At 72.5% G+C, this 84313-nt stretch carries 83 protein-coding genes, 3 tRNA genes and 1 rRNA gene; 57 read left to right on the plus strand and 30 right to left on the minus strand.

What is annotated here, in order from left to right; translation table 11 throughout:
• The first annotated feature begins 95 nt into the window (after positions 1-95).
• Both KBX63_RS07670 and KBX63_RS07675 read left to right on the plus strand, forming a co-directional pair.
• On the plus strand, positions 96-467 hold the full coding sequence (locus KBX63_RS07670) for an SCP2 sterol-binding domain-containing protein (RefSeq protein WP_210909961.1): 372 nt from the start codon (positions 96-98) through the stop codon (positions 465-467).
• The gene (locus tag KBX63_RS07675; protein WP_210909963.1) at positions 467-2527 is read left to right on the plus strand and encodes an amylo-alpha-1,6-glucosidase; all 2061 of its coding nucleotides are present in this window, start codon (positions 467-469) and stop codon (positions 2525-2527) included. The genes KBX63_RS07670 and KBX63_RS07675 overlap by 1 nt, the downstream gene beginning before the upstream one ends.
• Before the next feature lie 50 nt (positions 2528-2577).
• Here the strand turns inward: KBX63_RS07675 and KBX63_RS07680 are convergent, their stop codons facing one another.
• Positions 2578-3219, minus strand: a complete 642-nt coding sequence (locus tag KBX63_RS07680) for an alpha/beta hydrolase (protein WP_210909965.1) — start codon at positions 3217-3219, stop codon at positions 2578-2580.
• A 123-nt stretch (positions 3220-3342) separates the two neighbouring features.
• On the opposite strand from KBX63_RS07680, the gene KBX63_RS07685 reads away from it, so the two are divergent.
• The 3 genes from KBX63_RS07685 to KBX63_RS07695 all read left to right on the plus strand — a co-directional run bounded on the left by KBX63_RS07685 (position 3343) and on the right by KBX63_RS07695 (position 5773).
• Entirely contained in the window at positions 3343-4095 is a 753-nt protein-coding gene (locus tag KBX63_RS07685) for a 1-acyl-sn-glycerol-3-phosphate acyltransferase (protein WP_210909967.1), read from the plus strand.
• 84 nt (positions 4096-4179) lie between these two features.
• Positions 4180-4788, plus strand: coding sequence for an isochorismatase family protein (locus KBX63_RS07690; protein WP_210909974.1), 609 nt, complete (start codon positions 4180-4182; stop codon positions 4786-4788).
• Positions 4789-4792: 4 nt separating this feature from the next.
• Positions 4793-5773: a GlxA family transcriptional regulator gene (locus tag KBX63_RS07695; RefSeq protein ID WP_210909982.1), complete on the plus strand. Its 981-nt coding sequence runs from the start codon at positions 4793-4795 to the stop codon at positions 5771-5773.
• Here the strand turns inward: KBX63_RS07695 and KBX63_RS07700 are convergent.
• The 5 genes from KBX63_RS07700 to KBX63_RS07720 all read right to left on the minus strand — a co-directional run bounded on the left by KBX63_RS07700 (position 5655) and on the right by KBX63_RS07720 (position 10050).
• Positions 5655-6377 carry a hypothetical protein gene (locus tag KBX63_RS07700; RefSeq protein ID WP_210909984.1) on the minus strand — a complete coding sequence of 241 codons (723 nt, stop codon included), beginning with the start codon at positions 6375-6377 and terminating at the stop codon, positions 5655-5657. The two genes, KBX63_RS07695 and KBX63_RS07700, sit on opposite strands and share 119 nt — an antisense overlap.
• 72 nt (positions 6378-6449) lie before the next feature.
• On the minus strand, positions 6450-7163 hold the full coding sequence (locus KBX63_RS07705) for a response regulator transcription factor (protein ID WP_210909986.1): 714 nt from the start codon (positions 7161-7163) through the stop codon (positions 6450-6452).
• The gene (locus KBX63_RS07710) at positions 7136-8278 is read right to left on the minus strand and encodes a hypothetical protein (RefSeq protein WP_210910188.1); all 1143 of its coding nucleotides are present in this window, start codon (positions 8276-8278) and stop codon (positions 7136-7138) included. The genes KBX63_RS07705 and KBX63_RS07710 overlap by 28 nt, the downstream gene beginning before the upstream one ends.
• A 79-nt stretch (positions 8279-8357) precedes the next feature.
• Positions 8358-9536 carry a sensor histidine kinase gene (locus tag KBX63_RS07715; protein WP_210909988.1) on the minus strand — a complete coding sequence of 393 codons (1179 nt, stop codon included), beginning with the start codon at positions 9534-9536 and terminating at the stop codon, positions 8358-8360.
• A 118-nt stretch (positions 9537-9654) separates the two neighbouring features.
• Positions 9655-10050 carry a VOC family protein gene (locus KBX63_RS07720; protein ID WP_210909990.1) on the minus strand — a complete coding sequence of 132 codons (396 nt, stop codon included), beginning with the start codon at positions 10048-10050 and terminating at the stop codon, positions 9655-9657.
• Positions 10051-10191: 141 nt separating this feature from the next.
• Between KBX63_RS07720 and KBX63_RS07725 the strand changes: the two genes are divergently transcribed.
• From KBX63_RS07725 to KBX63_RS07745, 6 genes are all read left to right on the plus strand, one after another.
• On the plus strand, positions 10192-11208 hold the full coding sequence (locus KBX63_RS07725) for a hypothetical protein (protein ID WP_210909991.1): 1017 nt from the start codon (positions 10192-10194) through the stop codon (positions 11206-11208).
• Between the two features lie 96 nt (positions 11209-11304).
• Complete coding sequence (locus KBX63_RS07730; protein ID WP_210909993.1) at positions 11305-12156, plus strand: MBL fold metallo-hydrolase; 852 nt, start codon at positions 11305-11307, stop codon at positions 12154-12156.
• Between the two features lie 234 nt (positions 12157-12390).
• Positions 12391-12825, plus strand: coding sequence for a VOC family protein (locus tag KBX63_RS07735; protein ID WP_210909995.1), 435 nt, complete (start codon positions 12391-12393; stop codon positions 12823-12825).
• Between the two features lie 51 nt (positions 12826-12876).
• Positions 12877-13155 carry a hypothetical protein gene (locus KBX63_RS35055; protein WP_247661851.1) on the plus strand — a complete coding sequence of 93 codons (279 nt, stop codon included), beginning with the start codon at positions 12877-12879 and terminating at the stop codon, positions 13153-13155.
• A gap of 9 nt (positions 13156-13164) precedes the next feature.
• Positions 13165-13320, plus strand: coding sequence for a hypothetical protein (locus KBX63_RS35060; RefSeq protein WP_247661852.1), 156 nt, complete (start codon positions 13165-13167; stop codon positions 13318-13320).
• Positions 13321-13364: 44 nt separating this feature from the next.
• Positions 13365-13907 carry a GrpB family protein gene (locus KBX63_RS07745; protein WP_210909997.1) on the plus strand — a complete coding sequence of 181 codons (543 nt, stop codon included), beginning with the start codon at positions 13365-13367 and terminating at the stop codon, positions 13905-13907.
• Between the two features lie 206 nt (positions 13908-14113).
• Here the strand turns inward: KBX63_RS07745 and KBX63_RS07750 are convergent, their stop codons facing one another.
• Complete coding sequence (locus KBX63_RS07750) at positions 14114-14791, minus strand: hypothetical protein (protein WP_210909999.1); 678 nt, start codon at positions 14789-14791, stop codon at positions 14114-14116.
• A gap of 245 nt (positions 14792-15036) precedes the next feature.
• The gene (locus tag KBX63_RS07755; RefSeq protein WP_210910001.1) at positions 15037-15567 is read right to left on the minus strand and encodes a hypothetical protein; all 531 of its coding nucleotides are present in this window, start codon (positions 15565-15567) and stop codon (positions 15037-15039) included.
• Positions 15568-15744: 177 nt separating this feature from the next.
• Here KBX63_RS07755 and KBX63_RS07760 point away from each other — a divergent pair, with 177 nt between their 5' ends.
• Positions 15745-15978: a GntR family transcriptional regulator gene (locus KBX63_RS07760; protein ID WP_247661853.1), complete on the plus strand. Its 234-nt coding sequence runs from the start codon at positions 15745-15747 to the stop codon at positions 15976-15978.
• A gap of 84 nt (positions 15979-16062) precedes the next feature.
• On the opposite strand, the gene KBX63_RS07765 is transcribed toward KBX63_RS07760, so the two are convergent.
• Positions 16063-16135, minus strand: a tRNA-Arg gene (locus tag KBX63_RS07765).
• 102 nt (positions 16136-16237) lie between these two features.
• On the opposite strand from KBX63_RS07765, the gene KBX63_RS07770 reads away from it, so the two are divergent.
• A complete protein-coding gene (locus KBX63_RS07770; RefSeq protein WP_210910003.1) occupies positions 16238-17035 on the plus strand; it encodes a hypothetical protein in 798 nt (265 codons plus the stop codon).
• 89 nt (positions 17036-17124) lie between these two features.
• On the opposite strand, the gene KBX63_RS07775 is transcribed toward KBX63_RS07770, so the two are convergent.
• Together KBX63_RS07775 and KBX63_RS07780 are read right to left on the minus strand one after the other, a co-directional pair.
• Positions 17125-18177, minus strand: coding sequence for an alpha/beta hydrolase (locus KBX63_RS07775; RefSeq protein WP_210910005.1), 1053 nt, complete (start codon positions 18175-18177; stop codon positions 17125-17127).
• Between the two features lie 98 nt (positions 18178-18275).
• Positions 18276-18692 (minus strand): HPF/RaiA family ribosome-associated protein, encoded by a 417-nt coding sequence (locus KBX63_RS07780; RefSeq protein ID WP_210910007.1) that lies wholly within the window; start codon positions 18690-18692, stop codon positions 18276-18278.
• Between the two features lie 305 nt (positions 18693-18997).
• On the opposite strand from KBX63_RS07780, the gene KBX63_RS07785 reads away from it, so the two are divergent.
• The 3 genes from KBX63_RS07785 to KBX63_RS07795 all read left to right on the plus strand — a co-directional run bounded on the left by KBX63_RS07785 (position 18998) and on the right by KBX63_RS07795 (position 22665).
• The gene (locus tag KBX63_RS07785; RefSeq protein ID WP_210910009.1) at positions 18998-19774 is read left to right on the plus strand and encodes a single-stranded DNA-binding protein; all 777 of its coding nucleotides are present in this window, start codon (positions 18998-19000) and stop codon (positions 19772-19774) included.
• 267 nt (positions 19775-20041) lie between these two features.
• Positions 20042-21130 carry a cobalamin biosynthesis protein gene (locus KBX63_RS07790; protein WP_210910011.1) on the plus strand — a complete coding sequence of 363 codons (1089 nt, stop codon included), beginning with the start codon at positions 20042-20044 and terminating at the stop codon, positions 21128-21130.
• Positions 21127-22665, plus strand: a complete 1539-nt coding sequence (locus tag KBX63_RS07795) for a cobyric acid synthase (RefSeq protein ID WP_210910012.1) — start codon at positions 21127-21129, stop codon at positions 22663-22665. Before KBX63_RS07790 ends, KBX63_RS07795 begins: the two co-directional genes overlap by 4 nt.
• Positions 22666-22676: 11 nt before the next feature.
• Here the strand turns inward: KBX63_RS07795 and KBX63_RS07800 are convergent, their stop codons facing one another.
• On the minus strand, positions 22677-23078 hold the full coding sequence (locus KBX63_RS07800) for a rhodanese-like domain-containing protein (RefSeq protein ID WP_210910191.1): 402 nt from the start codon (positions 23076-23078) through the stop codon (positions 22677-22679).
• A 243-nt stretch (positions 23079-23321) separates the two neighbouring features.
• Here KBX63_RS07800 and KBX63_RS07805 point away from each other — a divergent pair, with 243 nt between their 5' ends.
• The 5 genes from KBX63_RS07805 (at position 23322) to KBX63_RS07825 (ending at position 28568) form a co-directional block, all read left to right on the plus strand.
• A complete protein-coding gene (locus KBX63_RS07805) occupies positions 23322-23996 on the plus strand; it encodes a uridine kinase (protein WP_247661933.1) in 675 nt (224 codons plus the stop codon).
• A 76-nt stretch (positions 23997-24072) separates the two neighbouring features.
• A complete protein-coding gene (locus KBX63_RS07810; RefSeq protein WP_210910014.1) occupies positions 24073-25218 on the plus strand; it encodes a M48 family metallopeptidase in 1146 nt (381 codons plus the stop codon).
• A gap of 36 nt (positions 25219-25254) precedes the next feature.
• The gene (locus KBX63_RS07815; RefSeq protein WP_210910195.1) at positions 25255-26607 is read left to right on the plus strand and encodes a dipeptidase; all 1353 of its coding nucleotides are present in this window, start codon (positions 25255-25257) and stop codon (positions 26605-26607) included.
• A 77-nt stretch (positions 26608-26684) separates the two neighbouring features.
• A complete protein-coding gene (locus KBX63_RS07820) occupies positions 26685-26891 on the plus strand; it encodes a hypothetical protein (protein ID WP_074313863.1) in 207 nt (68 codons plus the stop codon).
• A gap of 84 nt (positions 26892-26975) precedes the next feature.
• Positions 26976-28568 (plus strand): ATP-dependent DNA ligase, encoded by a 1593-nt coding sequence (locus tag KBX63_RS07825; protein ID WP_247661854.1) that lies wholly within the window; start codon positions 26976-26978, stop codon positions 28566-28568.
• 19 nt (positions 28569-28587) lie between these two features.
• On the opposite strand, the gene KBX63_RS07830 is transcribed toward KBX63_RS07825, so the two are convergent.
• Together KBX63_RS07830 and KBX63_RS07835 are read right to left on the minus strand one after the other, a co-directional pair.
• A complete protein-coding gene (locus KBX63_RS07830; RefSeq protein WP_210910019.1) occupies positions 28588-29430 on the minus strand; it encodes a hypothetical protein in 843 nt (280 codons plus the stop codon).
• A 103-nt stretch (positions 29431-29533) separates the two neighbouring features.
• Positions 29534-30355, minus strand: coding sequence for an SURF1 family protein (locus KBX63_RS07835; RefSeq protein ID WP_307871644.1), 822 nt, complete (start codon positions 30353-30355; stop codon positions 29534-29536).
• 174 nt (positions 30356-30529) lie between these two features.
• Between KBX63_RS07835 and KBX63_RS07840 the strand changes: the two genes are divergently transcribed.
• A complete protein-coding gene (locus tag KBX63_RS07840) occupies positions 30530-31933 on the plus strand; it encodes a cobyrinate a,c-diamide synthase (RefSeq protein ID WP_210910021.1) in 1404 nt (467 codons plus the stop codon).
• Positions 31930-32499 (plus strand): GNAT family N-acetyltransferase, encoded by a 570-nt coding sequence (locus KBX63_RS07845; protein WP_210910024.1) that lies wholly within the window; start codon positions 31930-31932, stop codon positions 32497-32499. Before KBX63_RS07840 ends, KBX63_RS07845 begins: the two co-directional genes overlap by 4 nt.
• A 10-nt stretch (positions 32500-32509) precedes the next feature.
• Here KBX63_RS07845 and KBX63_RS07850 read toward each other — a convergent pair whose 3' ends face one another.
• Positions 32510-34642, minus strand: a complete 2133-nt coding sequence (locus tag KBX63_RS07850; RefSeq protein WP_210910026.1) for a transglycosylase domain-containing protein — start codon at positions 34640-34642, stop codon at positions 32510-32512.
• Between the two features lie 121 nt (positions 34643-34763).
• Between KBX63_RS07850 and cobC the strand changes: the two genes are divergently transcribed.
• The 3 genes from cobC to cobA are packed head-to-tail and all read left to right on the plus strand — an operon-like array spanning position 34764 to position 38225.
• Positions 34764-35867, plus strand: a complete 1104-nt coding sequence (gene cobC / locus KBX63_RS07855) for an Rv2231c family pyridoxal phosphate-dependent protein CobC (RefSeq protein ID WP_210910028.1) — start codon at positions 34764-34766, stop codon at positions 35865-35867.
• On the plus strand, positions 35867-36961 hold the full coding sequence (gene cobT, locus KBX63_RS07860; protein ID WP_210910030.1) for a nicotinate-nucleotide--dimethylbenzimidazole phosphoribosyltransferase: 1095 nt from the start codon (positions 35867-35869) through the stop codon (positions 36959-36961). The genes cobC and cobT overlap by 1 nt, the downstream gene beginning before the upstream one ends.
• Positions 36962-36995: 34 nt before the next feature.
• Complete coding sequence (gene cobA / locus KBX63_RS07865) at positions 36996-38225, plus strand: uroporphyrinogen-III C-methyltransferase (protein WP_210910032.1); 1230 nt, start codon at positions 36996-36998, stop codon at positions 38223-38225.
• A 263-nt stretch (positions 38226-38488) separates the two neighbouring features.
• Here cobA and otsB read toward each other — a convergent pair whose 3' ends face one another.
• Positions 38489-41050, minus strand: a complete 2562-nt coding sequence (gene otsB, locus KBX63_RS07870; RefSeq protein WP_210910205.1) for a trehalose-phosphatase — start codon at positions 41048-41050, stop codon at positions 38489-38491.
• A gap of 41 nt (positions 41051-41091) precedes the next feature.
• Positions 41092-42492 carry a trehalose-6-phosphate synthase gene (locus KBX63_RS07875; RefSeq protein WP_210910034.1) on the minus strand — a complete coding sequence of 467 codons (1401 nt, stop codon included), beginning with the start codon at positions 42490-42492 and terminating at the stop codon, positions 41092-41094.
• A gap of 314 nt (positions 42493-42806) precedes the next feature.
• Here KBX63_RS07875 and ettA point away from each other — a divergent pair, with 314 nt between their 5' ends.
• From ettA to KBX63_RS07895, 4 genes are all read left to right on the plus strand, one after another.
• Positions 42807-44483 (plus strand): energy-dependent translational throttle protein EttA, encoded by a 1677-nt coding sequence (gene ettA, locus KBX63_RS07880; protein WP_210910207.1) that lies wholly within the window; start codon positions 42807-42809, stop codon positions 44481-44483.
• Between the two features lie 12 nt (positions 44484-44495).
• The gene (locus KBX63_RS07885) at positions 44496-44942 is read left to right on the plus strand and encodes a thioesterase family protein (RefSeq protein WP_210910036.1); all 447 of its coding nucleotides are present in this window, start codon (positions 44496-44498) and stop codon (positions 44940-44942) included.
• On the plus strand, positions 44939-45685 hold the full coding sequence (locus KBX63_RS07890) for a hypothetical protein (RefSeq protein ID WP_210910038.1): 747 nt from the start codon (positions 44939-44941) through the stop codon (positions 45683-45685). Before KBX63_RS07885 ends, KBX63_RS07890 begins: the two co-directional genes overlap by 4 nt.
• Positions 45686-45816: 131 nt before the next feature.
• The gene (locus tag KBX63_RS07895; protein ID WP_210910040.1) at positions 45817-46401 is read left to right on the plus strand and encodes a YbjN domain-containing protein; all 585 of its coding nucleotides are present in this window, start codon (positions 45817-45819) and stop codon (positions 46399-46401) included.
• Between the two features lie 30 nt (positions 46402-46431).
• Here the strand turns inward: KBX63_RS07895 and KBX63_RS07900 are convergent, their stop codons facing one another.
• From KBX63_RS07900 to KBX63_RS07910, 3 genes are all read right to left on the minus strand, one after another.
• Entirely contained in the window at positions 46432-46860 is a 429-nt protein-coding gene (locus tag KBX63_RS07900; protein ID WP_210910042.1) for a globin, read from the minus strand.
• Positions 46861-46958: 98 nt separating this feature from the next.
• On the minus strand, positions 46959-48347 hold the full coding sequence (locus KBX63_RS07905; RefSeq protein ID WP_210910044.1) for an MFS transporter: 1389 nt from the start codon (positions 48345-48347) through the stop codon (positions 46959-46961).
• Between the two features lie 234 nt (positions 48348-48581).
• Positions 48582-49574, minus strand: a complete 993-nt coding sequence (locus KBX63_RS07910) for a mechanosensitive ion channel family protein (RefSeq protein ID WP_374102196.1) — start codon at positions 49572-49574, stop codon at positions 48582-48584.
• Between the two features lie 396 nt (positions 49575-49970).
• Here KBX63_RS07910 and KBX63_RS07915 point away from each other — a divergent pair, with 396 nt between their 5' ends.
• Complete coding sequence (locus KBX63_RS07915; RefSeq protein ID WP_074313833.1) at positions 49971-50507, plus strand: HNH endonuclease; 537 nt, start codon at positions 49971-49973, stop codon at positions 50505-50507.
• A gap of 13 nt (positions 50508-50520) precedes the next feature.
• Here the strand turns inward: KBX63_RS07915 and KBX63_RS07920 are convergent, their stop codons facing one another.
• From KBX63_RS07920 to KBX63_RS07930, 3 genes are all read right to left on the minus strand, one after another.
• Positions 50521-51294 (minus strand): class F sortase, encoded by a 774-nt coding sequence (locus KBX63_RS07920; RefSeq protein ID WP_247661945.1) that lies wholly within the window; start codon positions 51292-51294, stop codon positions 50521-50523.
• A gap of 75 nt (positions 51295-51369) precedes the next feature.
• Positions 51370-51891 carry a hypothetical protein gene (locus KBX63_RS07925; protein ID WP_210910055.1) on the minus strand — a complete coding sequence of 174 codons (522 nt, stop codon included), beginning with the start codon at positions 51889-51891 and terminating at the stop codon, positions 51370-51372.
• Between the two features lie 105 nt (positions 51892-51996).
• A complete protein-coding gene (locus KBX63_RS07930; protein ID WP_210910056.1) occupies positions 51997-52461 on the minus strand; it encodes an Lrp/AsnC family transcriptional regulator in 465 nt (154 codons plus the stop codon).
• A gap of 147 nt (positions 52462-52608) precedes the next feature.
• Between KBX63_RS07930 and KBX63_RS07935 the strand changes: the two genes are divergently transcribed.
• The 14 genes from KBX63_RS07935 (at position 52609) to KBX63_RS08000 (ending at position 65772) form a co-directional block, all read left to right on the plus strand.
• Positions 52609-53511, plus strand: a complete 903-nt coding sequence (locus KBX63_RS07935) for a tryptophan 2,3-dioxygenase (RefSeq protein WP_210910058.1) — start codon at positions 52609-52611, stop codon at positions 53509-53511.
• Positions 53487-54812 carry a kynureninase gene (gene kynU / locus KBX63_RS07940; RefSeq protein WP_374102197.1) on the plus strand — a complete coding sequence of 442 codons (1326 nt, stop codon included), beginning with the start codon at positions 53487-53489 and terminating at the stop codon, positions 54810-54812. The genes KBX63_RS07935 and kynU overlap by 25 nt, the downstream gene beginning before the upstream one ends.
• Positions 54809-56146: an NAD(P)/FAD-dependent oxidoreductase gene (locus KBX63_RS07945; protein ID WP_210910062.1), complete on the plus strand. Its 1338-nt coding sequence runs from the start codon at positions 54809-54811 to the stop codon at positions 56144-56146. The genes kynU and KBX63_RS07945 overlap by 4 nt, the downstream gene beginning before the upstream one ends.
• Positions 56147-56169: 23 nt before the next feature.
• Positions 56170-57651 carry a 2-hydroxymuconic semialdehyde dehydrogenase gene (locus KBX63_RS07950; RefSeq protein ID WP_210910209.1) on the plus strand — a complete coding sequence of 494 codons (1482 nt, stop codon included), beginning with the start codon at positions 56170-56172 and terminating at the stop codon, positions 57649-57651.
• Between the two features lie 23 nt (positions 57652-57674).
• Positions 57675-58469, plus strand: a complete 795-nt coding sequence (locus KBX63_RS07955; protein ID WP_210910069.1) for a 2-keto-4-pentenoate hydratase — start codon at positions 57675-57677, stop codon at positions 58467-58469.
• A 61-nt stretch (positions 58470-58530) separates the two neighbouring features.
• The gene (locus KBX63_RS07960) at positions 58531-59460 is read left to right on the plus strand and encodes an acetaldehyde dehydrogenase (acetylating) (protein ID WP_210910077.1); all 930 of its coding nucleotides are present in this window, start codon (positions 58531-58533) and stop codon (positions 59458-59460) included.
• Positions 59457-60530 carry a 4-hydroxy-2-oxovalerate aldolase gene (dmpG, locus tag KBX63_RS07965; RefSeq protein ID WP_210910084.1) on the plus strand — a complete coding sequence of 358 codons (1074 nt, stop codon included), beginning with the start codon at positions 59457-59459 and terminating at the stop codon, positions 60528-60530. The genes KBX63_RS07960 and dmpG overlap by 4 nt, the downstream gene beginning before the upstream one ends.
• Positions 60527-61300: a 2-keto-4-pentenoate hydratase gene (locus tag KBX63_RS07970; protein ID WP_210910086.1), complete on the plus strand. Its 774-nt coding sequence runs from the start codon at positions 60527-60529 to the stop codon at positions 61298-61300. The genes dmpG and KBX63_RS07970 overlap by 4 nt, the downstream gene beginning before the upstream one ends.
• A complete protein-coding gene (locus KBX63_RS07975; RefSeq protein ID WP_210910088.1) occupies positions 61297-61719 on the plus strand; it encodes a RidA family protein in 423 nt (140 codons plus the stop codon). The genes KBX63_RS07970 and KBX63_RS07975 overlap by 4 nt, the downstream gene beginning before the upstream one ends.
• Entirely contained in the window at positions 61716-62240 is a 525-nt protein-coding gene (locus KBX63_RS07980; protein WP_210910090.1) for a 3-hydroxyanthranilate 3,4-dioxygenase, read from the plus strand. Before KBX63_RS07975 ends, KBX63_RS07980 begins: the two co-directional genes overlap by 4 nt.
• Positions 62240-63241 carry an amidohydrolase family protein gene (locus tag KBX63_RS07985; RefSeq protein WP_210910092.1) on the plus strand — a complete coding sequence of 334 codons (1002 nt, stop codon included), beginning with the start codon at positions 62240-62242 and terminating at the stop codon, positions 63239-63241. The genes KBX63_RS07980 and KBX63_RS07985 overlap by 1 nt, the downstream gene beginning before the upstream one ends.
• Positions 63242-63542: 301 nt before the next feature.
• The gene (locus tag KBX63_RS07990) at positions 63543-65006 is read left to right on the plus strand and encodes an amidase (protein ID WP_210910094.1); all 1464 of its coding nucleotides are present in this window, start codon (positions 63543-63545) and stop codon (positions 65004-65006) included.
• Between the two features lie 72 nt (positions 65007-65078).
• Positions 65079-65378, plus strand: a complete 300-nt coding sequence (locus tag KBX63_RS07995) for a hypothetical protein (protein ID WP_210910210.1) — start codon at positions 65079-65081, stop codon at positions 65376-65378.
• Complete coding sequence (locus KBX63_RS08000) at positions 65365-65772, plus strand: DUF5130 family protein (RefSeq protein ID WP_210910096.1); 408 nt, start codon at positions 65365-65367, stop codon at positions 65770-65772. Before KBX63_RS07995 ends, KBX63_RS08000 begins: the two co-directional genes overlap by 14 nt.
• Positions 65773-65839: 67 nt before the next feature.
• Here KBX63_RS08000 and pepN read toward each other — a convergent pair whose 3' ends face one another.
• Positions 65840-68398 carry an aminopeptidase N gene (pepN, locus tag KBX63_RS08005; RefSeq protein ID WP_210910098.1) on the minus strand — a complete coding sequence of 853 codons (2559 nt, stop codon included), beginning with the start codon at positions 68396-68398 and terminating at the stop codon, positions 65840-65842.
• A gap of 221 nt (positions 68399-68619) precedes the next feature.
• Between pepN and KBX63_RS08010 the strand changes: the two genes are divergently transcribed.
• The 3 genes from KBX63_RS08010 (at position 68620) to KBX63_RS08020 (ending at position 71893) form a co-directional block, all read left to right on the plus strand.
• Entirely contained in the window at positions 68620-69246 is a 627-nt protein-coding gene (locus tag KBX63_RS08010; protein WP_210910100.1) for a disulfide bond formation protein DsbA, read from the plus strand.
• Between the two features lie 891 nt (positions 69247-70137).
• A complete protein-coding gene (locus tag KBX63_RS08015) occupies positions 70138-71337 on the plus strand; it encodes a DUF1015 family protein (RefSeq protein WP_210910212.1) in 1200 nt (399 codons plus the stop codon).
• Between the two features lie 88 nt (positions 71338-71425).
• The gene (locus tag KBX63_RS08020; RefSeq protein ID WP_210910102.1) at positions 71426-71893 is read left to right on the plus strand and encodes a ribose-5-phosphate isomerase; all 468 of its coding nucleotides are present in this window, start codon (positions 71426-71428) and stop codon (positions 71891-71893) included.
• A 189-nt stretch (positions 71894-72082) separates the two neighbouring features.
• Here the strand turns inward: KBX63_RS08020 and KBX63_RS08025 are convergent, their stop codons facing one another.
• On the minus strand, positions 72083-72424 hold the full coding sequence (locus tag KBX63_RS08025) for a hypothetical protein (RefSeq protein ID WP_210910104.1): 342 nt from the start codon (positions 72422-72424) through the stop codon (positions 72083-72085).
• Between the two features lie 138 nt (positions 72425-72562).
• Here KBX63_RS08025 and KBX63_RS08030 point away from each other — a divergent pair, with 138 nt between their 5' ends.
• Positions 72563-73108 carry a hypothetical protein gene (locus KBX63_RS08030; RefSeq protein WP_210910113.1) on the plus strand — a complete coding sequence of 182 codons (546 nt, stop codon included), beginning with the start codon at positions 72563-72565 and terminating at the stop codon, positions 73106-73108.
• Positions 73109-73282: 174 nt separating this feature from the next.
• On the opposite strand, the gene KBX63_RS08035 is transcribed toward KBX63_RS08030, so the two are convergent.
• The 3 genes from KBX63_RS08035 to KBX63_RS08045 all read right to left on the minus strand — a co-directional run bounded on the left by KBX63_RS08035 (position 73283) and on the right by KBX63_RS08045 (position 76332).
• Positions 73283-73549 carry a hypothetical protein gene (locus KBX63_RS08035; protein ID WP_210910115.1) on the minus strand — a complete coding sequence of 89 codons (267 nt, stop codon included), beginning with the start codon at positions 73547-73549 and terminating at the stop codon, positions 73283-73285.
• 186 nt (positions 73550-73735) lie between these two features.
• Entirely contained in the window at positions 73736-75886 is a 2151-nt protein-coding gene (locus KBX63_RS08040) for a M14 family zinc carboxypeptidase (protein WP_210910117.1), read from the minus strand.
• Positions 75887-76023: 137 nt separating this feature from the next.
• Complete coding sequence (locus KBX63_RS08045) at positions 76024-76332, minus strand: hypothetical protein (RefSeq protein WP_210910119.1); 309 nt, start codon at positions 76330-76332, stop codon at positions 76024-76026.
• A gap of 374 nt (positions 76333-76706) precedes the next feature.
• On the opposite strand from KBX63_RS08045, the gene KBX63_RS08050 reads away from it, so the two are divergent.
• The gene (locus tag KBX63_RS08050) at positions 76707-77138 is read left to right on the plus strand and encodes a hypothetical protein (RefSeq protein ID WP_210910121.1); all 432 of its coding nucleotides are present in this window, start codon (positions 76707-76709) and stop codon (positions 77136-77138) included.
• A gap of 190 nt (positions 77139-77328) precedes the next feature.
• On the opposite strand, the gene KBX63_RS08055 is transcribed toward KBX63_RS08050, so the two are convergent.
• Positions 77329-77402: transfer RNA gene (locus tag KBX63_RS08055), tRNA-Gly, on the minus strand.
• Positions 77403-77718: 316 nt separating this feature from the next.
• Between KBX63_RS08055 and KBX63_RS08060 the strand changes: the two genes are divergently transcribed.
• From KBX63_RS08060 to KBX63_RS08085, 6 genes are all read left to right on the plus strand, one after another.
• Positions 77719-77792, plus strand: a tRNA-Pro gene (locus KBX63_RS08060).
• 145 nt (positions 77793-77937) lie between these two features.
• Complete coding sequence (tig, locus tag KBX63_RS08065; protein ID WP_210910123.1) at positions 77938-79284, plus strand: trigger factor; 1347 nt, start codon at positions 77938-77940, stop codon at positions 79282-79284.
• A gap of 221 nt (positions 79285-79505) precedes the next feature.
• The gene (locus KBX63_RS08070) at positions 79506-80147 is read left to right on the plus strand and encodes an ATP-dependent Clp protease proteolytic subunit (RefSeq protein ID WP_210910125.1); all 642 of its coding nucleotides are present in this window, start codon (positions 79506-79508) and stop codon (positions 80145-80147) included.
• 10 nt (positions 80148-80157) lie between these two features.
• Entirely contained in the window at positions 80158-80820 is a 663-nt protein-coding gene (locus KBX63_RS08075) for an ATP-dependent Clp protease proteolytic subunit (protein ID WP_074313786.1), read from the plus strand.
• A 210-nt stretch (positions 80821-81030) separates the two neighbouring features.
• Entirely contained in the window at positions 81031-82326 is a 1296-nt protein-coding gene (clpX, locus tag KBX63_RS08080) for an ATP-dependent Clp protease ATP-binding subunit ClpX (RefSeq protein WP_210910127.1), read from the plus strand.
• A 202-nt stretch (positions 82327-82528) separates the two neighbouring features.
• On the plus strand, positions 82529-83326 hold the full coding sequence (locus KBX63_RS08085) for a carbon-nitrogen hydrolase family protein (protein WP_210910129.1): 798 nt from the start codon (positions 82529-82531) through the stop codon (positions 83324-83326).
• A gap of 4 nt (positions 83327-83330) precedes the next feature.
• Here the strand turns inward: KBX63_RS08085 and KBX63_RS08090 are convergent, their stop codons facing one another.
• Positions 83331-83555, minus strand: a complete 225-nt coding sequence (locus KBX63_RS08090) for a hypothetical protein (protein WP_210910131.1) — start codon at positions 83553-83555, stop codon at positions 83331-83333.
• A gap of 634 nt (positions 83556-84189) precedes the next feature.
• Between KBX63_RS08090 and KBX63_RS08095 the strand changes: the two genes are divergently transcribed.
• A 16S ribosomal RNA gene (locus KBX63_RS08095) occupies positions 84190-84313 on the plus strand; the annotation flags it as partial.

Genomic DNA, 84313 nt, shown 5'->3' on the forward strand with positions numbered 1-84313 from the left:
GCGGGGACCCGTGCGGGGACGTGCAACGCCGGTCCTGCGCGCCACGCGAGCGCGGCGGGGTCCCGGGCGGCGCAACTGGGGGAGGAGTGGACCCGATGGTGGACGCGACCACGAGGTTCTTCGAGGATCTGGACCGGCGGGGGTACGAACCCCGGCTGGCGAAGGCCTCCGGGACACTGCGCATCGACCTGCGCGAGGGGGCGCAGACCCGGCACTGGCTGCTGAGGATCGACCACGGCCGGCTGAACGTGAGCCAGGAGGACCGGGAGGCCGACACGGTCATCGGGACCAGCCCGGCGCTCTTCGACGACATCGCCACGGGCCGCGAGCACGGTCTGGCCGCCCTGTTGCGGGGGGACATGACGGTGGTGGGTGACGCCCGGCTGGTGGTGCAGGTGGAGCGGATCTTCCCGGGTTCCCCGGATGCCGTTGGGCCGCGCCGCCGCTTCGTCGGGGAGGTGCACTGATGGGACAGAGCAACACGATCCGGATCCTGGACGGCAACACCTTCGTCGTCTGTGAGGACACCGGCGACATCGAGGCGACTCCGAGTGAGCCGACCGGGCTGTTCTCCATCGACACCCGCTTTCTGTCCACCTGGGTGCTGACCGTGAACGGCGAGCGGCTCAACTCGCTCTCCTTCGACGACCTCCAGTACTTCGAGTCGCGGTTCTTCCTGGTGCCGGGGATGGCAACGCACTACATCGACGCGAAGTTGTCGATCATTCGGGAGCGTTCGGTCGGCGGCAGCTTCCGGGAGCAGATCACCATCCTCAACCACGACGAGAAGCCGGTGGACCTGGAGATCCGGATGGAGGCGGCGTCGGACTTCGCCGACCTGTTCCAGGTGAAGGACGAGATCGTGAACAAGAAGGGCGAGCTCTACACCGAGGTCGAGGCGGACCGGTTGCGGTTGGGCTACCGCCGGGGCAACTTCCGGCGGGAGACGATCATTTCCTCGTCGGTGGCGGCCCGCTATGACAGCAAGGGATTCGCGTACACCGTCCACCTGGAACCGAACGAGCAGTGGGACACCGCGATCGGGGTCGAAACGCACGCGGTGGGGCCCGGAGACCGGGACCTGCGGATCGGGCTGCGGGTGCACGGCGGCGAGCGGCTGGCCCTCCAGCACGACCTGGAGCAGTGGATCGCGACCGCACCTACGGTCAACAGTGAGCACGGCCAGGTGTCCAGCACGTACCGGCGCAGCCTGATCGACCTGGCGGCGCTGCGCTTCTCGCCGTTGTCGCTCGGCGGCGCCACCCTGCCGGCTGCCGGCCTTCCCTGGTTCATGACCATGTTCGGCCGGGACAGCATTCTCACCTGCCTCCAGACGCTGCCGTTCACCCCGCAACTGTCGAAGACCACGTTGCGCATCCTCGGCGCCCTCCAGGGCAGCCGGTTCGACGACTTCCGCGACGAGGACCCCGGGCGGATCCTGCACGAGATGCGCTACGGCGAGACCGCCGCCTTCGAGGAGCAGCCACACTCGCCGTACTACGGCTCCGTGGACGCGACGCCGCTGTTCGTCGTGCTGCTCGACGAGTACGAGCGGTGGACCGGGGACGTCGCGCTGGTCAAGGAACTGGAGCAGGAGTCCCGGGCGGCGCTGAGGTGGATCGACAACTACGCCGACCTGATCGGCAACGGCTACATCTGGTACGAGCGGCGCAACACCGACACCGGCCTGGAGAACCAGTGCTGGAAGGACTCCTGGGACTCGATCTCCTACTCCGACGGCACGCTGCCGCCGTTCCCGCGGGCCACCTGCGAGGTGCAGGGGTACGCGTACGACGCGAAGGTCCGCGCGGCCCGGCTGGCCCGGGAGTTCTGGGACGATCCGGAGTTCGCCGACCAGTTGGAGCGGGAGGCGGCGGACCTGAAGCAGCGGTTCAACCGGGACTGGTGGGTGGCCGACGGCGAGTACTACGCCCTGGCCCTGGACCCGGACGGCCGCCAGTGCGACGTCCTCAGCTCGAACATGGGCCACCTGCTGTGGAGCGGGATCGTCGAACCCGAGCGGGCGGAGAAGGTCGCGCAGCACCTGGTGGGGTCCCGGCTCTTCACCGGGTGGGGGGTGCGGACGCTGGCCGAGGGGGAGGCCCGGTACAACCCGATCGGCTACCACAACGGCACGATCTGGCCGTTCGACAACTCCTTCATCGCCTGGGGCCTGCGCCGGTACGGCTTCGCCGAGGAGGCCGCGACGATCGCCAGCGGCATCCTGGACGCGGCGACCTACTTCGACGGGCGGTTGCCGGAGGCATTCGGCGGCTACCCGCGGGAGCTGACCAAGTTCCCGGTGGAGTATCCGACGGCGTGCAGCCCGCAGGCGTGGTCGACCGGTACGCCGCTGCTGCTTCTGCGCACGATGCTCGGCCTGGAGCCACACGAGGGGCACCTGGCGGTCGATCCAAAGTTGCCGGTGGGAATGGGCCGCATCGAGGTGCTGGACATCCCGGGCCGCTGGGGTCGGGTGGACGCGTTCGCCCGGGGCCGGATCGACCTGCACAACCTCGCCGACTGACCCACCGCGCCGGCCGGTCCACGTCGGGCCGGCCGACCTGGTCGGTGCGGTCAGCCGGGCGGCAGAACGCTGTCCAGGAACGCGGCGGCCACCGCCCGCAGGTCCGGCCGATCCAACTCGAGCGAGTGGCCACCATGGGTCACCCAGCTGTGCACCGGGTGCCCGGCGGCGAGCAGCGCACCGGTGAACCGGACGGTCTGGCTCACCGGGACCGAGCGATCGGCCGTGCCGTGCACCAGCAGCACCGGCACCCGGTTGCCGACGTGGGTGCCGACCGTGGCGTCAACGGTGGCCGGGTCGCCGGTCGCGGGCGGGTGACCGAGCAGGTCCACCCATGGATCATTGCCGGCGCGCAGCCGTACCCATTCGGGGTCGAGCGGGTCCACTGCCGGCCAGTACGCCAACACCGCGGCCACGTCGTCCGGACGGTCGATGCCGCGCAACCCCGCCTGGAGGGCGAGCGTGGCACCGGCCGAGTCACCACCCACCAGCAGTGGCCTGCCGTCGTCGCGGGCGCGACGTGCCTCCTCGCGTACGTCGGCCAGCTGCGCCGGCCAGTGCGCCTCGTGCGCCAGCCGGTAGCGGGCCGGCACCACCCGCAGCCCGTGCCCGGCCAGAGCCGCGCCGTCCTCGCTCGCCCGCCCGCGCCAGCCCCCGCCATGGATCCAGAGCAGCACCGCTCGTTCCGTCATCCCGCCATCTTTACGACCAGGTGCTGCGCGGGGCCAGGGGATCCGCCGAGGGCAGAACGAAGACCGCCGTGCCTGCCGGTCGCCACCCAGGCGTCCCCCAGTCGGGCAGGGTAGATTCTGCGGATGCCGGAGCTCGTGTACCCGCCCGTTATCGCCGCCGCCAAGACGATGTTCCGGGTCCTCGACCTGAAGATCACGATCGAGGGCGCCCACCACGTACCCCGCAGCGGCGGGGCGGTGCTGGCCAGCAACCACGTCAGCTACCTCGACTTCATCTTCGCCGGCCTGGGCGCGAACGCGTCGGATCGGCTGGTCCGGTTCATGGCCAAGCAGTCGGTCTTCGCGCACAAGATCTCCGGCCCGCTGATGCGCGGAATGCGGCACATCCCGGTGGACCGGCAGGCCGGCGCGGCCTCGTTCCGCGCCGCCGTGGACGCGCTCAAGCGCGGCGAGGTCGTCGGCGTCTTCCCCGAGGCGACGATCAGCCGTTCGTTCACCGTCAAGGAGCTCAAGAGCGGCACGGTGCGGATGGCCCGCTCGGCGAAGGTGCCGGTGCTGCCGGTCGCGCTGTGGGGCACCCAGCGGCTCTGGACCAAGGGCCGCCCGCGCACGCTCACCCGCCGGCACACGCCGGTCAGCATCCTGATCGGTGAGCCGATCAACCCGGCGGATTTCCCGGACCCGAACGTGCTGGCCGCCGAGCTGACCAGCCGGCTCAGCGCGCTCGTCGACCGGGCCCAGCGGGAGTATCCGGACGCGCCGGCCGGTCCGGAGGACACCTGGTGGCTGCCCGCGCACCTGGGCGGCAGCGCACCCACCCCGGAGGAGGCCGCCGCCCTGGACGCGGCCGCCGAGCACCGCACCCCCAGCGTCTGACGACCCGGGTGGTGGCCGGATCGTTCCGCATCCGGACATGATGGTGTCTGCCGTCGGGGCTGTCCTGCGGCCAGGATCGGAGCCATGAGCAGAACAGCACTCGTCGTGATCGACGTCCAGGAGTCCTTCCGCCAGCGCCCGATCTGGGCGCACGGCTCCAATCCCGACCTGGTTCGGCAGGTCGACCGGCTGGTCGCCGCCGCCCGTGGGTGCGGCGACCTGGTGGTCTGGGTCCTGCACTCGGAGCCGGGCACGGGCGGGGTCTTCGACCCGGCCCTCGGGCACGTGCGGCTGATCGACGGGCTGGTCCCGGTCGAGGGCGAGCCGACGTTGGTCAAGACCGCGCACAACGCGTTCACCACCACCAACCTCCAGCAGGTGCTGACCCAGGCCGGCATCCACGACCTCACCGTCTGCGGCATCCGCACCGAGCAGTGCGTCGAGACCACCGCCCGGGTCGGCGCGGACCTCGGCTACCGGATGACCTTCGTCACCGACGCCACGCTGACCTTCCCCATCCCGCATCGGGACCTGCCGGAGACCGCCACGGTCGAGGAGATCCTCGCCGACCCGCGCACCCTGACCAACGAGGAGATCGTCACCCGCACCGAGTACGCGCTGGCCGGCCGCTTCGCCACCATCCGGACGGTGGACGAGCTGACCGGCGCGACCTACGCCGGCGCCCGGGGTTGACCGGGTGACCCGGGTCGTCTTCCTGCTGGTTCCGGAGCTGCACCTGCTGGACCTCGCCGGGCCGGCCCAGGTCTTCTCCAGCGCCGCCGACCTCGGCTACGACTACCGGCTGCACTACGTCGCCGAGCGGGAGCAGGTGTCCACCGTGCAGGGCGTACCGCTGATCGCCGACACCCGGTGGCCCGAGCTGACCCCGGACGACCTGGTGCTGGTGCCGGGCTGGCGGCCCGCCGCGCACGGGCCGCAGGGGCCGGTCTCGCCCGTCGACCTGCGGCGGTTGGCCGATCATCACGCCGCCGGCGGCACCGTGGCCAGCGTCTGCGCCGGCGCGTACGCCCTCGGTCGGGCCGGGCTGCTCGACGGCCGGCGCTGCACCACCCACCACGAGGTGCAGGACGACCTGGCCCGTCGGCACCCGGCGGCCCGGGTGGCCCGCGACGTGCTGTACGTGGTCGACGACCGGGTGGTCACCTCGGCCGGCATCGCCAGCGGCATCGACGTGGCGCTGCACCTGGTGGCCACCCGGCACGGCCCGGCGGTCGCCGCCCGGATCGCCCGCACGCTGGTCGTCTACGCGCGGCGCAACGGGCACGAGCCGCAGGCCAGCGCGATGATGCGACACCGCTCGCACCTCTCGGAGGCGGTGCACCGGGTGCAGGACCTGATCGACAGCCGGTACGCCGAGCCACTGCCGCTGGCCGAGCTGGCCGCCGCCGGAGGCGTCGCCGAACGGACGCTGACCCGGCTGTTCCGCGGGACCACCGGGCTCACGCCGCTCGGCTACCAGCAGCTGCTGCGGGTGGAACGCGCCGAGCACCTGATCGGGCACGGCGCGACGGTGGAGTCCGCCGCGCGGACCGTCGGCTTCACCGACGCCCGGATGCTGCGCCGCCTGCGAGCCCGCTCCAGCGGGACGGCTCCGGCCCGGGCCGGTAGTAGTCGTCCCGGGATCGGAACTCCACCGGCAGCGAGCCGGGCAGCGTGACCCGGGAGTCCCCGGCGAGCAGTGCGGGGCCGGCCCGCAGCAGCAGCACGTCGCGCTCCTGCGCGGAGAGGTCGACCAGTTGCGGGCGGGTGAGCCGGAACATGGCCACCGCCCGGCGGACCTGCCGGGCCAGCGCGGTGACCTCCCCGGCCGGCCCGCCGAGGGCCAGCGCCGGCTGTTGGATGGTGCGCAGCGCGTCGCAGACGATCAGCAGCTGCTCCGGTGCGTCCGGGCCGGCCGGCGGCAGCTCCAACCGGGACGGCCACTGCCAGCGGATCTGCCCGCTCATCAGCCCGGCTGGCCGGCCCGCCGGTCGGCGCGGGGGCGTCTCGTCGGCGACCAGGGACAGCTGCGCCCCGGTGCCCACCCAGCAGATCCGTTGGTCGGTGACGGTCACCGACACCGGCCAGGGCAGTCGCCAGCCGCGCCGCGCCTCGGTCGGCCCGAGCAGGTAGCCCGCGACCAGCAGCCGGTACCGGCCGAGCACCTTCTCGCCGGGCACCGGTCGCAGGGCGTAGCGGCGGTCCAGGATCGGCCCCGCATCGTCGTCCGGTGCGTCGAACCGGTGTGGACCGATGAAGAAGGGGGACGCGTCGGCGTGCATCGTCACGACCTCCCGGTCAGCTGGGGTGTGCGTCGAGCCTGGCGGATCCGGGAGGCCGTGTCATGACGCCCGTTAGGGGGTCGGCCGGTCGTGCGTCGCCTGTGACCGGTAGATGCCGATCTCCTCCGGGCGGACGAGGCCGTCCTCGATCGCCCGGGCGAGCAGCGCCGCCTTTGTGGCGGCCGGCCGCCCCGCTCGGGTGTACTTGATCCGCGCACGGTCGACGTACTGCTTCACCGTGTGCTCGCTGATCCGCATCCGGCGGGCCACCGACGCCTTGGACATCGACTGGAACCAGAGCAGCAGCGCCTCGCGCTCCTTGTCGGACAGCATCGGCCGGTCCGGCCGCGGGTCGCCGACGATCGCGCCGGCCAGCGCGGGCGGCACGTACGGGCGGTCGCTCGCCGCGGCCAGCACGGTCGCCACGCAGTGCTCGCGGCCCTCGTGCTTGGCCAGGAACGCCACCGCCCCGGCGTCCAACGCGGCGAGCATCGTCTCCGGGTCGGTGTGCTCCGAGTAGACCACCACCCGCCGCCCGGTGGCGCTCAGCTCGGCCAGCTTGTCCAGCACCATCCGGCCGTGCAGCCGCAGGTCGAGCAGGACCACGTCGGCGTCCGGCGCCGCACGCAGCACCGCGTCCGGGTCGTCCCCGGTGGACAGCACGGTCAGTCTCGGCTCGGTGGCGAGCCAGGCGCGTACGCCCTCGACCACCACCGGGTGGTCGTCGACGATCGCCACCCCGACCGGCCGGTCGCCGGTCATCTCCGCCACCGGGTCTGCGCCCATCTGATGTCCCCGTCCCGTTCGTAGAGGTGCTGCACCGGCCCGTCGTCGTGCTCCCCGGGCGGTGGACCGGTCGCCTCCGGCGCCTCCCGGTCGGGCGTGACCAGGCTGACCACGACCTCGTCCGGGCCGGAGACGACGGTCAGTCGGGCCCAGCCCCGGGCGTCGGCGAGGATGCCGGTGAGCGGGTCGGCGAGCCGGCGGCGGATCTCCACCGGCAGTGGTGGCGGGTCGCCGATGGTGACCAGATCGATCGGCAGCCCGTTGCGTTCGGCCAGGTCCGCGGCGGCCCGCAGCTCGTGCAGCAGCGGGTCGGGTACGTCGTCGGACTCGGCGATCAGGCGGCGCAGCCGGGCCGCGGCCAGCACGCACCGGCGCTGCACCTCCGGGTCGTCCGGATCGGCCCGTCCGGCGGCCAGTTCCCCGAGCACCCGGCCGGCGGCCGCACCGACCAGGACGAGGCGGTCGCGGCGTTCCCGAAGGCCCTGCTCGGCGGCGTCCCGCTCCGCGGCGATCGCGTGCATGGTGGCCGCCGCGGCGGCCCGTTCCCGGGCCAGGCCGACGATCGTCGTGCTGCCCACGAAGACCGCCACCGGCAGCGAGAAGGTGCCGTAGACGTACATCGCGTAGCGGGCCAGGTCGGCAGGGTCGTGGCCGTGCCCGAGCACGGCGACCAGCGCGATCAACGCGTGCGTGGTCAGCAGCGCGACCAGCCCGGTGACCCGCCGGCCCCACATCGCCAGCACGAAGAACCAGCCGAGCGTGCTCCACACCCAGTTGGCGGCGGCGAACAGTTGTCGTTCACCGGCCGCGGCGAAGACCGCCGCGTCGACGGCGAGCAGCAGCCCGGCGAGTGGCCACGGCGGCAGCGGCGCTCCGCGCAGCAGCCGTACCCCGGCCACCACCCCGGCCACGGCGACGAGCAGCCAGCCGCCCAGCACCACCGCCGGCGCGGCGAACTCCGCGCGGGCGCCCAGCACCGCCGGCAGGCCGATCGCGACGTGCCAGGCCAGCGCGATCGCGACGGAGGCGATCCGGGCACCCCGGTCGGAGGCGTGCGCCACGGCCGCCGGCGCGGCGAGCGCCGCCGTGGGTGCCGAACCCCGGGGCGCGGGCACGCTGGCCCGGCCCGGCTGCGGCTCCGGAGCCCGGGCCGACGCCCCGGGTGCCGCGGTGCGATCCGTCGAGGCGCCGAGGTCAGCCGACACCGGGCCACTCCAGCCGGATCGTGGTGCCCGCGCCGGGGGCGGAGCGGACCTCGGCCCGCCCGCCGACCGCCGCCATCCGGCCGCGGATCGACTCGCGCAGCCCGTACCGATGGGGAGGGACGCTGGCCGGGTCGAAGCCGGGGCCGTCGTCGGCCACCTCGACCACGACGGCGATCGCGTCCCGGCTCATCCGCAGCGTGACGTCGGCACCCGGCGCGTGCCGGACCACGTTGGACAGCGCCGCGTAGGCGCTCTCGGTGATCGCGTCGGCCACACCGGCGGGCACGGCGCACGACGCCAGCTCCAGGCTCACCCGCAGCTCGGGCAGCCGGTCGGGCACCGTCCGCAGCCGCCCCTCCAGGGGCACCGGGCCGTCGCCGGGCACCGGGCCGACGTCCGTCAGCGCGACGAGGGTACGCAGGTCGGCCGCGCACCGCTCGCGCAACGCGGCGGACGGCCCGGGCACCGCGCCGAGCCCCACCATCGTCAGCGTGCCGAGGACCGTGTCGTGCAGGTCGCGGTTCTGCCGCCGTTCGGCCTCCCGGGCGGCCCGGGCGATCAACGCGTCCCGGGTCAGCCGCTGGTGCTCGGCGAACGCCCGGTCCGCCCGCCCGATCCGGCGGCGCATAACCGCCGTCATCATCGCCGTGCAGGCGGTCTGCACCAGCAGGGTGGACGCGTGCGCCCGGGCCTCGGCGGGGTTGCCTGCCGCGTGCGCGCCCGCCACGTACGCGGCGGTGACCAGCAGCCCGGCCGGGATCGACCAGCGTGCCGGGGCGGTGGCCTGCGCGTTGATCACGGTGGTGCTGGCCAGCACCGCGATCCAGCTGCCCTCGCCGGGCAGCACCCCGGGCGCCACCAGGCGGGGGATGAGCAGGCAGGCGACCGCTGTCAGCGCGACGTCACCGGCGACCAGGGCCGGGGTGATGCCGTGGCGCAACGCGCGGCCGGCGTACCAGAGCGACCAGCCGGTCAACGCGGCCACGCCGGGCAGGAGCAGGGCCGGCTCGACCGGTGGAGTACGCACCGACAGCGCCACCACCGCGCCGACCAACCCGCAGGTGAGCCGCAGCAGCGCCGGCAACGTGGTGAAGATGAGGCTCAACGCGCCGCCGGCCGGATTGTCCAGCGCGGGCGGCGGCGCGGTCGGGGTGGCAACGGCCGGCATCGGGAGGCGTCCTTCCGACAACGACCCGGTCCGGGTCCGCGCGGCGGAGATCGACATCGGAGAATAGCATGGCCGATGGCAAGCAATCATCCATTGTGCCCGGAGTGTCGCCGATGTATCACTCCGTGCTGCGGGGCTGGAGCAGGTCCCACCGGTTGCCGTAGAGATCGGCGAACACCGCGACCGAGCCGTACGCCTCGTGCCGCGGCTCCTCCAGGAACCGCACCCCGGCGGCGACCATTCGGGAGTGGTCCCGGGCGAAGTCCTCGGTGTACAGGAACAGGCCGACCCGGCCGCCGGTCTGGTCGCCGACCCGGGCGCGCTGCTCGGCGCTGCTCGGCCGGGCAAGCAGCAGTGCCGTCTCCCGGGCGCCCGGCGGACGGACCACCACCCAGCGCGAGCCGTCCGGGCGTGCGGTGTCCTCCACCAGCTCGAAGCCGAGTCCGCCGACGTAGAAGTCGATCGCCTCGTCGTACTCCCGCACCAGCAACGCGACCAGTCCCAGATGTGCCATCCGGCCATCATGCCGGCGCTCGCGCGGCGAGCCCGATCGGCGTGTGGTGGATGTGAGCTGGCACCCGCTCCCGCGCCGGCCTCGGCCGCCGCTTCGGAACCGGGTGCGGTTCCCGCCCGTCCCATCACCTGGAGAGAGGTGGTGAGCCGGATGCGCTCGGGCGGGATGGTGCTGGCGGTGGCGCTGCTCGGCGTGGCGTTGGGCGGCTGCGCGGGCCGAGGCGCCGGGCCGGGTGTTGGGGACGATCCCGGCCCGGCCCGGATCGTCGAGAAGTGGACCTCCTGCGCGGAGGCGGCACCACGGGCCGGCGCGAGTATCGTGCTGCCGGCGCCGGACGGGGCTGAACCGGTGCCGACCGGGGACGATCCGGCGATCGGGCGGATCGACCCCGCGTTCACGCCGGTCGCCGCGGTGCTCTGCGGCCGGGAGATTCGACCACGCCCCGGTGGCGGTGAGGAGCAGGTGGCCACCGAGCGGCGCGCCGACGAGATCGCCGTGCTGGTCGCCGCGCTGCGCCTGCCGGACCGGCGACCGGATGGGGAGATCGCCTGCACCGCCGACATGGTCATCCCGCCCTGGCTGGCCCTGCTCGACGATCGCGGTCGGTGGCTGCGCCCGTACCTGCCGGCGGACGCCTGCGGCAAGCCCCGCGCGGAGGTACGCGCGGCGCTGGACGGACTGCGGTTGACCACCGTGGACAGCCGTGTCGTCGGGCAGGTCGGATCCCCGGCGGCCGAGGCCGCTGGCTGCGCGCAGCGGTGGGCGGACATGGTGTGGGTGGAGACCACGATGGGACGCCCCGGACCGCCCGCGCCGGCGACGGCTCCGGCCGCGGAGCCGCTGCGCCTCTGCGTCTACGACGTGCCCGCGTCGGAGCGGGGCGGCGGCAAGCCGGCGGGTGACTTCGCGTACGGCGGGCCGCTGCCGGCCGAGCGGCAGGCGGCGGTGCTCCGCACACTGGCCACCGCCCGACCGGCGACGGCGTGTGTCACCCCGGCGTCCCGCTTCGCGGTGCTGCGGCCACTGGACGGCACCGGCGGACCCGACCGGTACGTGGAACTGGACGGCTGCCGGCGCTTCCTGGTCGTGCCGCCCGTCGGCGGGTCACAGCTCGGGCAGGGCGATGCCACGCTGGCCGAGTTGCTGGGGCGCGGCTGAGCCAGCCGCCGGTTCGCTCTTTCCGCGATCTGGCCCGTGTTGGCGTGGCGGTCTGCTGGACTGGGACGGGGAGCGCCGGTGGGATGAGGAGCAGCCGTGGGTTCGTTGGCCTGGTCAACGTATGTCGCCCCGGCCAAGCCGGTGGTGTCGACAGACCTGCCGCCCGGCGAGAGCCGCGAGATGTGGTCGCCCACCAGCTCCACCCTGATCTACGGAGACCGCGACGCGGTCCTGGTCGACGCGTTGCTGACCATCGATGAGGGGCGGGCGCTGGCCGACTGGGTCGTGGCGAGCGGCAGGAACCTCACGACGATCTACATCACCCACGCGCACGGCGACCACTTCTTCGGTGCGGCGGCCGTGCTGGAGCGCTTTCCCCGGGCGCGGATGGTGGCACCCGTGAGCGTGGTGGAGAGGATGCGCGACCAGTTGGGGGAGCAGTGGCTCGACGGTGTGTGGCGCAAGGATTTCCCCGACCAGATCGCCGAGCGTCCACCCATCGCCGAGCCGCTGGTCGACAACACCATCGACCTTGAGGGCGAGCAGTTGGTGGCGGTCGAGACCGGCCACACCGACACCAACGGCACGAGCGTGCTGCACGTACCGTCGCGCGGTCTCGTCGTCGCCGGCGACGTGGTCTACAACGACGTCCACCTGCACCTCGCCGAGGCGGCTGACGGCGGCATCGAGGGCTGGGTCGGTGCCCTCACGATGGTCAACTCGTTGCGGCCCTGCGTGGTGATCGCCGGCCACAAACGCGACGGCGCCGACGACGATGCGCACACCGTCGAGGAGACCCGCCGCTACCTGGAGGACGTCGAAGCCGCCGCGCAGGGCACGGGTAGCGCCGAGGAGCTGTACGCGGCGATCATCGAACGCTACCCGGACCGGATCAACCGCGCCGTGGCCTGGAAATCCGCCCATGCGCTCAAGCCCGAACCCAGTTGACCGGCAGCGCTGCGCTCCTCGTCCCGGTGATCGACTCGACGTCGGTGATATTGGGGTGTCCCCGCCCCAGGGACACCCCGATATCGGCGATACGGAGTCGATCAGCCCGCAGCGGCCGATCCGAGGCCGGGACGAGGAGCGCGACGGAGGCCGGCGTCGGAATCGTCAGCGCCGATGTCGGTCTGGCGAGGCGCGTCTCCGGTGAAAGTCACAGGCGCCGACTACGGTCCCGCCATGGCAGCCAGCATTGACCTGACGCTTGATTCCACCGACGCCCAGGTGCTTTCCGCGTTCTGGAAGACGGCCCTCGGCTATATCGACGAGCCGCCGCCCGCGCCCTTCGCCACCCGCGAGGAGTGGCTCGCGCAGTTCGACCCGCCGGAGGACGACGTCGCGGACGACGGTGCGTGGCTGTGCGACCCCGATGGCGTCGGCCCCCGCCTCTCCATCCTCAACGTTCCCGAGCCCAAGACGGCGAAGAACCGGCTCCACATCGACATTCGGGTGCCCGGCCACGGCAGCCCCGACGAGCGGTGGGCGCGGATCAAGGCGGAGTCGGAGCGCCTGGTGAAGGCGGGCGGGAGTGTCCTGGAAGAAGCCGACGGACATCACGTGGTGATGGCCGACCCGGAGGGCAACGAGTTCTGCGTCGCCGCAACCTCAGCCTGAAGGGCGGCTTCGGGGCCACGCGTCAGCACCGTTCTGGGTAGCGTCGGTGGCGTGGCGGACGCAGTCGTGATTCCCGGCCGTACGTTCGGAACTGGTGCGCCTCTCCTGATGTACACCGGCGACGTGGCCGAACAGCGCGGTGCGACGCTGCACAGACACCCGTGGTCCGAGGAGCCGCCACGGCCGGACGCGCCGGAGATCGAAGGATGGGTGCGCGGTCAGATCGCCCCGCTGATCGACACCGTCGGCGGTCGCCCGCTGCTGATCGCCAATTCGCTCGGCACGAATGCGGCAGCCGTCGCCGCCGAGAGATCCCCGCCCGCGGTGTAGCTCACGCCCGTGCTCACCCTGCCGTGGGTCGTCGAGGCCCTGGGTCGGGCGACCGGCATGTACGTGCCAGGCCCGCTGACGGACTCGATCGCGGTGCTCAGCCGGGTCGTGGTCGCCGTGGAGGAATTCCTCGACGGGATCGCCTGGCCGGTCGCCCCGACCTAGTCAACCTCCGACGCTTGTCGCACCCGCTCGGTAGGACTAGAAACATGGACGGACATGCTTGGTACCGGGTCGCGCGGGTGCACCTCCAGGCGTACGACCCAGGCTGGCCACTGCGCTACGCCGAGGAAGCCGAGCTGCTGACTCGCACACTTCGGGACGCGGTCGTGGCGGTGGAGCACATCGGAAGTACGTCGGTGCCGGGCCTGGCGGCAAAGCCTGTGATCGACATCCTCGCCGCTGTCCGCAACTTCGGCGATCTTCCAACCGTCGTGGAGCTCCTAGGCGGGATCGGCTACATCTACACGCCGGAGTCCGAGGCTGACGACCCGAGCCGCCGGGTCTTCCGGAAGGGGCCGGACGACCTCACCCGTCTGCGCACGCACCACCTGCACGTCACTGAGCACCGCAGTCACTACTGGCGTCGCCTCGTCGCCTTCCGCGACCACCTCCGCGCGCACCCGGAAGAGGCCGCCGCATACCTCCGGTTGAAACGTGACCTCGCAGATCGGCACGCCGCAGATCCTGGTCGCTACACCAGAGACAAGCGGGATTTCGTGCGGGAGCTTGAGCGGAAGGCCGGTGTCTGAGCGCAAGCTGCCGACCTGGGGTACGAAGGTACGCCCGGCAGGGTTCGAACTCCCGGTTTTGTCCGAGGCGACCCGGCCATCGCCGGTGCCGTTCAGTGCTCCCAGACAGACACCGCCCGTCCCCCTCTGCCGGAGTCAGCACGACGATGGCCCCGGCGCCGAGCGCCAGGGCCATCGAGTTAGTCGATCTAATTGCGAATGGATGGTCAGTTCACGGACTCAGGGAACAGGTACAGGTCGAACCACAGTCCCTGACCGTCAACCTCCAACTGCTGGCTGCTGCCGGAGAGGCCGGGCGGGCCTGCGTACGTGCCGGTGAGCGTGTAGAGGCCCGGGTCGACGGCGAACTGGAAGCCGCCGTCAGGGCCGGTGACAGCCTCGATCCCGACCGGCTCCAGCCGGATCGTCGCCCCCGCCAGCGGCAGCCAGGTGGTCGTGTCGATCGCCTGGCCCCTGAGGCTCCACATGACGGACACCGTGAAGGATGCCTGCGTCAGTGGGCTGAGCCTGCCCCGGCGGTCGACCGCCACCGCGTACACCGGACGCTCACCGCTCACGTTGCCGACGTCGATCGTCACAGTGGCCGCACCATCACGCCCCGACCGGACCACGCCGCCCAGGTTGGTGTCACCGACGCTGTACCGGTAGCTGGTCACCGAGGTGTCACCGTTCGCGTCGAACCTGATGGCGAGTTGGCCGCCTTCGACCACGCTGTCCCCGTTCGGGAAGCTGATCGTCGGCTGGAGGAGAGCCTTCGTCTTGACCGAACCCGTGACGGCCGCGGCCGCAGGCGGCGCCAGCAGCATCGAACCGACGGCCAACAGCACGAGCGACGCGGTCATCGCAACGAGCCCACGGCTCGTAGAACGCTTGCGTGTACCCATCCAAGCCCCCGAATTCTCAGAATGTCACAGCGTGGTCAAGCTAGTCGGCAAGATGATCTCCGTCAACGTCCTTCGCAGCCAGGAAAGGCCCGCTGTTTCTGGCTGTACGGACGGCTGTGCGGCCTGTCGAGGGGGTCTCGACACACCACCCAGGACGCTGGTTGATCCAGCAGTGAACCCAGGTATCGAGACCGCTCACCTAGTCGGTAGGCGGCCTCGAATGCTGTGGGGGTCGAGCGTGCGGGCTACGTCCAACGCTCGCCGTTGCGGGTGGCCTTGGTCATATCGATCAGGTTGCCCAACCGGTACCGCAACACCCGCGCCTGCCCAACGGAGAGCAGGAGGCCGGCCGCGGCGCTGCCCTCCACGCTTGTCAGGTGCACCATCGGCTCAGCAGCCGGGTGTAGGGCTTGCACCAGGGCCACGTCAACGATGAACGCCTCCGGCCGGTTGGTGTCCAGGTGCAGGGCTGGCGAGCGGTGCCGGCCCCTGCGCGCACAGTCGCCCCGGTCGCACCAGCGCGGGTGGGTCAGGCCGGCGGGCTCGGTGGCAAGGGTGCCGGTCGGGAAGACGTGCACGTAGCCGCAGGGCCGATCCACGTCCGGTGCCATGCCGACCGGATGGGCGTCCATCCCGGTCTTGGCCACCACGGCGGTTACGTGGACGGTGTGCGCGGGGCAGGTGTACGCGCAGGCATCCAGGGAGTCGGCGGTGTACAGCTCGATGCGGACCGTCGCAGGTTCTCCGCAGGCGGGCGGGGTGGGTAGGGTGCTCACGGGTCGCCTCCTAGCTAGGCGATCAAGGCCCTCGGTCAGCGGCGCAATCGCTGGTCGGGGGCCCGCCTTGGTTCTGGCACGACAAACGTACAGTCGATGTACGTCTAGTGACTAGACGTCTAGATGCTGGACAACCCCGAACACGTACAGATCATGTGCGTGTCTACGCTCCCGCCCATGACGAGCCCGCTGTCCAATGTGCCGATCTACCGGCAGTTGGCGGACCTGCTCGCGAAGCAGATCGAGGAAGGCAAGCTGCGCCCCGGGCAGCCGTTGCCGAGCGAGCTCCACTTGCAGCAGACCTACGGCGTAGCGCGGGGCACGGTGCGGATGGCCATGCGCGAACTACGCGACAGGGGTCTGGTCGTCACCGTGCACGCACGGGGCACCTTCGTTGCCGAACAGGGCTGACCAGAGCTGACGCGGTTGTACCGGGGTTGTACCCGGCTATCTCGAAGATCAGCCCTGACAAACGTTTCCGCTGGTGGTAGTGGGTGCGCCCGGCAGGATTCGAACCTGCGGCCTTGGGATTAGAAGTCCCCTGCTCTATCCGCTGAGCTACGGGCGCGCGGCGTGGATGTCGCGCCCAGAGGGTACCGCCGACCCGCCGGCCGGCGGGGAAAAGGGGTGCCCGCGTCCACGTTGCCGAGCAGGGTCTCACGGTGGCCGGGTGACCGGCATCCGGGTTCCCACGGACCGACCCGGCGCCGGCCCGTACCCTCGGCTGGTGCTGCTGGACCCCGACGCCGAGAACGACGTCGCCTACGAGCTGTGCCAGATCGTCGGCCGTGCCATCCTGCCGTACCGCTCGTCGGACGCCACCGACCAGCGCTTCGGTACCGCCTTCTTCTTCCAGGGCACCGACGACCCGGTAGGGGAGTCGTTGCTGACGGCGGTCGACCTGGTCGGCAGTCCGGGTGGTGAGTTGGGCCTGCGATCGAGCGTCACCGAGCCGGCCGGGGTCGCGCCGGATGCCGTCACGGAGACCGACATCAGGCCCGGCTGGGGGCGCTTCCCGGGCGACGGCGTCGCGGTGCTGCCCACCAGCGGGCTGCACCGGTACGCCGGTGACGGCGGCTGGCGGTGGCGGGTGCAGCCGGTGCCCGCCGGGATCGCCGCCGGGCCCGAGGTGGTCGCCGGCCTCGGCGCCGACGCCAGTTCCGCTTTCGTGCTGGCCCATGGGTTACGCGAGGACGGGTCGCGGCCGCTGGAGGTGGCCATCGAGCGGGTGGTCCGCGACGGGGACGACGTGCGGATCACCACTGAACTGCCGCCGGGGTACGTCGGGGCGCCGGTCTTCGTCGTCGGGGCGGACACCGCCGGGGACGTGTCGCTGTACTGCCTGGGCCTGGTGCTGCCCGGCGTCGGCGGTCACCCGGTGGCGACCTTCGACCGGATCCGGGCCGTGCTTTCGTCCACGCCCGGCGACGACTCCAGACGAGACACCGGAACGGCGAGCGCCGGGTGATGTCGCCGCACGCCACCTTTACGCGCCGGTGAGTCGCGGGCCGTCGTCGTGCTGCCGGGTCAACCGGCGGTCGTCGTCGCGCTGGCGCGTCAGTCGCTGACCGTCGTCGCCCCGGCCCGATCGGCCGTCGGACGCCGGCTCTCCGGCAGCCCGGGTTCATCGGTGGTCGAGGCAGGGTTGGCCGGGGCGGTGGGGCCGGCGGCGAGGAACGCCTCGGCCCACCGGCCGACCTCGTCGAAGACCTTTCGGCGTACGGCGGGACCGGAGAGCGTGAGGTCGTGCAACCCGCCGTCGAAGCGGGCGAGGGTGACGTGCCGGCCGAGGCGGGGCGCGTACCGGACCATGTGCTCCACGTCCAGCACGGCGTCGGCCAGGCTGGCGTTGTCGTGCCATTTGGTGCCCCGGAACGAGCGGGTCGAGCAGGCCAGCAGCACCGGCACCTGGATGTCCAGCCCGGCGCGCAGCCGGCGTTGGCCGGTGCGGATGGCGTTCAGCCAGCCGGCCCGGACCGGGAACCCGGCCAGCGGCTTCCACGCCAGGTCGTAGGTCCACTCGCCCCGGTGGTCGGCGTGGAGGCTCTGGCCGTACACCGTGCCCAGCCCGAACGGCAGGATGCGGTGCGGCGCCCGGCGGCCCAGCCGGGAGGCGGCGGCCGCGATTGGCCGGCGCACCGCCCAGGGGGCGTTCAGGTCGAAGAATGGGCTGTTCAGCACCAGGCCGTCGACGGTGCCGGCGTCGCGGCGGGCGTCCGCCCAGAGCGAGATGATCAGGCCGCCGGTGGAGTGGCCCATCGCCAGCAGGGTGTCGTGCCCGTCGTCCTTGCGGATGATCTCGGCGGCGGCGTCCAACTCGGGGAAGTAGTCGCTGATGTCCCGGCAGAAGTTCGGGGTCTGGCCCGGGAGCAGGCTGCGACCGTACTTGCGCAGGTCGAGGGCGTAGAAGTCCCAGCCCCGCTCGGCGAAGAAGTCGGCCAGGTGGGTCTGGAAGAAGTAGTCGACGAAGCCGTGTACGTAGAGCACGGCCCGCCCGGTGGGGCGCTCGGCCCGCCGCCGGACCAGCGTCGCGACGACCGGTCCCTCGTCGTCGGCGCCCAGGTCGATCGTCTGCCGCTCGTACGGCGGCCCCAACACGTCCGGTTCCACGTTCGCGACGCTACGCCGGCAACCTACCCGGCGGTAGCCCCGAGACCCAACGGCCCCGACCAGCCGTGCCTGCCGGCCGGGGCGTGCGGGAGCACGCGTCAGGCGGTTTCCGCGTCGGCGCGGCTCGGGTCGGCGGCGGGGTCGACCTGATCCTGCGGCTGGCTGACGTCGCGCAGGTGCTTGTTGTGCCGGGGCTCCTGGCGGGTCTTGGCGTCGTTGAGCCGCCGGCGCAGGTCGTCGCGGACGTCGTTCAGCGCGGCGTGCAGGTCCTCCTCGGCGGACGTGGTGACGATCTTCTGTCGGCCGGCGACCCAGCACTCCAGGGTGACCTTCTGCCCCCGTGCCTCGCGGTCCTTCACCGACACCTCCAGCTCGGTGGCGTCGGCGTGGAAGCCGGCCAGCCGGGCGTCGAGGGTGGCGAACTGCTCGGCGATCCAGGCGCGGTCGCCCTGCGAGAACCCGGCGCCCACCCGCAGGCACTCGGCCACGGTGGCCGGGTTCGCCACGGCGCTCATCGCCGCGCCTCGGAAGCGTTTGCGGAGCCGATGGTGGTGATCATCATGGCGCTGACCTCTCGTCGACGTGGAGCTGTCGGTGGTGCTTGATCAAGTCCATACCCAGTTCGGCCGGACCCGGAAACCGCTGTCGCCCGTCCGGGCGGGTCGGCCGTACCACATCCCGGCCTGATCAGGGCGTTGTCCACAGGTGACGTCGTTGTCCACAGGTCGGGGGCGAGGTGCTGGCGAGCACCGTCCGCAGCGCCGAGGCTCAGTGCCGAGTCGACTCGCGCTGGCAGGTTCCCGATCCCCCTGGAGGGACGATGTTCGACACCTACGTGACAATCGTCGGCAATGTGCTGACCACGCCCGAGTGGCGGCGTACCACCCAGAGCAACACCCTGGTGGCCAACTTCAAGGTCGCCTCCACCGCCCGCCGGCTCGACCGCGACAGCGGCCGCTGGGTCGACGGCAACTCGCTTCGGGTCCGCGTCAACTGCTGGCGCAAGCTCGCCGAGGGGGTGGCCGCCTCGGTGATGGTCGGCGACCCGGTGGTGGTCTGCGGCCGGCTCTACACCCGCGACTGGACCGACGACGCCGGCAACCACCGCACCCTCTACGAGCTGGAGGCCGTCGCCGTCGGCCACGACCTGTCCCGGGGCAGGGCGCGGTTCCTGCGCAACCGCCCGAGCATGACCACCAGCACCATGGAGGACGCGGAGGCGGAGAGCCGGGTGCACGGCGAGCCCACCGAGCCGGTGCCGGCCGGGCAGACGCCCGTCCCGCCCGACGACCGTCCGCTCGACGACGACTTCGAGCTGCCCGACTTCGGCACGACGCGTACCGGCGCGTTCACCGCGGCCGGCCTGCTCGACGACGATGCTCCTCACAGCACCGACGGCTCGGGGGGCGGTGACGCCGACGGCCCGGCGGGGCTCGACGACGACGAACTGGCCCTCCCGCCCGGTGCGGAGGACGACCAGCCGGACGACGACCAGCCGGACGACGAGTTGGGGCCGGTGCCGGACGAGGGCCGGCCGGAGCCCACGCCGTCCGGCCGGGCGCGGCGTGGCCGGGGGCGGGTCCCGCAGCCGGCGTGACCCCTCGACCCGGCCGTCCCGGCTGTCGCGGACGGCGGCCGGGGCGGCGGCCAGGCGGCGACGTGACCTGTGCGCGAGCGGCATCGGTGGGCGGATGCTCCGGCGGCACGTCACGAACGGGGGCGGGGTGGCGACGCGACCGGCGTCGTCACCCCGCGTGACGCCCGTGGCTCGGCTCCTACACGCCGGGCGTTGTGGTTCGGGGCGTGCCGGGCCGGGCTGGTTCACGGGATGCTCGTCTAGGCTGGCCGGCCGGAGGTGGTGCGCGTGCGACGGACAGCGCCGGTGGCGAACGCGGTGGGGCTGCTGGCCGGGTACGCGCTGGACAGGCTGCTCGGCGACCCACGCCGGTGGCACCCGGTGGCCGGCTTCGGGCAGGCCGCCGGCGCGCTGGAGCGGCGGCTCTACCGACCGGACCGGACGGCCGGGGCGGCGTTCACCGCGCTGGCCGTGGGTGGGCCGGTGCTGCTCGGGGCGTTCGCCGCGGCTGCCACCCGGCGCCGGCCGGTGAGCCGGGCGGTGCTCGTCGCCGCCGGCACCTGGACGGTGCTGGGCGGTCGCACCCTGCGGCACGAGGCCACCGTCATGGGTGGGGCGCTGCGCGACGCCGACCTGCCCGCCGCCCGGCGACGCCTCGGTCACCTCTGTGGCCGGGACCCGTCGACCCTGGGCGAGTCGGAGCTGGCCCGGGCCACCGTCGAGTCGGTCGCGGAGAACACCTCCGACGCGGTGGTCGCCCCGCTGGTCTGGGGCGCGGTCGCCGGCCTGCCCGGGCTGCTGGGCTACCGCGCGGCCAACACCCTCGACGCGATGGTCGGGCACCGGTCGGCGCGCTACGCGCGGTTCGGCACCCCGGCCGCCCGGCTGGACGACCTGCTCAACCTCGTGCCGTCCCGGCTGACCGGGCTGCTCACCATCGCCGTCGCGCCGGTCGCGAACGGCGACCGGGAACGGGCCTGGCGGGTGTGGCGGCGCGACCGCAACGACCACCCGAGCCCCAACGCCGGTCAGTGCGAGGCGGCGATGGCCGGTGCACTTGGGGTTCGCCTCGGTGGCCGCAACGTCTACTTCGGGCGCTCCGAGGTGCGCCCCTTCCTGGGCGACGGCCCCCGACCCGAGGCGCGGCACCTCAAGCGGGCCGCCCGGATCTCCGGCGCGGTCGGCCTGGCCGCCCTCGGGCTGGCCGCCGCGTACCCGCTCACCGTCGGGCGCCTCGCCGCCGCCGTCGGGCGGCGCGGGCTGAAGGCCGCCGTCGGCCAGCGCGGGCAGGTCACCGCCGTTGGCCGGCGCAGGCTCAATGGTGTTGGCCGGCGTGGACTGGGAGCCGCCGTGGCGGGGCAGGGGAGCGGGCGGTGAGCGGGCTGCTGGTCGCCGGCACCACGTCCGACGCCGGCAAGAGCGTGCTCACCGCCGGCATCTGCCGCTGGCTGCACCGGCAGGGCGTGAAGGTGGCGCCGTTCAAGGCGCAGAACATGTCGAACAACTCGGCGGTGGTGGTCGGGCCGGACGGGCGCGGCGGCGAGATCGGCCGGGCCCAGGCCATGCAGGCCGCCGCCTGCGGCATCGCCCCAGACCTGCGCTTCAACCCGGTGCTGCTCAAGCCGGGCAGCGACCTGGCCAGCCAGGTCGTGCTGCTCGGCGAGGCGGTCGACACGATCACCGCCGGCACCTTCCGGCAACTGCGTCCCCGGCTCGCCGAGACCGCGTACGCGGCGCTGGCCGAGTTGCGGGCCGCGTACGACGTGGTGATCTGCGAGGGCGCCGGCAGCCCCGCCGAGATCAACCTGCGGGCCGGGGACTACGTCAACATGGGGCTGGCCCGGCACGCCAACCTGCCCACCATCGTGGTCGGCGACATCGACCGGGGCGGCGTCTTCGCCTCGATGTTCGGCACCGTGGCCCTGCTCGACCCGGCCGACCAGGCGTTGATCGCCGGCTTCGTGATCAACAAGTTCCGGGGCGACCTCGGCCTGCTCCAGCCGGGGCTGGACATGCTCCGCCACGTCACCGGCCGCCCCACGTACGGGGTGCTGCCCTGGGCGCTCGACCTCTGGCTCGACGCCGAGGACTCGCTCGCCTACGGCCGGGTGCTCGGCCGCCCGGCCGCCCCGCACGGCACCGAGTGGCTGGAAGTCGCCGTCGTCCGGCTGCCCCGGATCAGCAACGCCACCGACGTGGAGGCGCTGGCCACCGAGCCGGGGGTCCGCGTACGCCTGACCGTCGAACCAGCCGAGCTGGCCGCCGCCGACCTGGTCGTCCTGCCGGGGTCCAAGTCGACCGTGGCCGACCTCGCATGGCTGCGCGAGACCGGCCTGGCCGACGCGGTCCTGGCCCACGCTGCGGCCGGCAAGCCGCTGCTGGGTCTCTGCGGCGGTTTCCAGATGCTGGGGCGGGCGATCCACGACCCGGTGGAGAGCCGGCAGGGCAGCGTGCCGGGCCTCGGTCTGCTGCCCATCGAGATCACCTTCGATGCGCGCAAGACCGTCCGGCAGTCGGTGGGCGCCGCCCACGGCGACCTGCCGGTCCGTGGCTACGAGATCCACCACGGGTACGTCTCGCAGACCGACCCGACCCTGACACCGCTGCTGACCGGGAGCGACGGCGTCGGCGAGGGCGCGGTGCTCGGCGTCGTGCACGGCACGCACTGGCACGGGGCGTTCGAATCCGACGGCTTCCGCCGTGGTTTCCTCACCGAGGTGGCCCGGCTGGCCGGGCGCAGCGGGTTCCGGGTCGCGCCGGACACCAGCTTCGCCGCGGCCCGGGAACGCTCGCTCGACCTGCTCGGCGACCTGGTCGAGGAACACCTGGACACCGACGCCCTGTGGCGCCTCATCGAGATCGGGCCACCCCCCGGCCTCCCCTTCGTCCCACCCGGCCCGCCACCGGCCTGACCGGTCGCCGGTCAGCGGCGGATGTCGGCGGGGCGGTCGGTGGTGGGAAAACCGGCGGCGAGCCACGCGTCGACGCCGCCGATCATGTCGGTGGCCCGGCGCAGCCCGAGCGTCTGCAGGCTGGCGGCGGCCAGGCTGGAGCTGTAACCCTCCCGGCACACCAGCACGATCTCCCGGTCGTAGCCGGTGGCCTCCGGGATGCGCCATTCGCTGGCCGGGTCGAGTCGCCACTCCAGCACCGTCCGGTCGATGACGACCGCGCCGGGCAGGTCGCCCTGGTCGCGGCGCTGTATCTCGGTACGGGTGTCGACCAGCAGCGCGCCGCCGCGGACCGCCTCGACGGCCTGCTGCGGAGTCAGTCGGTGCAGCCCGGCGCGGGCCTGTTCGAGCAGGGCGTCGATGCCGGGGCTCATCACGTCTCGGAGCACCACCCGATCATCCCGATTCGGGCGTGTGTCGGACGGCGAACGGGCCGCGCATCACCCGTCGTCGCCCCAAATCCCCCGGACGTGACGGTGCCCGGCCGTGGCGGTCAGCCGGACGAGTTGCGGCCACCTCGATCCGGCACGATCGACTCGGCTTCCTGGAAGTCGTGGTGTCCTGTCGGTGGGATACCCCGGTTTCCGTGATCGCGAGTCGATCGTGTGGACTTGGCGCTGTTTTCTACCGAATCGTCGGCGTGGACGGGGGACGGCGTGGACGGGGTGCCGTCGGTGGCGGTCGTCGAGGCGTACGCCGAGCTGGCCCGCCGCGTGCTCGCGGGCCCGGCACGGTTGGGGCGGACCCGGCTGGTCGCGGTCGACGGGCCGAGCGGCGCGGGCAAGAGCCGCTTCGCCGCGCACCTCGCGGACGCCCTGGCGGCGCTGCCCGGCGGTGCCCGACCGCCGGTCGTGCACACCGACGACCTGCTCGACGGCTGGGACGACCAACTCACCTTCTGGCCCCGGCTCGACGAGTGGGTGCTGGGCCCGCTGCGCGCGGGGCGACCCGGCTCCTACCGGCGCTACAGCTGGGTGCGGCGGTGCTTCCTGCCCCGCCCGGTCCCGGTGCCGGCCGCGCCGGTGCTGATTCTGGAGGGGGTCAGCGCCGCGCGCGCCGTCGTCCGGCCGGAGCTGAGCCTGGCGGCCTTCGTCACCGCGCCCGCCTCGTTGCGGCTGGCCCGCGCGGTCGCCCGGGACGGAGCGGAGATCCTGCCCGAGCTGCGCCGCTGGCACGCCGGGGAGAGTGCGCACTTCGCCGCCGACGACACGGCCGCCCGCGCCGATCTGCTGGTCGACGGCGCGCCGACCCTGCCGTACGACGCGGACCGGTACTACGTTCGCATCCGCTGAGCGGGGCATGGACGTCTGCCACCGGCTACGGCACGATGCGAGGAGGCCCAGGGCTCGGCGAACGGGGGGACTCATCATGTCGGCAGCGGATTCGCCCGCGCGGCGCCGTATCACCCTCACCGGCATCAGCTCGCGGGCCTGGGAACATCCGGCCGACCGGGGCGCCCTGGTCGCGCTGCGCGAGCTGCGTGGCTTCGACGACGTGGTGCGGGCGTTCTTCGGCATGTGGAACGAGCGCGGCTTCCGGCTCTCCGTGCTGGCCTCGGGCATCCGGGTCGACCACCGGCAGTACCCGGCGGTCTGGCAGCGCTACACCGAGGCCGCCGCGGCGCTCGACGTCGCCGAGCTGCCCGAGCTGTACGTGACGCAGTCGCCCTGGCTGGGCGCCGAGGCGGTCGGCCTGGACCGGCCGTTCGTCGTGCTGAACTCCGCCTGCGTGCAGCAGCTCGACGAGGACGAGCTGCGCTGCCTGCTCGGCCACGAGCTGGGGCACGTCGGCAGCGGCCACGCGGTCTACAAGACGATGCTCATGATCCTCACCCGGTGGGCGGCCAACCTGAGCTGGTTGCCGGTCGGCGCGTTCGCGCTGCGGGCGATCATCGCGGCGATGCTGGAGTGGTGGCGCAAGGCGGAGCTCTCCGCCGACCGGGCCGGCCTGCTCGCCGGACAGGACCCGGCCGCCGCGCTGCGGCTGCTGATGAAGCTCGCCGGCGGCGGCGACCTGTCCCAGATCGACACCACCGCCTTCCTGGAGCAGGCCGCCGAGTACGCCGGTGGCGGCGACCTGCGGGACAGCCTGCACAAGATCCGGATGACCGCGTGGACCACACACCCGGTGCCGGTGGCGCGCGCCGCCCAGCTGCGGCAGTGGATCGACTCCGGGGCGTACGGCCGGGTGCTGGCCGGGGACTACCCGCGGCGCGACAACGACGGTTCGACCAGTGTCTCGGAGGAGATCAGGGCGGCGGCCGAGTCGTACCGGGAGGAGTTCAGCCGGTCCACCGATCCGCTGGTCGGGCTGCTGCGTCGGCTCGGCGACGGCGCCAGCGACGTCGGGGAGTGGGTGGGCGGCACCGCGGGCCGGGCCCGTTCCTGGATGGACGCCGCCACCGAGGCCGCCGGCCGCGCGCACCGCGCCGGCCGGACCGCGCCCGGCGCGACGGCGGGCGCCGGCCCGGCGGGAGCCGGTGAGGGTACGGGCTCGACCGGCACGCCGGGGTAAGGCCGGCATACGATGCCGGTCATGACCACACCGATCATGTCCGAGGCCCAGGTGCGGGCCGCCGTCGAGCGGGAGATGCCCGGTGTCCGGGCCGACCTGGAGCGCCTCGTCCGCATCCCCGGCATCGCCTTCGAGGGCTTCGACCACTCACACGTGGAGCGCTCCGCCGAGGCGGTCGCCGAGCTGCTGCGCGGCTGTGGCCTGGACGTCGACATCGTGCGTTCCGGCGGGCAGCCAGCGGTGATCGGCCGCCGTGCCGCCCCGGCCGGCGCGCCCACCGTGCTGCTCTACGCCCACCATGACGTGCAGCCGGTCGGCGACCGGTCGCTGTGGGAGTCCGACCCGTTCGAGCCGGTCGAGCGCGACGGTCGGCTCTACGGCCGGGGCGCGGCCGACGACAAGGCCGGCATCATGGCGCACATCGCGGCGCTGCGCGCGTACGGTGACGCGCTGCCTGTCGGCGTGGTGCTCTTCATCGAGGGCGAGGAGGAGTACGGCTCCGATTCGCTGGAGCGGCTGCTGGCCGAGCACCGCGACGAGATCGCCTCGGACGTCATCGTGATCGCCGACTCCGGCAACTGGGACATCGGCGTACCGGCGCTGACCACCTCGCTGCGCGGCATCGTCAACTGCTTCGTCGAGGTTCGTACGCTGGACCACGCGGTGCACAGCGGCATGTTCGGCGGTGCCGTCCCGGACGCGCTCACCGCGCTGGTCCGGCTGCTGGCCACCCTGCACGACGACGCCGGTGACGTGGCGGTGGACGGGCTGGTCGGCCGCGTGGGCGCCACCGTCGACTACCCCGAGGACCGGGTCCGGGCCGAGGCCGGGCTGGCCGAGGGCGTGCAGTTCATCGGCACCGGCCGGATCACCGACCGGCTCTGGACCAAGCCCGCGCTGGCGGTGCTCGGCATCGACGCGCCGTCCACCGGCGAGGCGCCGAACGCCCTGGTCCCGTCCGCGAAGGCGAAGCTGAGCATCCGGCTCGCCCCGGGCGACGACCCCAGGCGGGCTTATGCCGCGGTGCGCGCGCACCTGGAGAAGCACGCGCCGTGGGGCGCGCAGGTGACGGTCTCCTTCGAGCACGACGGCGACCCCTGTGTGATCGACGCTTCCGGGCCGATGTTCGACGCCGCCCGCTCGGCGTTCCGGCAGGCCTGGGACGGCACCGACCCGGTGGACATCGGCGTCGGCGGGTCGATCCCGTTCATCGCCACCTTCCAGGAGATGTTCCCGAAGGCGGCGATCCTGGTCACCGGTGTGGAGGACCCGCACGCCCGCGCGCACGGCCCGAACGAGAGCCTGCACCTCGGGGAGTTCGCCCGGGTCTGCCTCGCCGAGGCGCTGCTGCTGGGCAAGGTGGCCGCGGCGGGCTCGAACGGGAGCTAGGTGTCGGAACCGTAACTTCCGGTGTGATCTGGGAGTTTGCGGTGTGTCGGGCGCGGGGCTGTTATAGCCTTTCGAACATGAGTACGAACGAGGTGATGGCCCGGTTGGGGGCCGCCGTCAGCGCGCTGGGGGACGTCGACGTCTCCGCGTGGTCCGAGGACACGCTCAAAGAACAGCTCGGTGAGCTCTCCGCCGCCCTGGTCGCCCTCGACTCGGTGCTCTCCCGGGTCGCCGGCGAGGTCCGCGCCCGGGGGCTGCGCATCGAGGAACCCGTCTCCGCCTGATCCGCCGTCCACGTGGTCGGCGACTTCCTGCCGACACCGCCCGGGCACGGCAATGCCCGGGCGGTGTCGGGGGTGACTGGCAGGATGAACCTCGTGCGGTTTCTCGACCTGGCAGCCACGTCCGCCGCCGTCGGTGCCACCAGCGGCCGGCGGGCGAAGGTGGAGTTGCTCGCCGACGCGCTGCGCCGGCTCGACCCGGCCGAGGTGGAGCCCGGCGCCGGCTATCTCGCCGGTGAGCTGCGTCAGCGGCAGACCGGAGTGGGTTATGCGAGCCTGCGTGACCTGCCGCCACCGGCCGCCCAGCCGACGTTGACCGTGGCCGCCGTCGACGCGGCCGTCGAGCAGATCGCCGCAGTGCACGGCGCGGGCTCGCAGGCGCGACGCCGAGCGCTGCTCGGGGCCCTCTACGCGGCGGCGACCGTCGAGGAGCAGCGGCTGCTCACCAACCTCTTCAGCGGCGAACTGCGGCAGGGCGCCCAGGCCGGGCTGCTCGCCGACGCGGTGGCCCGGGCCGCCGAGGTGCCGGTGACGGCGGTCCGTCGGGCCCTGCTGCTCGCCGGTGACCTGCGGGCGGTGGCGGTGGCCGCGCTTGTCGGAGGTGCCGCCGAGCTGGCCGGGTTCGGCCTGCGGGTCGGCCGGCCGCTGGCGCCGATGCTCGCGCAGAGCGCCCCCTCGGTCGATGAGGCGCTGGCCGCGACCGGCGCACCGGCGGTGGTCGACGTGAAGCTCGACGGCATCCGCATCCAGGTGCACCGCTCCGGCGCCGACATCGCCGTCTTCACCCGCAGCCTCGACGAGATCACCACCCGGGTGCCCGAGGTGGTCGCCGCCGTCCGCGCGCTGCCCGGCCGGGAGTTGGTGCTCGACGGCGAGGCGATCGGCCTGGACGAGACCGGCCGCCCGCTGCCGTTCCAGCAGACGTCCAGCCGGGCCGCCCGACGCACCACGCCCAGCACAACAGGGCGCACACCGGTCGCCCCGGCGGTGCTCGCGGCCGCCGCCAGCACCGGCGAGACCGTGCTGACGCCGTACTTCTTCGACCTGCTGCACCTCGACGGCCAGGATCTGATCGACCTGCCCGGCCGGGAGCGGTGGGCCGCGCTCGCCGGCGCGGTGGACGCGTCGCTGCTGGTCGGGCGACTGGAGGTCGACAACCCGGAGCAGGCCGGGGCGGCGTTCGCCGCCGCCATCGACGCCGGCCAGGAGGGCGTGGTGGTCAAGGCGCCGGACGCGCCCTACGACGCCGGTCGGCGCGGCGCGGCCTGGGTCAAGGTCAAGCCCCGGCACACCCTCGATCTGGTGGTGCTCGCCGTCGAGTGGGGCAGCGGGCGGCGGCAGGGCTGGCTGTCCAACCTGCACCTGGGCGCGCGCGACCCGCGCACCGGCGACTTCGTGATGCTCGGCAAGACGTTCAAGGGGCTCACCGACGAGCTGCTGCGCTGGCAGACCGAGCGTTTCCTCGGCCTCGCGGTGGAGCGCGGCGACTGGGTGGTCCGGGTCCGCCCCGAGCAGGTGGTGGAGATCGCCTTCGACGGGGTGCAGACGAGTTCGCGTTATCCGGGCGGGGTGGCGCTGCGGTTCGCCCGGGTGGTGCGGTATCGCGACGACAAGTCCGCTGCCGAGGCGGACACCATCGACGCGGTCCGCGCCATCCACGCCGGCCGTCCCACCGGCTGACCGGCCGCACCGGCCCGGGTCACCGGCTGGAGAGAGCCCTGGCGTAGTTGACCTGGTTGTTGAGGTGCTGCACCTGGCCCTGGTCGGTGACCGGGATCCGGGCCACGTACTGCTGGGCGCCGTTGGTGACGGTCACCTGCACCGTGCCGTGGTGCCGGGTCTCCTTGACCAGCAGGAAGAGCAGGCTGAAGAAGGCGAGACAGAAGAAGCCGACGATCGCGCAGACCAGCGCCCAGGTGGCGATCTTCTCCTCACGCTGCCAGTAGTCGGCCACGTGCCAGGAGGCGCCGGCCAGCGGCAGCACCCCGGCCGGCGTACGGATGATCGGCGGGCTCACCGTGATCTCGGCGATCTGCACCGCGACCACCTCCGGCCCGGCCGCCGCGAAGCCGGCCGGCACCGGGTGCGCGGGCATCGAGACCGGCGGGTACGGCCCGACCGCCGGCCACGCCCCGGCGGCCTGCGCGGGCGGCCCGGAGAACTGCGCCGGGGGTCCCGAGAAGGGTGCGGGCGGCGCGGAGAACTGCGCCGGTGCTCCGGCGAACGGCACGGGCGGCGCGGAGAACTGCGCCGGAGGTCCGGAGAACGGCGCGGGTGGTGGCAGCTGCGTAGGCGGCGCGGCGAACGGTCCCGCCGACGGGACCGGGGTGGCGGGGAACTGCGCGGTGGGCGCCGTCTGCGGGGCGGCGGTCGCCGGGAATGCCGCCGGCGTACCGGGAGATGGCGTGACCGGAAAGGGCGCCGTCGGCGGGGTGACCGGAAGCGGCGCGGTGTGCGGCGCGGCGGCCCACGGGTCGATCGGCGGGTGCGCCTGGGTGTCCGGCTCCGAATCGGGCAGCGGGGCCGTGGGATCCGTGCTCACCGGGACCCCCAACGCGAAATGATCACCCGGCGGAGACTACCGGCTGCCATGCCGTCCCGGGTGCCCCGGACTGTCCGGTTCGGACACCGACGCGGTCAGCCGGTCAGGCGGACGCGCTCGACGTCGGCTCGGCGGCCCGGTCCAACGGGGTCGAGGTGGCGCCGATGCCGGCGGCCCGGCGGGCCTCCCGGCGGGCCACCCAGCCGTAGCCGAACAGGGCCATCACGGCGAAGAGCCACCACTGCACCACGTAGCCGAAGTTCTGCCAGTTGTTGGCGTGCCCGACCGTCACCGCCTTGAACACCGGGTCGGCCGCCGGCGTCTGCTCGTCGAGCAACAGGTAACCGCCGTACACCGGGTAGGGCAGTTCGCGGGCCAGCCGCGACACCCCGATCCGGCGGGTCTCCAGCCGCCCGTCGCGGCGGTCGACCGCGCCGGCGCCGCTCTCGGTCTCGTGCACCCGGCCGACCACCGTCACGTCCCCCGTCGGCACGGCGGGCACCGGCGGCTGGGCGGTCGCCCCGCCCGGCGCCGGCGGGATCCAACCCCGGTCCACCAGCAGCGCCGTGCCGTCGGCGAGCACCAACGGAGTGAGCACCTCGAAGCCGACCCGGCTGTCCACCGTCCGGCCACGGACCAGGACGGTGTTCGTCGGGTCGTACCGGCCGGTGGCGGTGATCCGGGTCCACACCTTGTCCTCGGCGGGGGCCGGGCCGGCCGTCCCCGCGCCGTCGGTGGGGGCGCGCAGCGCGTCGGCCAGCGGGACCGGGGCCATCCGCTGGCCGGCGTCGATCCGCTCGTTGACCTCGGTGCGCGCCCGGTAGCGGTCCAGCTGCCAGTTGCCGAGCAGGACCATGACCGCGGCGGCGACCAAGGTCAGGGCGAGGGCGCCCAGCCAGCGTGGGCTCAGCAGGAACCGGTACACGGCACCGAGGCTACCCGTATGACCGGCGCCACTGACCTGGACCGGGCCGCGACCGGTCGACCGGCCCCGGTCGGCGGTGCTCGCGCATCGCGCGGGGACGGGTATCGTCACGCGGACGGACCGGCCCGCCCGGTCCGCCGTCGCGTACCCGCCGCCGCCCGCGAGGAGTCGATGATGACCGTCGTGCCGCGCCTGGTGCTCAGCGCGCCGTCCTCCGGGCACGGCAAGAACGCGTTGGCTATCGGGCTGCTCGCCGCCCTGGCCGAGCGGGGTGTCGACGTCGCCGGGTTCAAGCTCGGCCCGGACCACGTCGACGCCGCCTACCTCGGCCTCGCCTCCGGTCGGCCGGGCCGGGTGATCGATCCCCGGCTGGTCGGCGTCGACCGGCTCGCCCCGCTGGTCGCGCACGGCGCCGAGGGCGCCGGGCTCGCCGTGGTGCAGGGCAGCATGGGCCTGTACGACTCGGTCGGTGGCCGCCCGGAGCAGGAGTCCACGGCCGCCGCGGCCGCCGCGCTGCGCAGCCCTGTGGTGCTCGTGGTCGACGTGGCCGCGATGGGTCAGTCGGTGGCCGCCCTGGTGCACGGTTTCCGCTCGTACGACGAGCAGCTCTGGCTCGGCGGGGTGATCCTCAACCGGGTGGCGTCCTCGCGGCACGAGGCGATGCTGCGTGAGGCGCTGGATGACGTGAACGTGCCGGTCTACGGGGCGCTGCGCCGGCAGGACCTGCCGGCGGTGCTGCCGTCGCGCCGGCACGGCGTGGTGCCGGTGGTCGGCGGGTCCGCCGACGCCGCCCGCGCGGTCCGCCGGCTGGGCGAGGCCGTCGCCGCCACGGTCGACCTGGAACGGCTGCTCGGGCTTGCCCGCTCCGCTCCGTCTCTGCCGGCCTCGGCGTGGTCGCCGGAGGAGGCGCTCGGTCCGGTGACGGTCCCCGCGGACCGCCCGCTGGTGGCGCTCGCCGGCGGGCCGGGCGGCAGCTTCAGCCACCCGGAGACCGCCGAGCTGCTGCGGGCCGCCGGCGCCGAGGTGGTCACGGTCGATCCGCTGCGCGACGAGGCGCTGCCGGTCGGCATCCGTGCGCTGGTCGTCGGCGGTGCACTGCCCGAGGCGTACGCCGAGCAGCTGTCGGCCAACCGGCGGCTCTGCATCGCCGTGGCCGAGTTGGCGCGCACCGGCCGTCCGGTGGTCGCCGAGGGCACCGGTCTGCTCTGGCTGGCCCGGGAGCTGGACGGGCTGCCGATGTGCGGGGTGTTGGACGCGGTCGGCGTCAGCCGGGACGGCCTGGTGGTGGGCTACCGCGAGGCGACCGCCCAGACCGACAGCGTGGTCGCCGCGCAGGGCACGGTGCTGGTCGGGCACAAGGAGCACCGAGCGGTGCTCACCCCGCGGGCCGGTCAGCGCCCGGCGTGGAGCTGGGACGGCGGCACGCCGGAGGGCTTCGTCTGGCGCAACGTGCACGCCTCGCAGCTCACCCTGCACTGGGCCGGCCACCCGACGACCGCGGCCCGGCTGGTCGCGGCGGCGGTGGCCGACCCGGCGACCGAGGCGGTGCCCGTGGAGCCCGGCGGGGTGCCGGCGTGATCGGTCAGGTGGCGGTGCGCCGCTTCCCGGCGCTGACCGTCTCCACCCCGCGCACCGAGGTGCGGCGGCACACCGCGGCCGACGCGGCGCCGGTCGGCGAGATCTTCGCCGACAAGCTCACCCGGCGCTGGCTGCCGCTGGCCGACGACTCCGGCCCGATCGACGGGCACGCCTGGTGCACGGACCTGGCCCGCCAGCGGCGCGACAGCGGCGAGGGGGACCACTGGGCGGTGCTCCGCCGCGAGGACGACCAGGTGGTGGGCTCGCTCTGGACCCGGCGCACCGACTGGGGTGCCCGGACCACCGAGATCTCCTACGCGATGGCGCCGCACGCGCGCGGGTTCGGCCTGGCCGCCGAGGCCGTGGACGCGGTGGCCATCGCGCTGATCCTGGAGCACGGCTTCCAGCGGGTCGAGCTGCGGGTGGCTCCCGGCAACCTGGCCTCCCGCCGCGTCGCCGAGAAGGCCGGCTTCAGCTACGAGGGCCTGCTGCGCAACGCCGGTTACGTCCGCGGCGGCCGGGTGGACCTCGAACTCTGGTCGTTCGTCGCCGCCGACCTGCGTTGAGCCTCGCCGGTCAGCCGACGATGGCGTCCGAGGGTGGGGTGAACTGGCGGGTCGGTTGACCCTTCAGGCCGTCGCGCAGCGTCTCCGCGACCGCCGCGATCGGGATCTGGGACTGCCCGTCGCCGACCGCGTTGAACGGGTTGTCCGGGTCGGAGATGAAACTCGCCGCGGCCAACTCGGGCGTGTAGCCAACGAACCAGGCGGACCGGGTGCTGTCGGTGGTACCGGTCTTGCCGGCCACCGGGCGGCCGACCGTACCCCGGACGCTGTCGGCGGTGGACCAGCCGCCGCAGCCTCCACGCGCCGGGGTGTCGCCGGTCGGGCAGCGGGCGGCGTCGGTGGCCGCCCTGGCGGCGTCCGCGCTCACCACCTGCCGGCAGCGCGGCTTGGCCACCTCGCGTTGGATGCCGCTGGCGGTGGCGTACGTGGTCGGCGTGCCGTCCCTGTTCATGATCGCCTGCACCGGGATCGCCTCGCAGTACCGGCCGTCGGCGGCGATGGCGGCGTACGCGTTCGCCATCTCCAGCGGGGTGGCGTCGGAGACGCCCAGGGTGAACGCGCCCCACTTCGACGCCTTGGTCGGCGAGGCATGCTCCCGGTCCACGTCGGTTCGCCAGCGCAGCCCGAGCTGCTCGGCGAGGCGGACACCCTTCTCCGCGCCCACCTGCTCCTCCAACCACACGAAGTACGTGTTCACCGACTTGCCGAAGCCGGACCACATGGTCTGCCGCCCGCTCATCGCCCCGCTGGCGTTCGACGGCGCCCAGCCGTCATAGACCCGCGACTGGTATCGGTACGGGGCGTTGAACTCCGTGGACAGCGTCATCCCCGAGTTCAGTGCGGCCAGCATCGGGAACATCTTGAACGTCGACCCGGCCTGGTAGCCCGGCAGGTCACCGCCGCCGAGCAGCGGCGCCACCGTGTTCGGGTAGTTGGCCTTCACCTTCGGCCCCGCCTCCGGGTTGGAGCTCTGCGGGTTCTCGCTCAGGTCCAGCGAGTACGTCCGGTTCACCGCCATCGCCTTCACCCGCCCGGTGCCCGGCTCGGAGACCACGATCCCGTTGGCGAACGGGCTGCCGGTGCCCTCCTTGGCGCCGACGTTCTTCTCCGCCGCCTCCTGGATCTTCGGGTCGATGCTGAGCACGATCCGGTAGCCGCCCCGGCGCAGCTTGTCCATCCGTTCCAGCCGGTTCGCCCCGAACGCCGGCTGGGCGCTCCACCAGTTCTTCAGGTAGTCGCAGGCGAATCCCCAGCTGTTGTACTTCTCCAACACCGCGGCGCAGTCGTTCGGCGGGCTGGTCAGTTTCAGTCGGATCGGCTCGGTCTTCGCGGCGGCGGCCGAGTCGGGGGAGAGGTAGCCGAGTTGGCTCATCCGGTCCAGGACGTAGTTGCGCCGCCCGGTGGCCTCCTTCTGGTCGGAGTCGGCCGGGTCGTACTCCGACGGCGACTTGACCAGCCCGGCGAGGGTGGCCGCCTCGACGGGGGTGAGGTCCTTCGGGGTCTTGGAGAAGAAGATCTCGCTGGCCGCGTAGATGCCGTACGCCCGGTGCCCGAAGTACGCCGAGTTCAGGTAGCGCTCCAGGATCTGCTCCTTGCTCATCTCCTTCTCCAGGTCCAGCGCCATCCGCATCTCCTTGACCTTGCGCAGGCTGGTCTGCTGGGTGGCCTCCTGGACCTCCTTGGGGGTGGTCGCGCTGTCCCGCAGGGCCATCCGGACGTACTGCATGGTCAGCGTGGAGGCGCCCTGGGAGACGCCGTTGGAGCGGGTGTTGGCCACGAAGGCCCGTGCCACGCCCTTCGGGTCGACGCCGTGGTGCTGGTAGAAGCGGGAGTCCTCGGCGGCGACGATCGCCTGCTGGATGTTCGGCGACATGTCCGACAGCTTGGTGTACTGCCGGTACTCCTCGTAGAACATGGTCAGCACGGTCTTGCCGTCCGGGGCGTAGAGGTACGAGGTCTCGGCGGGCAGGGCGGTGGTCAGCAGCTTGGTCTTCGCCTCGACGGCGTGCGCGGTGGCCTTCGCGCCGAGCCCGGTGAGGGCGACCAGCGGGTACGCGGCGGCAGCGATCACGATGCCGGCGATCAGCCCGGCGCGGAGGAGAGGGACGAGTCGACCAGCGGCAGCAAGGGGTCGGTTGCTCACGTGGCCAAGTTATGACATTTCCGATTCGTGCATGAGAAGAACTCATAAACCGGCGGGTGGTGACGCGGCTTACGCGGAGATCAGCTGTCCCAGCGGCCACCTTCCCGGCAGGATCGCGGACATGCGTGATCAGCCGAGCGGAGCGGCACCCGGCCCTGGGACCGGACCGGCAGCTGTTCCCGAGCCGGACCTGGGCCACCACGGCGACGCGGAGGTGGGTGCCGGCCTGGTCGACCTCGCCGTCAACGTCCGCCAGGCACCGCTGCCGGACTGGCTGGCCGGCCCGATCACCGCCACCCTCACCGACCTGGGCCGCTATCCGGACCCCGCACCGGCCCGGGCCGCTGTCGCCGCCCGGCACCGGCGTCACCCGGACGAGGTACTGCTCACCGCCGGCGCCGCCGAGGGGTTCGTGTTGATCGCCCAGGCGCTGCGCGGCGTACGCCGGCCGGTCGTGGTGCACCCGCAGTTCACCGAGCCGGAGGCGGCGCTGCGGGCCGCCGGGCACCCGGTGGAGCGGGTGCTGCTGGACGCCGCCGAGGACTTCCGGCTCGACCCGGACCTGGTGCCCGCCGACGCCGATCTGGTGATGATCGGCAACCCGACGAACCCGACGTCGGTGCTGCACCCGGCACGCACCCTGGCCGCGCTGGCCCGCCCGGGCCGGGTGCTGGTGGTCGACGAGGCGTTCGCCGACACCACCGCCGCACCCGGGCGACCCGGCGAGCCGGAGTCGCTGGCCGAGCGGCGCGACCTGCCCGGGCTGCTCGTGCTGCGCAGCCTCACCAAGACCTGGGGCCTGGCCGGCCTGCGCATCGGCTACCTGCTCGGCGCGCCGGAACTGCTGTCCCGGCTGGCCGCCGTCCAGCCGCTCTGGGCGGTCTCCACGCCCGCGCTGGCCGCCGCGTCGGCCTGCGCCACCCCCGTCGCGGTCCAGGCCGAACGCGCGATCGCCGCCGAACTCGCCGCCGACCGCGACCGCCTGACCGCCCGTCTGACCGACCTGCCCGGTGTACGCGTCGTCGGCCGCCCGGCCAGCGCCTTCGTGCTGCTGCACCTGCCCGGAGCGACCCGTGTCCGGGCGGCCCTGCGCGAGCGGGGCTGGGCGGTACGCCGGGGTGACACGTTTCCCGGGCTCGGCCCGGACTGGCTGCGGGTGGCGGTGCGCGACCGATCCACCACCGACGCGTTCATCGAGGTGCTGCGCGAGACCATGGAGGCATGATGCTGGAGACCACGATCGCGGCGATCCGACCGCCGGACGAGTCGGCCATGGCCAGCGCTCGTGAGCTGCACGGCCGGCTCACCAAGCCGGCCGGCTCGCTGGGCGCGCTGGAAGAGCTGTCGGTACGCCTCGCGGGCCTGGCCGGGGCCTGCCCGCCGCCGCTACCCGAGCCGGCCGCGGTGGCGATCTTCGCCGGGGACCACGGGGTGCACGCCCAGGGGGTGACCCCGTGGCCGCAGGAGGTCACCGGGCAGATGATCGGCAACTTCCTGGCCGGCGGCGCGGTGGTCAACGCGTTCGCCCGGCAGGCGGGAGCCTCGGTCACCGTGGTCGACGTCGGCGTGGCCACGCCGCTGCCCGCCCAGCCGGCCGCCGAGACGTCCGGCCCGGTCGTCCTCGACCCGTCCACGCCCCGGATGGTCGCCGCGTCCGTCCGCCGGGGCACCCGGGATCTCGCGGTGACCGCTGCGCTCACCCGGGACGAGGCGCGGGCCGCCGTGCAGACCGGCATCCGGATCGCCGACGAGCTGATCGAGGCCGGGGCGGCCATCCTGCTCACCGGGGACATGGGCATCGGCAACACCACCCCCGCCGCCGCTCTGATCGCCGCCTTCACCGGCGCCGACCCGCTCGACGCCACCGGCCGGGGCACCGGGGTCGACGACCCGACGTACGCCCGCAAGGTGGCCGTGGTGCGGGCCGCGCTGGCCCGGCACGCGCCTACCCCGGCCGACCCGCTGGGTGTGCTGGCCGCCGTCGGCGGCCTGGAGCACGCCGCGCTGGCGGGGCTGATCCTGGGCGCCGCGGCGCGCCGCACGCCGGTGCTGCTGGACGGGGTGATCGCGGTCTCCGCCGCCCTCGCCGCCGCCGCGTTCGCCCCGGACGCGGTCAGCGCCATGGTCGCCGGTCACCGCTCGGCCGAGCCGGGCGCGACGGTGGCGCTGCGCCACCTCGGCCTCGACCCGCTGATCGACCTGGGGCTGCGCCTCGGGGAGGGCACCGGAGCACTGCTGGCGCTGCCGGTGGTCACCGGCGCGGTCCGGGTGCTGCACGAGGTGGCCACGTTCGACTCCGCCGGGGTGGCCGAGAAGTGAGCGGGCGCAGCGGACGAAGTAGCGCGGCGGCGGCGTGAGCACCAACCCGTACCCGCTCGGCCTGCGGCTCGACGGGCGGCGGGTGGTCGTGGTGGGCGGCGGCGTGGTCGCCACCCGACGGGTCCCGGCGCTGCTTGATGCCGGCGCGGACGTCCTGCTGGTGGCGCCGGAGCTGACCCCGGCGCTGCGCGCCCGGGCGGACGCGGGCCGGCTGCGCTGGGTGCCGCGCCGGTTCGAGCCGGATGACCTGGACGGGGCGTGGCTCGTCCAGGTGGCGATCGACGACCCGGTCGCGGCGGAGTCGGTGAGTGCGGCTGCCGCCGAGCGGCGGATCTTCTGCGTCCGCGCCGACGACCGGACGGTCGCCACGGCCTGGACCCCGGCGGTGACCCGGCACGGCCCGGTCACCGTGGCGGTGCTCGGCGGCGGCGACCCGCGCCGCGCGATGACCGTCCGCGACGCCATCCGCGACCTCCTGGGTGCAAGGAAGGGCCCCCTGTTGACGCCTGCGGTAGAGGAAGGGTCCCTTCCTAACGCGGGCGGGCGGGTGGCGCTGGTCGGGGCGGGGCCGGGCGACCCGGAGCTGATCACGGTGAAGGGCCGGCGGTTGCTGACCGAGGCGGACGTGGTGGTCGCCGACCGGCTGGTGCCCGGGCTGCTCCTGGACGAGCTACGCCCCGACGTCGAGCTGGTGGACGCCTCGAAGATCCCCTACGGACCGTCCCGGGCCCAGGAGGAGATCAACCGGATCCTGGTGGACCGGGCACGGTCGGGCGCTCTGGTGGTTCGGCTCAAGGGCGGTGACCCGTACGTCTTCGGCCGGGGCGGCGAGGAACTGTTGGCGTGCGCGGCGGCCGGCGTGCCGGTGACCGTGGTCCCCGGGGTGACCAGCTCGATCGCCGCCCCGGCCGCGGCCGGCATCCCGGTCACCCACCGGGCGGTGGCGCACGAGTTCACCGTGGTTTCCGGGCACGTCGCGCCCGACTCACCGGCGTCGCTGGTGCGCTGGGAGGCGCTCGCCGGGCTGCGCGGCACCCTGGTGATCCTGATGGGGTTGAAGAACCTCGCCGCCATCACCGCCACCCTGATCGCGCACGGCCGGTCGCCGCGGACACCGGCCGCCGTCGTCCAGGAGGCCACGACGGGTGCCCAGCGGGTGCTGCGCTCCACCCTCGGCGCGGTGGCCACCGACGTGCTCGCCGCCGACCTTCGCCCGCCCGCGGTCGTCGTGGTGGGCGACGTCGTGCACGCGCTGGACAGCTGACGGTTGGCGGCGGGCCTTGCCGCGCGCTTCGACGCGCCGGCTCGGCGTGCGGGGCTTCGGCGTGCGGGATGCCCCGGCGTGCGGTGCTGGAGCCAGTGGCGCGACACGGGAGCCGGCGGACACACCCCTTCGGGCGCGCCGGGTAGTCCCGGCCCCACCGGTCGGCAGCACCGACGGCCGGCCGGCCGCGACACGAGGCTGCCCAGGGACAGGCGACGGGCCGGAGCAGCGCTGCCCCGGCCCGTCGTCGTACTGACGGTCGTCTACTGCTTGAGCATGTTGTCCAGCAGCAGGGCGCACCGGATCAGACCCAGGTGGCTGTACGCCTGCGGGTGGTTGCCCAGCCCGCGCTCGGCCAGCGGGTCGTACTGCTCGGGGAGCAGCCCGGTCGGGCCGGCGGTGAGCACCATCTGCGCGAACAGCTCCTCGGCGTCGGTGCGGCGGCCGGTGCGCAGGTACGCCTCGATCAGCCAGGCCGTGCAGATGTGGAAGCCGCCCTCACGGCCGGGCAGGCCGTCGTCCCAGTGGTAGCGGTAGACGACGGGCCCGCTGCGCAGGTCCGCCTCGATCCGCAGCACCGTGGACAGGAAACGCGGGTCGTCGCCCGGGAGCAGGCCGGAGAGCCCGATCCAGAGCGACGAGGCGTCCATGTCCTCGTCGCCGTACGCGACGCTGTACGCCTCGACCTCCTCGTGCCAGCCGTGCTCCAGCACGTTGGCGGCGATCCGGTCGCGCAGGTCCTTCCACTCGGGCCGGTCCTCGCCGCCGTGCTGGCGCATCACGTGCAGCGCCCGGTCGACGGTCATCCAGCACATCACCTTGGAGAAGATGTGGTGCCGGGGTGGCAGCCGGGCCTCCCAGATGCCGTGGTCGGGCTCGTGCCAACGGCGGCGGACGGCCTCGACCATGTTGTCCAGCACCCGCCACTCGTCCTCACGGACCGAGCCGCGGGCGTCGGCGACCGCCGCGATCAGGTCGGCGATCGGGCCGAAGACATCCAGCTGGAGTTGGTGGTTGGCGAGGTTGCCGACTCGGACCGGTCGGGAGCCGGCGTACCCGGGCAGGGTGTCGATGACCGCCTCGGCGCCCAGCTCGTAGCCGTCGATGGTGTAGAGCGGGTGCAGCCGCTCCGGGTGCCCGCCGGTGCGCTCGATGCAGCCGTCCACCCAGCGCAGAAACCCCTCGGCCTCCTCGATGGAACCCAGGTCGACCAGCGCGCGGGCGGTCAGTGCCGCGTCGCGGAGCCAGCAGTAGCGGTAGTCCCAGTTGCGGACGCCGCCCAGCTCCTCGGGGAGCGAGGTGGTCGCCGCGGCCAGGATCGAACCGGTGGCCTCGTGGCACAGCCCACGCAGGGTGAGCGCGCTGCGGGCGACCAGGTCACGGGAGGTGGACGGCAGCCGCAGCGAGGCGACCCAGTCCTTCCACGGCTGCTCGGCCGCGGCCTGCCGGTCGTGGATCGGCACCCGGTGATGCTCCAGGCTGTGCGTGCCGAAGCGCAGCTCCAGCACGATCTGCCCGCCGGCGGCGGAGAGATCGACGACCGCCTTGGCGTTCTCGTAGCCGCCGTCGTTGCCGACCTGCCACTCCACCCCGGGGGAGTAGAGCGCGAACGGCTCGTTGGAGCCGAGCACCAGCAGGCCGTCGCCGAGCGGCTGCAACTGCACGGCGACCTGACCGAACTCGGGCCGCGGCGCGAATTCCAGCCGGACCCGGCCGCTGCCGGTGAGCACCCGGATCAGGGTCGAGTCGCCGGTGACCACCACCGGGCCGTCCGGGGTGGTCTCCCGGGCCGGCTTGTCCAGCCAGTCGGTGACGGTGAGCCCGGACCACCGGGTCTCCACGGTCATCGTGCCGGAGCGGTAGCGCTGGCCCAGCGGGATGCCGCCGCGTTCCGGGGTGATGCTGAAGTGGCCGGCCGGGCTGCCACCGACCAGGTCGGCGAAGATCGCTGCCGAGTCCGGTTTGGGGTGGCACAGCCAGCTGACCTTGGCATCGGGGGTGAGCAGCGCGACGGTGCGGCCGTTGGACAGCATGGAGTGCCGCTCGATCGGCACCGCCCGCTCGCCGAACAGCCAGTGCCGGCGGGTCTCCAGCAGCAGCCCGAGGGCGCGGGCCGCCTCGAGCGGCTCGGCCACCCGGTAGCCGGCCTGGGTGTCCCCGGGACCGATCTTGATGCCGAGGTCCGGGCCGTGCAGGTTGCCGAACGCGTTCTCGTCGGTCACGTCGTCGCCGATGAAGAGCACCGCGCTGGCCGCGAGCTGGGTCCGCAGCTGGTCGACCGCGGTGCCCTTGTGGGTGGCCACCACGGAGAGCTCGATGACCTCCTTGCCCTGGGTGACCGTGACGTCGTCGAAGGTGGCCGGCCCGTTGCGGACCGCCTCGATGGCCGCGGCGGCGATCTGCGGGTCGACCCCCCGGGTGTGCACCGCGACGCTGGCCGGCTTGCGTTCCAGCCGGATGCCGGGGTGTTCGGCGGCGATCTCGCGCAGCGCGTCCCGGACCCGGTTGCGCACCGCGACCAGCTCGGGGGAGAGCCGTTCGACGAAGCCGATGTCGAACTCGGAGCCGTGGCTGCCGACGAGGTGCACCTCGCTGGGCAGCCGGGAGAGTGCGGCCAGGTCGCGCAGCGCCCGGCCGGAGACCACCGCCACGGTGGTCTGCGGCAGCGCGGCGAGCGCGCGGATCGCGGCCACCGACTCGGGCAACGGTACGGCCGTGCTCGGGTCCTCCACGATCGGCGCCAGGGTGCCGTCGTAGTCGCAAGCGATCAGGAGCTGGGGGACCCGGGCGATCCGGCCGATGGCGGAGCGCAGCTCGGGGTCCATCACTCCGGTGGTGATCGCCGCTCCGTCGTTGACGGACGTGTTCACGCGGCCTCCGCCTCGGAGACTCCAAGCTCGGTGAGGAAAGACTTGGCCCAGTGCCCCACGTCGTGGGTACGCAGGTGACGTTGCATTGTCCGCATCCGGCGGCGCGCCTCGGTTTTCTCCACGTGCACGGCCCGGAGCAGGGCGTCCTTGACCGCGTCCGGGTCGTGCGGGTTACACAAAAAGGCCTGGCGCAGCTCGGTGGCGGCGCCGGCGAATTCACTGAGCACGAGCGCGCCACCCTGGTCGGCGCGCGATGCGACGTACTCCTTGGCCACCAGATTCATTCCGTCTCGCAGCGGGGTCACCATCATCACGTCGGCAGCAACGTACATCGCGGCCAGTTCACTGCGACTGTACGACTGATGCAGGTAGTGCACCGCCGGCACGCCGACCCTGCCGAATTCACCATTAATCCGACCAACTTCACGCTCCACCTTGACCCGAAGCGCCTGGTAGTGCTCGACGCGTTCCCGGCTCGGTGTGGCCACCTGCACCATAACCGCGTCCGGGACTGTCAACTTTCCGTCAGCCAGCAGCTCGCGGAAAGCCTTCAGCCGCAACTCGATGCCCTTGGTGTAATCCAGGCGGTCCACGCCCAGGATTATCGTCTTCGGGTCGCCCAGTTCTGCGCGAATCTGCTTGGCGCGGGCCTGGACCGCCGGGTCGGCGGCCATCCGTTCCATCTCCTGCGTGTCGATCGAGATGGGGAAGGCGCCAGCCTTCACCTGCCGGCCGTCGACCTGGATCATCTGCCCCTCGTAGCGGAGCCCGAGCAGGTGCCGGGCCAGCCGGACGAAGTTCTGTGCCGCCAGCCGCTGCTGGAAGCCGACCAGATCGGCGCCGAGCAGGCCGCGCAGGATCTCGGTGCGGAACGGCATCTGCATGAACAGCTCGATCGGCGGGAACGGGATGTGCAGGAAGAAGCCGATCCGCAGGTCCGGCCGCAGCTCCCGGAGCATCGCCGGGACGAGCTGGAGCTGGTAGTCCTGCACCCACACCGTCGCGCCCTCGGCCGCGACGTCCGCCGCGGCCTCCGCGAACCGTGCGTTGACCAGGCGGTACGCCTCGCGCCAGCGGCGCTTGTAGGCCGGCGTCTCCACCGCGTCGTGATAGAGCGGCCAGATCGTCGCGTTGGACTGGCCCTCGTAGTAGCGCTCCAACTCCTCGGCGCTCAACGGGACCGGGTGCAGCCGGATGCCCTCCAGGTCGAACGGCTCGGGGGCGGCACCGGTGCCGCCGGCCCAGCCGACCCACGTCCCCTGGTGCTCGGCGAGCACGGGATGCAGCGCGGTGACCAGCCCGCCGGGGCTGCGTCGCCACTGCCGTCCCTCAGGTGTGCTCACCTCGTCGACCGGCAGACGGTTCGCCACTACGACAAAGGAGCTACGGACGGTCACGATCGGCCACCTCCGGGTACTGACGGGTCCACCGCGATGAGCGTACTGAGCGTAGCTGCGGCCTCTGTTGCCCCGTGCCGGAGTTCCGTACCCGGGCGGCGGCGGCTGAATCGGAATCGTGATCTTGTTGACAGGGTGGTTCGGTGAGCGGCACGACGTACTCCTGGGGCGGGGTGATGTGGGCGAAGCGGGCCGTACCTGTCAGGATTGACGATGGCGTGCGCGCGGCCGGCTTCCGGCCGGCGGCGGGCGGAGTCGCAGCCCGCGCCGCGCCGCCGATCATGCGACAGCAACCGACGGAGGTAGCCCGCACCGTGGCCCAGTTCATCTACGTCCTGGAAAAGGCGCGCAAGGCGCACGGCGACAAGGTCGTGCTCGACAACGTGACGCTGAACTTCCTGCCGGGGGCCAAGATCGGTGTGGTCGGCCCGAACGGTGCCGGTAAGTCCAGCCTCCTCAAGATCATGGCAGGGCTGGACAAGCCGAGCAACGGCGAGGCCCGGCTGATGCCCGGCTACACCGTGGGCATGCTCGCCCAGGAGCCCCCGCTCAACGACGCCAAGACCGTGCTCGGCAACGTCGAGGAGGCGGTCGCCGAGACCAAGGCCAAGCTGGAGCGGTTCAACAAGATCGCCGAGCAGATGGCCACCGACTACTCCGACGAGCTGATGGAGGAGATGGGCAAGCTCCAGGAGGAGCTCGACCACGCCGACGCGTGGGACATCGACTCCAAGCTCGAGCTGGCCATGGACGCCCTGCGCTGCCCGCCGCCGGACGCCGACGTGACCCAGCTCTCCGGTGGTGAGCGCCGCCGTGTCGCGCTCTGCAAGCTGCTGCTGGAGGCGCCCGACCTGCTGCTGCTCGACGAGCCCACCAACCACCTGGACGCGGAGAGCGTCTCGTGGCTGGAGCAGCACCTGGCCAAGTACGCCGGCACCGTCATGGCGATCACGCACGACCGGTACTTCCTCGACAACGTGGCCAACTGGATCCTCGAGCTGGACCGCGGCCGGACCTTCCCGTACGAGGGCAACTACTCCACGTACCTGGAGAAGAAGGCCGCCCGGCTGGCCGTCGAGGGTCGCCGTGACGCCAAGATGAAGAAGCGCCTCACCGAGGAGCTGGAGTGGGTCCGGTCCAACGCCAAGGCCCGGCAGACCAAGTCCAAGGCCCGCCTGGACCGGTACGACGAGATGGCCACCGAGGCGGAGAAGACCCGCAAACTGGACTTCGAGGAGATCCAGATCCCGCCGGGCCCGCGTCTTGGCAGCACGGTCATCGAGGCGTCGCACCTCACCAAGGGCTTCGGCGACCGGGTGCTCATCGACGACCTGTCGTTCTCGCTGCCGCGCAACGGCATCGTCGGCATCATCGGCCCCAACGGTGTCGGCAAGACCACGCTTTTCAAGACCATCGTCGGGCTGGAGCAGCCGACCGACGGTCAGGTCCGGGTCGGCGAGACCGTCTCGTTGTCGTACGTCGACCAGAACCGGCAGGGCCTCAACGGCGACAAGACCGTCTGGGAGGTCGTCTCCGACGGGCTGGACTACCTGATGGTCGGCAAGGTCGAGATGCCGTCGCGGGCGTACATCGCCGCGTTCGGCTTCAAGGGGCCGGACCAGCAGAAGCCGACCAAGGTGCTCTCCGGCGGCGAGCGCAACCGGCTCAACCTGGCGCTGACGCTGAAGATCGGCGGCAACGCCATCCTGCTCGACGAGCCGACCAACGACCTGGACGTGGAGACCCTCTCCAGCCTGGAGAACGCGCTGCTTGAGTTCCCCGGCTGCGCCGTGGTCATCTCCCACGACCGGATGTTCCTGGACCGGGTCGCCACGCACATCCTGGCCTGGGAGGGCGACGACCAGAACCCGGCGAAGTGGTTCTGGTTCGAGGGCAACTTCGAGGCGTACGAGAAGAACAAGATCGACCGTCTCGGCGCGGAGGCCGCCCGGCCGCACCGGGTGACCTACCGCAAGCTGACCCGCGACTGACCGGCCGACAAGGTGTCTGACCGGTTCGTCTACCACTGCACACTGCGCTGGTCCGACCTGGACGCGTACGGCCACGTCAACAACTCGCGCTTCCTCACTCTGTACGAGGAGGCGCGGGTGGCGTTGATGTTCGCCGGCGGCCGCGCCTGGGGGGTCGGCTCGTTCGCCGACGGGGTGGTGATCCGCCGGCACGAGGTCGACTACCTTCGCCCGGTCGACTACGCGCTGGGTCGGGCCACCGCGGAGGCCGCGCCCACGGTCCGGATCGAGCTGTGGGTGGAGGAGATCCGGGCCTCCCGGTTCACCGTCGCCTACGAGCTGTACGACGGCGAGGTGCTGGCCAGCCGGGCCCGCTCGGTGCTGGTGCCGTTCGACCTGACCCGCCAGGTGCCCCGGCGGATCACCGCCGAGGAGCGTGCGTTCCTGCTCACGTACGCCCCGCAGGGCGGCTCGGCGTGACCCGGTCGGGCACCGCGGGGCCGGACCGCGCGGAGGCGCCGACGCCCGGGCACGGCCTCACCGGAGTGGCCGACGCGGGCGCCTTCCTGGCCCGGCTGGTCCGGCTGGATCCGGTCGCGCCGGTCCGGCTGCGCCCGGCCGACGCCGCCGGCCGGGTCGCTCTCTGGGCGCGGCTGCCGTGGCAGGTGCTGGTGGTTCGGACGGTGGACGGCGGTCCGGCCGACGGCGGGTCCACGGACGTCACGGTGGCGGCTTCCGAGCTGCTGGCGGAGCTGGAGCGCGGGGGCGCGGCCCTGCCGGCACGCCGGGACGCGCAGTGGCGGTGGCCGCTGCCGCCGCCCCGCAGCAGGCCGGTGGAGGCGCTGCCCGCCGCGGAGCTGTGGCGGATCGCGGGCGCGGCGGCCGGCACCCTGCGTGCCGCGAGCGAGCACGGCGTGGCCGGCCGCGCGGTGGGCCAGCGCGCGTTGCGCGACGCACTGCTCGACCACGTGGCCGTGCTGGTCACTCCGGACAACCCGCCCGGCCCGCCGGTGGAGGTGTCGCAGCGACTGGTGCAGGGGCTGATCCGGATGGGCTTCCTGGGCACCGCTGACCGCCCGGCGGGCCCGCCCGCGGAGGCCGGCGCCGTGCAGGTGCGAGTGGCCGGCCGTTGGGTCGGCCTGGTGGGACCATACGGAGCGGCCTGGTTGCAGAAGGCCACGGATCTCGCCGTGACGCCCCTCGCAACTCGTCCGAACGGATGACCCCTGGTCATTCTTCTGGGCTGGGGCAGTCGTTGGGGGGATGCTTCAACCCGGCTGTCCGGGTACCGTCCATCCTCGGATCCAACGCACCGTAGGCGGCTGGATCCGCTGGGGAGTGAGGTGCGCGAGCGATGCCGTGGTGGTCATGGCGCCCGGGTCCCGCCGAGGGCGGCGATCCGGAAACCCGAAGCGGGATCACAGTGGAGAGCGCGGTCCGGGTCGGACCGCCCAGCCCTCGCCAGCCCGGGGATGACTGCCCGGGCAACGAGCGGCCCGTGTTGACCGAGATGCCGGCCACCGTCGAGCCGGTGAGCCTGCGCCGAGTCTGTGACGCACTCGATCTGCTCGACGTGCGATACCTGGCCGACGGCGACGGCAACCTGCTGGCCATGTGGGAGCGGCACGCCGTGCTGGTCACCCTCGAGGGGCCGGAGGACGAGATCCTGGTGATGCGGGCCCGTCCGCACGCCACGGTGCCGCCGGACTGGGCCGACCGGGCCTACCGGGTGGTCAACGAGTGGAACCACACCCGTCGCTTCTGCAAGGCGTACATCGGTGACCCGACCGAGCGCGGGCAGCTACCGATCTACGCCGAGCTTCAGGTGCCGCTCGCTGCCGGCACCCACGACGCGCTGCTGGTCGAGATGCTCGACTGCGGCGCCGCGGTGGCCACCAGCTTCGTGGACTGGCTGCACGACGAGGGCGCGCTGCTCTGAGGCCGCCGGGCGGGCGCGGGAACGGGCCCGTCAGGCGCCGTCGGCCGCATCCTCCGTGGCGTTGACCATGAAGTACGCGGCCCGCTCCAGGTAGTCCCAGAGCGCGCCGGCGACCTGCGGCTCCAGGTCGAGCCGGTCAACGGCACGGCGCATGTGCCGCAGCCAGGCGTCCCGCTCGGCCAGGCCGATGCGGAACGGGGCGTGCCGCATACGCAGCCGCGGGTGCCCTCGCTGGGCGGAGTAGGTGTTCGGGCCGCCCCAGTACTGCATGAGGAACAGGGTCAGCCGGTCCGCCGCCGGGCCCAGGTCCTCCTCGGGGTACATCGGCCGGAGCAGGGGATCGGTGGCGACGCCGGCGTAGAACTCGTCCACCAGCTTGCGGAAGGTGGGCTCGCCGCCGACCGCCTCGAAGAGGGTTGTCGACGCACCGGGACGGTCGGATTCGCCTGCGGGGTTCACCGTTCCATCCTGCCAGGTGTGACCTGCGCCAGGCCGACCCGGACGCCGTGCGTCGGGTCACGCGGGGCCTGCTCCGGTTGGAGCCCCCAGGGGCTGGCTCAGGTGACCGCGTGCCGGCGGCGGCCGTCACCGGTGCGCGGCTCGGGGCCCGCCGCCGTGCCGCCGGAGGTCGGGTCGTCCGGGTCTGGCTGGCTGACCGGCGACTCGGCGTTGGCCGCGGTCGCCGACGCGATCGCCCCGTTGACCGTCTGCTGGTCCGGCCACCGCAGCGCGGCCACCACCATCAGCAGCACGCCGGCCGCGCTCCACACCCCGACCACCAGCGGGATGTCGAACCGCTCGGCGAGCAACCCGGTGACCAGCACCGCCACACCCTGGATGACCTGCACACCAGTGGCCATCACACCGAACGCGCGGGCTCGGAAGGCGGCGGGCAGCGCCTGGACGAACAGCCCGTTGGCCATCGGCAGCATGCCGGCGACCGCGAACCCGCAGAGGGCCGCGAGCAGCGCCACCACCAGCGGCGGCGGGTCGAACAGCGCCGGCACGAGCACCAGGGGGGCGAACACGGCCAGCGGCCGCATCAGGGCGAGCCGGCGGGCCGGGCCGAACAGTCGGCTCACCAGCAGCCCGCCGAGGATGAATCCGACCGGGTTGGCCACCATGATCACCGCCTGCGCCAAGCCCGCGTCCAGGTCGCCGCCGGCGTCCTTGTTGGCCCAGGCCGCGGCCAGCCCCTCCGGAACGATCGAGAAGAGCATCGCGCTGAACACCAGCACCGCGATCGCCCGCAGCACCGGTGTGCCGAACACGATCTGGAACCCCTGGGCGGTCTCGCGGAGCAGGTGGCTGCGGTGCTCGGTGGTCATCAGCGGGGCCCGGTCGCGGACACCCAGGCGGACGAGCAGCGCCGAGGCGGCGAAGGTCAACGCGTTGATCAGCAGCGCGAGGGCCGGGTCGATCGCGGCGACGGCGGCGCCGAGCAGGTAGCCGACGACCTGGGCAGCCTGCCCGACGCTGCTGTTCAGCGACAAGCCGACCACCAGCCGGTCCCCGGCGAGGATCTGCGGTATCAGCGCGGACTTCGCCGCCTGGCTGGGAGGGTTGGCCAGCGTGGCGGCGAAGATCAGCACCAGCACCGCCGGGACGGGCAGGTTCGGGATGGCGATGAGCAGCATCAGCGCCATCCGGATCACGTCACACGCCACCATCACCCGCCGGTACGGGTACCGCTCGGCCAGCGCGGCGAGCAGCGGGCCACCGAGCAGCCAGGGCAGGTAGCTGACCGCGAAGGCCGCGGCGGAGAGCGCGACGGACTCGGTCTGCTGGTAGACGAGCAGGGTGACGGCCGCCTTGGCGACGTAGTCACCGACCCAGGAGAGGGCACCGGCCGTGAAGACGGCCCGGAACTCGCGTTGGTCGAACACCTCGCGGAAAGTGGCCGGGCCTTCCGCGGAAGGTCGCTCGTCGGGCACCGTCGCCTCCATCGGCCCCCGGGGAGACCGCTCGTGGCAGCCCGGCCGGGAACACTCGTCAGATCTACGGATCAGCGAGGATGTGATCACGCTCCGGCGGGAACGCGTGCTCCGGATTCTGCCCGATCGTCTGACAACTAGCTAGCGCGAACGGATCGTTCGTCGCATCCCCGACTGAACGAACGGACGATACCTGAGGGGCCGGGTGGCCCGCGACCCCTGGATTCGCGGACAGTGCCCGCCGGGTCAGGTCGCGCCGCCCTGACCAGTCTCGCCGTCCGCCGGCGGCCGGTTCAGTAGACCGGGATAGATGCGGGAGGTGGCGATCTGTGCGGTGATCCCCGAGTTCTCCAGCGCCTCCGCCAGCCGCCGGCGCAGCTCCCGTCCCACCGCGAACTGCCCGTCGGCGGTCGTCTTCACCACCGTCCGGATCACCGCGCCGTCCACCGTCATCTGTTCGACGCCCAGCACCTCCGGCGCCTCCACGATTTCCGGCGACAGCTCCGGGTCCACCGCCAACGAGGCTGCGGCGGTCCGCAGGACGGCGGTCGCCTCCTCGGTGCCGCTGAAGCCGATCGGGAGGTCCACCACCACCAGGGCCCACCCCTGGCTCTTGTTGCCCACCCGGATGATCTCGCCGTTGCGGATGTACCAGAGCACACCGCGACCGTCGCGCACGGTGGTGACCCGCAGCCCGACCGACTCGACCACACCGGTCGCCTCGCCCAGGTCGACGGTGTCACCCACGCCGTACTGGTCCTCGATCAGCATGAACAACCCGGCGATCAGATCCTTGACCAGGCTCTGCGCGCCGAAGCCCAGCGCGACGCCGGCGATCCCGGCGCTGGCCAGCAGCGGAGCCAGGTCGAAGCTGAACTCACGCAGGATCATCAGCAGCGCGATGCCGAAGACGAACGCGGTGGTCAGGCTGCGCAGCACCGAGCCGATCGCCTCGGCCCGCTGCCGGCGCCGCTCCGGCACGAACTCGGTCGGGTCGGCCGCGGCGGTGGGCACCCGTTCGCGCAGCGGCCGCAGCATCGTCGGCACCGCACCGTCGGTGGTGGTCCGGACCAACCGGTCGATCGTCCGGTGCAGCGCCCAGCGGGCGACCATCGCCAGCGCCACGATCAGCAGCACCCGCAGCGGCTTGAGCAGAATCCAGTAGCTGCCCTCGGCGAACCAGGCCGAGTGGGTCATCCGGTACAGGAACTCGCAGGAGGAACTGCCCTGGCAGTTCACCGACGTGGCGGTGGACAGGGCAAGGGGCGTCACGCTGGCGGCACTCACCCTGTCTTCGTACCGTAAGGAAGCCGAGCGCCCGCCGCCGACCCACCGGCCGGGTGAGTTCGCGAGGCGTCGGTCGCAGATCTCGATCTCGGACCGTCACCTGACAGCCGAGAGCCTCCTGGCGCAGCCGGTAACGGCACAGTTCGCCCAGGCCACAGCAGTGATCCGTCCCGGTGCGGGTGATCCGCTTACCAGAAGAGAGATTAGTACGTGCAATCCGGGGTCCGATCAGGGACTATTGGCGCAACGGACGTCGGTGATCGGACCGACGTCGACCGTGTGGGCCGTCGTGCCCCACCCCGGTCGGCGGCGGCGCCCAGCAGCCGCTGAACCGGGAGGGTGAGCGCGATGCCTGACATACGACCCACGGTGGGCTCCGGCGCGTTGGTCCTCAACGCCACCTACGAGCCGCTGTGTGTCGTGTCGGTGCGTCGAGCCGCGATCCTCGTCCTCTCCGCCAAGGCGGTCTGCGTCGCCGACGGTGACGGCATCCTGCACAGCGCGCGGGACGCGCTCCCGGTGCCGTCGGTCGTCCGGTTGACCCGCTTCGTCCGGGTCCCCTACCGCACGCACGTCGGCCTGTCCCGTCGGGCGATCTTCGCCCGGGACGGGTGGCGGTGCGCCTACTGCCGAGGCCCGGCGGAGACCATCGACCACGTCTTCCCGCGGAGCCGCGGCGGCCGGCACGCCTGGGAGAATGTGGTCGCCGCGTGCGCGCGGTGCAACCACACCAAGGGCGACAAGACCCCGGCCGAGCTGGGCTGGCGGCTGCACGCCCTGCCGGCCGCGCCGAAGGGCACCGCCTGGCGGGTGCTCGGGCACCGGGCGCCCGACCCGCGCTGGGCCGACTGGCTCGACCTGCGAGAGCCCGAAGCCGCCGCCTGACCCGACACCAACCTCAACCATCACGAGCCTTGACCAACGACGCGAAGACCACGACGTTGTCCGAGTAGCCGGTCTCGCCGCCGACCCAGCGGCCGCCGCAGGTGATCAGCCGTAGGCTCGGGCGGCTGAAGTCGCCGTACACCTCGTCCACCGGCAGTCGCCCCTTGTCGAATCGCTCCACCGAATCGACCTCGAAGACGGCCACGCTGCGGTCGGAGCGGTTGACCTCGATCTGATCTCCGGAACGCAGCTCCCGCAGCTGGTGGAAGACCGCCGGCCCGCTGGTGGTGTCCACGTGCCCGACGATCACCGCCGGGCCGTACTGGCCGGGTGTGGGGCCCTGGTCGTACCAGCCCGCCTCCTGAGCGCGGGCCGCGTCCGGCACGGCGATGGTGCCGTCCGCGGCGATGCCCACGTCATGCACCGGCGCCTGCACATCCAGGGTGCGGATGGCGAGACTCGTCGGGCGGCTGGCCGGCAGCACCGGGAACTTCTTCGGCGGCGGACGCAGGCCGGCACTGAGCCGGTCGGGCAGCATGCTGATCCCGGTCACCTGCTCGACGCCGAGCATCGCCACGATCAGCAGCATCAACGCGGCAACGGCCAGCACCGGCACCCCCGGTCCGGTGCCCAACCGCCGCCTGAGCAGCGGCGACCCGGCCGGGCGGCGTGGCGGCAGCGGGCGTGCGGCCGGATCGGTGGTGGCGACGCTGGCCGACACCGCCTCCCCCGAGACCCGGCGCAGCCGGTCGGAGGCGCCGGCCAGCAGCCGGCCGTAGGCGCGCAGCGTCGCTCCGGCCCGGAAGCGGGCACCGCGGTCCGGCCGCGCACGCGCGGTTCTGCGGCTCATGGCTGATCCGGCTCAGGAGCCGGCCCCGGTCCGACGCCGGCCCCCGGCCACGCCGAGCGCGACCGCGGTGGCCACCAGCGCCACCCCACCGAGCACCAGCAGCGATCCGGTGCCGCGACCGCCGGCCGTGCCGCCGCCCCCGGTCGCCGGTCCCTTGCTGGGCGAGGCCATGTTCAACACGGTCAGCGTGGTCGAGGCCCGCTGGCCGTTCTGGCAGCGCAGTTCGACCGGGTAGTCGCCGGGCTCCTTGTCGCCCGGGACGGTGACCTCACCGGTCAGGAAGCCCTTGTCCGGTCTGAGCATCACGTGCCCGAACGCGTCGGAATGCACGTTGGCCTGCTCGTTGTTGTTGTTGTCGCAGCTCGCCCGGATATTGACCCGGCTACCGGCCTGGACGCTGTTCGGCGTCACCTCGATGAAGGCGTTCTCACCGGCGCGCGCCGGCGCGACCGACATCAGGACGAATGCCCCGACCAGCCCGATCAGTGTCAGGGCGGCCGAGAACGCGCGGTTGATCGTGCGAAGACCCTGCATGATTTCCCCCTCCCGGCGACGACCGCCGGAACCCTCCCCTGGGCACCGCGCTGATTTCCCGCTGGCCCGGGGGCAAACCCGCAGGCGGGCAGGGTGCAGGTGGGGTCAGCGGCGGCGGAGGGGGGCGCCGGCGGACGGGAGCGGGGTGATCGGCTGCCAGTCCAGCGGGGAGGACAGGACCATCGTGCTCGACGGCTGCCCGTACGGGGCGAGTCTGTCGATGACCGCCTCGAACTCGCCGATCGAACCGGCCGCCACCTTGAGCATGCTGCACGCGTCCCCGGTGATCCGGTGGATCTCCAGGATTTCCGGCCAGCCGGCCACCGCGGGGTCGTGCAGGATGCATCGCGCGCCGTAGCAGGACATCCGGATCAGGGCGACCACGGTGCGGCCGGCCCGGGTCAGGTCGACGTGGGCGTGGTAGCCGGTGATCACCCCGGCCTCCTCCAGTCGTCGGACCCGCTCGGCGACCGCTGGTGGGGACAGGTGCACCCGCCGGGACAGCTCGCTGAAGGAGAGCCGGGCGTCGGCCTGCAACTCGCGCACCAGCGCCCAGTCCATGTCGTCCACGCTCAGACCTTACTTTCGTGAACCGGATTCGCCCACCTGCCTTTGGTTCGGCAGCGGAAGAGGGCAAGAGCCGTTGATCCGGCATTCCGTACACCGATCTGACCGCGAGATCATGACGTCGGCCAGTTCGGGGGAGGGAGACCAATGGTGGATCAGACGGAGCGGCGGGCGCCGAACCGCGCCGCCACCGTGCGACCGGTGACCCCGCGGCAGCGGGCCGCCCGCGCCGCGCGCAACGGCGGCGAGCCGACGTTGGAGTTCGCCGAGCTGGTGCCGTACGACGCGTACGTGCAGGCGAGCGCCCTGCACCAGTTGCAGCGGCCGCTCAGCGCCGACCCGGGCGAGATGTCCTTCCTGGTGGTCAGCCAGATCATGGAGCTGTACTTCGGACTGACCTGCCACGAACTGCGGGAGACCCAGCGACTGCTGCGCGCCGACCGGATCTGGGACGCGCTGGCCCCGCTGCGCCGCGCCGCGCTGCACCTGGAGGGGCTGAACGCCGCCTGGCAGGGCCTGCGCTGGATGACGCCGGCCGACTTCAACCGGTTCCGCAACCTGCTCGGCGAGGGCTCCGGCTTCCAGTCGGCGATGTACCGGCAGTTGGAGTTCCTGCTCGGGCTCCGCGACCCGGCGCTGATCCGGCCGTTCCGCCGGCAGGCCGAGGTGCACGCCGAGCTCAGCGCCGCGCTGGCCAGCCCGAGCCTCTGGGACGACGTGCTCGCCCTGCTCGCCCGGCACGGCTTCGACCTTCCCGCCGACCTGCTCGACCGGGATGTGGCGGTCGAGCACGACCCGCAGCCGTCGGTCGAGGCGGCCTGGGTACGGATCTACGCCGACGCCGGCCCGGACAACCACCTGCGGCTGCTCGGCGAGGCGCTGAGCGGGGTCGCCGAGGAGTTCGGCGACTGGCGGTGGAACCACGTCAAGGCGGTGCAGCGGACAATGGGCGCCAAGGTCGGCAGCGGCGGCTCCGCCGGACTGGCGTGGTTGCAGCGCAGCATGGCCCGGGTGGTCTTCCCGGAGCTGTGGTCTGCCCGCACCGCGATGTGACCGGAGAGCGAGACACCCCTGTGCACACCCCTGAAGGAGAGGCATACCGCCTCGACGAAGCGGACCCGGGCCACCGGCACCTGTTCCACGTGCCGCCGGCCGACGGCGGCAGCCACCCCGAGTCGGCGTACCTCGCCGGCAACTCGCTCGGCCTGCAGCCCCGGGCCACCCGCGAGGAACTCCTCGCCGACCTGGACGCCTGGCAGCGGCTCGGCGTCGAGGGGCACCTCGAGGCGGAGCGGGCCTGGCTGCCGTACCACGAGTTGTTGACGGCGCCGGCGGCCCGACTGGTCGGCGCCCGGCCCGCCGAGACCGTGGTGATGAACTCGCTCACGGTCAACCTGCACCTGCTGATGGTCAGCTTCTACCGTCCGGCCGGCGCCCGCACCCGCATCGTCATCGAGGACGCCGCGTTCCCCTCGGACAGCTACGCGGTGCGCAGCCAGGCCCGGTTCCACGGCCTGGACCCGGACGACACCGTGGTCCGGCTGCGCCCGCGCCCCGGCGAGGACGCCCTGCGCACCGAGGATGTGACCGGCTACCTGGCCGCCGAGGGCGACCGGGTGGCCCTGGTGCTGCTCGGCGGCGTCAACTACCTGACCGGCGAGCTGCTGGACATCCCGGCGATCACGGCCGCCGGCCGGGCGGCCGGCGCGGTGGTCGGTTGGGACCTGGCGCACGCGGTCGGCAATGTGCCGCTGGCCCTGCACGACTGGGACGTCGACTTCGCCGCCTGGTGCTCCTACAAGTACCTGAACTCCGGGCCCGGCGCGCTGGCGGGCGTCTTCGTGCACGAGCGGCACCTCGGCGACCCCGACCTGCCCCGCTTCGAGGGTTGGTGGAGCACGGCGGCCGCCACCCGGTTCGAGATGACCCCGGTGTCCCGGCCACCGGCCACCGTGGAGGCGTGGCAGATCTCCAACCCGCCGATCTTCGCGATGGGCCCGGTGCGTACCTCGCTGGAGCTGTTCGACGCGGTCGGCATGCCGGCGTTGCGCGCGCGCAGCCTGCGGCTCACCGGCTGGCTGGAGCAACTGCTCGACGAGGTCACCGCCGACCGGCCGCTGCGCGTCATCACCCCGCGCGACCCGGCCCGGCGGGGCTGCCAGCTCTCGGTGCGGATCGGCGCCGGCAGCGCCGCCGAGCTGACCAAGCGCCTGCGGCACGAACACGGCGTGATCGCGGACGCCCGGGAGCCGGATGTCGTCCGGTTCGCCCCGGTGCCGCTCTACTCCACGTACCACGACTGTTGGCGGGCCGCCGCCGCACTCGCCGCGACGGTCGGGCAGGTGTCCTCATGACTGTGCGGCGCGACGAGGTCGCGATCATCGGCGCCGGGCTGGCCGGTTGCCTGGCCGCCTGCTTCCTGGCCCGGCGCGGTTACCCGGTGGCGCTCTACGAGCGCCGGCCGGACCCGCGCACCGGCACGGCGGAGCGGGGCCGCTCCATCAACCTGGCACTCTCCGAGCGGGGGCTGGACGCGCTGCGCCGGATCGGCCTCGACGAGCAGGTGATGACCGGCGCGCTGCCGATGCGCGGCCGGATGATCCACCCGGTCGAGGGGGAGCCGCAGTTCCAGTCGTACAGCGCGGCCGGTGACCGGGCGATCAACTCGATCAGCCGGGGTGCGCTGAACAACGCCCTGCTGGACGCGGCCGCCGCGCTGCCCGGCGTGCGGATCGTCTTCGATCACCGGTTGGTCGGGCTCGACCCGACCGACGGTGGCCTGACCTTCGACACCCCGCGGGGCCCGGTCACCGCCAAGGCGTCGGTGGTGCTGGGAGCCGACGGCGCGGGCTCCGCGGTACGCGCGCAGCTGCTGGCGCACGGGCTGCTGACCGAGAGCGTGGATTTCCTCGACTACGGCTACAAGGAGCTGACCCTGCCGCCGCTGGGCGATGACTTCGCGCTGGAGGAGGACGCGCTGCACATCTGGCCGCGCGGCACCTCGATGATGATCGCGCTGCCCAACCCGGACCGCTCCTTCACCTGCACGCTGTTCTGGCCCAACCAGGGCGCCGGCAGTTTCGCCTCGCTGGACAGCCCGGCCGCGATCGAGCGGCACTTCGCCCAGCACTACCCGGACGTGATCCCGCTGGCGCCGGATCTGGTGGACGACTACCAGCACAACCCGGTCGGCGTGCTCGGCACGGTCCGCTGCACACCCTGGCAGGTCAACGGCACTGTCGGCCTGCTCGGCGACGCGGCGCACGCCATCGTGCCGTTCTACGGCCAGGGCGCCAACTGCGCCTTCGAGGACGTGGTGGAGCTGGACCGCTGTCTCGACGAGTGCGCCGACGACTGGGCGGCGGCGCTGCCACTGTTCCAGCGGCGGCGGCAGGAGAACGCCGAGGCCATCGCGAGGATGGCGTTGACCAACTTCGTGGAGATGCGGGACAAGGTCGCCTCACCGGTGTTCCAGCTCGGCCGGCGGGTGGAGCACGCACTGGAACGGGCGCTGCCCGGCCGGTACGTTTCCCAGTACGAGCTGGTGTCCTTCTCCACCACTCCGTACGCCGAGGTTCGCCGCCGGGTCCGCCGGCAGCACCGGGCGCTCGGCGTGCTCGCCGGTGGCGCCGCGCTGCTGCTGGTCGGCGCGATCGGCGCAGCGCTCAGCCGAAGGAGGCGCGCATGACCGGCAGCTGGGATCCGCGACTGATGACCGGCCGGGCGCCGGCCGGGCCGCCACGGCTGCGCAACTTCGTCGGCGGCGACTTCGTCGACGGCGGGCCGACGTTCACCAAGGTCAGCCCGGTCACCGGTGAGCCGGTCTTCGAGGTCGTCGAGGCGTCGAAGTCCACGGTGGACGACGCGGTGGCCGCCGCTCGGGCCGCGCTGCGCGGGCCGTGGGGCCGGATGGGGGAGCGGGAGCGCGCCGAGGTGCTGCGCCGGGTCGCCGACGAGCTGGAACGCCGCTTCGACGACCTGGTCACCGCCGAGGTGGCCGACACCGGCAAGTCCATCGCCCAGGCCCGCACGCTGGACATCCCCCGGGGCGCGGCGAACTTCCGGGCGTTCGCGGAGATCGTGGCGACCGCGCCCACCGAGTCGTTCACCACGGTCACCCCGACCGGCGGCCGGGCGCTCAACTACGCGGTCCGCAAGCCGGTCGGCGTGGTCGCGGTGATCGTGCCGTGGAACCTGCCGCTGCTGCTGCTCACCTGGAAGGTGGCTCCCGCTCTGGCCTGCGGCAACGCCGTGGTGGTCAAGCCCAGCGAGGAGACGCCGGCCTCGGCGACGCTGCTCGCCGAGGTGATGGCCGCCGCCGGCGTACCGGCCGGGGTGTTCAACCTGGTGCACGGGTTCGGGCCCGACTCGGCCGGCGAGTTCCTCACCCGCCACGCCGGGGTGGACGCGATCACCTTCACCGGCGAGTCGGCCACCGGCGGCGCGATCATGCGGGCCGCCGCCGACGGGGTCAAGGCGGTGAGCTTCGAGCTGGGCGGCAAGAACGCCGGCCTGGTGTTCGCCGACGCCGACCTGGACGCCGCGGTGGCGGGCTCGGTGCGCTCCAGCTTCACCAACGGCGGGCAGGTCTGCCTCTGCACCGAACGCATCTACGTGCAGCGTCCGATCTTCGAGGAGTTCACCGCCCGGCTGGCGAAGCGGGCCGCCGAGCTGGCGTACGGCTGGCCGGCCGACGAGGCCACGGCGACCATGCCGCTGATCTCCCACCAGCACCGGGCCAAGGTGCTCGGCCACTATGAGCTGGCCCGCGCCGAGGGCGCCCAGGTGCTCACCGGCGGCGGCACGCCCACCTTCGGTGACGCCCGCGACGGCGGGTCGTACGTGCAGCCGACGGTGCTCACCGGGCTCGGCGCGGACGCCCGTACCAACCGCGAGGAGATCTTCGGCCCGGTGGTGCACGTCGCGCCGTTCGACACCGAGGACGAGGCGTACGCGCTGGCCAACGGCACGGAGTACGGGCTGGCGGCGACGGTGTGGACCCGGGACGTGGGCCGCGCGCACCGGGCCGGAGCCCGGCTGGACGCCGGCATCGTCTGGGTCAACACCTGGTTCCTGCGCGACCTGCGCACCCCGTTCGGCGGGGTGAAGGCATCCGGCATCGGCCGCGAGGGTGGCGTGCACTCGCTGAACTTCTACTCCGAACTCACCAACGTCTGCGTGGACCTGTCGTGAGCGCGCCGCAGCGAGGAGCGGGCATGAAAGCTGACATCGAGGCCGCGAACCGGGAGCTGGCCGAGGCCCGCACCACCGGCAGGCCGTGCCCACCGCTGCGCGGCCGGCTGCTGGCGGAGGGCGACGTCGAGTCGGCGTACCGCGTGCAGCAGCTCCAGTCGCGGGCCTGGCAGGGCCGCGGCGAGCGCCGGGTCGGCGCGAAGATCGGGCTGACCTCCCGGGCGGTGCAGGAGAGCTTCGGGGTCTTCCAGCCGGACTTCGGCATGCTCACCGACGCGATGGCCGTCGCCGACGGGGCCGAGGTGGCCATCGACCGGCTGCTCCAGCCGCGGGTCGAGGCGGAGATCGCGTTCGTGCTCGGCAAGGACCTGCCGGACCCACGGATCACCACGGTCGACCTGGTCCGTGCCGTCGACCACGTGCTGCCGGCGATCGAGATCGTCGACTCGCGGATCGCCGCCTGGGACATCTCCATCGTGGACACCGTCGCCGACAACGCCTCCAGCGGCCTCTTCGTGCTCGGCACCACGCCGCGCCGGCTCGCCGACGTCGACCTGCGGCTCTGCGGGATGGTGCTGGAGCACGCCGGTGAGCCGGTGTCGGTGGGTGCCGGCGCGGCCTGTCTGGGCAATCCGCTGCACGCCCTGCACTGGCTGGCCGGGACGATGGCCCGTGCGGGTGATCCGCTGCGCGCCGGGGACGTGGTGCTCTCCGGGGCGCTCGGCCCGATGGTGCCGGTCACCCCCGGCGCCGCATACGAGGCGCGGATCTCCGGGCTCGGCTCGGTGCGGACCTGCTTCTCGACGGAGGGCCAGTGAGGGCGAGGAGTGAGTCGGTCTTGCGAGCCCCGCAGTCGCGAACGAAAGGAGGAACAGCCTCATGACGGTCGGCGTGGCGGTGCTCGGTTCCGGCAACATCGGCACCGACCTGATGATCAAGGTGCTGCGGCTCAGCGACAGCCTGCGGATGGTGGCGATGGCCGGCATCGACCCGGCCTCCGACGGCCTGGCCCGGGCCCGCCGGCTCGGCGTGGCCACCACCGCCGAGGGTGTGGACGGGCTGGTCGCGATGCCGGAGTTCGCCGACGTCGAGCTGGTCTTCGACGCCACGTCGGCCGGCGCGCACCGACGCCACGACGAGGTGCTGCGCGCGCACGGCCGCACGGTGGTCGACCTGACCCCCGCCGCGCTCGGCCCGTACGTGGTGCCACCGGTCAACCTGGACGAACACCTGCACGAGCCGAACGTGAACATGGTGACCTGCGGCGGGCAGGCGACCGTGCCGATCGTCGCCGCGGTGCGCCGGGTCACCCCGGTGGCGTACGGGGAGATCGTCGCCTCGATCGCCTCCCGCTCGGCCGGGCCGGGCACCCGGGCCAACATCGACGAGTTCACCGAGACCACGGCGCGGGCCATCGAGGTGGTCGGCGGCGCCGAACAGGGCAAGGCGATCATCGTGCTGAACCCGGCGGACCCGCCGCTGCTGATGCGCGACACCGTCTACTGCCTCTGCCCGGACGCCGACGCCGACACCGCCGCCATCGCCGCCTCGGTGGCGGACATGGTGGCGACGGTGCAGGAGTACGTCCCCGGCTACCGACTCAAGCAGGACGTGCAGTTCGACCGGGTCGAGGCGTACCTGCCGACGCTCGGGCGGCAGCTCACCGCGTTGCAGGTGTCGGTCTTCCTGGAGGTCTCCGGTGCCGGGCACTACCTGCCGGCGTACGCCGGCAACCTGGACATCATGACCTCCGCCGCGCTGCGCACCGCGGAGCGGCTGGTCGCGCTGCGTGAGGTGATCGCCCGATGACGGATCTGTACATCCAGGACGTGACGCTGCGCGACGGCATGCACGCCATCGCCCACCGGTACACCGTCGAGCAGGTGCGCACCATCGCCGCGGCGCTGGACGCCGCCGGGGTGGCCGCGATCGAGGTGGCGCACGGCGACGGGCTCGCCGGCTCCAGCGTCAACTACGGCCACGGCGCGGCCAGCGACGCCGAGTGGATCTCGGCTGCCGCCGAGGTGCTGACCACGGCGAAGCTGACCACCCTGCTGCTGCCGGGCATCGGCACCATCGCCGACCTGAAGGCGGCGAAGGCGCTCGGGGTGACCAGCGTCCGCATCGCCACCCACTGCACCGAGGCCGACATCTCCGCCCAGCACATCTCCTGGGCACGGGAGAACGGCATGGACGTGGCCGGGTTCCTGATGATGTCGCACATGAACGACCCGGCCGGGCTGGCCGGGCAGGCCAAGCTGATGGAGTCGTACGGGGCGCACTGCGTCTACGTCACCGACTCCGGTGGCCGGCTGCTGATGTCCGACGTGGCGCAGCGGGTCGACGCGTACCGGCAGGTGCTGGAGCCGGAGACGCAGATCGGCATCCACGCCCACCACAACCTGTCCCTCGGGGTGGCCAACAGCGTGCTCGCCGTCGAGCACGGCCGGATCACCGGGTCCGCCCCGGCCGGCGCCGACGCGGCGCACGGCCGGACCGTGCGGGTGGACGCCTCGCTGGCCGGGATGGGCGCCGGCGCCGGCAACGCACCGCTGGAGGTCTTCGTCGCCGTCGCCGAGCTGCACGGCTGGCGGCACGGCTGCGACGTGTTCGCGCTGATGGACGCCGCCGACGACCTGGTCCGTCCGCTCCAGGACCGGCCGGTCCAGGTGGACCGGGAGACGCTCTCCCTCGGGTACGCCGGGGTCTACTCCAGCTTCCTGCGGCATGCCGAACGGGCCTCGGCGAAGTACGGCGTCGACGTCCGGTCGATCCTGGTCGAGCTGGGTCGGCGCCGGATGGTCGGCGGCCAGGAGGACATGATCGTGGACGTGGCGCTGGATCTGGTGGGTCAGCGTGAGCAGGAGGTCGCACCATGATCGGCGTGGACACCGTTGGCGTCGCGGCGAAGCTGGGCACGGCGGCGGACACCGCCACCGCCATTCCGCAGCTCGCCGCCGAGGTGGGGCTGGACGTGCCGACCGCGTACGGCGTGCAGGCGGCGCTGGTGCAGCGCCGGCTGGACCGGGGCGAGCGGCTGGTCGGGCTGAAGATGGGCCTGACCAGCAAGGCGAAGATGGCCCAGGTCGGCGTGGACGAGGTGATCTGGGGGCGGCTCACCGACGCGATGCGGGTGCCCGACGGCGGCGCCGTCGACCCGGCCGCGTACATCCACCCGCGGGTCGAGCCGGAGGTGGCGTTCCTGCTGGACCGGCTGCCCGAGCCGGGCGAGCCGGTCGGCGACTTCGCCTCGGCGGTCCGCGCGGTCGCCCCGGCGATCGAGCTCATCGACTCCCGGTACGCCGACTTCCGGTTCTCCCTGCCGGACGTGATCGCCGACAACACCTCGGCCGCCGCGTTCGTGATCGGGCCGTGGTCGCCGGTGCCGACCGGGCTGGACAACCTCGGCGTGTTGCTGGAGGTCGACGGGCGGGTGGTTCAGGTCGGCTCGACGGCGGCGATCCTCGGCGATCCGCGCCGGGCGCTCGACGAGGGCATCCGGCTGGCCGGCCGGCACGGCGTACGCCTGCAGTCCGGGTGGGTCTTCCTGGCCGGCGCCGCCACGGCGGCCGTCCCGCTCCGTCCTGGCGTCCATGTCCGCGCGGTCGTGGAGAAGCTCGGCGCGGCGTCGCTGCGGGCTTCCTCATGACCGCGCGGGTCGTGGCCGGAAAGGCCACGCCGCGGGGTGCGTTTCCACACGTCAAGGTCGCGGCCGGGTTCGTCTTCGTCTCCGGTACGTCGTCGCGGCGGGCGGACAACTCGTTCGCCGGTGTCGAGGTGGACGAGTTCGGGACGACGAACCTCGACGTCCGGGCGCAGACGCGGGCGGTCATCGAGAACGTCCGGGATCTGCTGCGCTCGGTCGGCGCCGACCTGGCCGACCTCGTCCAGGTGACGTCGTACCTGGTCAACATGAACGACTTCGGTGGTTACAACGAGGTGTGGGCCGAGTTCTTCGACGCGTCCGGGCCGACCCGTACGACGGTGGCGGTGCACCAGCTGCCGCACCCGCACCTGCTCATCGAGATTCAGGCCGTGGCCCTTCTTCCCTCGGGAGGTCAGTCGTGAGTGAGATCGCCGAGCCGTTCAGTTTTCCGGGTTGGATCGCGGAGAACCAGCACCTGTTGAAGCCGCCGGTCGGCAACAGGGAGATGTTCCCGGGCGGGGACGACTTCATCGTCATGGTGGTGGGCGGGCCCAACCAGCGCACCGACTTCCATGTGGACCCGTACGAGGAGTTCTTCTACCAGGTCAAGGGCAACATGCACATCAACCTGATGACCCCCGAGGGGCCGCGTACGGTGCACGTGCGTGAGGGCCAGATGTGGATGCTCCCGCGGAACACCCCGCACTCGCCACAGCGGCCGGAGGCCGGTTCGATCGGTGTCGTGGTCGAGCGGGTCCGCGAGGAGGGCACGCTGGAGACGTTCCAGTGGTATTGCCCGGAGTGCGGGCACAAGGTGCACGAGGTCGAGTTGCAGGTCCGGGACATCGCCGCCGACCTGCCGCCGGTGTTCCAGGCGTTCTACGCCGATGAGGCCGCGCGCACCTGCGCCAACTGCGGCACGCTGCACCCGGGCAAGGGCTGATGCCCGCAGGCGTGGTCGACGTGCACACGCACGTCGTACCGAAGGGATGGCCGGACCTCGGTGCCGCGTGCGGCGGGTCCGGCTGGCCCTGGCTGCGGGTCGACTCCGAGCGGGCCGCGATGATCATGGTGGGGGAGTCGGAGTTCCGCCCGGTCGGCGCCGAGTGCTGGGACGCGGCGAGCCGACTGGCCGACATGGACGCGGACGGCGTGGACGTGCAGGTCGTCTCACCGACGCCGGTCTTCTTCAGCTACGACCGCCCGGCCGACCAGGCGGTGAAGGTCGCCCGGATCTTCAACGACCTGACCCTGGAGGTCACCGCGGGCGGCGGCGACCGGCTGGTGCCGTTCTGCCAGGTGCCGTTGCAGGACCCGGACGCCGCCTGCGCCGAACTGGACCGCTGCCTGGCCGCCGGGCACGTCGGCGTGGAGATCGGCAACCACGTCGGCGACCGGGACCTGGACGACGCCGGCGTGGTCACCTTCCTCCAGCACTGCGCCGAGGTGGGCGCGCCGGTCTTCGTCCATCCGTGGGACATGCCGGGCGGTCCCCGGCTGGACCGGTGGATGGCCCGCTGGCTCACCGGGATGCCCGCCGAGACGCACCTGTCGGTGCTGGCCATGATCCTGGGCGGTGTCTTCGACCGGGTGCCGGAGACGTTGCGGATCTGCTTCGCGCACGGCGGCGGCAGCTTCCCGTTCTGGCTCGGCCGTGCCGACAACGCCTGGCACCGCCGTGGCGACCTGGTCCGTGGCGCGTCGGCAGCTCCGCCCAGCAGCTACGTCGACCGGTTCAGCGTCGACTCGGTGGTCTTCGCGCCGCCCGCGCTGCGCCTGCTGGTCGACACCATGGGGGAGGACCGGGTGCTGGTCGGCAGCGACTACCCGTACCCGTTGGGCGAGCGGCCGGCCGGCGCGGTGGTCCGCGCGGCCGACTTCCTCAGCGCCGACCAGCGCGACAAGCTCTTCGCGACCAACGCTCTGCGCTTCCTGCACGGCTGAGCCCTCCGAGCACGGTGGCGGCCTTCCCAACCACCTCGACAGCCTTTGCTCTGCTTCACTCCACGCAACAGCGACTGTCCGGATATCGGACGTTCCCTGTTGCGTGCGTTGAAGCAGAGCAAAGGCTGTGTCGGGACTGCCGGTGGTCCGGCCGAAGCGGCGGAGCAATCGAGGGTGAACCGCAGGCGCGGCGGCGAGGCCGTCACCGAGGCCGCGGCGAGAGGGCGGCCGGCAGCGGCCGGTTGCTGATCGTCGGCGCGTGACGAGTGCACCGGGGGCCGGCGGCCGGCAGGATGACGGCATGGCCGACATGCACGACCTGACCGCGTTGGAGCAGGCCGCCGCGGTAGCCCGCGGCGAGCTGTCCAGCGGGGACCTGGTCGAGCACCACCTGCGCCGGGTGGCGGCGATCGGCGACACCGTGGGCGCGTTCGTCACGGTCACTCCGGAGCTGGCCCGGGAGGCCGCCCGCGCGGCCGACCTCGTGCCCGCCGAGGCGCGCGGCCCGCTGCACGGCGTACCGACCGCGATCAAGGACCTCACCCTCACCGCCGGGGTCCGCACCACCTTCGGGTCGGCTGCCTTCGTCGACTTCGTCCCGCCCGTCGACGCCGACGTGGTCCGGTTCATCAAGGCCGCCGGCCTGGTGAGCCTGGGCAAGACGACCACCTCCGAGCTGGGCTGCTCGCTCTACTCGGAGGGCCGGGTCGCGCCACCGGCCCGCAATCCGTGGCAGCTCGCGTACACCGCCGGCGGGTCTAGCGGCGGCGCGGCGGCGGCGGTGGCGGCCGGTCTGATCCCGGTCGCCCAGGGCTCCGACGGCGGCGGCTCGCTGCGCATCCCGGCGTCGCTCTGCGGCCTGGTCGGCTACAAGCCCAGCCGTGGCCTGGTCTCCGGCGGGCCGCTCGGCTCCGGCGCGTTCGGCCTGCCCACCAGCGGGCCGCTCGGACGGACCGTCACCGACGTCGCCGCGCTGCTCGACGTCATGGCCGTGCCGGTGCCCGGTGAGCCCTACCTGCCGCCAGCCGCGCCGCCCGGCGGTTACCTGGCGGCCGCCCGCCGGGCCGAGCCCGGCCGGCTGCGGATCGGCCGGTTCACCACCCCGATGCTCGCCGACGAGCCGGTGCACCCCGACTGCGTGGCCGCCGTGGACCGGGCGGCCGCGCTGCTCACCGCCGCCGGCCACGAGGTGGTCGAGGTGCCGGCGCCGCTCGGGCCGGAGGCGTGGCCGCTGTTCGAAGTCATCTGGTACGTGCTGGCGCTGGCCCCGGTGCCGCCGCAGCGGGAGTCGGAGCTGCTGCCTCTGACCCGACTGCTGCGGGCCCGGGGTGCCGAGGTCTCCGCCGGCACCCTGGCCGCCACCCTCGGCGAGTTGCAGGCCCAGGTCCGCCTGGGCACCCACCGTACCGCCGGCGTTGACCTGCTGCTCTGTCCCACTCTGGCCGCACCGCAGGCACCCGTCGGCTGGTTCACCGCGGACGGTGACCCGGCCGCCGATTTCGACCGGCAACGCCGGTTTTCGCCCTACTGCGCCATCTTCAACGTCACCGGCGATCCCTCGGTGTCCCTGCCGCTGGGCACGACCACCGACGGGCTGCCCGTCGGGGTGCTGCTCACCGGTCGGTACGGCGACGACGCCCGGCTCATCGCGGCCGCTGCGCAACTGGAAAGCTGGAGTGACGGATGGGATCGGCACCCCGCAATCTGGCGGGCCGTCGACTCCGCTAACGTGAATGGCGACGGAGTCGGCCGGTCGCCATCATGATCGTTCAACCGACCCGGTTGTTCGAGGTCCTTCTTCCGCCTGGGGGCGTTGGGATTGTCTGTTACCGAGACGTTGCTGGTCTTCGTCGGCATCCCGGTGGCCGCGGTGCTGGTGATCGCCGGCCTGGCGTACGCCGGTAGCCGCGCCGGTGGTACCGCCGGCGGTGGTGGTGGCTCCAAGCGCTACCGGCCCGGCCGGCCCTTCGACTTCACTCCGGTCTGGTTCCTGGGCCGCCCGGAGCAGCTGGCCGACTCGGCCGGCACCGCGCTGGCGGCGGGCGCGCAGGCGCCCGCGCTGACCAGCCACAAGCTTGAGCAGGCCAGCGTTGAGGCGCCGGCCGGTGGAACCGGAGGCGCAAGTGACCGTTGGTGAGGAGCAGGCCAGGACGGATAATCCGCCCGAGGTGCTGGACGGGCCGTTCTCGACCCGCCAGTTGCTGCGCATCGACGAGGCGCTGCGCCTGGCCGACCAGGGCACCGGCCTCGTCTTCTCGGTCTTCGTCGGCGGCCTCGACGAGCCGGTCCGCGAGCACGCCCAGCGGCTGCACCGCCAGCTCGCCAACCCCGACAGATCGGTGCTGATCGCGGTGTCGCCCAACCAGCGGCAGCTGGAAATCGTCACCGGACGGCACGCCCGCAAGCGCATCCCCGACACGTACGCCAAGCTGGCCGCGCTCTCCATGGTGGGAGCGTTCAGCGGGGGCGACCTGGCCGGCGGCATCATCAACGGCCTCGACCAGCTCGCCAGCCACGCCGGCAAGGGCTGAGCGCCACTCGTACGACGAAGCCCGGCTCGCTGAACAGCGGGCCGGGCTTCGGTCTGTGCGGGCTGGGTCAGCGCGTCGAGGCGCTCTGGGCGTCCTTCGCACGGGCCTTGAGCGCCCGCACGACGCCGTCGCGGCCCTCGGCGACCAGCCGGCGCAGCGGGGCGGGATGCCCGTCGCCGGCCAGCCACGCGTCGGTGGCCGCCACCGTGTCGTCCTCCACCAGGTAGGTCGGGTACGCCAGCTGGGCGAACTCCTGCGCCGGCTCGCTGTCCCGGGTGGCCCACACCTGGCCGACCGCCTCGAAGTACCGCTCCCGGTACGGGGCGACCAGCTCCACCTGCGCCGGGTGGGCGAAGCCCTGCAACAGCGCCCGGTGCCGCCAGTTGGGCAGCGCGTCCGGGCCGGTCAGCAACGCCCACACCGCGGTCTTGTTCTCCGCGGTCGGCACCAGCGCGTGCGCGTACGCGGCCTCCCGCTCGCCGCTGGCGGTGCGGTCACCGGCCAGCTCCGCCTCGATCTCGGCCGGGCCGGCCGCGCCGTTGGCCACCAGCGCGCCGAGCACCGTCCACCGCAGCTCGGTGTCCACGGTCAGCCCGGCCGGCACGCCGGAGCCGTCCAGCCAACCGCGCAGGGTGGCCAGGTCCTCCTCGGAGCGGGCCGCCGAGGCGTACGCCCGGGCCCAGGCCAGCTGGAACCCGCTGCCCGACTCGGCCGCCGCGAGCGCGTCCCTCGCCGTGCGGGCCAGATCGGCCCAGCCAGTCGACGCCCAGGCGGGGTCGGCGTACAGGGTGAGCGTGGTGGTGGCCTGCCGCAGGGTGGCGGTGACCAGGTTGATGTCGGTCTCGGCGGGCAGCCCGCTGACCACCAGCGCCACGTAGTCGCGGGCCGCCAGCTCGGCGTCCCGGGTCATGTCCCACGCCGCGGTCCAGCACAGCGCCCGGGCCAGCGACGACTCGAAGCCACCGATGTGCTGCACCACCGTGGCCATCGACCGGTCGTCGAGTCGCAGCTTGGTGTAGCTCAGGTCGTCGTCGTTGAGGAGCAGCACGTCGGCCGCGCGGACGCCGCGCAGCTCGGCGAGGTCGGTCCGCTCACCCGTCACGTCCACCTCGTGCCGCTCGCGGCGGACCAGCCGCCCGTCGGTCAGGTCGTACAGGCCCACGCCGATCCGGTGCGTCCGCAGCGTCGGGAACGCGGCCGGCGCCTCCTGCCGGACCACGACCTGCTGGTACGTGCCGTCCGCGCCGATCGTCACCTCCGGCCGCAGCGTGTTGACCTGCGCGGTCTCCAGCCACTGCGCGGCGAACTTGCGCAGCTCCCGGCCCGAGGCCGCCTCCAGCTCGGTGAGCAGGTCATCGAAGGTGGCATTGCCCCAGGCGTGCTTGCCGAAGTACGCCCGCAGCCCGGCCACGAACGGCTCCTCACCCACGTACGCGACGAGCTGCTTGAGCACGCTCGCGCCCTTGGCGTAGGTGATGCCGTCGAAGTTGACCTCCACGGCCTCCATGTCCGGCATCTCCGTGTAGACCGGGTGGGTGGAGGAGAGCTGGTCCTGCCGGTAGCCCCAGTTCTTCCGAATGGACAGGAAGGTCGTCCACGCCTCGGTGAACCGGGTGGCGTTGGTGTTGCACCAGTGGCTGGCCCACTCGGCGAACGACTCGTTCAGCCACAGGTCGTTCCACCAGCGCATGGTGACCAGGTCACCGAACCACATGTGGGCCATCTCGTGCAGGATCGTGTTGGCGCGCTGCTCGTACTCGAAGTCGGTGACCTGCGAGCGGAACAGGTAGTGCGACTCGGCGTGCGTCACGCAGCCGAAGTTCTCCATCGCGCCGGCGTTGAAGTCGGGCACCCAGAGCTGGTCGTACTTCGGCAGCGGGTACCGCACCCCGAACTTCTCGTGGAAGAAGTCGAAGCCCTGCTTGGTGATCAGGAACAGGTCGTCCGAGTCGAGATAGGGCGCCATCGACGCCCGGCAGAAGGCACCCAGGTCGATGCCGTCGTGGGTGTCGCGCACCTCGTGGTACGGCCCGGCGCAGAGCGCCGTGATGTAGGTGCTCATCCGGGGCGACTCGGTGAAGTGGAGGGTCTTGAGCCCCTCACCTGCCGGCTCCTCACGCTGCACCGGCATGTTGGACACCACCCGCCAGTGCGCCGGCACGGTGGCGTGCCAGGTGTACACGCTCTTCAGGTCCGGCTGGTCGAAGCAGGCGAAGACCCGCTGCGCGTCGGCCGTCTCGAACTGGCTGTAGAGGTACGTCTCGCCGTCCACCGGGTCGACCGTGCGGTGCAGCCCCTGACCGCTGTTGGAGTAGCCGAAGTCGGCCTCGACCACCAGAACGTTCTCGCTGTCCAGCCCGGACAGGGTCAGGCCCTTCTCGGCCGACCAGTCGGACAGGTCGACCGGAGCGCCGTTCAACGTGGCGGAACGCACCGCATCGGCGGCCACCTCGATGAACGTGCTCGCGCCCGGCTCGGCGCAGCGGAATCGGACCTCGGTCGTCGACCGGAACGTGCGGCCGTCGGCCGCCAGCACGGCGGTCGACAGGTCCAGACTGATGTCGTACCCCGTCACGTCGAGCAGGCGGGCCCGCTCGGTCGCCTCGACCTGCGTCAGGTTGCGCACTCCCGGCACTGTTCGTCTCCATCCCACATCTCGCCGTACGCCCGGCGGCGCCCGTTTGCCGACCGCTCGTGGCGGCCGGTCCGGAACCGAGTCTTCCACGTACCGGTAGCCGGCGGTGGCCGAGGTCACGCTCTGATTCGGGTGCCGGCCGGCACGGGCCGGGGTGAAGATTCGTGGAGGCGCCGGATCGCCGGCGCCACCTGTCGCGAAGGGACCTCACCGTGACCGAACGTGTCGCCGTGGACATGTGGTTCGACCCGGCCTGCCCGTGGGCGTGGATCACCTCGCGCTGGCTGCTCGAGGTCGAGCAGGTCCGTGACGTGGACACCCGCTTCCACGTGATGAGCCTGGCCGTGCTCAACGAGGGCCGGGACGAGCTGCCCGAGGATTACAAGGCGTTCCTGAGTACCGCCTGGGGCCCGGTGCGGCTCTGTATCGCCGCCGAGCAGCGGTACGGCGGCGATGTCCTCCGCAAGCTCTACACCGCGCTCGGCACCCGGATCCACCTCGGCAAGGAGGAGCGGGGTCGGGAGCTCTACGTCGCCGCGCTGGCTGACGCCGACCTGGACCCGGCGCTGGCCGAGGCCGCCGACAGCACGGACTTCGACGAGGCGCTGCGAGCCAGCCACGAGGCCGGTATGCGGCCGGTCGGGCAGGACGTCGGCACCCCGGTGATCCACGCACCCGGCCCGGACGGCGGCCAGGTCGCGTTCTTCGGCCCGGTGATCACGCCGGCGCCGAAGGGGGAGGCTGCCGGCCGGCTCTGGGACGGCGTACTGCTGGTCGCCGGCACCCCGGGCTTCTACGAGCTCAAGCGCACCCGCGAGCAGGGCCCGATCTTCGACTGATCCACGACCACCACGCGCCCCCGTTCCGGACACCGTCGGCTGCCCGGGCGGGGGTGCGTCGTGTCGGACGCCGGGTGCGCCGCCGGGGGGCGGGAACGGTTACGGCGTCACCGGTGGGCGGGCGGCGTCGTTTCCCTCGGTGTCCGCCGCAGCGACCCGCAGGGCCGCACCCCGCAGCTTGTGGAGGCAATCCCGATGGCCAAGCACCGTGCGTCCGGTGACGATCAGCTGACCCGGCAGGGGGTGATCGAGACTCCTGGCGCGGCCTACTGGTCGGTCGACGACTCCCGCTGGCCGGCGGTCCGTCCCGACCTTCCCGCCCACCTGGTGGACCTGCTGGCCCCGCCCATCGTGGTCGGCGTGGCCCGGGTCCCGGTCACCTCCCGCCTGACCCCGCCCGCCGGCATCGCGACGGCCGACCTTCCGGCACCGCTCGCGGTTCCCGCGCCGGCCATCCAGCCGGTTCCCGTACCGCCCGCGCCGGCCGTGCCGCCGCCGATCACGCCGGTCGCGTCCGTCGCACCGGTCGAGCTCGTCGCACCGGTCGCGCCGTCGGCGGCCGCGCCGGCCGAACCCGCGCCGCCTCCGCCGGCGCCCGCCGCCCCGCGCCCGGTACCGACGCCGCCGCCGAACCCGCGACCCGTCCCGGCGCCGCCGCACGAGCCGCGTCCCGTGCCGGGGCCGCCCGCGGCGCCCCGCCGCAACGCGACCACCGGACCCGCCGCGACCGGCCGCACGGCGGGGCAACGGCGGACCCGCGGCAGCCGGCCGGCACCGCCGGGGCACATCCGGCCGCGCCGGCTGACCCCGCCCCGGCCCGGCGCTTTCATCTGGTGGACGCCGCGCGGGTCCCCGCTACCGGCGACGCCGTCGCCGGTAGCGTCAGCGGGCATGACGGTCGTACATCCGATCGCCCGGGCCTGGATCACCACCGGCGGCACCGGCGCGCAGAACTACGACGAGTTCGCCGACGACGCGGAGATCACCGCGATCATCGAGGCGAACCCGCACAGTGCCCTCGGCATCGAGATGCCGCACCGGGCGCCGGAGAGCCAGGGGAAGTCCTTCCTCGACGCGCTGCCGGACGCGGTGGCCCGGCTCGCCGAGGCGAAGGCGGACGGCAGCTACACCCCCGCCGAGCAGGTGGTGGTGCTCTACCGGATCAGCGCTCCGGGCGACGAGCCGGCGTACGGGCTGTTCGCGATGGTGGACACCGACCAGATCTCCACCCGGGCCGACGAGCCCGGCCTGGTCATCCGCAACGAGGACGTCTTCATCGCCAAGGTGCGTGAGCGGGTGGCGCTGGCCGAGTCGCTCGGTCACCTGCTCTCGCCCGTACTCCTGCTCCAGACCGGGCGCGGCGACGAGCTGCACGCCGCGCTCGCGGCGGCGACCGAGGCGGCCGGCGCGCCCGCTGCCACGGACACCGACCAGGCGGGGCGCACGCACGCCATCTGGCTGCTCGGCCCTGGCCCCGAGCAGGACGAGCTGACCGGCCTCGCCGGCGGCGGGGATCTGGTCGTCGCCGACGGCAACCACCGCAGCCTGGCCGCCCAGACCGGCGGGCTGTCGCGCTTCCTGGCCGTGGTGACCACGCCCGACTCGGTGGCCATCCAGCCGTACAACCGGCTGGTCAGCGAGCTGACCACCACGCCGGACGAGCTGCTGGACCGGCTGGGCACGGCGGGCGCCGAGGTCGAGCCGATCGACGGCCCGGTCGAGGTCCCGGCGGCCGGCGGCACCGTCCACCTCCGGCTCCCCGACCACGGGTACGCGGTGCGCCTGCCCGGCGCCGCCGACGACCGTCTGGAGAACCTGGACCACGCCCTGGTCGAGCGGCTGCTGCTGCGCGACGCGCTGGGCCTGGACCCGGGTGACAAGCGGATCACCTATGTGGGTGGGGACTACCCGGCGAGCTGGCTCACCGAGGAGGTCGACGCCGGGCGGGCCGAGCTGGCGATCCTGATCGCGCCGGTGACCGTCGCGGACTTCGTCGCGGTGAACCTCGCCCGCGAGAAGATGCCGCGAAAGAGCACCTGGTTCACCCCGAAGGCGCGTGGCGGCCTGGTGGTCGCCGAACTGCCCCGCTGAGCGACCGGCCGCACGGCCGTGTGACGAACGCGGCTCGGGGACGCCGCCCCTGCGGCGTCCCCGCCGACGGCCTGACAGACTGCCCGGTATGCGCGTCTACCTGGGATCCGATCACGCCGGTTTCGAGTTGAAGGTGCACCTGGCCAACCACCTGGCCAAGCAGGGGTACGACGTGGTCGACGTCGGCCCGCACAGCTACGACCCGGACGACGACTACCCGACGTTCTGCCTGCACACGGGCGACCGGGTGGTGGCCGACGAGACCGGCCTCGGGGTGGTCATCGGCGGGTCCGGCAACGGTGAGCAGATCGCCGCGAACAAGGTCGCCGGGGTCCGCGCCGCGCTGGCCTGGAATGTCGAGACCGCTCAGCTGGCCCGCCAGCACAACGACGCGAACGTGGTCGCGGTGGGGGCCCGCCAGCACACTCTGGACGAGGCCACCGCCATCGTCGAGGCGTTCCTGAGCACCCCGTTCTCCGGCAACGAGCGGCACGCCCGCCGGATCGCCCAGGTGGCCGAGTACGAGCAGACCCGCGAACTCCCCGCCCTGCCCTGACCCGCCCCCGCCCCGGCCCCGCCGCGTCGCCCACGCGCCCCGCCCCGGCCGCGTCGATCTAGGGACAATCGCTGTGGATGGAGATCCGCTAGCGACGATTTTCCCTAGATCGGCGTGAGGCGGGGTGTCGGCGTGCGGCGGGGTGTCGGCGTGCGGCGGGGTGGCGGGGTGGCGTGCGGCGGGGTGGCGTCAGCGCGGCGAGCGGGGCAGGTCTTCGCGGGGGACCCAGTTGCGGCGGACTACCACCACCCGGGCCTCCGCCTCGGCCAGGTCGTCGTCGGTGGGGCGGGCGCCGTCGCGGGCCCGCAGCGCGGCGCTCAGCCCCACCTGGGACGAGCCGGAGCCGACCAGCCCGCGCAGACCCCGCTCGCCGTCGCGCTCGTCGTTCGACGGACCCCGACGGCGGGGCGGTGGGTCGGTGCCGTCGTGCACGCCAGCGGTGCTGGCCGTCGGGCCGTCGGTACCTCGCCCGGCCGGCTCAGAGTCGGGGTGGTGGCGCAGCCGCCGTCGTCGTCGGTCCGGGTCACCCATCAGCCGACCGTACCTCGTCCGGTGTGGGATTCGGCACCGTCGTGCCGGGCCGCGCCGGACGGGCTCGGCGACCGATTTGCCGGCTGGCTACCCTCGGATCCAGGCGGCGGTGGTGTCGCCGGTCAGGGGGAGGACGAGATGGCAGACCAGACGCAGCCGTGGGCGGAGCGGACCGTGGAGGTGCCACCGCAGGCCGGCGTCGGGGTGCCGCCGCAGCGGGACGGGTTCCGCCGGGGCGTGGCTCCGGTGGGTCAGCCTCGCAACCCGCGTACCGAGCCGTTCCCGACCGTCGAGCAGAACCCGACGGGCACCGGCTGGCCGGGCGGACCGGAGCCGCGCCGGCCGCTGAGCTGGCGTCTGGCGCAGCTGCGTCGCGGCGGCGAGTGGAGCGCGGCGGCCGGCCTCTTCGCGTTCGTGTGCTGGGGGATCTGGGCGCTCTCCGGCCAGGGTGACCTGAGCGGCCCGCTGTTGGTGCTGGTGCTGAGCCTGCTGGTGGCGGTCGGTCTGTTCGCGCTGGCCCGGCTGGTCGGCAGGGTGGTGCTGGAGCGGCAGCTCGGGCGGGTACGGCGCAGCGCGCGAGGCGCGCACCTGGCGACCGCGGTGTTCCTCGCCGGCCTCGGCGTGGCCTGGCTCCAGCAGACCGAGTGGGTCGTGTCCGCCTGGAACTGGATCTCCTCGAACTGACAGGTACGCGCGGGCGGGTCGGCCAACGCCGCCCCGCCCGCGCGTTCGGTCGCGGCACGCCGCGACACCGGTCGTCTCCCACCAGGCAAGGCGGCTGCTTACCCGGCCGGCCACGGTTCATCCGTGGCCGGCCGGTCCGACTGACGCGACGGCGGGACCTGCTCGGTACGGCGGTCAGTGGGTGCCGCCGTGCCCCTCCGCGTCGGCGCGCGGTGAGGCGACCCGAGCGGCCGGGTCCTCGACGCCGGGCTCGCCGCCGTCCGGGGCGACCATCCCGTCGTAGTTGTAGAGCGGTCGGTCGTCGTCGTGCTGCTTGGTGGTCCTGATGTAGCGATGCATCATGCCGTCGATCTCCACCTCGACGAGGGCTTCGCCGCCGGTGTCGTGGGTGCTGCCGTCGCGGGGGCCGCCAACCAGGTGTGCCGTGCTGTTCGTGTCCATGTGGATGCCCTACCCGGCGGTCCGCGACCGGAAACGGACGAAATGTCGCGGCCGTTTCCGGTCGAGCCGCGTCAGGCGGTCGCCCTTCTGTGCCGGCGCCACCGGCGCGGCCGAAAACCCTGGCCCCGGGGTGCTGCCCGGCCGGCGGTGCCGCGCCCGGGAACCGGTCGCGGCACCGCCGGAAGGTCAACCCGCGGCGGCCTGGGCGGCCGCGTAGTCGCGCGCCACCCGGACCATCTCGACCAGGCCTCCCGCGTACTCCTGGGCCTCGCCGTGTGCCTCGTCGAACGGCGGCTGGAAGCCGACGCCCTCCCACTCGCCGGTGGTCGGGTTCCACCGGTCGTTGCCGACCTCGAAGTCCCAGGCGAAGATGCCCAGCTCGTAGTAGAGCTGGTCGGCGGAGTTGCCGGCGGCCGAGTAGAGCACGTCGGCGACCGGGCCGGTCTGTGACGGCCAGGTGACGGTGCCGCGCTCCTGTGCGATGGCGCCGACGATCCGCCGCGCGCTGTCCAGGAACATCTTCGACTCGTCGATCGACGGCCGGGGCAGGGTGACCCGCCCGTCGGCCCGGTACGCCCCCGGCGGCCACATGAAGTAACCGCCGTAGGAGTGCACGTTCATCGCGAACTTGATGTTCGGGTGGGCCTGGGCGAGCGCGATCACGTTGCGGCTCTCCGCCTCGGACAGCTCCGCGGTGCCCGCGTAGTTGCCCGAGAGGCAGTTGGCGCTGGCGCCCACGTACCCGTCGAAGTAGGACCCGACGGTGTAGTTGCGGTTGATGTCGACGCCCCACGAGGTGCGGTACCGCGGGTCCCGCGTCGGCCCGGTGCAGTGGTTGACCAGGTTCTTGCGCTGGAAGTTGTAGTCGTTGAACGAGTAGTTCGCGCCGTCCGGGTTGACCGTCGGGATGACGAACACGTCGACCTGCTCCAGCAGCTCGCGGGTGGCCGGATCGGTGCGGGCGTTGGCCAGCATCCGCTCGGCGAACTCCAGCGTCACCAGCGGCGTGGCCCACTCCCGGGCATGTTCCTGGGAGTACGCCAGCACCCCGACCCGGGAGCCGTCCCGGTGCACGCCGAGGCGCAGCGCCTGTACCGTCCACGGCCGCGCCGGCACCTCGGTGCCCTGGAGCCCGTCGTCCAGCCGGGCCGGGCCGGCGACCGGCATCGGCAGCCCGGCCGAGCCGTCCTCCACGGTGGCCCGGAACCGGTTCGGTTGGCGGGCGTTGATCGCCGCCGCCACCTCGTCGGTGGTGCTCACCGTCTTGCCGGCGGTGTCGGTGGCGAGCGTGATCGTGAGGACGCGGTCGCGGTAGCCGACGGTCAGCGGCCGGTTCCGTTTGCCCGGGTCGACCGTCCGCACCTGCACACCGTTCATGCCCTGGTCACCGAAGCGGACCGACTCGACCACCACGGCGGACACCGCCGGGTCGCCCAGGTACGTGACCGCGTTGCGCCGGTACCCCTGGGTCTGGTTCGGCAGGTCGATGACGTCCACCAGGTCCCGGTACTGGCGGGCCAGCCGCTTGATCCGCGCCTGGATGTCCACCGGCGTCAGGTACGCGTCGATGAAGTCCTTCTGGTAGCCGGCCGGCAGCGGCGGCGGGGTGGCATTCGGCCAGAGGGCCGGTGTGACGGCCCGGCTGACCCCGCCGAGGCTGGAGGTGGCGGTCAGCTGGACCGGCCGGTTCGGCACCGGCTGGGGGAGCGCGTAGTGGTACTGGTACTCACCGGAGTCCTCGAACCGGGACAGCGGGAACGACCCGGTGGCGCCGTCGGCCGTCCGCCAGCTGACGGTGATCTCCACGTCCGGGTCGTCGGTGGCGGTCGTGGCCACCTGCGCCTGCAGGAACGTCTGCCCGCTCGTGGTCCACCAGTACGCCTGCTGCACCTGGAGGGTGTCCACGGCCGCGGCGGCGGCCGTGGTCCGCTGGCCCGCGGCGGGAGCACGCAGCCCGGCGGCGGTGCGGGTCTGCGCCGCGCGGACGCTGTCGGCGTAGTGCCGGCTGCCGTCCCCGGCGCGCTGCACGATCTGCACAGCGGTCGCGCCCTGCGCGGTCAGGGCGGCGAGCTGGGCGCCGGTCAGCACCAGGTCGGCGAGGATCCGCCCGTCCCGGGCCCGGGGTCGGTTGGCCAGGTCGGCACCGCTGGCGACCAGGCGGTCGAGCTGAGCCTGATCCAGTAGCTGCATCCGGACCAGGGCGGTCTCGGTGGCGCTCAGGGTGATCGGTGTGGCCGGGGCGGCGGGTGCCGCAATGCCCGGACCGGGATGGGACAGCACCGCGCTGAGCAGGATCGCTGTGGTGGCGGCAGCTGTCCACCGTCGTCGGACGATCATGTGCCCTCCTGACGGACGTCGATGGGTCTGGTCCTTACACCAGTCGATAGATCGACAGCTGTCAAGGGATGATCGGTAAGTGCCGCATACGGCTGCCGCTCCGGACCGTCGACGACGTCAAGCTCTCCACGACCGGGTCACGGCGGGGGCCACTGGGACAACACCGCGAATCCTCCGGCCAGGCAGGCGATCGCGGCCGTCGGCCAGGGCCACCACCGTCCGCCTCTGCGCAGCCGCGCCAGAGCCGCTCCCAGGCAAAGCAGGGCGAGCAGGCCGGCCGAGGAGAGGGCGAGCCACAAGAGTCGGCTGTGGGCGGGTCTGCACCGTCCAAACTCGGGATCGCACGACCCCGGATGGGTGAGGTCGGGCTCGAGCCAGGCGAGCACGAAGGCGAACCAGAGCACCACAGGGAGGACGACGACCAGCACGATGGACACCGCTCCCACACGTAATCCAAGGGACGGCACCGGCTGAGCAGTCTCTGGATCGGGCATGCCCACACAATTGGGAACGTGCCGATCGGTCGGAAGCACGAACGGGTCACAAGCGGTTCGACAAACTGCCGATGTTCACCCCGGTGCATCGGTCCCGCGCCGGCAACGTCTTTCGGGCCGGGAACGGGCACGCCACCCGACGGAAGGGGCAGAGATGGATGTGACCCGGGTCGGACGATGTCTGAACTGGGCCACCGCGGTGGAGCGGGCGACGGGAGTCGAATCCGCACCGTTGGTGGGGAAGGACGAAGGTCACTGCCTGGAACGCCTGCTCGTCGCAGAAGAGGGGGTCACAGCTCGGCAGCGACCGCTGTAGCGTGCGCGGCGTGGGATACCTGGTGATGCCTTCAGGTCGTCTGAACCTGCCGGAGTCGGACGACGTCGCTGCGGTCGCCGCTGTCAAGGCCGCCATGGCTGTACAAGGTGGTTGGTTCACGCCGGATGTGTTTCCGTCAAATGACACACTGGCCGACATGGCGGAGGCGGCCGGAGCTTCAATCACCCGCGACGCAGACTGGATCGAGTTTGGTTACGACGACGAGGGTGACCCCAAGTGGTCGGACCAGGCCACGGCCTTCTACGTCGCGATTGCGCCGTTCGTTCGGTCGGGAGTCGTCCATATCGAGGGTGAAGACGCTTCCCGCTGGTCATACACCTACGCTGACGGGCAGATCACCCAACAGGGTTGGAACGGTTGGGATGGATCCATCGAGCCGTTTGGCGAGCATGTGGATCCCTCCTCCCTGGACCACCCATAGGCGCGTGGTTCCCTCACCGGGCGCCAGGGTCTCCGAGAGCGGATCTCCTGGTCGGCAGTCGTAGACCGTCCACGCCGGGAGTGGCCGACGCCGGCCGTGAATGGCACGCGGATGGCATGCAGGACCCAGCATGGGGAGAAGCGAGACGCCCAGGTGCCGCGACCTTGCGGTCTGCCTGGGCCTTCGTTGGTGGAGCGGGCGACGGGAATCGAACCCGCACCGTCAGTTTGGAAGACTGAAGCTCTGCCATTGAGCTACGCCCGCGTGCACCCCGCCAGCGGGGGACGCAGCCGACAGCGTACCCAATCACCGTGCCGCCCGCGCAGCCGCGCCACCGCCATGTCGCGGCCGTGCCGTGCCCGGCCGCGTCGCGGCGCGCCAAGATCCGCGCAACTTCAGGGATGTAGCGGCCTCAGCGCGCCGGGAGGCAGCACTTTCCCTGAAGTTGCGCGGATCTTGCCCCCCGGGGAGGCCCGGGAGGCGACGCCGGAGCGGAAGAGGGGTTTTGGGGAATGTGTCCGGGTGAGAGGTGGCCCCGGCACGTCCCGGGCCGGTCGACGGCATAGACTGCACGTCGCCACGGGGTGTGGCGCAGCTTGGTAGCGCACTCGCTTTGGGAGCGAGGGGCCGTGGGTTCAAATCCCGCCACCCCGACTGTCGTCCGCGGCCGGGCCGCCCCGGGTGCCGCCGAGTTTTCCGCGCGGTCCCCGGGCGCTGCCGGAGCGTCAGGCCGGCTCACCTACACTCGATGGGCTGAATCACGCCCAGACTCAACTGAGATCCGTCAAGGAGTACGCCTGTGAAGAGCACCGTCGAGACTCTGAGCCCGACGCGCGTGCGGCTCGCCATCGAGGTGCCGTTCGTCGAGCTCGAGCCGAGCCTCAAGAAGGCGTACCGGGAGATCGGTTCGCAGGTCCAGGTTCCCGGCTTCCGCCGGGGCAAGGTGCCGACCGCGGTGATCGACCAGCGGGTGGGCCGGGGCACCGTCCTCAACGAGGCGGTCCAGGACGCCATCCCGGACAACATCCTCGCCGCGGTGCGCGAGCACGACCTGAAGACGCTGGGGCGTCCCGAGGTCGAGATCACCGAGTTCAACGACGGTGACTCGCTGAACTTCACCGCCGAGATGGACGTCCGTCCGGAGATCACCCTGCCGGACGCGTCGACCATCGAGGTGACCGTCGATGAGCTGCAGATCGACGAGAGCGAGATCGACGAGCAGGTGAAGAACCTGCGGGAGCGGTTCGCCACCCTCAAGACCGTCGAGCGGGCCGCCGCCGAGGGCGACTACGTCCAGATCGACCTGAACGCGACCGTCGACGGCGAGGACGTGCCGGGCGGCCAGGCGAGCAACATCTCCCACGAGGTGGGCAGCAAGCAGCTCCTGCCGGGCCTCGACGAGGCCGTGGTCGGTCTCGCCGCCGGCGAGAGCACCACCTTCACCACCCAGCTGGTCGGCGGCGACTTCGCCGGCCGGGACGCCGAGGTGGCGGTGACCGTGCGCACGGTCAAGGAGAAGGAGCTGCCGGAGCTGAACGACGAGTTCGCCCAGATGGCGAGCGAGTTCGACACGATCGAGGAGCTCCGCGGCGACCTGCGCTCGCGGGTCACCCAGGGCAAGCAGGTCGAGCAGATCTACGCGGCTCGGGACAAGGCCCTGGCGCAGCTGGTCGAGGCCGCCGACGTGCCGGCGCCGGAGGGTGTCGTCCGCGAGGAGGTGGCCAGCCGCAAGCAGGCGATGGTCGACCAGCTGGAGCGGATCGGCGCCTCCATGGAGGAGTACCTCGCCGCCGAGGAGAAGACCGAGGAGCAGATCGACGCCGAGCTGTCCGAGGCGGCGACCGAGGGCGTCAAGGTGCAGCTACTGCTGGACACCCTGGCCGACGCCGAGGACGTGCAGGTCTCCGACGACGAGTTCGGCCACGAGATCGTGCACCGGGCGCAGCGGGCCGGGATGGCCCCGCAGCAGTACTACGACCAGCTGGTGCGCTCCGGCGCGGCCGGCGCGGTCTTCGGTGACGTGCGGCGGGGCAAGGCGCTCGCGGCCGTCATGGAGCGGATCACGATCAAGGACTCGGCCGGCAACGAGGTCACCCTCGACGCGCTGCGCGCCGCCAACGAGGCGGAGCACAACCACGACCACTGATCGTCGGGATGCGGCCGCCGTCCGCCGCTGTGCGGTGGATGGCGGCCGCATCCATTCCGGGGTACGCCCGGCGACCAGCGTCGTCGGGTAGGCCCGGAAGCCCGCGCCGCGGGTACGCCCGACGCAGCTGCGCTGAGAGCGAACAGTGCCCCGACCGGGACTCTGCCGCCCCGCACAGCGGTTAGTGTCGGGAAAGACGGTACGGAGAGCGAAGGGCTGCCATGACCGACATGCACATCCCCAAGAAGTCGCTCCGGGCGATTGACGCGCGCGGTGGCGACTCCATTGGCAACCTCGACGACTCGGTCTACAACCGGTTGCTCAAGGAGCGCATCATCTTCCTGGGCAGTGAGGTGACCGACCAGGTCGCCAACCGCATCTGCGCGCAGCTGCTGCTGCTCGCCGCGGAAGACCCGGACCGCGACATCAACCTGTGGATCAACTCGCCGGGTGGCTCGGTCACCGCGAGCATGGCGATCTACGACACCATGCAGTTCATCGACAACGACGTGTCGACCGTGGCGATGGGCATGGCTGCCTCGATGGGCCAGCTGCTGCTCTGCGCGGGCACCAAGGGCAAGCGGTACGCCCTGCCCCACGCCCGGATCATGATGCACCAGCCGTCCGGTGGTCTGGGCGGTACGGCGTCCGACATCGCCATCCAGGCGGAGCAGATGCTCTACACGAAGCGGATGTTCCAGGAGCGCGTCGCGCACCACACCGGCCAGAGCCAGGGGCAGATCGAGGCGGACTCGGACCGGGACCGTTGGTTCACCGCCCAGGAGGCCATGGACTACGGCTTCATCGACAAGGTGATCATCGGGGCCGCTCAGGTTCCGGATGGCGCCGGGACCCTGAGCTGAGGAGCTGACGATGACCGATCTGAGCTTGCCGCCCCAGTTCGCGGCCGTGCACAACCGTTACGTGCTGCCGTCGTTCGTCGAGCGCACGTCGTACGGGGTCAAGGAGTCGAACCCGTACAACAAGCTCTTCGAGGACCGGATCATCTTCCTCGGCGTCCAGGTGGACGACGCGTCGGCCAACGACGTGATGGCCCAGCTGCTGACGCTCGAGGGCACCGATCCGGACCGCGACATCATCATGTACATCAACTCGCCGGGTGGCTCGTTCACCGCGATGACGGCGATCTACGACACCATGCAGTACGTCCGTCCGGACATCTCCACCGTCTGCCTGGGTCAGGCGGCCAGCGCGGCGGCGGTCCTGCTGTCGGCCGGCACCCCGGGTAAGCGGATGGCGCTGCCGAACTCGCGGATCATCATCCACCAGCCGGCCACCGAGGGCGGCTACGGGCAGGGCTCGGACATCGAGATCCAGGCCCGGGAGATCCTGCGAATGCGGACTCAGCTGGAGGACATGCTCTCCCGCCACTGCAACCGCCCGATCGAGCAGGTCCGCAAGGACATCGACCGGGACAAGATCATGACGGCCGAGGAGGCCAAGGAGTACGGGCTGGTCGACACGATCCTGACCAGCCGCAAGAAGGGTCTGTTGGCGGCCAACGCCGCCCGCTGAGCAGTACCGGGTCAGAGGTTGGCCGGGCATCCGTTCCCGGCCGACCTCTGACACACCCGTTTTGGGGGTCGGAGAATGCCCCGCCAGCGGGTAACGTCGGGTCCGTACCGCTTCGCCGGTTGGGCCGGCGGGGTGAACGGAGCCGGACGGCGCGCAGCGTCCGCAGGGTCAGGGCCGGGTCTCCGGCCGATGAGTGCAGGGAGAACGTAGGTGGCACGGATCGGTGACGGCGGCGACCTACTGAAATGCTCCTTCTGCGGCAAGTCGCAGAAGCAGGTCAAGAAGCTCATCGCGGGCCCCGGGGTCTACATCTGCGACGAGTGCATCGATCTCTGCAACGAGATCATCGAAGAGGAGCTGGCCGAGTCCGGCGAGGTGAAGTGGGAAGAGCTTCCCAAGCCGATGGAGATCTGCCAGTTCCTCGACAACTACGTGGTCGGGCAGGATCAGGCCAAGAAGGCGCTCGCGGTCGCGGTCTACAACCACTACAAGCGGATCCAGGCCGAGTCGGCCGGCGCGCCGGGCTCCGGCAGTGACGCCGTCGAGCTGGCCAAGTCCAACATCCTGCTGCTCGGTCCCACCGGATGCGGCAAGACCCACCTGGCGCAGACGCTGGCGCGGATGTTGAACGTCCCGTTCGCGATCGCCGACGCCACGGCGCTGACCGAGGCGGGCTACGTCGGCGAGGACGTGGAGAACATCCTCCTCAAGCTGATCCAGGCCGCCGACTACGACATCAAGCGCGCCGAGACCGGCATCATCTACATCGACGAGGTCGACAAGATCGCCCGCAAGTCGGAGAATCCGTCGATCACCAGGGACGTCTCCGGCGAGGGCGTGCAGCAGGCCCTGCTCAAGATGCTGGAAGGCACGGTGGCCAACGTGCCGCCGCAGGGCGGGCGCAAGCACCCGCACCAGGAGTTCATCCAGATCGACACCACCAACGTGCTGTTCATCTGCGGTGGCGCTTTCGCCGGTCTGGATCAGATCATCGAGTCCCGCACCGGGCAGGGTGGCACCGGCTTCGGCGCCCGGCTCCGGTCGGTGTCCGATCGGTCGACCGATGACATCTTCAGTCAGGTCATGCCGGAGGACATGCTCAAGTTCGGCCTGATCCCCGAGTTCGTGGGCCGGCTGCCGGTGATCACCAACGTGCGCAGCCTGGACCGCAGCGCCCTGGTGCGGATCCTCACCGAGCCGCGCAACGCCCTGGTCCGGCAGTACCAGCGTCTCTTCGAGCTGGACGGGGTCGAGCTGGAGTTCGACGAGCCGGCGCTGGAGGCGATCGCCGACCAGGCCATGCTGCGGGGCACCGGCGCCCGTGGCCTGCGGGCCATCATCGAGGAGGTCCTGCTCTCCGCGATGTACGAGGTGCCGAGCAACCCCGACGCCGCCCGGGTGCTGATCACCCGAGAGGTGGTCCTGGAGAACGTCAACCCGACCATCGTGCCGCGCGAGTTCACCGGCCGGAGGGCCCGGCGGGACCGCGAGGAGAAGTCGGCCTGATCGTCCTCGCGTCGCGCCGGCCGCTCAGTCCTGACGCGGCCGGCGCGACCGGGTCTCCGGGGTGCGCGCGGGAGGTCGGGGGAGCGGTGCGCCCCGCCACGCTTTAGCCGCCAGTCCCAGATCTCGATCAGGTCCGGCCCGTCCGGCCCGCCCAGCGCATCTGAGGCTGCCCCTGTGGCCCTTCCGGCCGTACCCTTGGCCCATGCGCGTCGCCGTCTGCCAGCTGAACGCCCGGGATGACCGCAAGGCCAACCTGGCAGCCGCGGAGGTCCTGCTGGAACGCGCCGCCGCCGGCGGCGCGGACCTCGCCGTCCTGCCGGAGTACGTCGACTACCTCGGCCCTGCCGCCGGGTTGCCGGAGCCGGAGCCGGTGGACGGCGAGGTGGGCAGCTTCTTCGCCGGGATCGCCCGGCGACTCGGCATCTGGCTGGTGGCCGGGTCGTTTCACGAGGCCGGCCCCGACCCGGAGCACACCTGGAACACGTCGCTGGTCTTCGACCGGTCCGGCAGCCTGGCCGCGAGCTATCGCAAGATCCATCTGTACGACGTGGAGATCCCCGGCCGGGTCTCCTACCTGGAGTCGGCGAGTGTCGCTGCTGGCGTCCAGCTGGTGGTGGTCGACGTCGAAGGGCTGCGGGTGGGCCTGTCGATCTGTTACGACCTGCGCTTCCCGGAGCTGTACCGGCGCCTGGCGACCGAAGGTGGCGCCCAGTTGCTCGTGGTACCGGCCGCGTTCATGCTGCACACCGGGCGGGACCACTGGGAGGTCCTGCTACGGGCCCGGGCGATCGAGAACCAGTGCTTCGTCGCGGCCGCCGGGCAGACCGGTGACCACGAGCCCGGCCGTACCTGTTTCGGGCGCAGCATGGTGGTCGACCCGTGGGGGACGGTCCTGACCCAGTTGCCGGACGGCCCGGGGGTGTCCGTCGTCGACCTTGGCCTTGACCGGCTCGCCCAGATCCGGGCTGAGCTGCCCAGCCTGGCGAACCGCCGGCTCTGAGCCCTCAACCCTCAAGCAGCACACCGATCGCCGTGAAGCCCGCGATGACCGCGGCGGTCACCAGCAGAGCGGTGGTCATCCGAGATCGGCCCCGCCGGGCCAGTCGCCCCACCGAGAGCACCAGGACGACCAGCACGACCGCGCCGATCACCAACTGCCAGAACGGCAGGAGAAGGCCGAGCAGCGCCTCCTCGGCGTGCACCGTGGCGCCGAGCCCGGACTCATCCATGCCTGACACTCTGGCACGCCGGTGCGCCCCGCGTCGCGGGCTACGCGGGGACCGCTGCATCCCGTTCGGCCAAACCAGTGATGAACCCTGATTTGCCTTCTCCGAGCCGTCCGCGTAACTTTCTCTCTGCACGGGGGAGGCCGGACAAACTGGCCGAGAACGGGCACCAGGCTCGTGGCGGAAACGCCGAGCGAGACTGAGGATCGGGCGGTGCGGGCCACTCCGGACACGGGGTTGCGAACGCGAAGCCGACCGGGTAGAGTTTTGAAGCCGGCAGGAGCCGGGCGGAGAGCCGCGAAGCGGCGATCGGCCGGTCTGCGGCTTCCCACGACAGTAACGACCGCCGGGTACGGCGTGCGTCATCGTGGATCAGGACGAACCAAGTTGATCACCTCGGACACGAGGTTGACAATGAAAGTTCGACCAAGTAGGTTTGAACGGTTGCCCCGAGATGGGGTCCCACCGGGTGGGGCTTTTGATCGGTGTGTGGTTGTTCTTTGAGAACTCAACAGGGTGCTTGAAAAGCCAGTGCCAATTATGATTTATACCCCGGACTGGTGATCCTTTCGGATTGCTGGTTGGGATTCCTTTGGCAACATTTGTTTGTTGTCAGGATGCTGTTCGACAAAGATTTTTGTTGGAGAGTTTGATCCTGGCTCAGGACGAACGCTGGCGGCGTGCTTAACACATGCAAGTCGAGCGGAAAGGCCCTTCGGGGTACTCGAGCGGCGAACGGGTGAGTAACACGTGAGCAACCT

The sequence above is a fragment of the Micromonospora sp. U21 genome (assembly GCF_018070045.1).
Lineage (GTDB): Bacteria > Actinomycetota > Actinomycetes > Mycobacteriales > Micromonosporaceae > Micromonospora.

What these genes read in the sequence shown, in the direction of transcription:
- otsB (WP_210910205.1), bottom strand. Translation starts at nt 41,050, where the DNA reads ATGGACCCCGAGCTGCGCTCCGCCATCGGCCGGATCGCCCGGGTCCCC.
- cobC (WP_210910028.1), top strand. Translation starts at nt 34,764, where the DNA reads ATGCGTGATCAGCCGAGCGGAGCGGCACCCGGCCCTGGGACCGGACCG.
- KBX63_RS07945 (WP_210910062.1), top strand. Translation starts at nt 54,809, where the DNA reads ATGACTGTGCGGCGCGACGAGGTCGCGATCATCGGCGCCGGGCTGGCC.
- KBX63_RS07680 (WP_210909965.1), bottom strand. Translation starts at nt 3,219, where the DNA reads ATGACGGAACGAGCGGTGCTGCTCTGGATCCATGGCGGGGGCTGGCGC.
- KBX63_RS07895 (WP_210910040.1), top strand. Translation starts at nt 45,817, where the DNA reads ATGCCGTGGTGGTCATGGCGCCCGGGTCCCGCCGAGGGCGGCGATCCG.
- KBX63_RS07705 (WP_210909986.1), bottom strand. Translation starts at nt 7,163, where the DNA reads ATGGGCGCAGACCCGGTGGCGGAGATGACCGGCGACCGGCCGGTCGGG.
- KBX63_RS07990 (WP_210910094.1), top strand. Translation starts at nt 63,543, where the DNA reads ATGGCCGACATGCACGACCTGACCGCGTTGGAGCAGGCCGCCGCGGTA.
- KBX63_RS07815 (WP_210910195.1), top strand. Translation starts at nt 25,255, where the DNA reads ATGTCCGAGGCCCAGGTGCGGGCCGCCGTCGAGCGGGAGATGCCCGGT.
- KBX63_RS07950 (WP_210910209.1), top strand. Translation starts at nt 56,170, where the DNA reads ATGACCGGCCGGGCGCCGGCCGGGCCGCCACGGCTGCGCAACTTCGTC.
- KBX63_RS07955 (WP_210910069.1), top strand. Translation starts at nt 57,675, where the DNA reads ATGAAAGCTGACATCGAGGCCGCGAACCGGGAGCTGGCCGAGGCCCGC.
- KBX63_RS07985 (WP_210910092.1), top strand. Translation starts at nt 62,240, where the DNA reads ATGCCCGCAGGCGTGGTCGACGTGCACACGCACGTCGTACCGAAGGGA.
- cobT (WP_210910030.1), top strand. Translation starts at nt 35,867, where the DNA reads ATGCTGGAGACCACGATCGCGGCGATCCGACCGCCGGACGAGTCGGCC.
- KBX63_RS07840 (WP_210910021.1), top strand. Translation starts at nt 30,530, where the DNA reads ATGACCGTCGTGCCGCGCCTGGTGCTCAGCGCGCCGTCCTCCGGGCAC.
- KBX63_RS07675 (WP_210909963.1), top strand. Translation starts at nt 467, where the DNA reads ATGGGACAGAGCAACACGATCCGGATCCTGGACGGCAACACCTTCGTC.
- KBX63_RS07760 (WP_247661853.1), top strand. Translation starts at nt 15,745, where the DNA reads ATGACGAGCCCGCTGTCCAATGTGCCGATCTACCGGCAGTTGGCGGAC.
- KBX63_RS07670 (WP_210909961.1), top strand. Translation starts at nt 96, where the DNA reads ATGGTGGACGCGACCACGAGGTTCTTCGAGGATCTGGACCGGCGGGGG.
- KBX63_RS07750 (WP_210909999.1), bottom strand. Translation starts at nt 14,791, where the DNA reads ATGGGTACACGCAAGCGTTCTACGAGCCGTGGGCTCGTTGCGATGACC.
- KBX63_RS07690 (WP_210909974.1), top strand. Translation starts at nt 4,180, where the DNA reads ATGAGCAGAACAGCACTCGTCGTGATCGACGTCCAGGAGTCCTTCCGC.
- KBX63_RS07825 (WP_247661854.1), top strand. Translation starts at nt 26,976, where the DNA reads ATGAACCTCGTGCGGTTTCTCGACCTGGCAGCCACGTCCGCCGCCGTC.
- KBX63_RS08035 (WP_210910115.1), bottom strand. Translation starts at nt 73,549, where the DNA reads ATGGACACGAACAGCACGGCACACCTGGTTGGCGGCCCCCGCGACGGC.
- KBX63_RS07715 (WP_210909988.1), bottom strand. Translation starts at nt 9,536, where the DNA reads ATGCCGGCCGTTGCCACCCCGACCGCGCCGCCGCCCGCGCTGGACAAT.
- KBX63_RS08090 (WP_210910131.1), bottom strand. Translation starts at nt 83,555, where the DNA reads ATGGATGAGTCCGGGCTCGGCGCCACGGTGCACGCCGAGGAGGCGCTG.
- KBX63_RS08015 (WP_210910212.1), top strand. Translation starts at nt 70,138, where the DNA reads ATGACGGTCGTACATCCGATCGCCCGGGCCTGGATCACCACCGGCGGC.
- KBX63_RS07785 (WP_210910009.1), top strand. Translation starts at nt 18,998, where the DNA reads ATGTTCGACACCTACGTGACAATCGTCGGCAATGTGCTGACCACGCCC.
- KBX63_RS08085 (WP_210910129.1), top strand. Translation starts at nt 82,529, where the DNA reads ATGCGCGTCGCCGTCTGCCAGCTGAACGCCCGGGATGACCGCAAGGCC.
- KBX63_RS07960 (WP_210910077.1), top strand. Translation starts at nt 58,531, where the DNA reads ATGACGGTCGGCGTGGCGGTGCTCGGTTCCGGCAACATCGGCACCGAC.
- KBX63_RS08030 (WP_210910113.1), top strand. Translation starts at nt 72,563, where the DNA reads ATGGCAGACCAGACGCAGCCGTGGGCGGAGCGGACCGTGGAGGTGCCA.
- KBX63_RS07970 (WP_210910086.1), top strand. Translation starts at nt 60,527, where the DNA reads ATGATCGGCGTGGACACCGTTGGCGTCGCGGCGAAGCTGGGCACGGCG.
- KBX63_RS07735 (WP_210909995.1), top strand. Translation starts at nt 12,391, where the DNA reads ATGGCAGCCAGCATTGACCTGACGCTTGATTCCACCGACGCCCAGGTG.
- KBX63_RS08040 (WP_210910117.1), bottom strand. Translation starts at nt 75,886, where the DNA reads ATGATCGTCCGACGACGGTGGACAGCTGCCGCCACCACAGCGATCCTG.
- KBX63_RS07905 (WP_210910044.1), bottom strand. Translation starts at nt 48,347, where the DNA reads ATGGAGGCGACGGTGCCCGACGAGCGACCTTCCGCGGAAGGCCCGGCC.
- KBX63_RS07780 (WP_210910007.1), bottom strand. Translation starts at nt 18,692, where the DNA reads ATGAGCGCCGTGGCGAACCCGGCCACCGTGGCCGAGTGCCTGCGGGTG.
- KBX63_RS08075 (WP_074313786.1), top strand. Translation starts at nt 80,158, where the DNA reads ATGACCGATCTGAGCTTGCCGCCCCAGTTCGCGGCCGTGCACAACCGT.
- KBX63_RS07720 (WP_210909990.1), bottom strand. Translation starts at nt 10,050, where the DNA reads ATGGCACATCTGGGACTGGTCGCGTTGCTGGTGCGGGAGTACGACGAG.
- dmpG (WP_210910084.1), top strand. Translation starts at nt 59,457, where the DNA reads ATGACGGATCTGTACATCCAGGACGTGACGCTGCGCGACGGCATGCAC.
- KBX63_RS08025 (WP_210910104.1), bottom strand. Translation starts at nt 72,424, where the DNA reads ATGGGTGACCCGGACCGACGACGACGGCGGCTGCGCCACCACCCCGAC.
- KBX63_RS07745 (WP_210909997.1), top strand. Translation starts at nt 13,365, where the DNA reads ATGGACGGACATGCTTGGTACCGGGTCGCGCGGGTGCACCTCCAGGCG.
- KBX63_RS07810 (WP_210910014.1), top strand. Translation starts at nt 24,073, where the DNA reads ATGTCGGCAGCGGATTCGCCCGCGCGGCGCCGTATCACCCTCACCGGC.
- KBX63_RS08070 (WP_210910125.1), top strand. Translation starts at nt 79,506, where the DNA reads ATGACCGACATGCACATCCCCAAGAAGTCGCTCCGGGCGATTGACGCG.
- KBX63_RS07800 (WP_210910191.1), bottom strand. Translation starts at nt 23,078, where the DNA reads ATGAGCCCCGGCATCGACGCCCTGCTCGAACAGGCCCGCGCCGGGCTG.
- KBX63_RS07685 (WP_210909967.1), top strand. Translation starts at nt 3,343, where the DNA reads ATGCCGGAGCTCGTGTACCCGCCCGTTATCGCCGCCGCCAAGACGATG.
- KBX63_RS07975 (WP_210910088.1), top strand. Translation starts at nt 61,297, where the DNA reads ATGACCGCGCGGGTCGTGGCCGGAAAGGCCACGCCGCGGGGTGCGTTT.
- KBX63_RS08020 (WP_210910102.1), top strand. Translation starts at nt 71,426, where the DNA reads ATGCGCGTCTACCTGGGATCCGATCACGCCGGTTTCGAGTTGAAGGTG.
- KBX63_RS07820 (WP_074313863.1), top strand. Translation starts at nt 26,685, where the DNA reads ATGAGTACGAACGAGGTGATGGCCCGGTTGGGGGCCGCCGTCAGCGCG.
- KBX63_RS07700 (WP_210909984.1), bottom strand. Translation starts at nt 6,377, where the DNA reads ATGCACGCCGACGCGTCCCCCTTCTTCATCGGTCCACACCGGTTCGAC.
- KBX63_RS07915 (WP_074313833.1), top strand. Translation starts at nt 49,971, where the DNA reads ATGCCTGACATACGACCCACGGTGGGCTCCGGCGCGTTGGTCCTCAAC.
- KBX63_RS07925 (WP_210910055.1), bottom strand. Translation starts at nt 51,891, where the DNA reads ATGCAGGGTCTTCGCACGATCAACCGCGCGTTCTCGGCCGCCCTGACA.